Below are 115343 nucleotides of genomic sequence, written 5' to 3'. Positions count from 1 at the left end.
CCGGCGCCTCGCTGACGTGGCCCGTTCGCCTGCCCTTCGAGGCATCCCTCGCCTGGCGCCTCGGGCACCTCAGAGCGGTGGGGTGGTGGACGCTTGTGTGCAGGTCAGAGCGCTAGTCACCGAACTCTTCGGGTCAAGACGCACGGTAAGCGGTTTTCGAAGCCCAGTCAGCGGTTTTCGACGCCCAGTCAGCGGTTTTCGACGCACGGTCAACGGATTGGGACGCACGGTCAGGTGCCCTCGATGCGGTTGCCCTTCTCGTCCCAGTGGTCGGCGACCTTCTTGCTCGGCTGTACCCGTGGCGGTTCGCCGGGCATCTTCGGGTAGCTCGGCGGATAGGGCATGTCGCCCAAGCCGTTCGCGTCGTCGGCTGCCACCATCTCGAGTAGTGGTTCCAGGCCTCGGCGGTGGCCGGCGATGTCGGCCCACGGGTCGCCGCGGTCGGCAACGAGCTTGGGGACGGTGGCCATCGTGCAGTCTTCCGGATCGACGTCGGCAAGCTCTGCCCACGTCACCGGCGTCGACACCCGGCCGGTCGGACTGCGCCGCACCGAGTAAGGCGAGGCCATCGTCCGGTCGCGGGCGTTCTGGTTGAAGTCGATGAAGATACGCTCGCCGCGCTCTTCCTTCCACCACGACGTAGTCACCGAATCCGGTTGTCGACGTTCGAGTTCGCGGGCCAATGCGATCACCGCACGGCGGGTCGCGATGAAATCCCACTTGGGTTCGATCGGCACGTACACGTGTACGCCACGGCCGCCGGAGGTCTTTGGATAGCCCGTGTAGCCCAACTCCTCCAGGAGCGGCCGCAGTCCGTCGATCGCGACGCGGCGCACATCGTCGAAGGTGGTGCCGGGTTGCGGGTCGAGGTCGATGCGCAGCTGGTCGGGATGATCGTTGTCGCCGTCCAGCGTGGGCCACGAATGAAACGTCACGGTTCCGAGATTGGCGGCCCAGACGATGTCGGCGGGGATGGTCGGACGGATCGCATCCCCGGTACGCCTGGAGGGAAAGACAATTCGAGTGGACTGCACATGCTCGGGCCGCTTCTTGGCGATGTGCTTCTGATAGATCTCCTCCCCGTCGACGCCGTCGGGGAAACGCTGCAGGAATGTCGGGCGATCCCGGAGTGCCCGCATGATCGGGCCGTACTCCGGCGCCCCATCGCCGAGCGCCATGCTTCGGTAATATCCGACGAGATCCCGTTTGCGGCCACCGTTCTCACCGAGTTCGGGGAAGTAGATCTTGTCGGGGTTGCTGAGTCGCACCGCGACACCGTCGACGTCGAGTTCCTCTGCGGGAGAACGGGATGCCATCTCAAGACCCTTCCAGGACGTCGTGTAGGTCGTAGGTGAGCGGCACCTCGAGCTGGTCGTAGCCACAGCTCTCCGGTTCCCGGTCGGGTCGCCACCGCAGGAACTTCACCGTGTGCCGGAACCGGTGGTTCTCCATCTGGTCGTAGGCGAACTCCGCCACCAGTTCTGGCCGGATCGGTATCCACTCCCCCGACTTCTCCGAGCGCCATCGCGTGGGTTCACCCAGCGACGGCTTGTCCGGGTCCTTGCGCATCGGCTCGAACATCTCCTGCAGCTCAATGCGTTTGGCGTCGGAGAAGGCACCCGCGCCGCCGACCATGTGCAGGTCGCCGTCGTCGGTGTAGAGACCGAGCAGCATTGATCCGAGACCAGTTCCGCTCTTGTGTACGCGGTAGCCGATGATCACACAGTCCGCGGTCCGCTTGTGCTTGACCTTGACCATTTCCCGCTTGTTCTGCAGATATCGACCGTCGAGCCGTTTGCCGACCACGCCGTCGAGCCCGGCACCCTCGAACGCCGAGAACCAGTCCTGCGCGACGGTAGGGTCGGTCGTCACCCGACTGACGTGGAACCGCCGATCACGGCCGGGTTCGACGACCGCGCGCAGCAGCGCCTCGCGTCGGACCTCGAAGGGTTCGTCCATCAGACTCGCCGATTCCAGCGCGAGAGCATCAAAGCCGATGAAGATGGCCGGCGTGGTTTCGGCCAGCATGTTCACCCGCGAGGCAGCCGGATGAATGCGTTGAGCCAGCGTGTCCCAATCCAGACGGTGGGTGTCGCCGGTGAGCGCGGGAACGCCGATCTCCCCGTCGAGCACCACCTTGTCGGGCAGTTCTTCGCGGGCCGCCGCGACGATCTCCGGGAAGTAGCGGGCCAGATCCTTACCGCCCCGCGATCCGATGCTCACCTCGTCGCCATCGCGAAAGATCAAAGCCCGAAAGCCATCCCATTTGGGTTCGTACGACCAGACGGGCGCGCCATCGGGTTGATCGGGAACCGCTGTGACCGCCTTCGCCAGCATCGGCGCGACCGGCGGCATGACCGGGAGATCCATGGGTGCCATCGTTCCTCACTCGTCGAACAAACCGCAACGGCGCGGCGGGTCGCCAAGACAGACCGGGCTGCGCGGCGGATCTCATCGCTGCGGTGACTTCTCCCGTCGCTTCGCTCGCCCCGACTTCCCCCGTCGCTTCGCTCGCCCCGACTTCCCCCGTCGCTTCGCTCGCCCCGACTTCCCCCGTCGCTTCGCTCGCCCCGACGGTAATCTCGTCGTCGATGCCTGACCCCAACGCCGGACGCTTTGCGCCGTCTCCTTCGGGAGATCTCCACGTCGGCAATCTCCGCACGGCGTTGCTCGCGTGGCTGTTCGCGCGCACCAGCGGACGGCGTTTCCTCCTGCGAATGGAAAACCTGGATCGTAGCGCTGCCGGTTCGGATCAACGCCAGATCGCCGACCTGACCTCGATGGGGATCGACTGGGAGCCGCCGGTCATCTATCAAACCGACCGCCTGGCGACGTATCGAGCGGTGATCGACCGCCTGCAGGCACAAAGCCGCACCTTCGAGTGCTACTGCACGCGACGCGAGATCCTCGAGGCGCCCTCCGCGCCGCACGCACCGCAGGGTGCCTACCCGGGTACCTGTCGCGACCTCACCGAGGCACAGAGGGCTGATCGTCGCTCCTCCGGACGTCCGCCCGCAATCCGAATACGTTCCGAGGTAACGCATTTCACGGTCGACGATATGCTGCACGGAACGTATGAGGGAGTGGTCGACGACTTCGTGGTGCAACGCAACGACGGGACCCCCGCCTACAACCTCGCAGTCGTCGTCGACGACGCCGCACAGGGAGTCGACCAAGTGGTCCGCGGCGACGACCTGCTCTCGTCGGCGCCGCGTCAGGCGTATCTGGCGACGCTGCTCGGCGCGACCCCGCCGACCTACGCACACGTCCCGATGGTGCTCAACGCCGAGCATGTTCGGCTGAGCAAACGCGACGGCGCCATCACGCTCCCCGACCTTGCCGACGCAGGCGTTCCGGTGGCGACCGTGCTCAGTCGGATCGCGTGCTCACTCGGTCTCGGTGGACGCGACGAGGCGGTCGGGGTGAACGTCCTGGCGCAGCGATTCGACCCTGAACGGCTACCCCGGGAGCCCTGGATTTTCACCGCCGACGAATGGGGCTGACGGCACCCACGCCCCCCGAGAACCGCCCCGCACTACCCCCCGCGACACGCCGCCAATACCGGCGTTTCGCCCGCAGCCGCACCTCGGAGGGTGGAAATCAGCGGCAGGTTTCCGGGGCGGATTCCAGGCCGATACAGCAACCTGCCTTCGGGTGCTCGTTGGTCAATACGACGCGTCAGTGCGCGGTCGAGAGCAGCCGCTGCAGCACGTCGTTGAGCGTGATCAGCCCGACCGCCCGGCCGTCATCGGTGACCAACGCGAGGTGAGTGCGGGTGCGACGCATGGTGGCGAGCGCGGCGTATACCGGTTCGTCGGACGGTACCGACAGGACCGGACGCATCAGTTCGGCGGCGCAGGCGTTGGACCGCAAGCTGTCACGCACGTGCACAACACCCTCGACCGACGCCCCAGCCTCCTTTGGCAGCACCAACAACCGCTGATGGCCCGACGTTCGTGCGGCGGTCTGGATCGCATCGGCGGTGGCGTCCGGGGTCACCGTGCCGACCAGCGCCGTGTTCTCCGACGCGACCACGTCGCCGACCGTCAGTGACTCGAGTTCCAGCGCACTCGTGAGGTGCGCGTGATACCGCTCGTCGAGCGTGCCGACCGTCGCGGAGTGTTCCACGAGATGCTTCAGAGCGTCGCTGTCCTGGCCGGTTGCGACCTGGTCGACCGGGTCCACGCCCACCTTGCGCAGGCACCAGTTGGCCAGGCGGTTGAGCTGCACGATCACCGGCCGCGTCACCCACATGAAGGCACGCATCGGCACGGCCAGCAAGATCGCCGAACGTTCCGGATGGGCGATCGCCCACGACTTGGGCGCCATCTCGCCGACCACGAGGTGTAAGAACGTGACGACGATCAGCGCCAGCACAAAGCCCGCGACATCGGCCAACCACAAGGGCGCGCCCCACCCGGAGATGGCGGGCGTGAGCCAGTGGTGCACAGCGGGTTTGGTGATCGCACCGAGCGCCAGCGTGCACAACGTGATGCCCAGCTGAGATCCGGCGAGCAGCACCGACAACTCGGAGGCACTCCGCAACGCCGCGCGAGCGCTCCGACTCGTCGACGCCGCATCCTCCAACCGGTGACGGCGGGCAGCGATCAGTGCGAACTCGACCGCCACGAAAAAGGCGCTTGCCGCGATCAACGCGACGGTGGCGACCAACACGACCCAGGGATTACTCATCGTCGGCCTCCGGTTGTGCCAGCAGCACCAGCGATGGCACGTGTCTGCGCACCTCGAGAACGGTCGCCACGATGTGTTCGTTCGGCGTGTTCTCGTCGTCGGCGAGGGCGGCGGCATCGGGAGCGAGTTCGATCGTCACCTGATCGCCGACTTTCGGCAGTCCCACAAAGGTCGCGATGACCAGACCGGAGACGGTTTCGTAGTCACCTTCTGGCAGGTCACGACCGATCGTCCGCGACACCTCGTCAAGGTGCGCGTCGCCACGGACGCGCCACCCGTCGTCGGCGCGTGCGATGGCATCTGACGACACGTCGTCGTGTTCGTCGTCGATCTCGCCGACAACTTCTTCGGCGATGTCCTCGGCGGTCACGATGCCGGCGAATCCGCCGTATTCGTCGATGACGACCGCCATTTCGTCGTCGGCAGCCGCGAGTTGTTCGAGAACCTCGGGCAGCGGCAGGGTCGACGGCACGACGACCGCGGCTCGGGACAGGTCGTCGGCGGTCGCATCTGGGTCCGATTGTGCGGGACGGTTTTTCACGGCATCCGACCACTCGAGCACGTCGTGCAGGTGCACGATGCCTCCGACCTCGTCACCGGTCTGGTCGATCACCGGGTAGCGCGTGTGCCCGGTGCTCATCGCCGCGATGACCTCCGACGCCGGCGTCGCGCCGTCGAGATGGTCGACGGCCGGGCGCGGGATCATGGCGTGTTCCGCGGTTCGGGTCGGGAAGTCGAGCACCCGATCCAGGAGGACCGACAGGTCGGCGGGCAGCTCACCCGCGTCGCGAGACTCGGCGACGATGTGCTCGAGGTCGCGCACCGACGCCGAATGCTCGACGTCGTGTACGGGTTCGATGCGCAGCGCGCGCAGGAGCAGATTCGACGACTTGTCGAAGAGCGCGATCAGCCAGCCGAACACGGCGAGATACGCGGTTGTCGAGCGTGCGAGCCAGCGGGCGACCGGTTCGGGCCGGGCGATCGCGAGGTTCTTCGGGAACAGCTCACCGGCGACCATCTGGACGACGGTGGAGAACAGGAGGGCGATCACGGTGCCGATCGCGACACCGATACCGACTGGAATTCCCACGTCGCCGAGCAGGTCACCGACCCCGCTGCCGATGAGCGGCTCGGCCACGTAACCCACGAGAAGACCGGTGACGGTGATCCCCAATTGCGCGCCCGAGAGCATGAACGACGTTCGACGCGTGACCGACAGGGCACGGCGTGCGGCGGCGTCACCGGAGGCGGCACGCGCCTTGAGTCGCGACCGGTCGACCGCCATGTAGGCGAATTCCTGGGCCACAAAATAGCCGGTCAGCGCGGTGATCGCGGCGACCACGAGGATGCCGATGAAGATTCCGAGCAGGGTCAGCAGCATGATGCCGCCCAGTCACCAGAAGAGGTAGATCGTCGTCGTCGGCGTTTTCGGCGCTTGGCGCGTCGTCTCATCGCTGCTTTCGTAAAGAGATGGTCAAGAGAATTCCAGGGTGCCTGAAGAACGAGCACCTTCGCAAACTCAACGACTTTTGGGCGACGAGAGTTCCTGGCCACAATGACCAGTCCCGCGGCCAACGGACAAACTGCCCCGTCGCTTCGCTCGCCCCGATGCCGATAGAGTTCGCGTTCACAACCGCACGTACACACCTGACAGGGAGAACCCGATGAGACGACCACGGATTCGGGTGCGAGCGGCGACCATCCTCGTCACCGCTCTGCTGGCCGGAGTCGGCACGATGTCGGTACCAACGCCGGCCCAGGCAGCGCCCGCCGCGTCGGCGGCCCAGGCAGCGACCAACGGCTACATCTACGGCGTGGCTCCCGTCGCCGTCGTGCGAACCCGATCCACCCTGCTGTGCAACCGCGCCCCGAACACGCTGATCAACCTCCCGATCACCGCCAACCCGTTGATCCGGCAGATCGTCGCACCGAACTCGGACACGCTGTACAGCAACGCTTTTCTCGATCTCCGCCGCGGCCCGGTGACCCTGAGCCATCCCGCGTCCCACGGGCGCTACGTCGTTCTGCAGTTCTTGGACATGTACACCAACGTCATCGGCAACGTCGGCAGCCGGACCGCCGGTTTCGGTCCGACGTCGGTGACCGTCGTTCCACCGGGCTATCGCGGGCCGATACCTGCGGGCTCACGACGTCTGTCGTCGACGACGTGGGATGTGTGGATGCTCGGCCGGATACTCGCGACCGGCAACCAGCGTCCGCTCGCCCAGGTGTTGCAGGCCCAGACCCGGCTGAGCGTCGGGAAGCGAATCGGCTATCCGGCAGCGGTGCCACCGCGTCTGAAGACCCCGACCTGCACCGGACGTTCTCCCCAGAAGCTCAACGCGAACGGCACGGTGTTCTTCGACGAACTCGCCGATGTGCTTGCCTCGAACCCGCCGCCGGCGGCCGATCGAGCGGCGGTGGCGTCGTTGGCCAGCGTCGGCGTGCGGCCGGGCGCCCGGCCGAGTGCCGGACCACACGCCGACGCTCTCGCGGCAGGCATGGCAGCGGGCACCCGAGCCGTCGACGACGCGGTGGGCAACGACCTCATTCACCGCGGCGCGTGGACGACGCTGGCGACAGCCGGCCATTTCGGGACCGACTTCTCGACGCGCGCTGCCGTCGCCCGGTGGGCGCTGGCCGCCAACGAGGAGATCGAGTCGAGGTACTTCCTGAGCGCGACCGACAGCACGGGCGCCGCGCTCACCGGGTCGAAGCGGTATGTCATCCACCTACCCGCCCGCAGTCCGCTGGTCCCCGTCGATCCAGGCCGTGGCGGATGGTGGTCGGTCACGATGTACGACACGTCAAACTTCTTGGTACCCAACCTGATCGGGCGCTACTCATTGGGCAGCAACCCGGCCGCGCTGACCCGCAACCGCGACGGATCTGTCGACATCGTGTTGTCGTCGACGGCGCCGCGCGACGTGCGGATGTTCCCGAACTGGCTGCCCGCACCGAGGGGCGGATTCCGGCTCATCGTCCGGCAGTACGTGCCGACCGATCTGCAGTGGTTCCCGCCATCACCGAAACCGGTGGGGTAAACGGGAACTCAGCGCGACCCGGCGTAGTACCGCCCAAGGAACTCGTCGCGATACTCGAAGAACCGGCCGTCGACGATGGCTTGCCGTGCTCCGTCGACGAGTTGGACGACGAACGACACGTTGTGCAGTGTCGCCAGCGTCGCGGCGAGTCCTTCTTTCGCCTTGAACAGGTGATGCAGGTACGCGCGGCTGTATTGCGATGTGTAGTTGTCGATCTCGGGGTCGAGTGGCCGAAAGTCGCTGCGGTAGCGAGCATTGGTGATGTTGTACCGACCGTCGAGCGAGTAGATGGCTCCATTGCGGGCGACGCGCGTCGGCGAGACGCAGTCGAAGGTGTCGGCGCCGTTCTCGATGGCGGTGAAGATGTCGTCGGGTTCGCTGATGCCGAGCAGATGCTTCGGCGACTCCTCGGGCAGTTCCTCGTTGACCCAGCCGACGATGGTTCCGAGGTCGTCCTTGGTGAGCGCGCCCCCGATGCCGTAGCCACCGAATCCGCGTCCGCCTTCAGCCTGATCGCGTCGGCTCATCTCGACGAGGTCGCGGGCCGCCTTGCGGCGCAGGTCCTCGTACTGCGCACCCTGAACAACGGCCCACAGCGACTGCAGCGGGCGATGCGAACGCGCCGCGGTCAGCCGATTGTGTTCGGCGAGACAGCGAATCGCCCACAACCGGGTTCGCTCCAACGAATTCTCCTGGTACTCACGAGTGTTCATCAGTGTGGTCAGCTCGTCGAACGCGAAGATGATGTCGGCACCGAGCTGATGCTGTATCTGCATCGACACCTCGGGCGTCAACCGGTGCGCCGAACCGTCGAGATGCGACTTGAAGGTCACACCGTCGTCGTCGACCCGGGACAGACGCTCTTTTCCGTTGGCGGTCAGGTCGTCGTCGGGAGTGTGGTCGGCGTCCATCGAGATGACCTTTTTGAATCCCACTCCCAGGGACATCACCTGAAATCCACCACTGTCGGTGTAGGTGGGACCCGGCCAGTTCATGAACGCGCCGAGTCCGCCGGCCTCGTCGATGATCTCCGGTCCCGGTTGCAGATACAGGTGGTAGGCGTTGGCCAACACGGCTTGCGCACCGAGAGCGGCCACCGACTCCGGCAGCACGGTCTTGACCGTCGCCTTGGTCCCGACCGGCACGAATGCGGGAGTGTGGATCTCGCCGTGCGGGGTGCTGATCACCCCGGTGCGGCCCAAGGAATCGGGCAGCCGGGTACCGAGGGTGAATCCATGGTCTGCCGGGGTCGTGCTCATCGGTGCATCTTCGCAGGTCCACTCCATCAGGCCCAAAACGGCGACCCGGAGAAGGACACGTGCGATGCCGGGTTCGCTACGGTGAAACACATGTTGCTTTCCCGAAATCGGATCCTGCCCGTCGGCGTGCTCGGCGCCGGTGCCCTGAGCCTCGCCCTGCTCGGTTGCGGCTCCGAACAGGAGGTCGCAAGTTCGACGACCGCGTCCGAGCCACCCGCCCTGTCGTCGAGCGCACCCGTGGTCGGAGGTCCTCGTCCGGCCTCGTCGGCCGCAGAGTCGTCGGCATCGAAGCCGGGCGGTGCCGCCCAGGAGTGCGGCAAGATTCCGGGTCCCGACGGATCGCTGCGCATTCTTGTCCTCGCCGGCAACGTCAACTGTGACACCGCAAAGCAACTGGCCACCGACTACGGGCCGAAGATCGCCACCGGTGAGCAGCAGACCGTGAACGGCTGGACATGCGGGCCGTCGGAGATCGAGGGCATGCTGGCCGCCTGCGTGCGCGGAAACGACGCGGTCGGCTTCACGCCCTAGCTTGACCCTGACGCGACGTGAGGCCCGACAGTGTCTGATGTGAGCGATGGAAAGCAGATACGCGACCTCACCGTCGGTGGGGTCTCCGGTCTGGTCGGCGTGAGTGTGCGCACCCTGCACCACTACGACCGCATCGGATTGGTGACACCGTCGGGCCGGACGCCCGCGGGCTACCGCGTCTACGACGACGCCGACATCGAGCGTCTCCACCAGGTACTGACCTACCGGGAGCTGGGCTTTCCGCTCGAGCAGATCGCGACCCTGCTCGACGATCCGGACACCGACATGCTCACTCGCCTGGGAGACCAGCGTGATCAACTCCGTGCCCGGATCGATCGCCTGCACCGGATGGTCGCCGCTGTGGAGGAACTCATGAATGCGAAGAAGACCGGAATCCAGTTGACCGCTGCCGAGCAGGCCGAGATCTTCGGCGACGACTGGCTCGGCGACGAGTACGCCGCCGAGGCGGAGGAACGCTGGGGCGACACCGACGCCTGGAAGCAGAGCAGGCAGCGCACGTCGTCGTTCACCAAGGACGATTGGCAGCAGATCAAGGCCGACACCGACGCCTTCGAGGCGCGGGTCGCCGACGCCATGCGACGCGGCGTCGACCCGGGCACCGACGAGGCGAATGCGCTGGCCGAAGCGCATCGCGCGTCGATCGAGCGGTTCTACGACTGCAGCCGCGAGATGCAGGTGTGCCTGGCCGACATGTACGTCGCCGACCCGCGGTTCACCGAGCACTACGACGCGGTAGCCCCCGGCCTCGCGAACTACCTGCGCGAGGTGATCGTCGCCAACGCCGCGTTTGATGCTGGTTGATGCCCTAGATCCGAGTCACTCTGCGGCGTAGATCTACGGCACCGATTGGCCGTCAGTCCAGCAACGCCTGCGCGACGCGTTCGAGTGCCGCGACGCGACTGCCCTTGACGAGCACCGCGTCGCCGGCCTCGAGCCGGGAAAGCTCTGCGACCGCGGCCTCGACGTCGGGCACGTGCCGGACGTCGGGACCGTAGGACGGCTCGCCGACCGCGATCACCTCGACACCGAGTTCGCGTGCCTGCAGTGCGATCGCCTCGTGTTGGGATGCGGAGTCGTCGCCGAGTTCGGCCATCGTGCCGAGCACCGCCACCCGCCGGCGAACGTCGAGCGCGACGAGCGACCGCAACGCCGCCACCATCGACGTCGGGTTGGCGTTGTAGGCATCGTTGAGGATCGTCACGCCACCGTCGGTGGTCACCAGTTCCATCCGCAACCCAGACAACGCGGCGCCGAACAGGCCGTCGGCCATTGCGTCGACCGGCACGCCCAGCCATCCGGCTGCAGCGACGGCGGCGAGCGCGTTGGGAACCTGGTGTTCACCGCGCGCACCGAGTCGGATGTCGGACTCACCCCAGGGTGTGTGCAGGCGGAACGACGCCCGCAGCTCGTCGTCGAGCACGACGCCCGAGGCGTACACGTCGGCCGCGGCCGTCAGGCCGAAGGTCAGGACGGCGGCGTCGGTGCGGTCGGCCATTGCGGCGACATGCTTGTGGTCGGCGTTGAGCACCGCGAGGCCGGCGACCGGCAACGCCTCGACGAGTTCTCCCTTCGCCCGCGCAACGGACTCGATGTCGCCGAACAACTCCAGGTGCACACCTTCGACGCGGGTGATGATCCCGACGGTCGGACGGGCGATGCTGCACAGCAGGTCGATGTGCCCGATACCGCGGGCACCCATCTCGACGACCACCGCCTCGGTGTCGTCGGGCGCATTGGCCAGGGTCAGCGGGAGCCCCAGTTCGTTGTTGAACGACTTGGCGCTGGCTGTGGTCCGGAAGGTGGTCGACAGAACCCCGGCAAGCAGGTCTTTGGTGGAGGTCTTCCCCACCGAACCGGTCACCCCGACCACCCGCCCGGGGAGGCGGTCGCGCATTGCTCCACCGAGGTCGGCGAGCGCTGCAGCGGTGTCCTCCACGACGATGGCGGTCCGTGCTTCCGCTCCCGGCACCACACCGGCCGAACTCAGATATGCCACCGCGCCCGAGCCGATGGCCGACGGGACGAACTCGTGCCCGTCGCGCGCCGCGACAATCGGCACGAACAACTGCCCGCTGGTCACCGATCGTGAGTCGATGCTCACGCCGTCGATCTCGACGTCGTCGCCGACCATCCGTCCACCGACCGCTGCTGCGACCTCACTCGCCATGACATGCACGACGTTCACGCTATCGGAGGCGGCACGCCGAGAGCACGCCACGCCGGGGCCGTATCGTGACACCCATGTCCACTCCGTTGCTGCGCCTGGTCGTCCTCTTCGGTGGTGCGTCCGCCGAACACGACGTCTCGCGCGTCACCGCTGCGCACGTGCTCGGCGCCGCCGACCGCACCAAGTACGACCTGGTCCCGATCGGTATCGCCAAGGACGGGACTTGGCTGCGCAACGACAAGGCGGTGGCTGCACTCGCCGACGGAACGCCGCTGCCCGATGCCTTGGAGGTGGCCGGAACGGTCGTCGACCCGCTCACCGAACTACGTGGCCACGCCGATGCCTCGGTCACCGTCGTGCTCCCGCTGCTGCACGGACCGCACGGCGAGGACGGGACCATCCAGGGGATGCTCGAACTGTTCCGCCTGCCCTACGTTGGGGCCGGCGTGTTGTCGTCCGCGGTCTGCATGGACAAGGCGATGGCCAAGATCGTCGCCGAACAGGCCGGGATCCCGCAGTGCCGCTGGATCGAGTTCCGCGACGGCATCGACGACCCGAACACCATCACCACGCACGCAGTCGAGGAACTCGGCCTGCCGATCTTCGTGAAGCCCGCCAATCTGGGCTCGTCGGTCGGGATCAGCAAGGCTCACGACGAGAGCGAACTCGACGCTGCGATCAATCTCGCACTCCGCTACGACAACGTCGTCATCCTCGAAGAGTCGGTGACCGGCCGTGAGATCGAGGTGGCCGTCCTCGGTGACACCGCACCGGAGACATCGGTGCCGGGCGAAATCGAACCGGGCAGCGAATTCTATGACTACGAGGACAAATACATCACCGGCGCCGCAAAGCTGGTGATCCCGGCGCCGTTGTCTCCCGAAGCCGCACACGACGTGCAGCAGCTGGCGGCACGAATCTTCACCGCGATGCGCTGCACCGGGATGGCACGCGTCGACTTCTTCTACGAGGAGTCCGGACGCGGTTGGCTCCTCAACGAGGTGAACACCATCCCCGGCTTCACCCCCGGTTCGATGTACCCCAAACTGTGGGACGCGTCGGGCATCAACTATCCCGATCTGATCGACCAGCTGGTCACGCTCGCGCTCACCGTGCATCAACGCAAAGTCGGGTTCTCGACCGAGCACTGACGCCTTCGACTCGCCAAGGATCGCGATACTCGTTGGGAGCCATTCGCATCGACGTGTCGTAGCATCGACCGTGTGACCGACACCACGCCAACCCGGCCACTGCGTGTGCTGGTCTACTCCGACGACGCCGACACCCGCGCACAGGTCATCAACGCGCTCGGCACCCACCCCGACCCTGCGCTTCCCGAACTGAGCTTCATCGAGGTCGCGACGGCACCGATGGTGTTCTCCCAGCTCGACGCCGGCGTCATCGACGCCGTGATCGCCGACGGCGAGGCCACCCCCGCGGGCGGCATGGGCATCGCCAAGCAAATGAAAGACGAGCTCGACCCCTGTCCGCCGACGATGGTCCTGCTCGGCCGGGCCGACGACCGCTGGCTCGCCGACTGGTCACGCGCCGACGCATCGTCGACGCTGCCGGTCGACCCTATTGCGCTGCCAAATGCCTTTGTGCAAATGGTGAAGACCTCGAAGGTTGATCGCGGCTGAGAGGGCTCTCGACACGAGCCTCGCTTCGCTCGGTGTCGGCTCGACTTCGCGGGGCCGCGCGACATGTCGGTGAAAAGTCGCGTGCTAGGTCACACCGTCTGTAGGGTTGTGTTGTAGCTCACATCAGCCTTGGCTACGGGGAGGCTCCACCCTATGAACGCTTACGTCCCGATCATGGTGCTCGGGGCGATCGGTGCGGCCTTCGCGGTGTTCTCGGTGTTCATCGCGGTGGCGATCGGCCCAAAGCGGTACAACCGCGCCAAACTCGAACCGTACGAATGCGGTATCGAACCGGTGGAGCAGAGTCTCGTCTCCGGCGACGCGCGGCGACGCAACGCGGGAGCCGTAGTGGTCGGGCCGGTACATCGGGTGCCGGTCAAGTACTACCTGACCGCGATGTTGTTCATCATCTTCGACATCGAGATCGTCTTCCTCTACCCGTGGGCGGTCGCGTTCGACGCGTTGGGCTGGTTCGGGTTCCTGGCCATGACGCTGTTCATCGTCAATGTCTCCGTCGCCTACGCCTACGAGTGGCGACGCGGGGGACTGAGCTGGGACTAGGGGCACAACGCCGAGAACGATCACGCAGAGGAGGTTTGCGATGGGCCTGGAGGAACGACTCCCGAGCGGCTTTCTGCTGAGCACCGTGGAAGATCTCGCCGGTTTCATGCGGAAGGGGTCGCTGTGGCCGGCGACGTTCGGTCTCGCCTGCTGTGCCATCGAGATGATGGCCACGACGTCCGGCCGTTACGACCTCGCACGCTTTGGCATGGAGGCATTCCGTGCATCGCCCCGGCAGGCCGACCTGATGATCGTCGCCGGCCGCGTCAGCCAGAAGATGGCGCCGGTGCTGAGGCAGATCTACGACCAGATGGTCGAGCCCAAATGGGTTCTCGCCATGGGGGTTTGCGCATCGTCGGGTGGCATGTTCAACAACTATGCGATCGTGCAGGGCGTCGATCACGTGGTCCCCGTCGACATCTATCTGCCCGGCTGCCCGCCGCGGCCGGAGATGCTGCTCAACGCGATCCTCAAGCTGCACGAGAAGATTCAGGAGATGCCCCTCGGCGTCAATCGTGAGGAGGCCATCTGGGCGGCCGAGCGCGCCGCCCTGCAGGCCACCCCGACGATCGAGATGAAGGGGTTGCTGCGATGAGCCCCGATCGAGACGAGAACCCCGAGGTCATCGGCGTCCGACACGGGCTGTTCGGTGCGTTGGGCAGCGGCGACACGTCCGGCTACGGTGGCCTGGTCAGCCCGATCACACTTCCGGCCAACACTTCTCGGCCCTACGGCGACTACTTCGACGACATCGCCGACACCCTGGCGGCCGAACTGGGCGGGGGCTACGACGAAGCTGTCGAGAAGGTCGTGATCTTCCGCGACGAGATGACGATGTACGTCGTTCGGGACCACCTCCGGGAGGTCGCACTGACCCTGCGCAACCATGCCGATCTGCGGTTCGAGCTGTGCCTGGGCGTCAACGGCGTGCACTATCCCGACGACGCGGGACGTGAACTGCACGCCGTCTATCCGTTGGCGTCGATCACCCACAATCGGCGGCTCCGACTGGAAGTCGCTGCACCCGAAGCGGATCCGCACATCCCGAGCATCTGCGACATCTACCCCACCAACGACTGGCACGAACGCGAGACCTACGACTTCTTCGGCATCGTCTTCGACGGACACCGGGCGCTCACCCGAATCCAGATGCCCGACGACTGGCAAGGGCACCCGCAACGCAAGGACTATCCACTCGGCGGAGTTCCCGTGGAATACAAGGGAACCCGCGTGGCCCCGCCGGACCGACGGAGGGCCTACAACTGATGACCGACACCGACACAACCGAATCGGGCGCCGGGCCCACGGCAACCCGTACGTACACCGTCACCGGCCAGGACTGGGATGCCATCGTGTCCGACGTCGCGCACCGGGCCGAGCAGCAACCCGGCGACGAGCGCATCGTCGTGAACATGGGGCCGCAGCATCCGTCCACCCACGGCGTGCTGCGTCTCATCCTCGAGATCGAGGGCGAGACCGTCACCGAGGCTCGATGCGGAATCGGCTACCTGCACACCGGAATCGAGAAAAACCTCGAGTTCCGTAACTGGACGCAAGGCGTCACCTTCGTGACCCGCATGGATTATCTCTCGCCGTTCTTCAACGAGACCGCCTACTGCCTCGGAGTCGAACGACTCCTGGGCATCACCGACGACATCCCCGAACGCGCCACCGTGATTCGGGTGATGCTGATGGAACTCAACCGGATCACGTCGCACCTGGTTGCGCTGGCAACCGGTGGCATGGAACTCGGTGCGGTGACTGCAATGTTCCTCGGCTTCCGGGAACGCGAGATGATCCTCGACCTCTTCGAACTCATCACCGGGCTGCGCATGAACCATGCGTACATCCGGCCCGGCGGGGTTGCCCAGGACCTGCCGTCGAATGCCGTCGAGAAGGTCACCGAGGTGATCGGGCTGCTGCCCGGTCGGCTCGACGAACTCGGTGACCTGTTGAACGACAACTACATCTGGAAGGCCCGTACCCAGGGGGTCGGCTACCTCGACCTCACCGGATGCATGGCACTCGGCATCACCGGCCCGGTCCTGCGCTCGACCGGACTGCCCCACGACCTGCGGAAGTCGCAGCCGTACTGCGGCTATGAGAACTACGAGTTCGACGTCATCACCGAGGACACCTGCGACTCGTACGGCCGCTACCTGATTCGGGTGCGGGAGATGCGCGAATCGATCAAGATCGTCGAGCAGTGCCTGGAACGGCTGCAGCCGGGCCCCGTCATGGTCGCCGACCGAAAGATCGCGTGGCCCGCCGACCTGGCTCTCGGACCCGATGGGCTCGGGAACTCACCCGAGCACATCGCCAGGATCATGGGCACCTCGATGGAGGCGCTGATCCATCACTTCAAACTCGTCACCGAGGGTATGCGGGTACCTGCCGGCCAGTGCTATGTGGCGGTCGAGTCACCCCGCGGTGAACTGGGAGTGCACATGGTCTCCGACGGCGGCACACGACCCTACCGGGTGCACTATCGCGATCCGTCGTTCACGAATCTTCAAGCGGTGGCGGCGATGTGCGAGGGCGGCATGGTGGCTGACGTCATCACAGCGGTCGCCAGTATCGACCCGGTGATGGGAGGGGTGGATCGATGAGTGAGCCCGTATTCGTCGAACTGAGTGTGGATCCGCCCGTGGAAGGTCCCGGACCCACCCCCGTCGCCCCCGCGCCGACGATCACCTTCGACGGGCCGATCGAGTACCCGCCGGACGTCGTACGACGACTCGCCGCCGATGCCGCGCCGATCATCGCGCGGTATCCGAAGGCCCGCTCTGCCCTGCTACCCCTGCTGCACCTCGTGCAATCCGAAGACGGATTCATCACCCGCGCCGGTATCCGCTTCTGCGCAGATCAACTCGAACTCACTGCCGCACAAGTTGCTTCGGTAGCCACCTTCTACTCGATGTACCGCCGAAACCCGACCGGTGAATACCTGGTCGGCGTCTGCACCAACACCCTGTGTGCGACGCTCGGCGGGGACGAGATCCTCGACACGATCTGCGATCACCTCGGTATCGAACCCGGCGACACCAGTGCCGACGGCCGGATCACGATCGAACATGTCGAGTGCAACGCGGCCTGCGACTTCGCCCCCGTGGTGATGGTGAACTGGGAGTTCTTCGACAACCAAACCCCGGATTCCGCAGTCGAACTCGTCGAGGATCTCCGCGCAGGCGTCGAACTCGAACCCAGCCGCGGAACCGGCACTCTGTGCTCCTTCCGCACGACGGCGCGTATCCTGGCGGGACTCGATTCCCCAGCATCGGAAGCGCCGAGTTCCCAACCGCTCCCCCCACCGCTCCCCGAGCCACAAAGCCCCCCACCGCTCCCTGAGGTGCGAGGAGCGCCAGCGACGAGCCTCGAAGGGCCTGGTGAGGTGTCGTCGCCAGCCCTTCGAGGCTCGCAGGCTCGCACCTCAGGGAGCGGAGGGGGGAGCGATGGGGAGAGCGGGCAGGAAGCAAGCGGTGGGGAGAGCGTCGAGGTGAGCGCGGGCGAGGTGTCGGTCCTGAGCCGCCACTGGTCCGAGCCGCGGTCGTGGACTCTCGAGAACTATCAGCGCCACAACGGTTATGACGCCCTGCGCACCGCCCTGGCGACACCGCCCGACGACATCATCGAGACCATCAAGTCCTCCGGATTGCGCGGCCGCGGCGGGGCCGGGTTCCCGGTGGGGATGAAGTGGTCGTTCATTCCCCAAAAGGATTCAACCGAGTCAGACGATGCGGACGCCCCTCCGCACTATCTGGTCGTCAACGCCGACGAATCCGAGCCGGGCACGTGCAAGGACATGCCACTGATGCTGGCGACGCCCCATGCCCTCGTCGAGGGTGTGATCATCGCCGCCTACGCGATCCGCGCGCATCATGCTTTCATCTACGTGCGCGGCGAGGTCACCTCGGTGATCCGGCGTCTGCGCACCGCCGTCGACGAGGCGTATGCCGCAGGCTATCTGGGCTCCGGCATCCTCGGCTCCGGGTTCGATCTCGAGCTCGTCGTGCATGCGGGCGCGGGCGCCTACATCTGCGGCGAGGAGACCGCACTCCTCGATTCGCTGGAGGGACGGCGTGGGCAGCCGCGTCTGCGCCCGCCGTTTCCCGCCGTCGCCGGGCTCTACGCCAGCCCGACGGTGGTGAACAACGTCGAGTCCATCGCCAGTGTGCCGCCGATCATCCGCAACGGCGTCGAATGGTTCCGCACCATGGGCACCGAGAAGTCCCCCGGCTTCACGCTGTATTCGCTGTCCGGGCATGTGACTCGGCCCGGCCAGTACGAGGCAGCTCTCGGGATCACGTTGCGGGAGTTGCTCGATCGGGCCGGCGGCGTGCGGGAGGGCCATCAACTCAAGTTCTGGACGCCCGGCGGGTCGTCGACCCCACTACTGACGCCCGAGCATCTCGACGTCCCGCTCGACTACGAGGGAGTCGGTGCCGCCGGATCGATGCTGGGCACCAAGGCATTACAGATCTTCGACGAGACCACCTGCGTGGTCGGGGCAGTGCTGCGGTGGACGCAGTTCTACGCACACGAGTCCTGCGGCAAATGCACACCCTGCCGCGAGGGCACGTACTGGCTGGTGCAGCTTCTCAAGCGGCTCGAGACCGAAGGCGGCACCGCAACCGACCTCGACACCCTGTCCGATGTCACCAACAGCATCGTCGGCAAGTCATTCTGCGCGCTCGGCGACGGCGCGGGGAGCCCGATCGTCTCCTCTCTCAAGTACTTCCGCGACGAGTACATCGCCCACCTCGACCACGGTTGTCCCTTTGACCATTCACAGTCCACCGTGTTCGGGGGTGCGTCGTGATTGCCGTCGACCTCACGCCGTGGCGGCTCACCGTCGCACAAAAAGTAGGGGAAGAAACTCCTCCCCTACTCTTGGTGTCTTCCCCGCGAAATCTTGCGGGGAAGACACCAAACCCCGGGGAAGAGTTTCTTCCCCTACTTTTTGTGGGCGAGCGGGGACCGCGCCTTGCGCGGAAAGCTGTACCTCCCAGCTCGACGAACTGCACTATGCGCTTGGCTGGGCTGCCACGTACAGATTTCGGCGGCTCCGCGAACGGAGGGCACCGATGACCCTGACCCACGACAACGATCCCGCGACGCAGGCCGAGGCCGACAACCTCGTCGGCATCACCATCGACGGTCAAGAGCTGCGAGTACCGAAGGGCACGTTGATCATTCGTGCGGCCGAGCAGATCGGTATCACGATCCCCCGGTTCTGCGACCACCCGCTACTGGACCCAGTCGGCGCCTGCCGACAGTGCCTGGTGGAGGTCGAGGGACAGCGCAAGCCGCTGGCATCGTGCACGTCGACCGTCGCCGACGGCATGATCATCCACACCCAGCGCAGTTCCGAGGTCGCGGCCGACGCCCAGCGCGGCGTGATGGAACTCCTGCTCATCAACCATCCTCTCGACTGCCCGGTGTGCGACAAGGGCGGGGAGTGCCCGCTCCAAAACCAGGCCATGTCGGCCGGCCGCGCCGAATCGCGATTCGACGGGGTCAAGCGAACTTTCACCAAGCCGGTGCCACTGTCGTCGGAGGTGCTGCTCGACCGCGAACGGTGCGTGCTGTGCGCCCGGTGCACGCGGTTTTCCACTCAGGTGGCCGGTGATCCGCTCATCGAGTTGGCCGATCGCGGTGCGCTGCAACAGGTCAGCATCTACGCCGACGAACCGTTCGACTCCTACTTCTCCGGCAACACCGTGCAGATCTGCCCCGTCGGCGCACTGACCGGGGCCGCCTACCGCTTCCGCGCGCGTCCCTTCGACCTGGTCTCCACGCCGAGCGTGTGCGAGCACTGCGCGAGTGGATGCGCACAGCGCACCGATCATCGTCGCGGAAAAGTGTTGCGCCGCCTCGCCGGCGATGACCCGGACGTGAACTCCGAATGGAACTGCGACAAGGGCCGCTGGGCGTTCACCTACGCGACCGCCGGCGAACGACTCACCGCCCCGATGATCCGGCACCGCGACGGTGAGTTGCGCGAGGTGTCCTGGGCACAGGCACTCGGCGTTGCGGCGCAGGGAATCCGCGACGCCTCGCGCGGCATGGGTGTACTCACCGGCGGACGGCTCACCGTCGAAGATGCATACTCCTACTCCCGATTCGCCCGAACTGTGCTCGGTACCAACGACATCGACCTGCGGGCCCGGCCGCACAGCGCCGAGGAGGCGGCATTCATCTCCGCCACCGTCGCAGGTCACGGGATGGACGTCACCTACGACGACCTCTCGGCAGCACCTGCCGTGCTGTTGGTGGCGTTCGAACCGGAAGAGGAGTCGCCGATCGTCTTCCTCCGCCTGCGGCGAGCGGTGCGGGAGATCGGCCAGCGCGTCTACTCGTTGGCCCCCTACGCAACTCGCGGCCTGCGCAAGCTCGACGGACAAATCCTGCGCACCGTTCCCGGCGCCGAGGCAGAGAACTTGACAACGCAGGCCGTCGCCGACGCGCTGTCGCAGCCAGGATCGGTGATCCTCGTCGGCGAACGCCTGGCCTCATCCCCCGGGGCCCTGACCGCCGCCCGGGAGCTCGCACGGACGACGGGAGCTTCGCTCGCGTGGATACCCCGACGCGCGGGGGAACGCGGCTCGATCGAGGTGGGCGCCCTGCCCGGCCTCTTACCCGGCGGACGACCGGTCACCGACGCCGACGCGCGCGCCGAGATGAGCCGCGCGTGGAGTGTGCGCGACCTGCCATCCCATTCGGGTCGAGATACCGCAGGAATGCTGGAGGCCGCTCAGTATCACGGGCTTTCGCTCCTTGTCGGCGGCGTCGATCTCGGCGACCTGCCCGATCCGGCCGATGCGGAGTCCGCGCTCGCCGCGTCGCCGTTCGTCATCAGCCTCGAGCAGCGGCCCAGCTCGGTCACCCGCCACGCAGACGTGGTGTTTCCGGTGGCGACGGTCGCCGAGAAATCCGGCACGTTCGTCGATTGGGAAGGCCGACCACGCGGATTCACCGCTGCCCTCCTCGATTCCGGACGTCTTGCCGACCATCGGGTGCTCGACGCGCTCGGCCGACGGCTCGGCGTCGACATCCGTTGTGACACAACCGACACAATTCATCTCGACCTCGGTCGCATAGGAGTGTGGTCGGGCACTCGCCCTACCACGGATGCCCCGACTCCCGACACCGTCGAAAGTCCGTCGCCCCGAACGCCCCTTGCGGGTCAAGCAGTCTTGGCAACCTGGCACCAGCTTCTCGACCAAGGACGTCTGCAGGACGGCGAGCCGCATCTGGCCGGCACCGCGCGCACGCCCGTCGCCCGACTGTCGCAAACCACGGCCGCCGAAGCGGGGGTCACCGCCGGCGCGCTGCTCCGGGTCAGCACCGTCGACGGGGCGGTGGTGCTGCCCGCCGAGATCACCGACATGCCCGACCGCGTCGTCTGGCTCCCGACGAACTCACCTGGATCGCAGGTATATTCGAGCCTGCGCGCCCAGTCGGGTGATCTGGTGGCCCTGGCCCCCGACACAGGGAGCGGATCATGACACCGCAGGCGGCCGACTTCCCCACGCTTGCCGACTTCGGCCACGATCCGTGGTGGCTGATCGTCATCAAGGCGGTGGCGGTATTCGGCTTCCTGGTGGCCAACCCGCTGGTGGCCATCCTTCTCGAACGCAAGATCATGGCGCGCATGCAGTCTCGGATCGGCCCCAACCGCGTCGGCCCGCGCGGTCTGCTGCAGAGCCTCGCCGACGGCGTGAAACTCGCGCTCAAGGAAGGCATCATCCCCAGCGGAGTCGACAAGATCATCTATCTGCTGGCCCCCATCATCGCGGTCGTTCCGGCGGTGATGGCGTTCGCGGTGATCCCGTTCGGCCCCATGGTGTCGGTGTTCGGGCATCAGACCCCGTTGCAGCTCACCGACTTACCGGTCGGCGTCCTCTACGTGTTGGCCGTGACGTCCATTGGGGTGTACGGCATCGTGCTGGCGGGCTGGTCGTCGGGCTCCACGTATCCGCTGCTGGGCGGCCTGCGCTCCACCGCCCAGGTGATCTCCTACGAGATCGCCATGGGCCTGACCTTTGCCGCGGTCTTCCTCGACGCCACCACGATGTCGACGTCGGGCATCGTGGCCGCCCAACAGGATCACTGGTACGTGCTGCTGTTGCTGCCGTCGTTCGTGATCTACGCGATCTCGATGGTCGGCGAAACCAACCGCGCGCCATTCGATCTCCCCGAAGCCGAGGGTGAACTGGTGGGCGGCTTCCACACCGAGTACTCGTCGCTCAAGTTCGCCATGTTCATGCTCGCCGAATACATCAACATGGTGACCGTGTCGGCGTTGGCCACCACGATGTTCCTCGGCGGGTGGCAGGCACCCTGGCCGCTGAGCGTCTTCGACTGGGCCAATTCCGGCTGGTGGCCGATCCTGTGGTTCACCGCCAAGGTGTGGGTGTTCATGTTCGTGTTCATCTGGCTGCGCACCAGCCTCCCCCGCCTGCGCTACGACCAGTTCATGAACCTCGGCTGGAAGGTGCTCATCCCAATCTCGCTGACCTGGGTGATGGTGGTCGCGCTCATCCGGGCGGCCACGGAAGGCAGCGACGATCTCATGCGGGCGCTGATTTCCGCGGGCGCGGGCATCGTCGTCACCGCACTCATCGGCTACGCCATCTGGCGGTCCATGCGTCTGCCCAAGGAGCCCGACGACGCCGAGCAGCCGGGCAAGCCGTTCGACGCCATGGCCGGCGGATTCCCGGTGCCCCCACTCCCCAGCCAGCGGATAGATGGGCCGAAGATCTCACCGCCACAACGCAGCAAGGAGAAGACCGATGCCTGATTTCCTCAAGCCGGTCAGCGGAATGGGGGTGACCTTCGGCGGTATGTTCACCCCGACGATCACCGAGCAGTATCCCGAGGAGAAGACACCCACCGCACCCCGCTATCACGGTCGCCACCAGCTCAACCGGCATCCCGACGGGCTCGAGAAGTGCATCGGCTGCGAGCTCTGCGCGTGGGCGTGCCCGGCCGACGCGATCTACGTCGAGGGCGCCGACAACACCGAGGACGAGCGCTACTCTCCCGGTGAACGATACGGCCGCGTTTACCAGATCAACTACCTGCGCTGCATCGGGTGCGGACTGTGCATCGAGGCCTGCCCCACCCGGGCGCTGACCATGACCAACGACTACGAACTCGCCGACGACAACCGGGCCGACCTCATCTACGAGAAGGACCGGTTGCTGGCACCCATGCCACCCGACGCACAGGCACCGCCACACGACATGGCACCCGGCTCGACCGAAGAGAACTATTACCGCGGCGAGGTCACCCCCGACGGTCAGGTGAAGCCTCGGGAGACCTCGACATGACCACCGAGATCAGCACAGGGCCAACACTGCTCGCGGCCGAGCTCACCCGCACGTCGACGGGCGAAGCGGTGCAGTTCTGGATCCTCGGCGCGGTGGCGGTGCTCGGCGCGCTCGGTGTGGTGTTCGCCACCAAGGCCGTATACTCCGCCATCTTCCTCGCGACCACCATGATCATCCTCGCCATCTTCTATGTCGCGCAGGGCGCGCTGTTCCTCGGTGTGGTGCAGGTGGTGGTCTACACCGGCGCGGTCATGATGCTCTTCTTGTTCGTGCTCATGCTGATCGGCGTCGACTCGTCGGACTCACTCACCGAAACCCTTCGGGGACAACGGGTTGCAGCGGCGATCATCGGACTCGGCTTCGGAATCCTCCTCATCGCCGGCATCGGCACCGCGAGCGTCGCCGCGTTCGCCGGTGCCCCGGCACCCGGCGGGTCGAGCACCGCAAGTGACGGTAACGTCGAAGCCATCGCGGAACTGATCTTCGTGCAATACCTCTGGGCCTTCGAACTGACCGGCGCGCTGCTCATCACGGCCACGCTCGGGGCGATGGTGCTCGCCCATCGTGAACGGTTCGGTCCCAAGATGAGCCAGCGCGAGATCTCCAAGGCCCGTTTTAGGGCCGGCGTCGACCTCACTCCGCTCCCGAGTCCCGGCGTCTACGCGCGACACAACGCCGTCGACACCCCGGCCCGCCTGCCCGACGGCTCACCGTCGGCGCTGTCGGTCAATGCCACGCTCGTACAGCGCGAGAGCGAGGTGCGCGAGTGAATCCGGAGAACTACCTCTACCTCTCGGCGCTGCTGTTCACCATCGGTGCTGCGGGAGTGTTGTTACGGCGCAACGCGATCGTCGTCTTCATGTGCGTCGAGCTGATGCTCAACGCGGCGAATCTCTCTTTCGTGACGTTCGCGCGTATGCACGGATCGTATGACGGTCAGGTGATCGCGTTCTTCACGATGGTGGTGGCCGCGGCCGAAGTCGTTGTCGGACTCGCGATCATCATGACCATCTTCCGGGCACGACGATCGGCCTCGGTCGACGACGCAGATCTGCTGAAGCGCTAAGGAGGCTCGGTGACCATCGATCAGACGGCGTCCCTGCTCTGGTTGCTTCCCGGTTTGCCGTTGGTCGGTGCCGTCGTGCTCCTGATCTCGGGCCGGGCGTCGGACCGCTGGGGTCACCTCCTCGGCACGGCGCTCGCCGTCGCGTCGTTTGTGCTCGGCCTGGTCATGTTCGTCGGGATGGTGTCGCGGTCGGCCGACGAGCGTGCAGTCACCGAGACGCTGTTCACGTGGGTCCCCGTCGGGGAGCTCAACGTGGACTTCGGTTTTCAGCTCGACCAGCTGTCGATGTGCTTCGTACTCCTGATCACCGGCGTCGGTTCACTGATCCACGTGTATTCGATCGGCTACATGCACGACGACCCCGACCGACGCCGATTCTTCGCCTACCTCAACCTGTTTCTCGCCGCGATGCTCGTCCTCGTGCTGGCCGACAACTACCTCGGCCTCTATCTCGGCTGGGAGGGTGTGGGTCTGGCGTCGTATCTGCTGATCGGGTTCTGGCAGTACAAGCCGTCGGCGGCGACCGCAGCCAAGAAGGCGTTCGTGGTCAACCGCGTCGGCGACATCGGGCTGGCCATCGGCCTGATGATCATGTTCGCGACCTTCGGCGCGGTGTCGTTCACCGCCGTGTTCGACGGTGCGGGTCAGGCGGGCGAATCGACGCTCACCGCATTGGGATTCATGCTCCTGCTCGCCGCCTGCGGTAAATCGGCCCAGGTGCCTCTGCAGTCCTGGCTGGGTGATGCCATGGAGGGCCCGACGCCGGTGTCGGCGTTGATCCACGCCGCCACCATGGTCACCGCGGGCGTCTACCTCATCGTGCGGTCCGGCCCCATCTTCGATCTCGCCCCGCACGCGCAGGTCGGGGTGGTGGTCGTCGGAGCGGTCACGCTGCTGTTCGGTGCGATCATCGGTTGCGCCAAGGACGACATCAAGAAGGCCCTCGCCGCGTCGACGATGAGTCAGATCGGCTACATGGTTCTCGCCGCCGGCCTGGGTCCGGCCGGCTACGCCTTCGCCATCATGCATCTGTTGACCCACGGATTCTTCAAGGCCGGACTGTTTCTCGGCGCCGGATCGGTGATGCACGGCATGAACGACGAGACCGACATGCGACGGTACGGCGCTCTGCGCACTCTCATGCCGATCACGTTCGTCACCTTCGGCATCGGCTACCTGGCCATCATCGGCGTACCGCCGTTCGCCGGGTTCTACTCCAAGGACCACATCATCGAGGTGGCGTTCGGCGCGGGCGGCACCAAGGGGTTGCTGCTCGGTGGGGCCGCACTGCTCGGAGCGGGCATCACCGCCTTCTACATGACCCGAGTGATGATCCTGACCTTCTTCGGCGAGAAGCGTTGGCACGACGGAACCGACGCGCCGGCGCCGCACCCGCACGAGTCGCCGTCGGTGATGACCGCCCCGATGATCCTCATCGCGATCGGTTCGGTGGCGTCGGGCTTCTTCCTCGCTTTCGGTGGGGCGCTGCAGACGTGGCTTGAGCCAGTAGTGGGCGAGCATCACGACGAGCTCGCGATCCCGGTGTGGGCGATGACAGCCATCATCCTGGTGGTGGTCGCGATCGGCGTCGCAATTGCGTGGCGCCAGTACGCCACTCGTCCGGTGCTGGAGGTCGCACCCGACGACGTCTCGGCGCTCACCGTCGCGGCCCGCCGCGACCTCTATGGTGATGCCGCCAACGAGGCCCTGCTGATGCGGCCCGGGCAGCGCGTCACCGCCGGATTGGTACAACTCGAGGACGAGGGGATCGACGGGGCCACCACAGGTATCGGCGCCACGATCTCCGGGCTGTCCGTGCGAATACGTGGCTGGCAGAGCGGGTACGTGCGCTCCTACGCGTTGTCGATGTTCGCCGGTGCCGCGGTGATCACGGCGCTGGTGATGGTGGTGAATGTGCTGTGAACACACCGTGGTTGACCATCCTGTGGCTCGCGCCGGCGATCGGTGCGGTCATCGTGCTCGCCGTGCCGAATCGCCAACCGCAGGTCGCCAAGGGCATCGCCCTCGGTGTCACCGTCGGGGTGCTGGTGCTCGCCGTCGGGCTCGCCGTCGGCTTCGACCCGAACGGCACGCGGTACCAGTTCGTCGAAGACCACAGCTGGATACCGGCTTTCGGCACCCGGTACGCGCTCGGTCTCGATGGGATCGGACTTGCCCTGGTCCTGCTCACCGCGGCGCTGCTGCCGTTGCTGGTCCTCGCGGGGTGGCGCGACGCCGACGATTCCGGCTCGCTCGACGACGCCGGCGGACGACCGCAGAAGGGGCCGCACACCTACTTCGCTCTCACCCTCGCGGTGGAGGCGATGGTGCTGATGAGCTTTGTCGCCCTCGACATCCTGCTCTTCTACATCTTCTTCGAGGCGATGCTGATCCCGATGTACTTCCTCATCGGCGGCTTCGGCAACGGTCCGCGCAGATCTGCGGCAGCAGTGAAGTTCTTGCTGTACAACCTATTTGGTGGCCTGATCATGCTGGCCGCGGTCATCGGCCTGTATGTGGTGACCGTGCAGAACGACGTGGGCGCCGACGGGGCCGGCACCTTCTCGCTTCGCACCATCGCCGACGCGGTGTCGTCGGGAACCATCGACGGCGACACCGGACTGGCCAAACTGCTGTTCCTCGGGTTCATGTTCGCGTTCGCAGTCAAGGCACCGCTGTGGCCCTTCCACTCCTGGTTGCCCGACGCAGCCGTCGCCGCCACACCCGCGAGTGCCGTGCTGATGATGGCGGTCGTCGACAAGGTCGGCACCTTCGCGATGCTCCGCTACTGCCTCCAGCTGTTCCCTGACGCCGCACAGTATTTCGCGCCGTTCATCTGCGTGCTGGCGGTCATCGGGATCATCTACGGCGCCGTCCTGGCCATCGGACAGACCGATGTGATGCGATTGATCGCCTACACGTCGATCTCCCATTTCGGTTTCATCATCCTGGGCATCTTCGCGATGACCAGTCAGGGTCAGACCGGTTCGACGCTCTACATGGTGAACCACGGTCTCTCGACGGCGGCGCTGTTCCTGATCGCGGGCTTCTTGGTGTCTCGTCGCGGCAGCCGTCTGATCGCGGATTACGGTGGCGTCCAAAAGGTGGCACCAGTCCTGGCGGGCACCTTCCTCGTCGCCGGACTCGCGACCCTGTCCCTCCCTGGGCTCGCACCGTTCATCAGCGAATTTCTGGTGCTGATCGGCACGTTCACCCGATATCCGGTCGCCGCGATCTTCGCCTGTGCCGCACTGGTGATCTCGGCCATCTACATACTCTGGACCTACCAGCGGATGATGGGTGGGCCACCGAAACTCTCCGATGTTCGCGCGTCGTCGATGCGCGATCTCGTGGGACGTGAACTGGCCGTGGTGGTTCCGCTGATCGCTCTGCTCATCGCGCTCGGGGTGTATCCCAAACCGCTGCTCGACATCGTCGACCCTGCGGTCGGCCACACCCTGACCACCGTCGGCGTGCACGACCCGGCGCCGGCCGTGGCCGACTCGGCAGACCAGGGAGGACCACGATGACCACACCGGCTTCACCGCTGGCGGCGATCACTCCTCCGGACGTCCAATACGCTTCCCTCTCACCGATGCTCATCGTTTTCGGGGTCGCCGTGGTGGGAGTGCTGGTCGAGGCCTTCGCATCGCGGCGCCTCCGCTACCCGGTGCAGGTGGGTCTGTCACTCGGCGGTCTGGTTGCCGCTCTTGTCGCCGTGATCACGGTCTCGGTGACGAGAATCGGCGCGGGCAACGGCGAATTCGCGGTGTCCGGCGCGGTCGTGATCGACCGACCGGCCATCTACCTCCAGGGGTTGCTGCTGCTCGTTGCCTTCTTCGGGATCGCGTTCATGGCCGAACGCAGACTCGAGCGCGTCGTCGCGCCTGCCGCCATGGTTGCGGTGAGCGGCGGCTCGGGCACCGACGCCGACATGTTCACGCCTTCCGGCGCCTCGGTGCCCAACACCGATGCCGAGTTCGAGGCCACCCGCGCGGGCGCGGTGACCACCGAGGTCTTTCCGCTGGCGATGCTCGCTGTCGGCGGCATGATGCTGTTCCCCGCGTGCGGTGACCTGCTCACGATGTTCATCGCCCTCGAGGTGTTCTCGCTTCCCCTGTACCTGATGTGCGGTCTGGCGCGTCGGCGACGACTGATCTCGCAGGAGGCATCACTCAAATACTTTCTGCTGGGCGCCTTCTCGTCGGCCTTCTTCCTGTTCGGGGCCGCCTTCGCCTACGGGGCCACCGGATCGCTGAACCTGTCGGTCATCGGTGAATCCCTCACCGCCACCAGCGCTTCCGACGGCGACACCACCTTCGCGCTGATCGGCCTCGGCATGCTGGCGGTCGGACTGCTGTTCAAGGTCGGTGCGGTGCCGTTCCACGCGTGGATACCCGACGTCTACCAGGGCGCGCCGACGCCGGTGACGGCATTCATGGCCGCGGCCACCAAGATCGCCGCATTCGGGGCGTTGCTGCGGGTGTTCTACGTCGCCTTCGGTGAACTGCACGAGCAATGGGAACCGGCGATGTGGGCGGTCGCAATCGCGACGATGCTCGTCGGCGCGGTGATGGCGGTGACGCAGACCGACGTGAAACGTATGCTCGCGTATTCGTCGATCACCCACGCCGGATTCATCTTGCTCGGCGTGATCGCGTTCGACGACGCGGGTCTCGCGGCGACGATGTTCTACCTTGCCGCCTACGGCTTCTCGACCCTGGGTGCATTCGCCACCGTCGCGGTGGTCCGGGAGCCCGACACCACCGCCGCCGACAACCCCACATCCCTGCGCGCGGCTGTCGGCCAGGCAACCACCGCCGGCCGCACGAAACCGTCACGTAGCCCGCACCTCTCGGGTCGCGAAGCGACCGACCTGTCGCAGTGGGCAGGCCTCGGCCGACGCTATCCGCTTGTCGGCGCGATGTTCTCGATGTTCCTGCTCGCATTTGCCGGCATACCGCTGACGAGCGGGTTCATCGCGAAGTTCGACGTGTTCGCCGCGGCAGCCGGCAGCGGGGGTGGAGTGCTGGTGGTGATCGGCGTGATCAGCAGTGCCATCGCCGCCTACTTCTACGTGCGGATCATCGTGGCGATGTTCTTCCGCGACGTCCCCGTCGACGCACCCCACGTCGTCAAGCCGAGTATTTTCACCACGTCCGGCATCGCGGTTTGTACCGTCGCGACGATCGCGCTCGGGGTCTTTCCCCAGCCGTTGCTCGACCTCACCGAGTCCGCCGCAACCTTCCTTCATTGAGGTCTGCCATGCGAAAGCTCATCACCATCCTTGCCGTGGTTCTCGGGCTGTCGATCCCCGCCGCACTTGCGTCTGCGGCACCAGGTGCCGGCCCTCAGGGCCCACCGCCACCGGTGGTCTACAACTTCCTTCAGGGGTCGCTCAACCATCTCGCCGACCCCGACCGCTCACCACCGGGCACCAATGATTGGTCGTGCAAACCCAGTGCGCGCCATCCACACCCGGTCGTGCTGGTGCACGGAGGATTCGCGAGCCAGCAAACCGACTGGGCCGTCTACGGGCCGGCGCTGAGGGCAGCCGGCTACTGCGTCTTCACCTTCACATGGGGAGCCAATCCGGCATTCCCGAAGCCGTTCAACGCGATTGCCGGGATGTCGTCGGTGCCCGCCGGGGCGGCGGCTGTCTCCCGGTTCGTCGATCGAGTCCGCCGCACCACCGGGTCGCCGACCGTCGACATCGTCACTCATTCCCTCGGCGGCCTGGTAACCGCTTATTACGTCAAGGTCATCGGCGGCGCTGCGCACGTGGACAAGGTCGTCAACATCGCCGCCATCCTGCAAGGGGTCAACTGGCCGAGCAACCTCGTCTACCTCAATCCGCTGATCACCCGCCAGAACTGCGGGATGTGCTACGAGGTGTACGCCGATTCGGCGGTCGTGCAACGCATCAATGCCGGCGGTTCGCCCTACACGCGCCCGGTGACCTACACCAACATCGTGACCCGCTACGACGAGATGGCCACGCCGTACACCAGCGGTATCCCGCCGCCTCGTCCTGGACAGCGGGTGACGAACATCGTCGTGCAGGATTCGTGTTCGCGCGACTACTCCGATCACATGGCCATCGCCGGTTCGCGAAGAACGACGATCATCGTCATGAACGCCCTTGATCCGGCCCATCGACAGCGGGTCCCCTGCGAAGTGGTGCTTCCGTTCACCGGCATGAGCCCCGGCCGCTGACGCGATCGGCAACTGAGTCAACTGAGTCAACTGAGTCAACTGACCAGCAAACAGCGCTGCACGGCAAGATAATTCGCGACGGTCGCGGAACCAGTTCACCATGGCGAAGTGTGGTGGCGCCCATTCGGACATCGCCGCCAGTGTGACCTACCATATGCGGCGTGGGTAGGTCGGGGATCCAGGGTTTGCGGTTGTGGCATGGCGTCAGCGTCGTCGTGACGCTCGTTGCGGCGGCCACACTGATCACAGGGTGTTCGTCGGCGGCGACGGTCGGCACAGCCAGTACCGACTCCACTCCGGTTGCCATCGACATGCCCGAGTTCGCTCAAGTGTGGGTTGAGGGACAGCCGATTCCGGGCCTCGACGAGACGAACCTGTGGTGTACGCGCAGTAGCCGTTCGTCGACGTTCGCATTGACGGGCACCGCGACCTCCGATGGCGAGACCGTCTTCTCCGCTGATCTGACCAACACCCAGCATCCGCGGTTGGTCAAGACCGTCTTCGAGATCGACGGCGTTCGCTACGTCACGGATCCCACCCGAAGCCGCGGCAGCGCCGAGGTGGAGATCAACGGTGACAAGATCACCGTCACCGGGGTGGCCGTGGACGCCGAAACGAGGACGACCAGCAAGGCCTACCAGGCCGAGTTCAGCTGTTATCAGGAGTAATACGCACGACGCGCTCAGTGCCCGGCAAATGCTTCCGCCAGCCACCAGGAGCCGCCGTCGCTGGTGATCTTCGCATCGATCACCAGCGGCCGCGGCGCCCCGGACGAGATGATCTCGCCGAGGGCATCACGGACCTTGTCGAGGTCGTCGGCAGTTCGCACCGTCACTCCGGTGGCGCCGAAACCCCGTGCAATGGCGGCGATGTCGGTATCCGGGAAGGTCACCGTCGCCATGTCGGCACCTTCGAAGTGATGCACCTCCGCACCATAGGCAGAGTCGTTGTAGACGATCACGACGAGCGGGAGACCGATGCGAACCGCGGTGTCGAGATCGGCGATGGCCATCAGGAAGCCGCCATCGCCGGTACCGAGGACCGGCAGTCTGCCCGGTTGCGCGAGACCTGCGCCGATCGCGGTGCCGAGTCCGAGCCCGATGGACTGAAAGGCCTGGGTGAAGCAGAATCCGTTCTCGTCGGGCACCGCCAAATGCGTTGCGGGATAACCCATGAAGTTGCCCGAATCGATAGACACCACACGCTCGGCCGGCAGCATTTCGTCGAGTGCGATGGACAGTGCGCGCGGATCGATCCGGTCGGCGGTGGAGGAGTCGTCGACCGGAACATCCTGCCAGCGTGAGTTTTCCGCAATCCGGGCGGCCACCTCGGAAGTGCGGTAGCCCTGCCTCGTTTCGGCCAGTCCGGCGAGCGCGTCGCGAGCTGTCGCGGCACAGTCGCCGAGGACTCCGAGGTGTATCGGCCGGTGAGCACCGAGCGCGTCGACGTCGTCATCGATCTGTACGACGATGGTGTCGGGACCGATCAGACGACCGTGGCGCATCGTCCACATGTTCAACGCGCACCCCCATCCGACGATGAGGTCGGCGCCCGCTATGAGGTCCGCAGAGGTCGGCGAGGCGAATCCGCCCGAAATACCCAGCGAGAACTCTTCACCCTCAAACAGGCCGTTCGCGACCGCCGATGTCGCGAGGAGCGCGCCAGATGTTGCTGCCAGCCGGGCGATCTCGCGTCCGGCACCACGGCCACCGCGTCCGGCCACGAACACCGGACGCTGGGCTTTGTTCAGTGCGGCAACAAGTTTCGCGAGCAACTCCGGGTCGGGCCGAACCGCACTGGACGTGGTGTCGGCACTCACGGGGCCGGAATGCGTCGCCGGACCTGCTGCCACGTCAATGGCCACATTGAGGACGACTGTGCGTCGTTGAGTGACCGCCGTGCGGTACGCGCGCGTGACGTCGGCCACCACCGTCGAGGCCGAGTAGACCCGGTCGCTGATCGCGCCGACCGCGCGCACCATCGCGTCCTGGTCGACCCGGAAGTTCGACCGCAGCGTGGCCGCCGGGCTGTCCGCGGTGAGCACGATCATCGGCGTGCGACTCTTGGCCGCCTCGGCGATGCCGGTCATCGCGTTGGTCAGCCCGCAACCCTGATGCACAGACAGCAGTCCGACCCGTCCCGACATGCGCGAGAAACCGTCGGCCATCATCGCGGCACCACCCTCGTGCCGGGCGGCGGTGAACGGGACACCGCCGCGTCGTAGGGCGTTGGTCATGACGAAGTTGCCGCTGCCCACCACACCGAAGGCGTGGCCGACGCCGAGATCGGCGAGGACCTCGCCCACCACGTCGCCGACAGTCATGTCGGCGGCCGTCATTCGGGTGTGCCGTCGACAACCGCCAGGACTCGAGACGGGCTGCCCGTTCCGCCGACGATGGGCAACGGCGTGACGATCAGCATCGCACCCGTGGTCGGAAGTTCATTCAGATTGCGGAGCGATGTGATGCCGTACTTGTCGTGGCCGAGGAAGTGGTGATGCACCGGGAAAGCGGGATCGAATCCGCCTGCCAGCCCGGCGTCGACGCCGACGGTCTCCACGCCGATGCCGGTGATATCACGCTCGGCAGCAAGCCATTTGGCGCATTCTGCGTCGACGCCGGGCGTGTGCGATCCGGTCTCGTCGGCGTTGAGGAAAGCTTCCTGGGAGTGCCCCTTGGACTCCCATCCGGTGCGCAGCAGGAGCCAGTCGCCGGCGCCGAGCGGGCGGTGCTCGTTCTCCCACGTCTGCACGTCGGCGATGGTGAGCAGATGGTCCGGGTTGTCGTCGACCTGAGCCGTGAGGTCGAGGACCGCGGCGCTCCCGATGAGTCGCTGGACCGGGATCTGCGAGACATCGTCACCGTCGCGGCCGGTGATCCAGTGCACGGGTGCGTCGAGGTGGGTCCCGATGTGTTCGCCGGTGTGAATGTTGTTGTGCCGCCAGAAGGGTCCCGGCTCGTTGTAGGCACTGACCTCTTCCAGACTGAAGTCGATGAGGTTGGCGAACGGTGGTGGCAGTCGCAACGCCGGTGTCGAGGCGCTCAGGGGTGTGGTGAGGTCGACGACGCGCAATGTTCGGCTGGTGATCGCGTCGACGAATCCGGCGATGTCGGGGCTGGTCATGATCGGTCTCCGCTCACACGTCGATGTTGGGCTCCAACTCATCATGCCTGTTACGTTCTGATCGCCACCTCTGGACAGGAGATCTCGCATGGACATCCGCGATGCGACCGAGCCCGATCTCGAGACGATCACCGCGATCTACAACGACGCCGTCGAGAACACCACGGCGATCTGGAACGAGCGACTCGTCGACGTCGACAATCGCCGGAAGTGGCTCGCCGATCGTCGTCAAGCGGGTTACCCGGTGATCGTGGCGGTCGACGGCGACGAGGTGCTCGGCTACGCCACGTTCGGCGACTATCGCCCGTTCGACGGCTATCGGCACACCGTCGAACACTCGGTTTATGTGCAGTCCGATCAGCGCGGCCGCGGAATCGGCAAGACGTTGATGGTCGAGCTGATCGAGCGTGCGCGTGCGCTCGGTAAGCACGTGATGATCGCCGGGATCGATGCGAGCAATACGGGATCGATCCACCTACACGAACGGCTCGGATTCGTGAATGTGGGTGTGCTCGAGCAGGTCGGTGCCAAGTTCGGACGGTGGCTCGACCTCGCGTTTCTGCAGCTCACGCTCGACGATCGCGAGGCCCCTGCACCTCAATGATCATGATTGATTCGGCTACCATCGGTTCGTGTCCACCGACGCCCCAGATCAAGTTCCGCCCGACATCCCGGCCTACACGCCGGACCTGTGGCGGCGCCCGATCAGCCTGCCCGGCACGGTGTCGATCGGCTTGTCTCGTGCCGAGTACGCAGCCAACCAGATAGCGCGCCTGGCCGCCGGAGCTCCCGCCGGCGAACGAATCGGCAGCAAGGACGAGATCCGGCAGGTATGCGGCGTCTCGGTCGGCACGGTGAACGAGGCGATCAAGTTGGCGCAGGAGCGCGGCGTCATCACCTCGCGCCCAGGTCCGGGCGGCGGGATCTTTGCCGCCAACCCATCACCCCTGTCACGGATGAACGGCTGGTTCCGCGCAGCCCCGGCGGATGGGTCGGCACTTGGCGAGTCGATCCAGATCCGGGACGCGCTGGCTCCCCTCTTGGTGGCGGAAGTGCTTGCGGCCATTGATGATCGAGATCTTCGCGAACTGCGCGCGCGAGTCGATGACTTGCGTCGCACGCGCGCGGAGAACGACCTCTCCGGATTCGTGTGGGCGGCGTGGCACGTGCACGAGTACTTCGCCGGAATCGGCAGCAGTCAGCTTCTCAACAGCCTCTACCTCAGCATCATGGACGTCGGCACCTCGCATCTGCGCGCCCATCTCGACGCCGCCGACAACCAGGTGCCGGTCTTCCTTGGCGGCCTTGCCGATGTGGTCGAGTCCCTCGTCGATGCCCTGGGCGCCGGTGATGCCGACGCCGCGGTCGACGCTCTCCGTCGCACCGATCCGACGATGATCCTCCGGGCGGACAGCTCCACCTGAATCGACAGGTCAGGTGGAGCCCAGCAGACCTGGAGGAACCTACCGCTGAACCGAAGAGTTGGTAACCAATCCCGCTGAGCTGGGTAAATCGCATCGCGCCCGGCCCGCAGAAAAACTAGGGGACGAACTTCTTCCGTGGGTTTCATAGTCGTCCCCTAGAAAGTTGTAGGGGAGGACACCAAGGCCCGGGGAAGAAGTTTCTTCCCCCACTTTTTGTGCCGGATTGGGTCCACGATCGCCGCCGTGGCGGCGGGTGGGGCGCTGGCTCGAAGGCCTGCTGAACTGCGGATATGCGAGCGGTTCCGGATGGCGTCGGCTGCCGGAAACTAGTTCCTCCCCTACGCATGGGCGGCCATGTCACCGTTCGCCGAGGCGGCGCTACGGCGTGTTGTGATCTCAGATACCGCACGTCTGGTCAGAAACCCGATGTGCACCAAGGTTTCTGGCTACAAGTGCGGCTTCTACCGCGCAACCACACTTCCCACTTCCTCGAGCGGGAGTGTCCTCCCGCCATTGGTCGTAGTACGTCGACAAGAGCCCCAGGTCACGGCGGCTCGAAGAAATAACCATGATCAATATGCCGATTCCTCTTGACAAGTGATGCCGGTCACCCTCAGTCTGTGATCCAAGCAATTAATCATGTTTATTTGCTCCAATCTTATGTCGACGTGGAGGTGCGGCAATGCACGACCAACAGTTCCGAAACCTGATGGCAGGGGTGTGTGCACCGGTCACAGTGGTCACGACCGCCGACGACGACGGCCCGCACGGCGCAACCGTCAGCTCGCTGGCGTCGCTGTCGCTACGACCCGCTCTCCTCTCCATCGCGCTCGATCGCCGATCGAGTCTGCTGTCACGCATCATCGCCACCGAACGATTCGGCGTGAACGTGCTCAACTCCACACAGGACGACATCGCGATGACCTTCGCGTCACGTGACCTGGATCGATTCGGCACGACGCCGTGGTCGCCGTCGAACGGGCTACCCCGGATCGACGCTGTCGCCGGATGGGCCGCCTGCGAGCTCTGGCAGACCATCGAGGCCGGCGACCACCTGCTGCTCATCGGCTCGGTGACCCACGCCGCGTCCGAGCAGCGTCCCCCACTTGTCTACGGCCACCGAACCTTTGGTACCCATTCCCGGTTTGCCACCCGCCCGCGGACCGCGATTGTCGACCAAATCGTCGCCTGCGCAAGCTGACCAACCCAGTCCCAGTCCCCACCCTCAGAAGGAGAACCCCATGACCATCACCACCACCAGTCCGGCAACGGTGGATCACACCGTCCCAGCCGACGCCGAACTCGTTGCCCGCGCGCGGGAACTCCGTCCGCTCCTGGCGGCGAATGCCGCTCAGGGAGAAAAGGATCGGCGAGTCGTCGAAGAGAGCATCCAGGCTCTCACCGACGCCGGACTGTTCCGCATCTCCGTACCCAAACGCTACGGCGGCTACGAGACCTCCATGCGCACGATGCTCGACATCTCGGCGGCAGTCGCTGAAGCCGACGGTGGCACCGCGTGGGTCGTCACGCTCACCAACGTGTGCAACTGGCTTGTCGGACTCATGTCACAGCAGGCGCAGGACGAGGTCTTCGGCGCCGACCCCGACGCCAAGGTGTCCGGTGTGCTCGCTCCCACCGCCGAAACCCGAAAGGTCGACGGCGGATACCGGGTGACCGGCAAGTGGTATTACAACTCCGGCTCACACCATTGCACGTGGGCGGTCATGGGCATTCCCATCACCGATGCCGACGGCAACGTCGTCGACCAGGGCTGCGCGCTGATCCCCCGCTCCGACATGGGCTTCGAGGACACGTAGTTCGTCGCGGGCATGCGATCGTCGGGAAGTAACTGCCTCATCGCCGATGACGTCTTCGTGCCGGACCATCGCGTGATCAGCGTCCCGCCGGCGATCGGCGGTCACTACGCCACACCCCACAAGGACGAGGTTCTGTATCGGTCTGCGCTGATCCCAGTCCTTGCTCTCGTACTCGTCGGGCCGCAACTCGGAATGGGCCGTGCGGCACTCGATTTCGTGATCGCCAAGGCGCCCAAGAAACCGATCTCCTATACCTTCTTCACCTCGCAACAGGAGTCCACTGCGTTCCAGTTGCAGATTGCCGAGGCCGCGCGGCTCATCGACACCGCCCAGCTGCACGCATACCGGGCTGCCGCCGACATCGACGAGGCTGCCGCACGAGGCGAGTATCCGGACTATCTTATCCGGGCGCGCGTCCGGTCGGACACCGGATATGTGGCCGACTGCGTGACCCGCGCCATCGACATCCTGCTGTCGGCGCACGGCGCGGGTTCGTTCGCCGAAGTGAGTCCTCTGCAACGAATCTGGCGCGACTCGGCGGTCGCGGCCCGGCACGCGATCGTCTCACCAGCGGTCAGCTACGAGCTGTACGGCAAAGCCTTGCTCGGCGTCGAAGACCCGATCACCCCGATGGTCTGACGGCCACACATTCAGAAGACCAAGGAGCACAACACATGCGAATCGCCAATCACAACCAACGCGCAACGCTGATCCTCGGTGAGTCCGGGGCCGAGGTCGGCGTCGACATCTTCGACGCGTCGGGAGGCCGCTTCGGTCCGGACCTCGATCTCGTCTACGGGGGCTGGAATGAATTCATCAGCTGGGCAGTCGCTTTCGACACATCTGCCGCGGACGGATCACCGGTCGATCGAGCACTTCTGGGCGCTCCGTCACCACGGCCACGTCAAGTGTTCGCCGTCGGATTGAACTACGACGATCACGCCGCCGAATCGGGATTCGAGTCGCCGACACATCTGCCGCCCGTGTTCACCAAGTACATCTCCAGTTTCTCCGGACCCGATACCACGGTCACCATTCCCGAAGGCGGTGCCGTCGACTGGGAAGTCGAGCTTGTCGTGGTCATCGGACGCGAGGCCACCGGGATCGACGCCGACGACGCGTGGAGGTACGTCGCCGGGCTCACCGCCGGACAGGACATCTCCGAGCGGATCACCCAGACACGCGGACCCGCACCACAGTTCGGGCTGGGGAAGTCCTATCCCGGATTCTCCCCGCAGGGTCCGTGGCTCGTCACCCCCGATGAGTTCGCCGATCCGGACGACCTTGAACTCGGTTGCGCCGTCGACGGGGAGGAAATGCAAAAGGGACGCACTCGCGATCTCATCTTCCCCGTTCCTCGGTTGATCGCCGAATTGTCCCGCAACGTCACCCTCCACCCGGGCGACGTGATCTTCACCGGAACTCCGGCCGGCGTCGGCGCGGGTCGAGAACCCAAGCGGTTCCTCGCACCCGGCGAACGACTCGACAGCTGGATCACCGGAATCGGTGAACTGCATCAGACCTTCATCTCTGCTCCCCAGTAAGGACCTGCCATGACCCTGCATCGCCTCGCGTCGGTCACCATGGGCGTACCCAACGTCGCCCAGACTGCCGCCTACTACACAGAATTCGGGCTCACCCCACAGGCCGACGGATGGTTCTCGACCACCGACGGCGGACGTCAACTCCGCATCATCGAGACGCCAACCCGGCGGCTGGTCGCCCTCACCGTCGGCGCCGACCACCCCGACGATCTCGGACGCATCGCACACAACCTGACACAACTCGACATCCCCTTCGAGCGGACGACGAACAGCATCTCGGCGATCGAAGCCGCCACCGATCTGCATGTCACCGTCGAGGTTCAAGCGCGCATCACCCAAGCCCGCGTGGCGGCGACCCCGTACAACGGGCCTGGTCGCCTCGGCGCGAGACCTGCCGCGCCCCGGGGGTGCTGCGGACGGCCGCGGTCCGACCCCGCAAGCTCGGACACGCGGTGATCGGAAGCACCGATCATGCAGTCACGCAACGCTTCTTCACCCACGGCCTGGGTTTCAAGGTCAGTGACGAAGTACCGGGCCTGGCGGCCTTCCTGCGGTGCTCCACCGATCACCACAACGTTCTCGTGCAGCAGGCTCCGGTCAACTTCCTCCATCACACGTCGTGGCAGGTCGATGATGTCGACGAGGTCGGACGCGGCGCCATGAGCATGCTGGAAGCCGATCCCGGACGCCATGTGTGGGGTCTCGGTCGGCACTACGCCGGCTCCAACTTCTTCTGGTACCTCAAGGACCCGGCGGGAAACTTCAGCGAGTACTACTCCGACATGGATTCGATCGTCGACGACCAGCTATGGACCCCAGAAGTGGTCGAAGGTGCCAAGGGACTGTTCAGCTGGGGTCCCCCACCTCCGCCGTCGTTCCTGGCCCCGGAGGATCTGGCCGCCCTGATGACCGGCGCGCACAGCGCCGCCTGAGGGACAGCCGATGACTGTCGACATCACACCGGCCGAAGCGATCTGGACGCCCGACGTTGCGGCGTCGGCGGTGAGCCAACTCGCCCGGTTCACCAGCCGTGTCGAGAAGCGTACCGGTGAGCGCTATCCGACTTACCGGGAGCTGTGGCGGTGGTCGGTCGACCATCCCGCCGATTTCTGGACAGCGGTGGTGGATCATTTCGACGTTCTGATCGACGATGCGCCGGCAAACGTGTTGCCGGACCGCACGATGCCGGGCGCGCGGTGGTTTCCTGGTGCGCGGATCAACTACGCGGAGCATGCCCTCCGACTCCGGGGTGACGACACGGCAGTCATCGCGCTCGGCGAAACGGGAGACACCACTGAGGTGTCCTGGAATGTGTTGCGCGGCATGGTCGGCGCTGTGCAGCGCTGGCTGGTCGAGCACGGTGTGCGACGCGGCGACCGAGTCGTCGGCTACCTCCCGAACACTCTCCACGCGGTGGTCGGCATGCTGGCCACAACGGGACTCGGCGCGATCTGGTCGGCGTGTGGGCAGGACTATGGCGCCGCGGGCGCGCTTGCCCGGTTGGGGCAGTTGGAACCGAAGGTGCTCATCGCCGCCGACGGCTATCGGTGGAATGGCAAGGTACACAGCCGATGTGGAATGGTCGAGACGATTCGGTCGTCGATGCCCGAACTCGTTGCGACACTGGGCGTTTCCGCTATCGGTGATTCGCGGTTCGGCGTCGGCGTCACCGGCTGGGACGACGTGGTCGCACACCCCGCCGAACCAGAGTTCGTCCGCGTAGAGTTCAACGATCCTCTGTGGGCGCTGTTTTCGTCAGGTACCACCGGAGCACCCAAGGGCATCGTCCACTCGCACGGCGGCGTGGTCGTCGACCACCTCCGACTTCTGGGCTTGCACAACGACCTCGGTCGCGGAGACCGGTTCTTCTGGTACACGACGACGAACTGGATGATGTGGAACATGGTGACGTCCGGGCTGTTGACCGGTGCGGCCATCGTTCTCTATGACGGGAGTCCAGTATTCCCAGGGCCACAACGGCTATGGGAGATCGCGTCGGACCACCGAGTCACGGTGCTCGGCGTCAGCCCCGGCTATCTGGCGGCCTCCGAGAAGGCCGGGCTGAGTCCGGCGTGCGACCTCGACCTGTCCCGGTTGCGTACGATCGGCAGCACCGGTGCACCCCTTCCCGCTCAGAGTTACCAGTGGGTGCGGGATCATGTGGGCACGCACATACAGCTGGCATCGACAAGCGGCGGCACCGACGTCGTGAGCGGCTTCGCCGGTTGTGCACCCAACACCCCGGTCTGGGCCGGCGAGATCTCGGCACCACTCTTGGGAGTGGACCTGCAAGCATGGAATAGCCAGGGGTACAGTGTAATTGGCGAGGTTGGCGAGCTGGTGATCGCAACACCGATGCCGTCGATGCCGGTGTCCTTCTGGAACGATCCGACGGGCCAACGCTATCGCGACGCCTACTTCGACACCTTCCCCGGAGTATGGCGGCACGGCGACTGGATCACCGTCACCGAGCGTGGTTCGGTGATCATTTCCGGGCGCTCTGATGCGACTCTGAACCGACAAGGCGTCCGGCTCGGTAGTGCGGACATCTACGACGTCGTCGATGCGCTGCCCGAGATCCGTGAATCATTGGTGGTGGGCGTTGAGCTCGACGACGACCGTTACTGGTTGCCGTTGTTCGTCGTGCTAGCCGACCACGTCACCCTCGACGACGATCTGCGTGCTCGGATCGCTGGGGCCATCGGTATCGGCGCGTCACCACGTCATGTCCCGGACGACATCATCGCTGTCCCGGCCATTCCGCACACCCGGACGGGCAAGAAGCTGGAGGTGCCGGTGAAACGGCTGATCCAGGGCAAGCCGCTGCAGCAGGTCATCGGTGTCGACACTGTCGACGATCCCGAGTCTCTCGCCTACTTCTCGCGTTTCGTGGATGGCGGCCGATCAGGTGCTCAGCGGCGGCGCTGAGAAGTGTCCCGGGATGATCTGCGCGTCACCCAACGAACGCTTGATCGCCCAGTGCTCGGTGAACCGGCAGACCGACATCTTCCACACGCCATCCTCGACGACGTATTCGTCGTCATAGTCTCCGGTCATGATGGTCTCGGTGGCCTCGACGGTGTTGACCTGCCGGAAGCGCAGACTCCAGGTTCCGCGGGCGCTGGTGTCGTCGAGGATGGTGATCTCGGGATGCATGCCGTGGTGCATGTCGTAGACGACGAACTTGCCGTCGATCCGCGCGAGCGCCACCTTCTCGAAGATCCGGGCCATCGGCTCGGCGTCGTCAAAGCCGCCGAGGCGACCGTAGTCGATCCGTGCTCCCGACCTGATGAAGCAGGATCGAAACCCTTTGGGATCCTTGGTGTCACATGCGCGCCAATAGCGGTACTTCAGCTGCGTGATCGCCTCGACGTGCTCCAATCGCTGTAGCCGGCGGGCCAGGTCATCGGTTGAGGGCATCGTCGCCTCCAGGTTGCTCGGAATGTGCATCCACCATATGCACCACCGAGCCGATCCCCCGCTGGTCGATCTCGACACGGTGCCTCGGTTTCGAGACGGGTCGCGCTCGCAGGCTCGCTCTCGAAACCAGGCGTCGTGTCGAGACCGCCTGGTGAGCCGACCATGTCAGCACCCACCAGCCACCACCCACCCCCCTCACCGCGGGTAGGTCCGATGTTGTTGCCCGGTCATCGGATTCGTCCACAGGATGCTCCGATCGGTGAAACTACCCCGTCGCTTCGCTCGCCCCGGACACATCACCGGTATCCACAACCCGAAATGCTTGCGATGGTGATCGGGGGTGCACAACGGTGCGAGGTTGAAGTGCACGGTCCAGCCACCGGCCTCGGGGTCGGCATGGTTGAACTTCACCGGATGATCGATCTCGCATTCCGACGCAGGTTTGGCGCAGAACGGATACCGACACGTCCGATCCGTGGCCAACACTGTCGCCCGTTCACTGGCTGACGGCCGGTAGGTGGTGGCCCCGCGGGGTGGTGTGGTGTGTCCGCCGTGCCCACTCGGGTCGATGGGTGGGGCGGGTCGGCGTTCCCCGATGATCAACCCCGACCACGCCGGTCGGATGCCGGTCTCGGGCAGCTCGATCTGCTTACCGACGCCCTGCTCGGCGATCTGAGCGGCGTGCGCGGGGTCGATGGCCCCGTACCCATCCAGATACGGGACCTCGACACCGGTGGGGTCGGTAATCACCGTCACCGACGGCACCGGGTCCCGTAGCGCCCCACCTGAGGGCTCGTCGTCCGTCTCGCCGGCCTCCTCCGCCGCGTCGGGTTGCTCTGCAGCGTCGGGTTGCTCTGCAGCGTCGGGTTGCTCTGCAGCGTCGGGTTGCTCTGCAGTGTCGGGTTGCTCTGCGGTGGCGTCGTCCTCTACCGGGTCGCGGTCGTCGGTGTGCGACTCGCACTCCGGTTCCGGTGTGTTCGCCGGTGCTGCTTCGGGTTCCGCGTCGTCCGATTCTGGTTCCGGGGCGGGTCCATCGGGTTCCGGGGCGGGTCCTTCGGGTTCTACGTCGGCCGGGTCGGTGGGTGCGTCGGGTGGTGCGGGTTGCACGGTGGGGCAGTCCTGGCGCCCGCATTCACAGGTCAGTCGGGCGCCGGGCAGGCCGTGGAGTTCGGCCAACGCCGCCACCCGCCGACGACCCAGGGTGCGCGGATCGTGGCGGCACACCCGCGCCCCGATCAACTGCGCGAGACGTGCGCGCAGGAATTCGCCGTGCTCAGCGGGCACCGTCGCATCAATCGACGAGTGCCCGTGCGCATCATCCCGCACGATCACGTTCTGGTGGCGGTCGGCGAAATCCTCCCGCGCATCCGCAGCGGCATCGGGGTCGAGAGTGATGATCAACTCCGCCAACTGCGACCGCAACGTCTTGTCCAGGGTCGGGCGCGCCGCCAACTCCAGGGCGAGTGGCTCCACCTCCACCCGCAGCGACTCGCCCAAGATCTCGAGGGCTCGGGTGATCACCAATGCCCGCGATGTCGCCAGATCACCGTCGAGGTAGGCCAACCGCACCCGGTCCATACCGGCCAGCGCGATACCGAGTTCGATCCAGCGGTGTGCGGTCGAGCGGGACACCCCGACCCGTAGGGATACTTCTCCGACGGCAGCTTTCTCGGCTGATACCGGGTCGGCGCGGTGGGGGTCGGGGTCGGCCAGCATGTCGTCGTAGACGCCGGCACCGATCTTGTGGGCCAGCAGCACGGTGCGGGCTTCGGCGCGACGGGTGTGGCGTAGTTCGCGCATCGCGTGGTGTTCCAACCCGAGTGTGGAGGCAGCGCGAATCGCCGCGTCATCGGCCTCGGGATCGGTGAAGGTGAACACGCGCAGTGCCTTTCACGGGCGAGCAGGAACAGGGACCTGTCGTCATCAGCACTGTCATCAAAGAAACCGCGCAGTCATGTCATCAACTGAGAACAGACTATCGGGAGGGTCTGACAAGAATCGTCGCGCTCGAGTTGGCGCTGGTCACCGACACTCTCGGATCACCGGGGTGGTCTCGACACGACGCCTCGCCCAGGGGCTCGGAGTCGGCTCGACCAGCGTAAGCGGATCGGTGAAGGTGAACACGCGCAGCGCCTTTCGAGCGACAAGGGTCAACAAACCGTCGTCATCAGCACTGTCATCAAAGAAATCGCGCAGTCATGTCATCAACTGAGAACAGACTATCGGGAGGGTCTGACAAGAATCGTCGCGCTCGAGTTGGCGCTGGTCACCGACACTCTCGGGTCACCGGGGTGGTCTCGACACGGCGCCTCGCCCAGGGACTCGGAGTCGGCTCGACCAGCGTAAGCGGATCGGTGAAGGTGAACACGCGCAGTGCCTTTCGGGCGACAAGGGTCAAGGAGCCGTCGTCATCAGCACTGACATCACAAGGGGTGGAGACTGTCATCTCGGTGAACTACGAACACACTATCGGGAGGGTCTGACAAGAATCGTTGTGCTGGTGTTGTGCCTGGTTGCGGACACATTCGTCGCCCCGGGTTTCGATATGCGCCGGGCTCGCAAGCTCGCGCGACGCTACTCAACCAGCAGAGGAGAGGTCCACCAGCAGAGGGGGGGCTCGGAGTCGACCAGCGCGGGTCGCTCGACCAGCGAGTGGGTGCCTCGGAGCCGGCCATCGCTAGCCTGGACTCATGCATGTTGTCATCTACGGGGCCGGCGCAATCGGCGGTGTGATCGGTGCGCATCTGTTCTCGTCGGGCACCCCGACCACCCTCATCGCTCGCGGTCGGCATCTGGAAGCCATCCGCACGAACGGTCTTGTGCTCGATACCGCGCAGGGTCGCGAGGCGTTACAGATCGACACCGCGGCAACCGCTTCCGAGATCGACTGGACGGACGAGTCCGTCGTGTTCTTGTGCGTGAAGTCCCAGCAGACCGCGGCCGCTCTCGAAGATCTGCGTTTCCACGCACCCCCCCATGACGCCCATCGTGTCCGCTCAGAACGGTGTGGCCAACGAGCCCGCCATCTTGCGCCTGTTCCCCAACGTCTATTCGTTGTGCGTGGTACTGCCCGCACTGCACCTCGATCCCGGAGTGGTGATCCAGCTATCCGACGGAACTCCCGGACTACTCGACATCGGAAGGTACCCAACTGGATTCGATGACACAGCCGAGACCATCGCCGCCCGCTTGCGCGCGGCGTCGTTTCCGTCCAAGGTCCGCGGCAACATCACCGCGTGGAAGTACCGAAAACTCATCACCAATCTGGTCAACGGTGTCGACGCCACCTACCGGAACGACGGCCCCGCGCACCACGAGCTCGTTCGCCGCGCCCGCTCCGAAGGGGAGGCCGTCCTCGATGCCGCCGACATCGAGGTGATCACCGAGGAGTCCGACATCGCACGGCGGGCCGACTTCATCAAGCGCCGCGACACCGGCGACAACAGCTACGGAAGCTCGACGTGGCAGAGCGTCGAGCGGGGCGCCGGCAGCGTCGAGGTCGACTATCTCGCCGGCGAGATCGTGTTGCTCGGGCGCCTGAACGGCGTGCCGACACCGGTCAACGAACTGGTGCAGGCCGAAACCGTCCGACTGGTGCGCGACGGGTTGCCGGCAGCAAGTCTCGACGCCCAGGAGGCTCTCGCGCGAGTCGGTGTAACACCACCGACGCAGAGTGACCCGCGTCTCACAATCGCTGACGGTCAACGATTTTGACGACTTCTTAAGGCTCGATCCCCTTGGCGTGGGACCCGCGCAGGCGTAGACCGTCAAAGGTGACGTTGTTTGATGTCCTGCCCTCCCTGAAAGGGGTAACCGTGGCCCGTTCCTTTGATCCCACCTCGTGGCGTCTACCCATCCACACCCAAGCCGACGACATTCTCGTCGGTGAGCGTTCGTTGCGGGAGGAGTCCCGTCAACGCAAGGTCGCGTTCTACCTCGACGTCGACGGTAAACCGACCTGTCAGAGCTTATGTCCGGCGTCGATGCTGTTCCCGGCGCTCGTCACCCGTGTCACTGCCGCACATCACACCGCGGGCCGGGCGACACTACACATCGACACGGCGCTCCCGCTGACCGCCGTGATCGCCGATCTCGCCATCGTCGGTCATCCCCTTTGCGGAGCAAGCATGTCCGACGTGACCATTGTGGACACCGCCGGACATCGGCGTACCGTGCACGCCGAACTCCCGGCGAATGTCGCCGCCACCAGTACCGTCGTGCTGGCTCTCGGCTGGGTCGAGGCGCACTTGCCGACACAGCCAGCTGTCAGCGTTTGAGGATCGAAACACCCTCTCCACCAATTTCTTCCGCTCCTACACGACGCCCCGTCAGCACCAGCATGAGCGACTCCGCAGCCCCCTCGATGACCGGACCTCGCCCGGCCGTCCAATCGATATCGGTTGCCCGCCAACACACCTGGTCACCGACTGTCGAGAAGATCCCGCGCGCTTTGGGACTGGTGAGGAAGTCGAGTACCGCACGCTGACGTTCTGCGTCGACGCCGGTCGGCATTCCGAGTGGTCGTCGGATGTCGAGACCGTGCACGACGATGTCGGTCAACGGGGCCGACGGTCCGTATCCGGGTGGCGTGAAGCGCTTATCTGCCTTGTCCCGCAGCAATTTTGGCAGTCGGTCCCGGTACCGTTCGCCGACCTTTGCGGTCATTGCTAGATTGGCGCGGTCAAAGTTGCCGCGCGCCTTGATCATCGCCAGCCCGAAAGCCGGAATCGACACTGTCAGTGGGACCACCAGATGCGCGACGACGTCCCGGCAGGTCCATGCGGCGCACAGAGACGGTGTGTCCCACTGCTCGGTGGTCAAGCCCGCGACATCGTCGGCCAGTTTCCGGCGTTCATCGGCGATCGCGGCGAACGCAGCGTCGTCATCCATCGCGGGCATGCCCTCAGCCGAAGGTGTGATGAACGGCTTCGACGTTGTTTCCGTCCGGATCACGTAGGAAGACAGCGTAATAGCCTGGATGGTACTCAGGCCAGATACGCGGCGCGTGCAGAACTTCGACGTCGGATGCGACGGCGGCCCGATACACCTCGTCGACTGCGGCACGGCTCGGCGCGGTGAGCGCCAGATGCACCGGGCGGTTACCGCTCTCGACCAACGGGCCGAACCACAGCTTCGGAAAACCATCGCGCCCGCCGAGCGCCAGGACCGCGCCATCGGGACCGTCGATGCGCATCGCCTCGTGGACGCCGAGCGCACCGAACACGTGCGTGAAGAATGCGAGCGACGCCTCAGGGTCGGCGCATTGCAGGGCCAGATGGTCGATCATTCCCCGACCGTACGTGACCTGGCGCGCCGACACGGCACGAATGTCACCCCCGAGTCCTAACTTGGTGGCAACCCGTCGACAGCATGGACACCAACATGAGCTCTCTCACAACAAGCCGCGAAGTCCTCGGCCCATGGTCGCTGCCTGTGAGCAGGCGGTTCTGGGAAGGTTTCACACCCGCAGCCCTCGCCGCACAACAGGACGACGACGCACTGACCACCACGTTCCGTGTCGACGCGGATTGGTCGGCTGCGCACGCGAGCGTCACCCAGGACGGTGGCGTCGCCGAGATCTCCGTCGGAGGTGATGGCGACCTCGACGCCGCGACCGAACAAGTCGCACGGTTCCTGTCGCTCGACGTCGACGCACGCGGTTGGCCGGAGGTGGGCGTCCGCGATCCGGTGATCGGCCGTGCGCAGCAAGCGCTCCCGGGGTTCCGGCCGTGCGGCTTCCACTCAGCGTACGAGGCGGCGGCATGGGCGGTGTTGTCTCAACGGCTGCGGATCCCCGAGGCGGCCCGGCTGAGAAAGCAGATCACCGACCGTTACGGCGACGACGGCGCCTTTCCCACACCCACCCGACTGGCTGCGCTCGACCTGGACCTGCCCGGGCGCAAGACCGAGTATCTGCATGCCGTTGCCGCCGCGGCGCTCGACGGGCGCCTGGACACCGCCACCCTGCGCGCCATGCCGGCAGACTCAGCGATCGAGTCCGTGCGTACGATCACCGGGATCGGGCCCTTCGCGTCGGGGCTGATCGTCCTGCGGGGCGCCAACGCACCCGATGCGGTTCCCGAGCGGGAGAAGCGGCTCGAAGCGCAGGTCGTGAAGCTGTACGGACCGGGTAGCACCGTCGCAGAGGTCTCGCGGGCGTGGCGACCGTTCCGGACGTGGGCGTCGGTACATCTCCGCGCGCTCGCCGAAAGCGACCACTGACTTCAGCTTCTCTTCAGTTCACAGATCGCACACTTGGCCACACTCCGAACCGACTCTCGGGAGGCTGGCATGACGATGCGCCGGAAGACCACCTTGGTGGTGGCCGCATTCGCGACTCTGGCGGTGCTCGCGCCTCAGCCGGCCGGGGCGGCTCAGACACTCGACGCACCGGTTCCACCACCCGGCGCCATCGCGTCGGCCGTTGTCGGCAACCAACTCAAGTACTGCGCACTCATCTGCCCGCATATCATCGACTTCGTCGTCGACGTTCCGACTGCGATCGTCGGCGCTCCCCGAGTATTCATCGACGCGCAACAGCGCACCGGGTCCCGTGATCGTGCGACCGGTATCGCACTCACCTCGGTGACCTCGCCGGCGCGATCCGCGATGTCCGGGATCATCGGCAATGATCTGAATCTTGTTCTGCCACGGGCACAGAACGCCCTCGAGGTGGCCATCGTCGAGATGCTGCATGTACTCGACGTCGCGAGATCCGGGGCGGGGTCTGTCAGGGTGCAGCGCGCGTTCAACGCCGGCCGCGCCCAGATCGTCGATGCCCTCAATGCGCCGATCGTCGAGAACCCGCCACCCCTGGCACGGCCACGAACGCAGCAGCAGGCGGCCGTCGTCGACGCGATCGACGTCGGGTCTGCGGTGTTGTTCCGAGCACCCGAGATCGTGCTGGCGGGCGCCACCGAAGCGGCCGACATCGCCGCGAGTCACCTTGCCAGAACGGGTGATATGAGCGGTGCGCGCATCGTTGGCACCGATCACCTTGCCGCTGTTGTCGCCGACGCGGCTCGTGCGATCGACACCGCCACCCGAACGCACGCGGTGCCGACGATGCGACGCTGACCGCCATCCACATCCGCGTCTGCCTGTGGACAACTCGACTCGGCGGCCCGTATCCGTCATCGCCCACGTTTACTGTCCGGTCAAGGACCACAACCACCGGCAGGGGGCCACCATGAGTGAAGACGGATTCGACACACCTGTCGAGAAGGCATGGCAGCAGTACCGCGGACGACTCGCCGATCGCATCGGGGACCTGCTACCGGGCCAGACGTTCACGATCGGCAACGACGAAAACCTTTGCACAGCAACGTACGACATTCGCGTCACACGAACGGCAGCCAAGCGAATCCGGGTCACGGTCGACGTCATGTCGGTGTTCTCCGAAGACAACCACGTACTCACCCACAACATGACCGCACTGCGGCGCATCGGTTGGCGGCTCCTCAACGACGACTCCTTTCTCGTGGAACGGTACGACGATCGGGTCGACGAGGTGGCGACGCTGGTGGTCACCACCTTGCGCGAGGTCTACCGCGTCATCGACCCGTCGTTCCTCGCCGACCCCGACGGATCGTCGACCCCCGTTCTGGAACCGGTCGTCGAAGTCGGTGTACGCGTGCGGGATTCCGAACACCTCCGCACACTGGTGATCGGCGTGATCGAGAACGCAACCGATGAGCCCATCAACTTCGACGACAATGACAACGACATCCCGATCGCGACCGAACCGGTACCGACGTGGCTGCACATCGATCCGGAGGTTCCTCGCCTCATCCTGTCGGCTCCCCTGACACACCGAATCTCCGACCCGACGCATGCCACCAAGGTCGTCGCCGAACAGCGACACCTGAATCCCTACATCACTCTCGTCCCTCGCGGACGCCACATCTACGCCCAGCTCGTCCTGGAAGCGACGGTCTTCCATCCCGCCAATCTCATTTCGGCACTGGGCAATTGGCGCGAGTTCCTCAGCGAACAGGTCCCGCTCCTGATCGAGCTCCTCGAGTCCGGCAACGACGACGCGGACGACGCCGAAGGAGACCCTGACGAGACTCCTGCGCAGCTACGAGTCCTCATCCAGCTCGATCCCGACGCAACGACACTGAGTCCGATCGAGGTCGCCCGCCTGTGCAACGGCAACGCAGACCTCTTGGTCGATCTGGTCGAGTTCTGCCAATACCAATGTCTCAGTTGGCGTCGGCATGCGACCAGATCACCCGACGCCGAGGAGGCGGCCTTCGCGCAGACCGAACTCGAACGATGGTCGGGCACAACCGAGCAGCTGCGCGGGGCGCTGCGTGTGGTGGCACTACCCGACATCGGGCTCGACGACGCAGCGGCAGCGTCCTGACGCGGAAGTCTCGTGCAGAATGATGGGTCGCCAATCCTCACCGAAAGTTGGTCACGTGAGCACTGCCTACGACTTCACCGCCGACGACATCGACGGCAAACCCGTCCCACTCTCGACCTTCACGGGCCTGCCGCTGCTGGTGGTGAACACCGCGTCGAAGTGCGGTTCACCCCGCAGTACGAGGGACTCGAAAAGCTGAGCCGCGAGTACTCCGACCAGGGTCTGCGCGTGTTGGGTTTCCCGTGCGATCAGTTCGGGCACCAGGAGCCCGGCGACGCCGACGAGATCAAGAACTTCTGCTCACTCACCTATGACGTGACTTTCCCGATGTTCGCGAAGATCGACGTGAACGGTCCGCACGCCCACCCGCTCTACGAGTGGCTTCGCACGCAGAAGAAGGGACTTCTGGGCGGGCGGATCAAGTGGAACTTCACGAAGTTCCTCGTCGACCGCGATGGCAACGTGGTCGATCGCTTCGCACCGACCACCACACCGGACAAACTCTCCGGTGCGATCGAGAAGGTGCTGTAGAGAACGCGTCCGGCCGGTGAACATCTGACGTCCTGACGGTGCTCACACCCGAAGGTCGTCGTCGGGGCTTGTGCGCGGCGGTGTCGGGACGGAAGGATCACCAACCATGATCGCCACGCGCATCCGGTCCGTCGTCGTCTCCATCGTCGCGGTGATCGCGCTGGCGGTACCCGCCGTCGGCTCAGCGGTCGCAGCTCCGGTCGCGGCGCCGAGCCGATTCAGCACTGCGCAGCTCGTCGGACCGTACCCGTCCGACATTCCTCCGGGCGGCACCTACATCCCCGTCCTGGACGGCTTCTCGTACCTGCGGGCGCACCGACCCGACATCATCGCGCAGAACCTGCGAATCGTGCAGCGCACCAACAACTCCGCGACCGCCGCGCAACAGGCCGACGCCATCGCGATCAACTACGACGACCGGCTCGAGTCGTTGTCGGTGGCGTTGGGAGCCAAGCTCGGTGCCACGTTCCGCAAGCTCATTGCGGGCGGCCAACTGCCCAAGGTCGCGGCGCTCGTGAAGGGTGACACCGCGCGCGTGGGAGTGCCTCTCGGAACGACGCTGTTGGAGAAGGAGTACTTCGACAACCCACGCCCGTTTGTGGTGGCGCCGTCGAGCATCCGCCGCTACGACCGTCCCGGCGGGCACCTGTACGCGGAGTTGCGCAACAACGGCTCCTACCCGTCGGGCCACACGAGCATGGGCTACTGGAAGGGTGCATTGCTGGCCTACTGGCTGCCCGAGCTGGGTCCGCAGATCATCGCTCGCGCCGGTGAGATCGGACGCAGCCGCATGGTGCTCGGAGTTCACTACCCGCTCGATGTGATGGGTGGGCGGATCATGGCCACCGACATCGTCGCCGCCAGGCTGACCGACCCTGGTTTCGCATCACTGATCAGGCAGGCCGGCACCCAACTTCGCGGTGCACTGGAACGCGCCGTCGGTATGCCGTTGTCGAGATTCATCGCGACCGACCGGCCCTACCTGAGCACCAACGCAGCCGTCACCGAACACCGAGGGATGATGACGTTCGGATTCGGACGGATCGCGCCCGGTCAGCGCAACGCCATCCCGGCGTCCGCGGCGGCACTGCTGCGGACGCGGTTCCCCGGGTTGTCAGATGCCCAACGCTTGGCAATCCTGACGCGCACCGCGATCGGCTCGGGCTATCCGCTCGACCAGGCCGGCGCCGACGGCGGCTGGCTCCGCATCGATCTCGCCGCTGCGTACGCAGCCACGCCCTGATGTTGCCCGAAGCCCGGCGCCCCGAGGCGTTTGAGGCAATGACGCGTCGCTTTCCGACTCGAAGGGTACTGCCTCAGGCCTCCTGACCTGCGCGAATCACCTGCTGGTTGAGTAGCGACGCGCGAGCCTGCGAGCGCGCGCGTATCGAAACCTCGTGAGTCGAGATTGTCGGTGACCACGACGTGCGGACTTAGAAATCTCACCCGATTTCGTTACGACTCGCCCTGAGGGGCTCGCCTACTCAATCAGCAGACAAATCTTCCCGCTCCACGATCGCCGACGTCAGCGGGTGGGTCGCAGGTCCGAGGAGCGCGGGCGTCAGGATCTGATCAGTGCGCTCGGCGTGAACGAGTCCGGGTTGGCACGCATCCAGTCGTCGAGCCAGGTCGGCGGCGTCTCCACCAGCAATTGGCGGGGACTCAGCCACTCGTAGATCTCGGCGTACGTCCGCTGTTCGGTCGGCGACACCCGCTTGCGCAGCAGGTGCGGCGACAGCTGGGACAGGTCGCTGACGCCCATCGACGCCATCAGCCGCATCGCCTGGGCGACGGTGGCCTTCTGGTACCGGTAGGCCCGTTCGCTCTTGTCCTCGACGTCCAAGGCGCGCGCCCGCCGCGCGTCCTGAGTGGCGACGCCGACCGGGCAGTGGTTGGTGTGACATCGCTGCGACTGGATACAGCCGACCGCCATCATCATGGCGCGAGCGGCATTGGTGTAGTCGGCACCTTGGATCAGACGTTTGACGATGTCGTTCCCGGAGGCCACCTTTCCGCTGGCGCCCAAGCGGATTCGGTCTCGCAGGCCGGTCCCCACCAGGGCGTTGTGCATGGTCATCAGTCCGTCGGTCAGGGGCAATCCGACGTGATCCCCGTACTCCGGCGGCGCTGCGGCCGTGCCGCCCTCGGCACCGTCGACGACAATGAAGTCCGGGGTGATGCCCTCGGCCAGCATCGCTTTGCAGATGGCCAGCACATCCACCCGCGAACCCAGGCACAACTTGAACCCAATCGGCTTGCCGTTGGCGAGTTCTCGAAGTTGTGCAATGAAGAAGACCAGTTCTCGCGGCGTCGAGAATGCCGAATGCGCCGGCGGACTCACGCACTTCTCGCCGACCGGTATCCCGCGATAGCGAGCGATCTCCTCGGTCACCTTGGCCGCGGGCAGCACCCCGCCGATGCCGGGCTTTGCACCCTGGCTCAGTTTCACCAGGATGCCTTTCACCTGTTCGGTGGCCGCCTTGTCGGCAAACTGGCGCGGATCGAAGCGCCCGTCTGCGGCGCGGGTCCCGAAGTAGCCGGATCCGATCTCCCAGATCACATCTGCGCCGCCGAGATGATAGGGGGTGAGTCCACCTTCACCCGTCTCATGCGCAAAGCCACCCTTGTGCGCACCATTGTTCAAAGCGCGCAACGCATTTCCGGAAAGCGCACCGAAGCTCATGGATGAGACGTTGAGCAGTGCCATGTCGTAGGGCTGTGTGCAGTCGGGCCCGCCGACGCGCACCCGGAACGGCGCGTCGGGTGGGATCAGCGGCGCCGCGGAGTGGACCAGGTATTCGTAGCCGTCGGCGTCGATGTCGCGTTCGGTGCCGAACGCCACGTCCGACGTAGTCCCTTTGGCACGTTCGTAGATCAGCGACCTGACGTCGCGATCATAGGGCCGTCCGTCGAAGTTGCGTTCGATGAAGTATTGCTGAAGCTCCGGTCGGACGGCTTCGAGCAGAAATCGCATCCGCCCGACGATCGGATAATTGCGCAGCAGCGAGTGCCGCCGCTGCGTCAGATCGTGAGCACCCAGTGCCGCCAGTGGCACGAGAACGACGGCCGCGAAGATCCACTGCCATGCTCCGAGCACGGTCGCAACCACCGACACGACAGCGAGAACCGCGAGTACTACCACCCCTGCGATCCGGAACACCGAGCTGAGCATTCCGTGCCTCCTACTTCACCGAACCGAACCCACCGACCGGCGGTACAGCGTCCACCACATCATCGCGGATCGGCCCTCGTCGCGAGCGATTGTTGGCCACGACATCGCACCGAAGAACAAAGCACCCTCCCACCAGATAAGTGGGAGGGTGCCTGTGGCGGTGGCGGAGGGATTTGAACCCTCGGTACGGGGTTACCGCACACAGCATTTCGAGTGCTGCACCTTCGGCCGCTCGGACACGCCACCGCGGAAGACTGTACCGCAGCTCGCGTCCAGCCTTAAATTGGCTGGTCAGAGCGGCCTGATTGCCTTCAGTTGCCGGTCAGCTTGTCCTTGACGTCGTCGACCTTGCCCTTGACGGCGTCGGCAGCGTCGGCGATCTTCTGCTTGCCCTGCGCCACACCCTGATCGGCTTTGCCCTCGTTCTTGAGGTCCTCGTCGCCCGTCAGGCTGCCGGCGGCTTCCTTGCCACGGCCCTTCAGTTCCTCGGCCTTGTTCTTCGCATCGTCAGAGATTGCCATCTGATCCTCCTCGAGTGAGGTCCGGTGTGGCCCGCTGCCACCCCGGAATCGAACATCGGGCCTGCTCACGCGCCGCTGCTGGACGCGAAAGGCCACGAGGGAGTCACTCCCCCGATACCCACCGTGCCACAGCACGGCAGAGCTGCCCAGAATCGCAGGTCAGCGCGCCGGGATCAGCGCCCGCTGAACTTGTCGGCGACCTCGCCGGCCTTCTGGCGGGTGACCGTGATCACCTCTTGTACGCGGTCGTTGTCGACAAACGCCTCGACCTTCTCGCGCGCGACGCCGAGGGCATCTTGGATCTTGCCGCTCTCGACGAATTCGTCGATCTTGGCCACTGCGGTGTCGACGACATCTTTGATCTTGTCGGCAGACTCACTCATCTTGTACTCCTCGTCGGGGGTTCTGGACTCAAGATTGCCAGCCGGTGCGCGGTGTCCGCATCGGGAGCGGTCACGGAGATTTCCCTGAGTCCACCCCGAGGCGGCTAATCGGCCGGTGGCGCATCCCGGCGGTCGGTGAAGAATCCGACCATCAGCGCGCGGCACTGCTCCTCGAGGACACCTCCGCGCACCTGCGGACGATGACTCAGACGCGGGTCGCGGACCACATCCCAGAGGGATCCGACCGCCCCGGTCTTGGGCTCCCACGCCCCGAACACGAGCAGATCGACCCGCGCCAGGGTGATGGCCCCGGCACACATCGTGCAAGGTTCGACGGTCACGGCGATCGTGCAGCCCGGAAGGCGCCACCCGTCCCCGAACGCCGCGGCGGCGGCTCGCAGGGCGAGGATCTCGGCGTGCGCGGTCGGGTCGGCGTCGGCTTCGCGGCGGTTGGCTGCACGAGCGAGTTCGATCCCGTTCGGATCGAATACCACCGCTCCGATCGGAACGTCATCGGGCCCGGCGTCGGCCGCCGCGTCGAGCGCACACACCATCATGGACTCCCAGATCGGCGGGCTCACCTGCTCACCCATCTCCGGGCCGTCAGTGGCCGAGGGAGTCGAGAACCTTGGAGAGCTCGTCGGCAAACCCGAGTCGCGCGGCGATCATGCCGATCTGCTCGTCTGCGTACAGGTCGGTGTCCCCGACGATCACACTCATCACCGCGTCGGGCAGACCCAGGTCGGCGAGCAGCCCGAGGTCGCCCTCCTCCCACGGGTCGATGTCGTCGAGGTCATCCGGGTCGAGGTCGGGGACGTCGACGTCCAGCGCGTCGAGCGCATCGGCGGCGACGTCGTAGTCGAGCGCTGCGGTGGCGTCGGAGATCAACAACCGCGCACCGCCAGGCGCCGGGCGGACGACGATGAAGAACTCGTCGTCGACGTCGAGCAGGCCGAACACCGCACCCGCTGCGCGCAACTCACGAAGTTGACGTTCGGCGTCCGAGAGATCCCCCAACGCGGCGGGCTTCATCGCGGTGACCTTCCACGCACCGTCCTCGCGAACCACGGCTATGGCAAAACCGTCGATGTCATCGTCGTTCTGCGTGTTCGAGCCCGTCTTCTGCGCGCCGGCACCAGCCATGCAGGTCACGGTAGCCGTAAACGGCGAACCGCCCAAGTCCTCGGCAGACGCCGATCGCGATATGGGAATCTGTCCAGGTGAGTGATCCCAATACTGCCGGGCCCGAACCGCTCCCACCCGTCTGCGTGCTGGGCCTCGGGCTGATCGGAGGATCGCTGCTTCGCGTCCTGCACGACGCGGGGCACCAGGCCTTCGGCTACAACCGTTCGACGCAGACGGTTGACGACGCCGTCCGCGACGGTTACCAGGCTTCGTCGGATCTGGCTGCGACGCTGCGTCGCGCCGCCGAGTCGGACGCCATGATCGTGCTCGCAACCCCGGTCACCACGATCGAACCGTTGGTGTCGGCGATCGCCGACCTCGCACCCGACGCCCTGCTCACCGACGTGATCAGCGTCAAGCAGGAGGTCGCAGAGATCGTGGCGCGACTGCATCCGAACGCGCGTTACGTGGGTGGACATCCGATGGCGGGAACGAGCCGGTCGGGGTGGTCGGCGACCGACCCGAGCCTCTTCGTCGACGCGATGTGGATGGTCACGACCGACGACGCCACACCGGCACGGGACTGGCTCGCAGTCGCGACCATGGCGCTCGCGACCGGCGCCCGGGTGGTTCCTGCGGCGGCCGACGCACACGATCGTGCGGTCGCCGCGATCTCGCATCTGCCTCATCTGACGGCGGCCGCCACCGCGGCGGTGGGCGCAGGCGAAAGCGGCTTGGCACTACGTCTGGCCGCTGGGAGCTTTCGTGACGGCACGCGCGTGGCCGGGAGCGCACCCGCATTGCAGCGAGCAATGGTGGAGGCCAATCGAATTGCCGTTCTCAACGTGTTGAGCGAAACGATCGACCGCCTGATCGCGGCTCGCGACGACCTCCGGGACAAGGGCACCGTGGAGGTACTCATCGACGATGGGCACCGCGCGCGCATCGCCTACGAGGAGATGGCGAACGGCGCGGTGGAGGCCATCACCGGCGCCGAGGTCGGTGACGACGGCTGGCAGCACGAATTCCGACGCCAGGCCCATGCGGGTCGGGTTTGGGTGGGTTGACATTGTCGTCTCACCAGGGCTTCGAGGCTCTCGGCTAGCGCCTCGAGCACCTCAGCCAGCGGAGGGCAACTCTTCGGTGGGCGGGTCGGCTCAGACGCGGGTGGCCAGGCCGGGGTAGTCGATCACGAACCCGTTCTCGTCGACCGAGAGCGTGGAGTTCGCGACCGGTGAGACCACGCCGATACCGTCGGCCTTCGGCGTGTAGCTGAGGGTGGCCGGCTCCACGGTGCCCTGCGGGAGGTACACGTACACGACGGGAACCTCGACTGCGGCACCGCTGCCGGCGGAAAGGCCGAGGCGTCGGATGGGCAGCGCGTTGAACATCGGCGAAAGGGCCAGGTCCACGTCTTGCGCGCCCCCGAAGTCGCTGCGAATCGATTCGCCGCTCGGTGAGTGCACCAGCCAGTGATCCTCTTCGTCACGGTTGATGGCGAACTGGGTTTCCCCACTCACTTGGACGAGGTGGATGGACAGTCGCTTGGTCACACCGGAATCGTTGGTGACCAGCTCGTACGACGCGGAGAACGCCTCGTGGGTGTCGGTGGCGGCGGCGATGATCCGGCCGTAGGCCTTGATCCGTGTGCCGTTGACATGAAGGCGAACCTGCTCGAGGCGGTCGGTTCCTTCGCCCCGCCACGTCAGCATCGTCCGGTACTCACCGGTGGGTGTCGCGGTCTGGGGGGCTGCTTGCGGAGAACTCACCCTCCTACGGTAGCGACCAGGAACCGATTCCACACAACTGATGTGCAGGTGATTTCGACAAGCTCAATCCAAGTGAGCAGCACAATTGTGCCCCGGACCACTCGTCAGGCGATGCAGGAGGCGCTGCGTTTGGTCGACGACGGGCTGACCTCGTCGCTGACGATGGTCTCGCCGTCGACGGTGATGGTGCAGGTGGCACTGCTGCCGCTGCCGACGACCACGATCAGCCGCAGTGGGTTGTAGCCACCGGTGAAGGCGATTCTCCAGGTGGCCGGTGGGGAGAATTCGGTCCGCAAGCCGAGGGAATCGACGTAGAGGATGGTGCCGGTGCCCTCGATCGTCACCTGGTAGACGACTTCGTGGCCGCTGGGGTCGATGCCCGACGGTGAGCGGGGTCGGGTCGGGACTCCGGACGGGCGCGGCGTCGAACGCGGGTTGAGTGTCGGTACACGGGTGGGGTATTCGGCGGTGAAGGTCGGCTGATCGGCGGCCGTCGTGTCGGAATCGGGGTCGTCGCGGAAGAAGGCCATTGCGACGAGCAATACCACGACCACCGCGGCGAGCAGGGCGACGACGGTGAACGCCGTGCTCCGAACCGACGGGACGCTGGATGCGGATCTCGACGACGCCGGCGTCGCAGCGGTCGAGGTCGAGGTGGGTGACGCCGACGCCTCGTCGGGCGTCGAGGTGATCGCTTCCTGACCCCGTCGAGTTCCCCGACGCGGCGGCGCAGCGCCGGGCCAGAACCGCGGCGTGCCGTCCGGTGTGTAGCCCAGAGGGGGATAGAACTGCTTCAGGTCACCGCGGTAGTCGTCGCTCGCACTCCGACCCTGGTCGTCGGACGACTCCGAAGACCTCGTCGGGTCGTGCGGTTGTCCCATTCGTCCGAGTCCTCCAGGTCCGAGCGTCATCGATGCCTATGTCTTCGACAGTACGGCGTCATGCGCTGGACCGGTCACGCGGTGATCGGTCAGAATCGGCTCTCCAGGCGCGACGACAGGCCGGCTTCCTGCAGGTCGAGCCGCTCGAGCATCGCCCGCACGGCTTCGTCCTCGACCGCGCCGGCGTCGCGGTTCTCCACCAGCGAGTCGCGCTGGGCCAAGAGCACGTCGCGGTACAGCGCGGCGAACGCGTCCGTGCGGGCCGTGTGCGCGTCGGGGTCGGGCATTTCTTCGACGTCCCGCGATTGCCGCGCCACCGTCTCCTTGATGTAGTCGACGGTCGCGTTGTCGAGGCCCGCAGGCGGGTTCTTCACGAAGTCGTCGATCACCACCTGGGCCGCGATCTGCACGATGCGTTCGGCCCGTTCGGTCTGTTCGTGGTCGTAGCGTTCCTCGTCTTCGTTGTGCAGGTGAAGGCGTCCGATGAGCCACGGCAGGGTCGGGCCCTGGATCAGAATGGTGCCCACCGCCACCACGAACGCGATCGCCTGGATGGCCGAGCGTTCGGGGAATGGTTCACCCGATTCCAGAGTGACCGGGATACCGGAGGCGGCCGCGAGGGTGACCACACCGCGCATACCCGTCCACGCCACGACCGTGGCCTCCTGCCAGGTCAACGGCCGGTTGTCGATGCGCTCGCGCAGTCGCGCCCACCGGGTCTTGGTGGTCCGGGTGCTGCGGGCGGCCGCGGGTCGTCGGGGGTTGGCATGCACTTGCACGCCGCCCATGCCTTCCCCGAGCCGACGACTCACCACCCCGCGCCCGAACATCGCGAACACGCAGATCGGTCGGATCACCAGGACCACCGCGAGAACCAGCAACGACGCGACGCCGATCTGCACGAGGGACTCGCGGGCCTCGCGCAGGTCCTCGATGATGAAACGCAGCTGTAGGCCGATGTAGGCGAAGACGAAGGCCTCGAGCAGCACATCCACCGAGTTCCAGACATAGCGTTCCTGCAGTCGTGTCTGGTAGCCGGCGTGCACCGAACCCGAGCCGACGACGAAACCGGCGATGACGACCGCCAACACACCCGATGCGTGCAGGTGCTCGGCCGCGAGGAATGCCGCGAACGGCACCACGAAACCCTGCACGGTTTCGAGAGCCGGGTTGCGTAGATGGCGACGAATCCACAGGGTGACCAGGCCTAGCACGACCCCGACGACGGGGCCCAACAGTGCGTTGTACCCGAACAGCAGAAGTGGGTTGTCGATGAAGGCGTGGGTGTTGGCGATCTGCGAGATGGCGATCGCGAACAGCGAGAGCGCCGCTGCGTCGTTGACGAGACTCTCGCCCGTCAGGATCGCCATCAGGCGTTTGGGAAGCCCGAGCTTGCGGCCGATGGCGACCGCGGTCACGGCGTCGGGCGGCGCCACGATCGCGCCGAGGAGCAGCGCGAGCAAGAAGGTGAACTCGGGGACCAGCAACGCGGCGACCGCGCCGACCGCGAACGCGGTGATGACCACCATCGCGACACCGAGACCGAGAATCGGCTTGATGTTGCGCAGGAAGTTGGGAAAGGAGAACCCGAGCGCCGCCGAGTACAGCAGCGGTGGCAGGACGACGGTGAGCAAGATGTCCGAATCCAGCTCGACCTGCGGGAGACCCGGGATGAACGACACGCCCAGCGCGATCAGCACGATGATCAGCGCCGGCTGCATGCCCCTCCGGTCGGCGGCGGCGGTCACGATGATCGCCCCGACCAGGACGAGGATGAGCAACTCCATGACCGGAGATTCTGTCAGCCGGTGTCCGATTCTGCCGGGCACGCGGCGGGACCCTGAGATGATGCGACACCCGCGGGACCCCATGCGCCCGCGGGTGTCAGGCCTATACGGCCGAGCTGTCACGCGCCGTGTGGCGTGGTGATGGTCATCGACTCCGTTGTCGCAGACCATCGGGCCGTGCTGCCGCCCCCACCCCACGCGGGGGGCGGCAACCCCCTGACCAGGGCCACCATCGTTCACGAGCGCGAACTGAAGACACCTTCACACAAAAACGACTCATTGGGCAAGACCCAGTGGGTCATCTGTCCAAAGTGGCACCCGGGTCCGCTTTGACGTGCAGGTGCTCCGTTCAGGCAAGTTCGGACTGGGTGTCCTCGCTGCCCTCTTTCGCGAACAGAGTCACGTAGATCAATCCGCCGATCGCCCCGCCGACGAGCGGCGCCACCCAGAAGAGCCATAGTTGGGCGGGCGCACCGTTGCCGTTGAAGAACGCGACTCCGGTCGAGCGGGCCGGATTCACGGACGTATTGCTGATCGGGATCGAGATGAGGTGAATCAGGGTCAGCGTCAAGCCGATTGCAAGTGGAGCGAATCCGGCCGGCGCCTTTGCGTCGGTGACGCCGAGGATGACGATGAGGAAGAACGCCGTCAGGAGGATCTCCGCGATCAGCACGGAGACCAGACCGTATCCGTCGGGCGAATGGTCGCCGTAGCCGTTGGCGGCCATCGACCCCTTCCGCTCGAAGCCTTCCTTGCCGCTGGCGATGATCCAGAGCATCAAGCCGGCCGACAGACCGCCCGCAACCTGTGCGATCCAGTAGCCTGGCACATCCTTCCATGGAAGGCGGCCACTGACCGCAGCACCAAGGCTGATCGCCGGATTGAAGTGACCGCCCGAGATGTGGCCGACCGCGTAGGCCATGGTCACCACCGTGAGCCCGAACGCGAGCGCGACACCCAGGTATCCGATGCCGACTTGGAAAGTGGTTGCGCCATTGTCGGATTGGGCAACCTGTTTCGCAGCGAAGATGGCCGAACCACACCCACCGAAGACGAGCCAGAACGTGCCGAAGAGTTCGGCAGCGAGTTTTGCCACAGGAGCTGGGATCACGATGGAGACCTTTCGCTAGGGAATGCGTGGTCGAGCAGCCTGGAACCCCCGTGCTCCAGTAGAACAGCGATTCGCCGCATTCGCGAGAGGTCAGTGAAGAAAATTCACAACGGTCTTGATCGCGAGACCGTTGACGGAGCGGCGCACGACGACGTCGAGAAAGCAGAAACCCCGTGGAACACAGCGCGTTCCACGGGGCTTCTCCGTGCGCCCGTAGGGATTCGAACCCCAAACCTTCTGATCCGTAGTCAGATGCTCTATCCGTTGAGCTACGGGCGCGTGGTCTTCAGTTATCGCTGTTCAGTTGTCCATCGCGGGTGGCGCCTGCGATGCGGCGGAGGCGAGAGGATTTGAACCTCCGGTCCCATTTTAGTGAGACAACTCATTAGCAGTGAGTCCCATTCGGCCGCTCTGGCACGCCTCCCAGCGGAGTCCTTTCGAACTTGCCGAAGCGAAAGGTTACACACTCGGCGCACCGGGAAGCAAACCAGTAGAGCGAGGACTCCGATACCCACCGCTTTGTGGGTCGTTCTCGTCGACCCCTACCCTGGACGGGTGACGCTGCGCATCCGCCCTGACCTCGACGACCTCCCCGTCTACGTGCCGGGCAAGACGTTTCCGGGCGCGGTGAAGCTGGCCAGCAACGAGGTAACCCAGGGCCCGCTCCCCAGCGTGCTCGACGCCATCGGCGCCGCGGCCGCGTCGGTCAATCGCTACCCCGACAACGGGATGGTCGAGCTCACCGCGACACTGGCGAAGCAGCTCGGTGTGACCGAGGACGAGATCCAGGTGGGCTGCGGCTCGGTGATCCTCTGCCAGAACCTGATTCTCATCACCAGCGGGCCGGGCGACGAGGTGATCTTCGGCTGGCGCTCGTTCGAGACGTACCCGCTTGCGACGCGGGTGGCCGGTGCGACGCCGGTGCAAGTACCGCTCACCGGAGACCGCGTCTACGACCTGAAGGCCATGGCCGACGCCATCACCGACCGCACACGGCTGATCTTCGTCTGCAATCCGAACAATCCGACCGGCACCGTCGTCGAAGCCGACGACTTGCGCACCTTCCTGCAGACCGTGCCGTCGGACATCATCGTCGCCCTCGACGAGGCGTACTTCGAGTACATGCGGCTACCGGAATCGCAACACTACGACGCCCTCGACCTGCGTCGGGAGTTCCCGAATCTTGTTGTGCTGCGCACCTTTTCGAAGGCATACGGGCTGGCCGGGCTCCGCGTCGGATATGCCGTCGGGACGCCCGAGGTGATCACCGCCCTCGGCAAGGTGCACGTGCCCTTCTCGGTGAACAGCGTGGCCCAACAGGCAGCGCTCGCCAGTCTCGCGGCGGCCGACGAGTTGTTGGCGCGCACCGACAGCGTCGTCGCCGAACGCGAACGAGTGACCGCGCGTCTGCGCGAAGCGGGCTATCGCGTACCCGACTCGCAGGCCAACTTCGTCTGGCTCGACCTCGGCGATGCAGCCATCGACTTCGCGACCGCATGCGTCGAGGCAGGAGTGGTGGTCCGCCCGTTCGCCGGTGACGGCGTTCGAGTGACGGTCACCAACCCGGAGGAGGACGACGTGTTCCTCGCGTTCGCCGAATCCTGGGACGGGCGGCGGGGCTGAGATCAGCCCCCTCACGCTGCGTGTGTTCCACCGCTGGCTAGACGCGAGCCTGCGAGCCCGTGGTGCGATGACAATGCCATCTCGCTGCGCCCTTCGAGGCTCGTCGCTTGCGCTCCTCGCACCTCAGGGAGCGGTGGTGGGGTCCGGGAGCGGTGGCCGGGTCAGCTGTAGAGCCCGCGCGAGATGACCGGCCACAGGGCGGGGAGGTCTTGTTCCCAGTACGCCCAGGTGTGAGTGCCGATCAGACGGAATCCGTCGGTGTAGTTGACGCCGGCGGCACGCATCGTGAGTGCGAACTCCAACGAGCAGCGGTAGGCGCCGAGCTCAAGGGCCGACGACGACGCGGTGACGGCCTCACGCGGCCCCTCGTCGGGCTCCACCCGGCGCTGCAGGTCCAGCGGGCCGACGGCCCCGGAACCGGCCGAGATGAAGATCTGCTTCCCGCGCAGGGCGTCGAGGTGCAGGCTCGGGTCGTGCGCACGCCAACCCTTCGAGCCGAACGGCCCCCACATGTTGGTGGCGTCGCCGCCGTCACGTCCGACGGTGGTGCGGACATACGCTTCGTTCGCGGGCCCCGACACCGGCGGGCAGCCCGACAACGACGCGATACCCCGGTACAGCGACGGATGGCGAATGGCGAGCGCGAAGGCAGCCTGACCGCCCATCGACAAGCCGATCACCGCGTTGCGGCCGGTGCCGTTGAAGCGTTTGTCGACCAGCGCGGGGAGTTCCTTGGCGAGGAACGTCTCCCACATGGGCTTACCGAGCTTGGGGTCGTTCTTCTGCCAGTCGGTGTAGAAGCTCCCCTTGCCGCCGGTCGGAAGAACGACGTTGACGTTCTTGTCGGCGAAGAAACGGCCCGCACGACCCTTGGTGATCCAGTCGCTCACGTCGCCTTCGGCACCTGCGCCATCAAGCATGTAGACGGTCGGACGGGGACCCGACGCTCCGGCCGGCGTGAGCACCGAAAGCTTCACCCGCTGCTTCATCGCCGGCGAGTACACCCAGATGTCGGTCCGCAGGGCACTCAGTTTCACCGACTTCGCGATCCGCGCCGTCGGCGTGGGCGCGGCATGTGCGGCCACAGGTGCCGTCAACAGCGCAGCAACGACCCCGGCAACGACTGCGATCCAACGCCTCGCCATGCGGTTTTCTCCTACCCCGTTTCAGACACGTGCTCCGTCGGTCCGATCTCACGACACGCGGCCGCGCGCCCCCCAGCGGACAGACCACTTATAGGGTGACAGACTACCCGCGGATAGCCGACCGCGAGAAGGCCCACAATCGAGTTTGCGATCACACAAAGGACATCCAGACCAGTGGCGACACAAGACAGCAGCGGTTTCGCGTTCGTCGCAGAGGTCGACGTCCGATGGTCGGACATGGACGCCTTCGGCCACATCAATCACGCGCGCATGGTCACGTTGATGGAAGAGGCGCGCATCGCGTGGCTCCTCAGTGCCGGCGAGGAGTACGCCCCGCTGATCCAGAGCGCGATGATCGTCCACGTCGAGATCCGCTATCAGAGTCAACTGCGCCACGCCGATTCGCCACTGCGAATCGCCATGTGGATCAAGGGTTTTCGATCCGTCGACTTCACCATCGGCTACGAGATCCGGGGAGCCGACGCCGAGCCCGACAGCCGTCCGGCATGTGTCGCGAGCACCCAGATGGCGGTCGTCGACATCGAGGCGCACACGCTGCGTCGGCTCACGCCGACCGAAAAGGACTATCTGCGTTCGTGGTCGCGCTGACGCGTCAGCTTCTCCGATCCCCGGTTCCGGACCGCCCTGGCGCGGGTTCATACCGAGCCGGAAGCTCGCGTGCGGCAGCGGGAGAAATTCGCGCGATGTTTCCCTGCAAGACATCTCGGTAGATCCGCAGTTGCTCCTCGCCACTGCGTACCTGTTCGGTGAGGCGCTTGGAGTTGTCGACGGATATCTCTCGATCCCCCGACCTGGCGATCAGTTCGTCGATGCGGTCGTCGATGGTGAGTGCTTTGTTGTACTCGGCGAGGATGCGCAGTTCGACGGCGGCCGACTCGACGACGAACGCGACTTCGGCGAGGGCCTGCACGCGGTCGATGAGTTCGGTCCAGACCGGTCGCAATACGGTTTCCCGACGGTCGATCTGCTCGGCGAAGGACTTGTCGAACCCGCCGTTGCGCTTCGCGCGGTCGAGGTCGATGCGGACCGCACGCAATGCGATGACGTCGGCCGCGATCTCGGCGAGTTCGGCGTGCAGGTTCACCTGGGTGCGCTGCACCTCGAAATGGTCGGAGCGCCAGGCCGGATTGCGGACGATGCGGTCGTAGTAGTGCCCGGCGACGTAGAGAAGCGTCTCGTAGCCGTCGATGAATCCGGCCGCCCGCGGTGCCTGCGGTGCCGCCTGCTCCCGACCGCCCCCGAGGATCTGACCCGCCCACGTCTCGGCCTGCGGGCTGCCCGACTTCGCGGCCACAGCGCCGACGACACCCGCGATCCGATCGATCGCCGCCGAACCTGCCCGGCGCATGTAACTCGACGCGTTGACGTTGGGAGTGGGCGTACACAGCAGGCCCGAGAACAGGCGCTCCCGCTCATCGATCTCGAGGTAGACGTTCTCGCGGCGCTCCCGGCGAATGGCTCGCGTGCCACCGGCGAACACGCCCTTGGCGGTGACGATCGCCTTGTGTGCATCCTCCCGACGCCGCACCAGGCCGTTCAGGCGATTGCGCATCACCGCGCCGACCACGCCGGGAACAACCGGGCTGACCAGCTGATTCTCGAGCTGCGTGATCCCGCGCTGGAGTCGGCGGAGGTCACCGAAGCCTGCGGGCAGCGTCGGCACGGGCAGTCCCAACGAGACCCGACGGACAAAGATCGCCCGTCCGCCCGGCGTGAGGAAACCCGACGCGATCAGCAGTGCGGCGACGTCGGAGAGGTCGGGCCGGTCGCCGGGCATCTGCGACGCGTCGCACCAGGCGCGGATCTCCTTGGCCGAACGCGCACGCGACCGCCGCCCCGGATACCGGTTGTCGACCATGAATTTCTCCCGCCTTCTCTGCCGACAATGCTACCCGGGCTCGACGACACTCCCCGGCGTCCGCGCACGCCACAGGGGTGCGGTGGCACGGTGCAGCCCCCAGGCGATCGGAGTGCTCACCGCCGTCGTGACCAGGAACGCGATCAGCCACGACCCGGTGAAGACGCCGTAGTTCAGGACGTCCATCATCACCTCGAGCACCACCACGTGGACGAGGAAGAACTCGTAGGAGATCTCACCGAACCACACCATCGGTGCGCTCCCGCACAACCTCGTCCACAGGTCACGCCCAGCGAAAACCAGCGGGCCGATCAGCCCGACGGCGACGACGAGATAGAGAAGGTGTTTGACGATGGTCGCCGACGCGGTGGTCGGGGTGATGGTCGGCTCGCCCGCGATGGCAGATCCGGACAGCACAAAGGCCCCGATCGCGATGCCCACCGACCACGACGCCGGCCAGCGTCGGACCAGACGGGTGCAGACCGCGAGCAGCATCCCGCCCGCGAACCAACCGATGAATGCCGGAGCCCACAGCCGCGCGGTGAGATCGACGCCATCACTGCCAGCGACCACCACCGACCAGATCGGACTGATCAGCATCACCCCGACCAAACCGACGATCAGCAGATCGGGTCGCCACCGCCGGCGCGACAGCGCCACCACCAGCACCCAACCGATGAGCGGCAGCACCAGGTAGAAGACGACCTCGGCAGCAAGACTCCACATCTGCGTCAGCCCGCTGTGCAGGTGGCCGATCCCGTAGACCTGGGTCAGCGTCATGTTCCGCAGATAGCCCGACCAGCCGTTGCCGGTGGCCGACTCGACTCCACCGGGCGGCGCAACGGCGTAGAGCACGTACACCGCGGTCACGACGATCCAGTACGCGGGAAGGATGCGCCGCGCACGGTGCCAGAAGTAGCGTCGAACCCCTGGCGTCGTCGACGCTTCGGCCGCTGCGCGAACCCATGGCCGGAACAGCAGATATCCGGACAGCACGAAGAAGATCGCGACGCCGACCTCGAACCGCGCGAAGATCCGGCCGGCGAAGTCGTCGGTGTAGTTGCCGGTCCAGAACGCCGCATGCGTGAGACAGACGGCCAGCGCCGCCACGGTCCGGATACCGGTCAGCGACGCGATCCTGCGCGATCCCTGCCCGGCCGTCATGCTGCGATCCTGCCGCAACGACCGTTCGGTGCGCGACGAGCGGTGCACAATCGTCGGATGGGCCACGAACATGTCCGCGGACAGATCTGGCGCGACGGCCAGTTCGTCGACGGCTTCCAGCTCGACCAGATCTCCGAGTGCATCGACCAACCGGGCACGCTCGTCTGGGCCGACCTCGAATGCCCCACTCACGAGACACTGACCCATCTGGCAGCAGAACTGGACCTCGACCCATTCGCCGTCGAGGACACCACCGCAGCCGTGGAGCGGGTCAAGACCGTCACTTATACCGCACACACCTTCCTGATGGTGTACGCCATCACCATCAAAGATGGTGACGGACAGTCGGATTCAGATGCCGCACCACCCACCCAGCAGCCATTGCCGCAACAGCAGCCGCTCCAGCGGGCGACGCTGTTCGATCTGCATCGCATCTCGATTTTCGTGAAACACAACGCGCTCATCACGGTGCGCCGGAACTCCGGTTTCGACATCGAGCAGGTGGTGCAGCGCTGGAAGGACATCGGCGGCGAACGCTACGGCGTCGGCGCACTTCTGCATGGCCTGCTCGATGTCGTGGTCGACGGGCATTTCGACGCGGTCGAGCGGCTCGATGACGACATCGAGGATCTCGAACAGCTCCTCTTCGACGACAGGGTGCCCGGCCGCTCGCTGCAGCGTCGTACCTACGATCTGCGCAAGGATCTCGTGGTGCTGCGACGCGTCGTCCTGCCGATGCGCGAGGTCATCGCCGGAATTCAGCGCCGCCGCTTCGAGAACCAAGCACCACCCGAACTCGATCCGCACTTCTCCGACCTCTACGACCACGCGCTGCGCGCCGCGGAATGGACCGAGTCGTTGCGCGACATGATCACGACGGTGTTCGAGACCAACCTCTCGCTGGCCGACGCCCGCCTCAACACCGTGATGAAGAAGCTGACGGCGTGGGCCGGGATCGTCGCCGTCCCGACCGCGATCACCGGCTTCTACGGCCAGAACGTCCCGTTCCCGGGTTTCGCCCGCACGTTTGGGTTCGTCACCAGCACGGTGCTCATCGTGGTGATCGTCGGAGCGCTCTACGTCAGTTTCCGACGCCGCGACTGGCTGTGACGTATTCGTCCGGTTTCGGAACGATCACACCATTAGTCACATCAGCCGCTTCTGTCACATAATGATGCAGGTGTTCGTGACGCTGGGTCACGAGATCGTATGGCCAGGAGGTCGGTCGTGTCCGGACGTGTTCTGTTGTCTGCCCTGGTGGCGGCGGTGATGGCCACTGGCGTGCTCGTCACCGGGACGTCGAGCGCGCAGGCCGAGCCGGACAAGACGGTCGTCCGCGTCGTGTCGAAGTCCACCGTCAAGGGTCGGGAGCGACTCAAGGTGTGGTCGCCGATCATGGGGCGCGAGATCACCGTCGACCTGCAACGACCGTCGGGTGATGGTGAGCGCCCGACGCTGTACATGCTCGACGGCGCCGAAGCGCACGACGAGGAGTCGGGTTGGTACGCGATGACCAACCTGCAGTCGCTCGCGGCAGCCGAGAAGCTCAACGTGGTCACGCCGGTCGGCGACCCGCACAGCTACTACACCGACTGGCGCGCCGTCGACCCGGCGATCGGCAAGAAGTACATGTACGAGACCTTCCTCACCCGCGAACTGCCCAAGCTGATCGACGCCGAGTACGGCGGCAATGGCCGCAACGCGATCGCCGGGGCATCGATGGGCGGTGTCGCGGCCCTCACTCTGACCGCGCGACACCCGGCCCTCTACCAGGGCGTGGCCGGCTACAGCGACTGCGCCAACATCTCCAGCCTGCCCAACCAGATGCTCACCCGCTGGGACGTGAGTCGCGGAGGCGGGAACGTCGAGAACATGTGGGGTCCGTTCAGCGATCCCGAATGGCGTGCGCACGACCCCTACCTCCTCGCGGCGAACCTCCGCGGCAAGACGATCTACATGTCGTCGGGCAACGGCGTCCCGGGCAAGTACAACAACCTGATCGCCGACCCGGTCGACGAGACCTTCCGCGGCATCATCGGAGAGATCGGCACCTGGTTCTGCACGGGCCAGATCAGTAATCGGTTGTCGCAGTTGTCGATTCCGTTCACCACCAACCTGCGCACCACCGGCACCCACAAGTGGGGCTACTGGCGCGACGAGTTGAACACCTCGTGGCCGATGCTGATGCGCTCGATCGGGTTGCGCTGACGCGCCACCAGATCACGCAGGCCGCGGAATGGCCGCCGAGTTGCCCTGCCCGATCCAGCCCGGAACTTGTCGAGCAACAGAAGGCGCGGCGAGCACATCGACCTTGTTGTCGCGCAGAGCATTTCGCCAGTCTGTGTCACCCCGCCAGATCTCGGTGAGGGTGCGCAGGTCGGTGTCGATCGCGACGTCGACGTCTTAGCCAGGGTCGAAGTCGCACACCTGCGCCTGGCCGTCGTCGACGACCAGCCACCAGGTTCCGGCCTTGCCGATCACATCGCGAAACCGGAACTGCACCATGGTGCGTCGTCGTGGCCACTGGTCGATCGGGATGGTGCGGTGCATGTCCCACAGCAGCAGGTGCGGGTCGAGGTCGGCGTCGCCCAACTCCCCGATCCATCGGATTCCCCAGGTGCTCAATGCGGTGACCACCTCGGCGAGTTCGTCACCCTTCTCGGTGAGGGTGTACACCGACCGGCCTCCGACCACCGTGCGTCGAACCACTCCCGCCCGTTCCAGACCGCGCAGGCGCTTGGTCAGCAACGCGGGTGACATCTTGGGCACCCCGCGTCGCAATTCATTGAAATGCTTACTGCCCAAGAGGAGTTCGCGAATCACCAGGATCGTCCAGCGCTCGTCGAGAAGTTCCATCGCCTTGGCGACCGGGCAGAATTGTCCATACGAGGTCATGCGACCACCTCCGTGTGCTTCGTTCAAGTACACACCCGCGCCCGGCTCGGGACCAGTACAGATTCTGTACCACGAGTGGTTCAGATCGTGATCTGGAGACGACCGCCACGTGAGAGCGACGCTGGATGGGTCCGATATCCGAACACAAGGAATCACCACCATGTCGCACCCGACGACCACTGTCCGCACCATCACCCCCGACCTCGACGCCGCGATCAAGACCAAGCATCGCGCGATGTGGGCGTCCGGGGACTATCCTGCCGTCGCCGACCTCATCGCGCCGCTGGGCCGAACCCTCGTCGATGCCTTGACGATCAACCCGGGTGAGACCCTGGTAGATGTCGCGGCCGGCGATGGAAATGTCGCGGTACCGGCGGCGCGAGCCGCAGCCCGCGTGGTCGCCACCGACCTCACCCCGGAGCTGCTGCAGACCGGCGAGTCGGCCAGCGATCTCGATATCACTTGGCGCACAGCCGATGCCGAGGATCTACCGTTCGACGACGACACCTTCGACATCGCGACGTCCTGCGTGGGCGTCATGTTCGCACCCGACCATCGCAAGTGTGCCGACCAACTCGTGCGCGTCGTCCGGCCCGGCGGACGGATCGGCCTGATCAACTGGACCCCAACCGGTTTCATCGGTCAACTGTTCGGGGTGATGAAGCCCTACGCTCCGCCACCGCCGCCGCACGCCCGTCCCGGCGTCCTGTGGGGCGACGAGGATCACGTGCGCTCGTTGTTCGGCACCGCGGTGACCGGACTCGACGCGCAGGTCGGTGCTGTCACCGTGGACCGGTTCGACGACGGAGCGGCCTTCCGCGACTTCTTCAAGGCGAACTACGGACCCACCATCACCGCGTTCACGGCGATCGGGGACGACGCCGAGCGGGCCGCGGAACTCGACGCGGCGATCGCCGACCTGGCGGATCGCCACATCGACGGCGGGCGAATGGACTGGGAGTACCTGCTGGTGACCGCGGCGGTCGTCTGATCGGTCACGATTTGTTCACCTTGCCGACGTTTCGTTCAACTGGTTGAACAACTCAGTTCACATGCCGTTTACGATACGAACGTGCTAGTCGAGGACCCACGCCGACACGAATGGCGACAGCGGATGCTGTCGCCATCTCGTGTTCGGGTCATCGGCGGGCTCGCGCTCGTCGTCGCCCTGCTCGTCGGGCTGCAGATCTACGCCACCCGACAGTCGACGCTGGGCCCGTTGGAGAGCCTCTGGCACGACTACGCGGGCACCCCGAAATCGATGACGCTGCCGTGGGCGGGTCTGCTGCTCGCGATGGTCGGGTTGTCGTGGCGACGACGTTTCATCGCGCTCGGTGCGGCAGTGGCCATCGACGCCCTGTACGCGATACCCCGATGGCTGGAGTCCGGGGTGGTGGCCGTCGGCAACGGACCGGTGATCGTGCTGACCGGGATCGTCGTCGTCGCGTGCTGGCGCTGGACCGGCGTCGACCGTCGAAATGCCCTCTACGCTGCGGCGTTGGGTGCGCTGCTGATCCTGGCGACCAAGGTCGGTGACATCTGGCTGGGCGTGACCATCCACACCCAGCCGCTCGTCTTGGACGAGTACGTGATGCTGGCCGACCACGCCCTCGGGCAACCGTCGTGGCATGCGGCACGCATTCTCGAAGCCCTCGGCCCCAAGGTCGAATGGCTGCTGCACTGGGTTTACATCGAGCTTCCGGCCGCCGCTGCGGTGGTCGCGGTGTGGCAGCTGCGCGGCGTCGCGCGGACGGGCCGTTGGCCCAGCCACTACCTGGTCCGGACGTTCCTGGTGCTCGGCTTGGTCGGTCCACTCTTCTACGTGCTGTTCCCGGTCATCGGCCCGATGTTCGCGTTCGGACCCGAGGGCGGCGGCGCCCAGTTCGGCGACTACTGGCCAGGCGTGCTGCCACCGATCGACCTGACACCCGCTCCCCTGCACTTCGACGGCGGGCCACCCCGCAACTGCATGCCGTCGATGCACACCGCCTGGGCGCTGGCCGTGTTCCTGCATTCCCGACGCGACGTCGACGGCAGTCCCGCACCGCTGTGGATGCGTACGATCGGGTCGCTGTGGCTGGTCTGCACCCTCGCAGCGACGTTGGGTTTCGGCTATCACTACGGCGTCGACCTGGTCGCCGGCGCGGTGTTGTGCCTGACCATCGATTCGGCTCTGCGCGACCCCGCCCGCGGATGGGGTGCGCCCCGCATCCGTTTGGTCGCCGGCGGGTCGGTGCTGTTCGCGACCCTGCTCGTCTCCTACCGCTACCTGGCGGTTCCGATGGCGCACTACCCGGTGCTGGCCGGCGCGCTCGTCCTCGGGGCGCTGGCGGCGTTCGCCGGAACCTTCTACCTCACCTGGTTCGGCGACGGTCCTCTCCGCGCCTTCGACCGATTGGTGACACTCAATGCCCGGATCGCCGAACTGGTCCCGACCGGGCTGAGCGCAACTCGGGAGGGGCGCGGTCGGCGAGTGCTCGCCGAGCGCAAGCCGTCGCCCGTGCAAGACTGACCTCGTGACCGCGAGTCGAGGGGGTTGGTCGAGATGACGCAGTCGTGGGGCCCCGGGCCGGGTGACCCGGATTCGGGCTGGCAGCCGATCCCGCCCGGGCCGCCGCACGCGCAGCCGATGCCGCCGCCGGGTCCGCCGGCAGGCCCCTACGGTCCACCCCCTGCCGGGCCCGGGTTCGGTCCGCCGCAGAACCCGGCGCCGTTCGGCGCACCACCGTCTTTCGGGCCGGCGTTCGGCACCGGGCAGTTCGGGGCTGCACAGTTCGGGGCCCCACCGCCTCCGCGTCGTCGTTCCACCGCACTGATCGTCGGCGTCATCTGCGCCGTCGTCGCTGTCGTATGCCTCACGGCAACCCTTGTCGTGGCGCTCTGGCCGAGCGACGATGGCGACAACCGCACCGAGACACTGCAACTCGCGAGCAACGTGACCATCGAGGTCGACGTTCCGTCCGGCTGGAAGACCGTCAAATCCAACTCGAGTGAGTATCCCGACCGATACCTGCTGACGCCGCGCCGCGAACAGCGCAGCTACACCGAGATCGACCGGCAGTCCGAGGATCTCGACGACAGCGGCTCGACGGTGCAGCCGATCACCATCGTCGAACTGTTCACCCTCAACTGCTCGAGCATCAACAGTTCCGCCTTCAAGGACAGCGAGACGGTCGGCGACTGGCGCTACGCCACCGAATCTGTTTCTCGCAACTCGGTTTCGGCGGCGCGGACTCTCGCCTACCGAACTCTCGACAACGGTGTCTGCCTCGCCGCCTTCGGGCTGTCTGCCGCGAAGGACTCATCTGATCTGTCGAACGAGCCGCGATCGTTTGTCCGCAACATCGCCGAGGGCAAGATCATCACGGACGTCACGCAGAGCCGCTGACGGATGGCCATGACAAGGATGACCATGAGGCTCGGGGTTACCCCGCAGGGCACCCGAGTCGCCAGGAACGTCGGTATCCCACTTGCCTTCTCGCTCGTCGCATCACTCGTGGGCTTCTACGTGATCTCGTCCGTCTGGAGTTCGTGCGACTCCCAGCCGAACGAGAATGTCAGCTTTTTGTTCGCGGCAACCGTTGGCGGCCCGGCCATCTTCTTCACCTCGATTCTGGTTCTGTCGATCGCTTCCACGCTCCTCCGAAATGCAACTGCACGGCTGTACTACCCGGCGATCACTTCTCTCGCGATCGCGGTTCTGTGGCTCATTCTCTCCCTGGCCGTACCCGTCACGCCACCAGATCCTGTTGCGGCCGAACGATGTCCGAGCGGTGTGCCGGACTGGTGGCCGTGGTATATCCCGGTGGCGAGATCCTGATACGAAGAGTTCGGTGACTAGCGCTCTGACCTGCACATAAGCGTCCACCACCCCACCGCTCGCTGAGGTGCCCGAGGCGCCAGCCGAGGGATGCCTCGAAGGGCAGGCGAACGGGCCACGTCAGCGAGCCACCGGACCACTGAAAGTAGGGAAGGTTCTTCCCCTACTTTCTGCCCCTGCTTGTTGAGTCGCCCGCGAGAAAATTCGCGGGGAGGACTCCAGGGATAGGGGACGAGTTTCTTCCCCTACTTTTCGTGGATCATCGTCGCAGCGCCGCGCTCCACGGCCCTCTTCCCGCCTCCACGATCGCCGCCGCAGGCGGCGGGTGGGTCGCTGATCCGAAGAGTTGGGTGACCGCCGCGGCCACCTACGGAGATCTGTACCTGGGAACCTGGCCACGTACACAGTGCACTTGGTCGGGTTGAGGGGTACATACATCCGATCGGGGTCGCGGTGCGTTCGGGTGGTCGGACCGGCTCGCCCCGGGAGGTGTCGTCCAAAACGGTCGCCGTGAGGTGTCGCCGAGGGCAATGTGCCCTCGGCGGGCACTGAGGAGGACCGTTTCGGACGCCTTTCCCGGTGGGTCGGAATGCCTTACGCTCGGCGACCACGCTCTTCCCGCCTCCACCATCGCCGCCGTGCGGTGACGTCCGAATTCTGCGGCCAGTTAGCGCGGCCGGCGGGTACGGCTCTTCGATCTTCCGGGCCCAGGTGTTTTGCCGGCCGCTTCCCTCGCGGCTCGTTTGGCCGCTGCCTTCTCTTTGGCCGACCGTTTCGGTGCCGGTTCGGCCGTGCCTCGCGACGAGTTGGGTTTGCGGCCACGGACGATCCCGATGAACTCCTCGGCCAGCTCCGACGTCGGGTCCGGCCACAGCAGGCCGACGCTGCTCGTCGCGACATCGGTGACCGGCCGGTAATCCAGGTCGCGGCGATGGTGCAGTCGGGCGAGCGACTGCGGAACCAGAAGAAGTCCGATGCCGGCGGCCACGAGCTCGATCGCGTCGGCGGTCGTGTCGGGTCGATGCTCGATCGCGGTTCCAGGGCGATCGGTGACGACGAGAGGCTCGTCGAGCGGCCACAGAAGGCTCTCGTCGGCCAGATCTGCCGGTTGCAGTTCCTCGCCCGCGCTGAGCAGGTGATCCTTCGGGATGACGACCACCGTCGTCTCGTCGTAGAGCGTGATGGTGTGGTGCGCGCCGGGGTCGGCGTGGGTCACCGCATCAGGCAGTCGAGTGATCGCCATGTCAACGTTTCCATTGCCGATCGCCGCAGCGGTATCGGCAACCTCGGTGGCGACCAACTCCAGTCGCACCTCCGGGTGGCGTTCACCCCAGATGCGTACCCACTTCCCCGGCGTCGTGCCTGGCACGAAGGCGACCCGAAAATCCGTGCGGTCGGCTTCTGCGGGCGGGCTCACGCGTCGAGGCTACCGCGGGGATACGCTGCGAGGATGAGCTCGCAGTCGATGAAGCCGGCCACCGCCGCCAAGAAGCTGGACGTCTACCTGCCGGCGACACCCGAAGATTTTCGCGCCGGGCCGATCACGCGGGCGGAACTGGCCGCCCTCCAAGCCGACCCGCCGCAATGGCTGCGCGACCTTCGCGCCAACGGTCCGCACCCGAAGAACCTGGTGGCCGCCAAGCTCGGGATCTCGAACTCCGGCTTGATCCGAGGCGAGGTGACCGAAGCCCTGACGACCGAACAGATCAACGCCCTACTCGTCGAGATGCCCGAGTGGCTCGAGGCCGAACGCACCAAACACGTCGAGGTGCTGCGCGAGGAGCGGAGAGTCAAGTCCTTGCACGCGGACCGTCGGCGTGACAGCGAGGAGCGGTCGGACGACGCCTCGGAGTGAGGTCAGTGAGCGGAAGCGGAGGGATTTGAACCCCCGGTGGTTTTACCCACGCTCGCTTTCAAGGCGAGTGCATTCGGCCGCTCTGCCACGCTTCCCTGAGCAGCAAGACTACGGCAGGGGGCCCGAGGCCTCGGTCGCACCCATCGCTGAGCAGCGTGTGACACGATCGACGGGGTGAAGGCCATTGTCGTCGAGTCCGGGAATCTGTCACTTCAGACCATCCCCGATCCCGTCGTGGGCGACGACGAGGTGATCGTCGACGTCGTCGCTGCCGGCGTGAACCGTGCGGACCTGCTCCAACGCAAGGGACTGTATCCGCCGCCACCCGGCGCTCCCGACACACTCGGGTTGGAGGTTTCGGGGCGGATCTCGGCGGTCGGATCAGAGGTGAGCGGCTGGTCGGAGGGCGACGAAGTGTGCGCCCTGCTCGCCGGCGGCGGGTATGCGGAGAAGGTGGCGGTCCCGGCTGCCCAACTCCTGCCGGTACCGGAAGGCGTCGACCTCACCTCGGCGGCAGCTCTGCCGGAGGTGGCGTGCACGGTGGTGTCGAATCTGTTCGGCACCGCACACCTACAGCCGGGCGAGCTGGTGCTGATCCACGGCGGTTCCAGCGGCATCGGCACCCACGCGATCCAGGTGGCGCACGCGCTTTCCGCACGGGTCGCGGTGACCGCGCGCAGCCAGGCCAAGCTCGCGCGCTGCGATGCCCTCGGTGCCGACATCCTCATCGACTACACCCAGCAGAGCTTCACCGACGTGGTGAACGAGAGCGGTGGCGCCGACGTCATCCTCGACATCATGGGCGCAAAGTATCTGCGCCCCAACATCGATTGCCTCCGAACGGGTGGGCGTCTCGTCATCATCGGCATGCAGGGCGGGGTCAAGGCCGAACTCCCGATCGGGCTGATGCTCGGCAAACGCCTGTCGATTCACGGCACCACCCTTCGGTCGCGCCCGGTCGGCGGCGTCGGCGGGAAAGCAGAGGTGGTGAGGCAGACCCTCGCAACCACCTGGCCGCTCATCGACGCCGGACGTGTGCGGCCGGTGATCGACTCAGTGCTCTCACTCGCCGATGCCGACACCGCCCACGCCCGACTCGACAGCGGCGAGGCGATCGGGAAGGTCCTTCTGGCGGTCGCTCCGGTCTGACAGCGAGAAGCGCGATCCGTTTGAAGTTGAGCCCGAATTCCGGACTCAACTTCAAACGGATCAATGTCGGATCAGCTGTCGTCGCCGTCGTCGCCGTCGCTGCCGTTGTCGCCGTTGTCGGCGCTCTGGTTTCCGGCGTCGGCGTTGCCGCTCTCGTCACCGGCCTCCGCGTTACCGCCTTCGGGCTTGCCGGCGTCACTACCATTCGGCTTTGCTGTGTCACCGTCCTTGGGCTTGCCGAAGTTGCCCAACTTGGGCTTGGGCACCTCCAGGGCCTTGGACTTCCCGGCAGCACCACCCTCCGGCTCGCCGGTCGGTTGCCCTTCTGGGTTCCCGACGTTCGTCGTGTTCACGACGGTGTTGGCTGCAGCATCGTCGACCGGGGCGGTCTTCTCGGTATCGGTCTTGTCAGCTTCGGCGTCGGTCGAATCGGGCGCGGCGAAGGTGGACACATTCTCCGAGCTCAGTCGATTGGCGGCCGTATTCACCGGCGTGATCGCTTCGGCGACCTGCTTAAGGTAGTTGTTGATGGTCACAATCGTTCCCGAGGTTGTCGCCGCAATGTTCAGCACCGGACGCAGGATTGAGCCCGTAACACTGATCTCGAGGTTTCCCGCGGGGCTCAGCAGGCCCCCTGCAGCCAAGGTCAAGGCAATGGGCGGGAGCAAAGGAAGCCCGGTATCGATCGTCGTGTCAACGACATCCGCACCGTTGAGCGCCCCGTCGACGATGGTGGGAATGAAGTCGATCAGCGACTGCACCACGTCGCCGAAATCACTGTCGTCGTCATTGACGGCACCGACGAAGTTCTGAATGGCTTCCACCGTCGCCACGACGGTCGCGAGAAGCGGAGAAACGACGCCCAGCGCGAGAGCCGCGACATTCTCGAGAGTGATGGTGCCTAGCGCATTCACGAAGTTCTGGAACGGCTGCGTCAGCGCCGCGACGACGGCGTCGAAGAGTTCAGACCCTGGCCCCTGAACCAGCGAAACCAGCGGCCCGATCAGAATCTGAGCCGCTTCCTCGATCCCGCCGCCACCGAACAGCGCTTGGATCGCCTGCACTGCGGTGATCGGCAGGGTGATCACGTACCCCGCGCCACCCACGACGATGTCGATCGTCGGACCCGCAACATTCCCGAGGCTGGTGAGGTTGTTGTCGAGGATTTGCGACAGCACCGGCAATGGGTCGGCCGTCAGCACCGGTATCAGATGATCCAGGTTCGCTGACGTGTTCTGAACCAATTCGGTCCACGTGGCCGTCGGGACGATCGCCGGCGATTCGATCCCGACATCGCGGGTCAGCGCCGGCGGGGTGGTCATCGGGCCCAGCGCGAGCGCAGTGACACTCGCAAAGGCGATGGTGGTGGTGGCGATGGGACGGAGAGCTCTTTGCATCGGATTTCCCGATCTATTCGTCGCGTGGCTCATGAAGGAATGGGTGTGATCCCAGTCACACACACTAATAATCAGGCGACAACTTTTCTGCAGAATGCAGTAAACGACCAAAATAGGCACGGCTCAAAGAAGCAGCATAAATTGAGCCGAGCCTGCCGGAATTAACAATCCAATGCGCGCATTTCGAGATCCTCAATAGGAAGTCCCACTGATCCAGGGAAGCACCAGTGGCTCCTGAATAATGGGCGCGAACAATCCCGAGCGGCAACAGATTTCCCCGCTCATGAGTGCGCGACCTACGTTTCGGCGTGGCGTGGAGAATATGGACGCTTGACCAAGACTTGTTTTTGTTCGGAAGTCCTCGAACGAGACCCCCAAAAGGGGGACAAGGATTTCTCCGATTTCCGGGACAACGATGCCTGAGTCACATACGATAACTCGGGAAATCGAGAGTCAACTCACTCGCCCGCGCAGCCGGGGATCCCCGCGCGAATTCGGCGGAATACGTCGCCGAGAGCGGTGAATTCCTCCGGAGACAAAACGTCTATGACGTGCCGTCGAATCACGCTGTCACGGACCATCACATGCTCATGCAGCGTGGCTCGGCCCTGCTCCGTCAGGCGCACCAGCCGGTGCCGGCCGTCGCCGTCGGACTTGATCTTCTCGACCTCACCGTCGTCGATGAGCCGGGCAATCTGACGTGACACGGTGCTGACCCGCATGTGGACGGCGTCTGCGAGTTCGCTGATACCGCGATCGGGTGTGTCCTCGAGCGCTTCGAGCAAGCGCATGTCCGCGACGGCCAGTCCCCGCGCACTCATCTCGTCGGTGACGCGCGCCATCAACGCCCAGCCCCCGTCGACGAATGCGCCCCAGGTCTCGACCTCCTGCGGCGTCAGTGCGCGCTGCCGGTCCGTGTCAACATTCATTGTCGTCAACCTAGCGGCCACGATTGCGCAGCGCGAGTCCTTCGGGTCAACCGACCAGATGAACGTGCGTGTCAGCCCAGCGAGCCGAGCGTCCTGACCAGGTGATCAACCTCGTATGGCGTCGAGTACGGGGCCAGACCGATGGTCACCGCGCCACCGAAGTCGTCGACCCCCATCCTGTTCAGCGCTCGACTCGGCAGATCACCCAGCGCGCAGATGCCGTTGTCGGCGAGGCGACGCACCACCTTGTCGGCGCTGACACCCTCGACAGTGAAACTCACCGCCGGTATCCGGTTCTCCTCGGTGCCCACCAGGTTGACCTGATTGAGCTGCTCCAACGTGGTCGTGAGGTAGAACGTCAGACGCTGCAGGTAGTCGTAGACGCCGTCCATCGCGGTTTCCAGCCGACGACGACGTTTGCCGATTCCGTCCTCGTCGAGGCCCGCGAGATGCTCCACCGACGCCACCACCCCGGCCAGCAACGCACCCTGATGCGGTTCGAGTTCCAGACGCGCGGGCCCGGTCGCACGCGGATTCATCGACATCATCCGCAGACGATCGATGGTGTGCGGTTCCCGGAACGCCATCGCCCCCATCCGCGGTCCACCCCAGCGTTCCGCGGAAACCACCAGCACGTCGGCGGCGAGTTCGTGGATGTCGAGCGGAAGATAGGGCGCGGCATTCGTCGCGTCGACGACGAGCAGCGCACCCACCTCGCGAGTCAACGGCGCGATCTCGTTGACGTCGGTGATCGCACCGGTCGTGCCCGACGCCAACGTCACCGCGACGATCTCGGTGTTCTCGTTGATCAGGTCGGGGTACTGCCACACCGGCAGGCCGCCGGTCTCGACGTCGACCTCTGCCCATCGGACACGCGCGCCGAATCGGTCGACGATCCGCAACCAGGGGACGATGTTGGCCTCGTCGTCCTGGCGGCTGACGACAACCTCGCCGCGCAGCCAGGTGTTCGGGGCGATCGCCTCGGCAAACGCGTGCAACAGCGCCGCTCGCGACGGGCCGAGCACCACCCCCGCGGCGTCGGCGGCGAGCAGATCACCGATCGCCCGACGCGCGCCGTCGAGGGCGTCCGCACTCTCCCGGGCCGCCGGATAGGCGTCACCGGGTGCCGACACCAACTGCCGGAATCCCCTCGACACCGCATTCGCGACCGAATCCGGTATTTGCATCCCGGCCTGCGGATCGAAGTGGATCCAGCCGTCACCGAGCGAGGGAAACAAACCACGCACGTGAGCGACGTCGAACGGCATGGGCACAACGATAGACCGCGCGCACAAGTGGCCCTCCGCCTCTTGTGTGAGCCCGCTTTCTGCACAATGGACCCATGATGATGAGCGACGACACAACCCCCGGCCCGTTCGGCGGCACGCCCACCCCCGACGCCGACAATGTCATCATCGTCGGCGGCTCCGACGCGACCGCCGGCAAGGACGACGAGCAGGCCAACATCGCCGACATGGTCGAACAGCCGGCCAAGGTGATGCGGATCGGCACCATGATCAAGCAGCTCCTCGAGGAGGTGCGCGCCGCTCCGCTCGACGACGCGTCACGCGCACGTCTGCGCGAGATCCACGAGTCGTCGATCCGGGAACTCGAAGACGGGCTGGCACCCGAGCTCCGCGAGGAACTCGAGCGGCTGGCCTTGCCGTTCACCGACGACGCCACCCCGTCCGACGCCGAACTGCGCATCGCCCAAGCCCAGCTCGTCGGCTGGCTCGAAGGCCTGTTCCACGGCATCCAGACGGCGCTGTTCGCGCAGCAGATGGCGGCCCGCGCCCAGCTCGAGCAGATGCGTCAGGGCGCGCTGCCACCCGGGATGACGGCCGGCGGTCCCCACGGACCCAGCACCGGCCAGTACCTCTGAACACCCGGGCGCGCGAGGGTCTGATCTCTACCGGCAAGTACAGTGAGTCCCCGTGTCAGCGGTAGTCGACGACGACGCGATCCCAGCGCGTCCCGAGAGTTCGGATTCACGCACGCTCCGACGTGCGGTGAAGGACCTCCGCGACGGTGTCGACAGCCGCGAACTGTGGTTCCACCTGGGCTGGCAAGACATCAGGCAGCGGTATCGACGGTCGGTTCTCGGGCCGTTGTGGATCACCATCGCGACCGGCGTCACCGCGGTCGCCATGGGGCTGCTCTACGGCGAACTGTTCGGCCAGGACCTGAGCAAATTCTTGCCGTACGTGGCCCTGGGCTTCATCTTCTGGGCCTTCATCGAGAGCTCGATCCTGGAAGGGTCGGAGATCTTCGCCAAGAACGAAGGCCTGATCAAACAGCTTCCGGCACCGGTGAGCGTTCACGTGTACCGCGTGGTGTGGCGGCAGCTGATCATCTTCGCCCACAACGTGGTGATCATCGTGGTGATCTTCATCGTGTTCCCACCGCCGTTCAGTTTCTCGATGCTGCTCGTGATCCCGGCCATGGGTCTGTTCATCCTCAACGCGATCTGGGTCTCGATCGTGTTCGGCATCCTCTCGACCAGGTTCCGGGACATCGGCCAGCTGCTGACGACCGTCGTACGCCTCGTGTTCTTCATGACCCCGATCATCTGGTCGGCGCAGAGCCTGAGCGAGACCACGGCGGGCGACGACTCGTCTCGGCTGCGGATCGTCGAGCTCAACCCGATGTTTCATTACCTCGAGATCTCCCGCGGGGAACTACTCGGGGACAACGTGGAGCTCTATCACTGGATCATCGTGCTCGGGTGCACCGCGGTCGGCTGGGCGATGGCGATGTTCGTGATGCGCAACTACCGCGCCCGCGTGGCGTACTGGGTTTAGGACCTCACCATGGCACCTGACAACAGGGTTCGCGTCGACACCTGGGACGCCTGCGTCGACTTCCCCATCTTCGACGCCAAGACCCGCTCACTGAAGAAGTCCGTGATCGGCGCAGCCGGTGGCGTCATCGGCTCCACCGACTCCGACGTGATCGTGGTGGAGGCGTTGCGCGACATCAACCTCCACCTCAAACACGGCGACCGCGTCGGCCTCGTCGGCCACAACGGTGCCGGCAAGTCGACGCTGCTGCGTTTGCTGTCGGGGATCTACGAGCCCACCCGAGGCGCATGCCGCGTCAACGGACGCGTGGCGCCGGTGTTCGACCTCGGCGTCGGGATGGACCCGGAGATCTCCGGCTACGAGAACATCATCATCCGTGGCATGTTCCTGGGCCTGACCCGCAAGGAGATGCTGAAGAAGATCGACGACATCGCCGAATTCACCGAACTCGGCGATCACCTCGAGATGCCGCTGCGCACCTATTCGACCGGTATGCGGGTGCGCGTCGCGCTCGGGGTGGTGACGTCGATCGACCCGGAGATCCTGATCCTCGACGAGGGCATCGGCGCGGTCGACGCGGACTTCATGAAGAAGGCGCGGGCACGGCTGCAGGCGCTTGTCGAGCGGTCGGGCATCCTCGTGTTCGCCAGCCACTCCAATGAATTCCTCGCGCAGCTCTGCGACCGCGCACTCTGGATCGACCACGGTCAGATCAAGATGGAGGGCGGCATCGAAGAGGTGGTCGGGGCGTACGAGGGACCCAAGGCCGCCGAGCACGTCCGCAAGGTTCTGGCCAACCTGGACAAGTCATGACCGACGATGCGCGGGTGGTCGCGGTGGTGGTGACCCACCGTCGAGTCGAGTTGCTCGCCGAATCACTGAAGGTGGTGAGCGGACAGGAGCGCGCCGTCGATCACCTGATCGTCGTCGACAACGATGATGACGATGCTGTGGCGAAACTTGTTGCCGCACAGCCTGTCCCGACGACCTACCTGGGATCGCAGCGCAACCTCGGCGGAGCCGGCGGCTTCGCCCTCGGCATGCTGCACGCCCTGGCATTGGGCGCCGACTGGGTGTGGTGCGCCGACGACGACGGCCGCCCCGACGGCACACAGGTTCTCGGCACGCTGTTGGACTGTGCCGCACGGCATCAGCTCGACGAGGTGTCACCGGTGGTCGCCAACATCGACGCCCCTGACACCCTCGCGTTCCCGCTCCGTCGCGGCCTCGTGTGGCGCCGCAAGCGCTCGGAACTGTTCCTCGACGACGACTCCGACCTCCTGCCCGGCATTGCCTCGCTCTTCAACGGTGCGCTGTTCTCCGCGTCGTGCCTCGAGCAAGTCGGCGTGCCGGATCTGCGACTGTTCTTCCGCGGGGACGAGGTTGAGGTGCACCGACGGCTCGTCCGTTCGGGCGCGCGCTTCGGCACCTGCCTGCGCGCCGGCTACCTCCACCCCGACGGGTCGGCGGAGTTCCGGCCCATCCTCGGTGGCCGGATGCACACCCAGTACCCCGACAACGCCGTCAAGCGGTTCTTCACCTACCGCAACCGCGGCTACCTGATGAGCCAGCCCGGCATGCGCAAACTCATCCCACAGGAGTACGCCCGATTCGGTTGGTACTTCCTTGTGCAGCAACGCGATCCGAAAGGTTTCGCCGAGTGGGTCCGGCTGCGCAGGCTGGGCCGGTCCGAGAAGTTCAGTCGCCCATAACCGCACCTCAGCCAGCGGGTGGGGTGGAAGGAGTCTTCGGCGGCGTCATGCCCAGTGCGGCAACCGCTCCCGCGACCGCCACCACGGCAAGAACCCACCACGCCTCCTGAAAGGCGTTGTGCGCGGCGGCATATCCGATCGGCGTGCCCAGGATCGCGACCAAGAGGCTGACGCCGAGCGCCATGCCGATCTGGCGGCTCATGTTGACCACGGCACTTCCCGTCGCCGCCTGATGCGCGGGAAGGTCCGCAGTCGCCGACGACAGGATCGACGGCAGCGCCAGCCCGACCCCGATGCCACCGATCAGCCACCCGGGCAGGATCTCCGTCGCGTAATCCGGCGTCGAATCCACCGACAACGCGATCAGCACACCGCCCAATCCGAACAGGACACAACCCGCAGAAACGATGACACCCACCGGGATTCGTGCGCTGAGTCGGTGCGCCACCGCGGCAAAGATCGGCACCATGAGCGGACCGGTCGACACGGCGAAGCCGGTCTTGATCGCCGAGTATCCCCAGACCTGTTGCAGCCACAGGATGTTGGCGAGAAGTGCACCGGCGAACGGAATGGCGAACAGTACCGCGGTGAGGTTCGAGAAGGCGAACGAGCGCACTCGCAACAGAGCCGGGTCGATCACCGGTACCCGATGCCGGGTGGAACTGACGATGAACCCTGCCAACGCGACCGCTGCCACAATCCAAGCGCCGACGATCCTTGGGTCGGTCCACCCCCAATCGGGCCCCTCGACGAGCCCGAGGGTCAGTGCCGCGATGGCGACGGCCAGCAGCCCGGCACCCAAGAGGTCGGGAATCTGCGCATCGGTTTCGTCAACCGATCGTGAGATCACCACGGCACCCGCGATGAGGGCCGCGACCCCGACCGGCACGTTGACGAGGAACACCCACCGCCACGATGCCTCGACGAGCAGACCACCGACCGCGGGCCCAAGTGCTGCGGCCAGCGCTCCGGTGGCGGCCCAGATACGCACCGACCGGGCGCGCACCGCGGCCGGCATCGTCGACACCACGAGCCCGAGGCTGGCCGGTGTCAGGATCGCCGCTCCGACCGCCTGTAGCACCCGGAACGCCACCAACCACCAAATCCCCTGGGCAAGAGCACAAGCCGCACTCGCGACGGTGAACAGCGCGAGGCCGACGAGGAACGCTCCCTTGCGACCGTAACGATCGGCGATTCGGCCCGCCGGGACCAGCAGTGCGGCGTAGACGATCGTGTACGCGTTGAGGACCCAGGACAACTCGGCCAGGCCGGTCCCCGGGAAATCGCGACCGATGTCGTCGAACGCGACGTTGACGATGAAGACGTCGAGGCTGGCCATGAAGGCCGCCAGCGACAGCACCAGCAACACGATGCCGGGCCGATGCGGCGCGGACGCCGAGGTTCTGACTCGATCAGTGAGTTCCGTCATGAAACTCATCAGATCAGACTTGAGTTGCTTCACGCAACCCACTAGTCTGAATTCATGCGACGCGCCTCCTTCGCCGACATGAACTGTTCGGTCGCCCAGAGCCTCGAGATCATCGGCGAATGGTGGACCCTCCTGATCGTCCGCGACGCCTTTTTCGGCGTGACGCGCTTCGACGCGTTCTCCGAGCGCCTCGGAATTGCCCGCAATGTGTTGACCCAGCGCCTGGAGACCCTCGTCGAACACGGCGTGCTCACCAAAGAGCCTTACCAGGACAAGCCCGTGCGCTACGACTACCGGCTCACCGAGAAGGGCCGAGATCTGTGGACCGTACTCACCGCGCTACGCCAGTGGGGCGACAAATGGGCGGCACCAGACGGCGCTCCGGTGGTCGCCACGCACCGCGACTGCGGGCAGGTCACGACCATCGAGCCGGTGTGCTCTGAATGCGGTGAACCCGTCACCCGAGCGTCGCTCTCACTCCACCAGGGCCCCGGTGCCGGGGTGAACAGCCTACTGCCCGTGCGGGATTGACAACCTCGGTCGTCGGCGATCGGAGACGCGGGAAGATCGCGGGCTCCTCAAAGAAGCCTCACGTGTCGCCAAAGTCCCTACCGCACAAGAAAGTAGGGGAAGAGTTTCTTCCCCTACCCTTGGTGTCCTCCCCGAGAAGTTTCTGGCGGAAGACACCAAACCCCGGGGAAGAAACTTCCTCCCCTACTTTCAGCGGCACCCGGCAGCTTGTCGACCTGCCGGCGCCACCTCACCCGTCCTTCGAGGCACCGAACTCGTCGAGTCAGACTGCGATGCATGAACTTCCGGCGTTCACGCCGAGCCGGACGTCGACAATCATGCTCCGCCCCGTGACGCGCTGCCCATCTGGGGACACCTGCCCCGCGCTGATCCGGTACCGACCGGGCGACGGCGGCGTCCACCAGACGGTCACCTTCGTCGCCTCCGGCGGCGGGACCTGGTTGTAGAGAGTCGCAGCACGGGTTCCGACCCGACCGGCCAACACCACGGTCTTGCCCGACTTCGGCGTGATTCTTGCCTCGATGACGTACGTGCACCCGGCCCCGTAACCGGTTCCCACCGAACCGAAGCCGGACGGATTGACGATTCGTGGACCGCTCACCACTGCAGCGTCCGCCGGCGCGGCGTACACAGCTGCCGTCACCACCGTCGACACAGCAGCGGCCCCGAGGAGAATCCGTCGGACGAACAAACCAGTCATGACTTCCTCCCGACCTAAGGCAACCCCGATGTCGCCTCTTTCACTTCCCCGCGAACATATATGAAATATTCAACCGTCCGAGGTGAAACCGGAAACCGAACAGGACTACCCCGAAATTAGAACGTGTTCTACCCTCGGGTGAGACGTCCGACCCGAGGAGCACGATGCGGTTCACCTTCGCCGAGGCCATGACCGACCCCGCCTACTATGCGCCGCTGGCGCAGGCCGCCGAACAGGCCGGATACGCCGGGTTCACCATTCCCGACTCGCTGGCCTACCCGGCGGAGTCCGATGCGACCTATCCCTACACACCTGACGGCAACCGGGAGTTCTTGGACGGCAAGTCCTTCATCGAGACCTTCATCCAGGCGGCTGCACTGGGCGCGGTCACCTCGACCATCCGCTTCACCCCGTTTGTCCTCAAGCTCCCCATCCGGCCACCGGCGCTGGTGGCAAAGCAGGCCAGTTCGGTCGCCTATCTCACCGGAAACCGCCTCGCCCTGGGCGTCGGCACCAGCCCGTGGCCGGAGGACTACGACTTCATGGGTGTCGACTTCCGGCGACGCGGCAAACGCATGGACGAGTGCATGGACATCATCCGCGGCCTGACCAGCGGCGAGTACTTCGAATTCCACGGCGAGTTCTACGACATCCCCAAGATCAAGATGACCCCCGCACCCACCGAGCCGATCCCGCTGCTGGTGGGCGGGCATGCCGACGCCGCACTGCGACGCGCCGTGGTTCGCGGCGACGGCTGGATGCACGGTGGCGGGCCGGGCGAGGAACTCGATGCCTTGCTCGAGAAGATCGCCGACATCCGCAAGGCCGAGGGCAAGACCAACGACCCCTTCGAGATCCATGTGATCTCGCTGGATGCCTACAGTGTCGACGGATGCAAACGCCTCGCAGACAAGGGAATAACCGATGTCATCGTCGGCTTCCGCATGCCCTACATCATGGGTGACGACACCGAACCCCTGCAGAAGAAGATCGACCATCTGAACTGGTACGCCGACAACGTGATTGCCAAGGTCAACGGCTGAATTCCTTTCCTGACAACCGCCTTCGACGCCGGTCGGGTGGTTGCGGGCATACCCTTCCTGGGGCAGACTGCAAGTACGGAACATTCAGGTCTGAGGGCGGGAAGGATTGCGATGACCGGTCCCATCGGACCCCAGTCATCGACACCTTCAGCCGCGTTGAGCCGACGCCGCTTCCTCACGGCCGCCGGCGCGCTCGGCGTGGGCCTTCTGGGCACTTCCGCGCTAAGCGCCTGTGGCAGTGGCAGTTCCGACGGCAATACCATACGCGCCGCGATCGCCGGTGAACCCGATCAGCTCGATCCGCACAAGTCGAGTTCCTATTTCACCTTTCAGGTACTCGAGAACGTCTTCGACACCCTGGTCGAACCGGACGAGCACCTCGTCATGCGTCCCGCCCTTGCCGAGAGCTGGACCGTCAGCGCGGACAACCGGGTCTGGACCTTCACGCTCCGACCGGGATTGCGGTTCCACAACGGCGATCCGTGTGCAGCGGCCGACGTCGTCTACTCCTACCGCCGCATCATCGACGAAGAACTCTCCAACGCCTGGAAACTCGAGGCCATCGATCAGATCGTCGCCGTCGACGACCGTCAGGTGCGGATAAGCGTCGCAAAGCCGACACCTAATCTGCTCACCAACCTCGGTGGGTTCAAAGGGTTGGCAATCGTCAACCGCCGCAACGTGGAATCGGGCGAGATCGCGACGCGGCCGGTGGGGACCGGACCATTCTCCTTCGTGTCGCGGTCCCCGGGCGCCTCCATCGTGATCAAGGCCAACCCCGACCATTGGGCCGGGCCACCCGCCGTCGACGGCGTCAACTTCAGCTTCATCTCCCAGGGCACCACCGCGGTCTCCGCCCTGCGTTCCGGCGAGATCGACTGGACCGACGCCATGCCCGCGCAACAGCTGAGCATCCTCTCCGGCGACGACTCGCTGAATGTCGGAACCGTGACGGCCAACGACTACTGGTATCTGACGATGAACTTCGCACGACGCCCGTTCGGCGACACCAGAGTTCGCCAAGCGGTGGCCTACGCGATCGACCGGGAGTCGATAGCCCAGGTGGTCGGGTACGGCACCGCCAAACCCAACGAACTCGCCATCCCGACCACCAGTCCGTGGTTCTGGAACTTCGACCGCTTCACCGCCGGCCTCGACCGCTCCGCCGCCAACGACAAGGCCAAAGCACTTCTGCGGCAGGCCGACGCGACCTCTCTCGACATGGGGCTGATGGTCACCACCGAGTACCCGGAGACCGTCACCGCCGCGCAGGTGATCGCATCCAACCTCGACGACGTCGGCATCGGTGTGACAATCGAGCAACTCGATTTCGGTGCGTGGCTCGACAAGCAGAACGCAGGCGACTTCGACGCCCTCATGCTGGGCTGGCTGGGCAACCTCGACCCCGACGATTTCTATTACGCACAACATCATTCGAGCGGCGAGTCCAATGCCCAGAAGTACAAGAACCCCACCGCCGACCGCCTTCTCGACGCCGGCCGAACCGAACTCGACATGGTCAGACGCAAGGACATCTACGGGGCTGCCGCCACTGCGATCGCCGACGACGTGAGCTACCTCTACCTGTACAACCCGTCGGCGAATCAGGCATACACGACACAGCTTCTCGGCTACGTCGTCCGCTCCGACAAGGCCGTCCGCTTCCGCACCGCGCGGCTGGAGAGGAGCTGACAACGATGACGTTCCTGCATTCTCCGCTGTTGCGGTTCATCGTGATCCGACTTCTCTACACCGCGGCAGTGTTGCTCGGGGTCATGGTCGCGGTGTTCCTGCTGATTCAGGTGGTCCCCGGCGACCCGGTCCGGATCGCGCTCGGCACGCGGTACACGCCCGAGTCGTACGACGCTCTACGCAGCGCGTCGGGGCTCGACCAGCCCCCGCTCACTCAGTTGTTCCACTACATCGGCAACGCGTTCACAGGCGACCTGGGCGTGAGTTTTCGTAACGGAGAATCGGTGACGACGCTCCTGCTCGACCGCCTGCCCGCAACGATCTCGCTGGCCTTGGCCGCGATCGTCGTCGCGCTCGTGATCGCCATCCCCCTCGGTTCGTGGGCAGCGCTGCGCGAGGGCCGCGCCGCCGACAACGTCATCCGCGTGGTCAGCCAGGTCGGCATCTCGGTGCCCGACTTCTGGATGGGCATCCTGCTCATCGGCCTCTTCTCGACCGCACTGGGGTGGTTGCCGTCGGCCGGGTACTCGCCGCTCGCCGATGGCCTGGGCGGTTGGCTGGAACACCTTGTGTTGCCCGCCATCACGGTGGGCATCGTCACCGGCGCGATCATGACGCGCTACGTCCGCTCGTCGGTGCTGGACGTCGTCAACGCGCCCTACGTCACGACGGCCGAATCGAAAGGACTGGGCCGCAGCCGAATTCTGCTGTCCCACGTCGGTCGCAACGCACTCGTGCCGGTGCTGACGATCTCCGGTATCCAGTTCGCCGCGCTCCTCGGTGGTGTCATCGTGGTCGAGGTGGTGTTCGCCTGGCCGGGTTTGGGCCTGCTCGTCTACGATTCGGTCGCCGCCCGCGACTATCCGGTTCTGCAGGGCGCAATCCTCCTGATCGCCGTCATCTTCCTCATAGTCAACCTCATCGTCGACATTCTCTACGCCGTCATCGACCCGAGGATTCGACTGTCATGACCGTCCAGCCCGCACCACCGGAAACCAGCACCACCGGCGATCTCTCCACGGACTCCGCGTGGCGGCTGCTGCTACGCAACCGAGGGTCGCTCGTCGGCCTGGTGATCATTGCGATCGTGATCGTCTGGGCCGTCGCCGGAGGACTCATCGCACCCTACGGCCCCAACGAGATCGACGTTCCCAACGCCCTGGCGGCGCCGTCGTGGTCGCACCTGTTCGGCACCGACGATCTGGGCCGCGACGTGTTCTCGCGAGTGGTCTTGGCGGCGTCGGTCAGCATGCGCGTTGCGATTGTGGCGGTGGCGATCTCGCTGCTCGTCGGGGTGTTCGTGGGCATGCTCGCCGGGTTCCGCGGCGGAGCCCTGGACACCGTGCTGATGCGCATCGTCGACGTGCTGTTCTCGTTCCCGGTGATGCTGCTCGCCCTCGCGATCGTCGCGATCCTGGGGCCCGGCGTGACGTCGGCGATGATCGCGATCGGCATCGTCTACATCCCGATCTTTGCGCGCGTCGCACGCGCCGATACCCTGCGGGTGCGGCAAACCCAGTATGTGATGGCGGCTCGCACCATGGGCGTGCCCACCTCTCGGGTACTCATCGGCCATCTGCTGCCGAATATCTCGGGCCCCGTCATCGTCCAGACCTCCATCTCACTGGCGTTCGCGATCCTGTCGGAGGCGGCGCTCTCGTTCCTCGGGCTCGGCGTCCAGCCGCCCGATCCGTCCTGGGGCCGCATGCTCTACGACGCACAGGGGTTCATCACCACCGCCTGGTGGATGGGCGTGTTCCCCGGTCTGGCAATCCTGTTCACGGTGCTGGCCTTCAATCTCATCGGAGACGGGGTCCGCGACGTCCTCGACCCACGCCAACGAACCCTGTTGCGTAACCGCGGCAAGGCGCCGCGGCAGGCACCGATCGCCGTGCACAAGACGGTCGCACCAGCGGTTCGTGAGCGGCCGAAAGAAGGCACCCCGATCCTCATCGTCGACGATCTCACCGTGGGCGTCGGCCCTCGAGAGATCGTGCACGGCATCGGATTCACGGTCACCGCAGGCAAGACGCTGGGAATCGTCGGCGAGAGCGGCTCGGGCAAATCGCTGAGCGTACTGTCGGCGACCGGTCTGTTCGACGCACCCAGCTCGTATGTGACCGGTTCGGCCCACATCGGTGACACGGAGATCGTCGGGGCATCGGCCTCGACGCTGCGAGCCGTGCACGGCTCACGGGTCGGGTTCGTGTTCCAGGACCCGTCGTCGAGCCTGAATCCCTTGCTCACCATCGAAGAACAACTCACCGAGGGACCTCGACGCCACCTCGGACTCAATCGCGAGCAAGCGCGAGAGCGCGCCCTTTCGCTGTTGCGGGACGTCAACCTGCCCAACCCGGAATCGCGTCTACATTCCTACCCGCACCAGTTGTCCGGTGGGCAGCGCCAGCGGGTGATGATCGCCGTCGCACTCGCCTGCGACCCCGACATCCTCGTCGCCGACGAGGCCACCACTGCTCTCGACGTCACCACCCAGGCGCAGATCATCGACCTGGTGGCGCAGTTGCAACGGGAACGCGGCATGGCGGTGGTGTGGATCAGCCACGACCTCGGTGTCATCGGCCGCATCGCCGACGATGTGCTGGTGATGCGCGAGGGCCAGGTTGTCGAAACCGGTTCTGTTGCCGAGATATTCGCGAACCCGCAGGATGACTACACCCGCACACTGCTGGAGTCTCGGCCGCTGCTGCGCGACGTAGCCGAGCGTAAGCCACCGCCGGCGAAAGATTCTTCGGACACCGAGCCGCTCGTCCAGGTCCATGGACTCGGCGTCGACTACACCGTCCGGGGCGCCGCCGGCCGCGAGACGGTGCACGCCATCACCGACGTCGACCTCAACGTGATGCGCGGCACGACGCTCGGTATCGTCGGCGAGTCGGGGTCGGGAAAATCCACCGTGGCAGGTGTTCTCACCGGGCTGATCGAGGCCGGTCGCGGCACACGGCTGACCGGCAGCGCCGTGGTGAACGTGGAGAGGACGGCGATCGACGCGGTCGGCGCGCGAGGTTCGGAGGCCGCCACACTGCGACGACGAGTCGCGATGGTGTTCCAGGACCCGGCCGCCTCCCTCGATCCGCGGATGACCGCGGCAGCTTCCATCGCCGAACCGCTCCGCACCCATCGCCTGGCGACGGGACGTGATGAAATCCGTTCGCGTGCGGAGGAACTGATGTCCGACGTCAGTCTCGACACCTCGTTTCTCGCCCGGTACCCGCATGAGATGTCCGGCGGTCAACGCCAACGCGTCTGTCTCGCACGTGCTCTCGCTGCCGACCCCGAGATCCTGATCCTCGACGAATCCACCGCGTCGCTCGACGTCTCGGTTCAGGCCAACGTCCTCGACCTCCTCGCCGAACTCCAGCGCGAGAAGGGCCTCACCTACCTGTTCATCGCGCACGACCTCGCCGTGGTCGAGCAGATCAGCGACACGGTCGCGGTGATGCGCAACGGCCGGGTCGTGGAGAGCGGCCCCGCCGCCGACATCCTGCACAACCCCGAAACCGACTACACCCGAATGCTTCTCGACGCGGTTCCGCCGGAAGCGCCCAGTCGGGCGTGATTCGCCGCCGAACGTGAAACCCTGCGCCCGCCACACCGCTGCCTGAGGTGTGAGGAGCGCAAGCCGCCGGGCTGAGGAGCCCCGTGCGAGGCACGAGCATGGAGCGTCTCGGAGTCGACGAGCCTCGAAGGCCTACGCGACGTCAACTCGCCAGCCCTTCGAGGCTCTCGGCTAGCGCCTCGAGCACCTCAGGGAGCGGTAGAGGCGAGCAACGGAGCGCCTGGGTCAGGGAGCGGTAGAGGCGCGCCAACGGAGCGCCTGGGTCAGGGAGCGGTAGAGGCGCGCCAACGGAGCGCCTGGGCAGTGTTGACTAGCTCAGCGCGAGAGATACCGGATCGCCGCCTGGGCGGCGCGATATCCGCACATGCCGTGAACGCCGCCGCCTGGCGGGGTGGCCGACGAGCACAGGTAGACACCTCCGACGCCGGTCGAGTATGGGTTGGGTGACAGTCGGGGCCGGGAGAGCAAGTGGCGCAAGTCGTTTCGACCACCGCCGATGTCACCGTCGACAAAGTTGGCGTTGCCGCGTTCCAGGTCTCGTGGCGAGGTGGTCACCGAGGCGATGATGCGATCCCGGAAGCCCGGGGCGAAGCGTTCGATCTGCGCGGTGACGGCCTCTGTCGCATCGTGCGGATAACCCTGCGGGACATGCGCATACGCCCACAACGGTTTCTCGGTACCCGGTGCCCGGGTGGGATCGGCGAGCCACTGCTGTCCGACGAGGACAAACGGGCGCTCCGGCATCCGCCCGGCCACCACTTCCCCTTCCGCGGCGACGATCTCCTCGATCCGTCCGCCGAGATGGACGGTGCCTGCGCGGGCACAGTCGGGATTGGTCCAGCCGACCTCACCGTCGATGAGGTAGTCGACCTTGAAGGCTGCCGGCCCGGGACGGTGGCGTCGGTATCGGCGAAACATTCCCGGCGACAACCGCTCTCCCAGTATCCCGATGGCCGCGACCGGCATCACGTCGAGCAGCACGACGTCGGGTGCGCCGAGATCGTCGATGTCGGTGACCGTCTGGCCGGTCGTGATCGATCCACCGGCGTCGATCAGCGCGGCAGCCAACGCGGTGGCGATGGTCGCCGACCCGCCCTGCGCCACCGGCCACCCGTGGCTGTGACCGGCGGCGAGCAGCATCAGTCCGGCCGCCGACGATCCAGGCCGGTCCAGGCGGGTGAACGCGTGCGCGGCGACCCCGCCGAACAGGGCGCGGGCTTCCTGAGAGCCAAACACCCGGGCCAGCATCGTCGCGGGATACAACGCGTGATGTCCGAACTCGGCCATGCGGATCGGGTGCTGCGGCATCCGCAGGATCGGTCCCAGGATGTCGTCGGCCAGGTCGTCGAAATCGGTTGCCACCGAACCGACGACGTCGCGCCACACGTCGCCATCGGCGCCCATGCCAGAGGCCGTCTCGGCGACCGATCGCCGCAGGACGGCGGCCCGCCCACCGTCGAGGGGGTGGGCGCAGTCGATCTCGGGCCAGCGCCAGCGCAGGCCGAACTCCTCGAGACCGAGCATGCCGAACGCCGGCGACCCGGCGCCGAGCGGGTGAAAGGCCGAACAATGGTCGTGCAGGACACCCGGCCGGAGCAGTTCGCTCGAGCGCGTGCCGCCGCCGATGGTGTCGGCCGCCTCGATAACCTCGACCGCGCACCCCGCACGGGCCAGCGCAAGAGCGGCCGTCAGACCATTGGGTCCGCTGCCGACGACCACCGCGGTGGCCCCACTACCGACGACCATCGGCCCACCTCACCTGATCTTGAAGATGACCAGCCGTTGGACGACGAAGTTGATCACCGTCGCCGTGCCCTGTGCGATGACGTAGGCGATGAAGCTGTAGAGCAGAGTCTCCGGCCACGCGTGCGACAGCACTGTGTACAGGCCGACGTTGACGAAGAAGGTCACGCCGTACAGCGCAACCACCGAGATGAAACGCAACGTGCTGGGTTCGGCCTCGAAGGTCCAGCGTCGATTCAGCAGATACGCAGTGGTGGTGCCCAGGATGAAGCCGAAGGATTTCGCGATCCAGAAATCCGCTCCGACCACGTACTGAAGGAAAATCGTCAACCCGAAGTCGAGCACCCCGGAACCGGCGCCGGTGATGATGAACCGGATCATCTGGGTCTTCAGATCGACGTTGGTCGACGCCTCACCGTCGTCGAAGGGCAGTTCGATCGGGGTCAGCGCATGACGCGTCTCGAAATCGTCATGGTCCGGCTGCGTCGGGTCGGATTCTGGTCGTGACACGGTCTCAGCCTAGAACTCCTCTTCGACGTCCGAGTCACGGGCGGCTCGCTCGCCTCGATCCAGCGCGGTGAGGTCGGCGAGATCTTCGGAATCGAAATCGAAGTCGAAGAGGTCGAGGTTCTCGAGTTGTCGGCCAGTATGCGACGACTTGGGCACCACACCGATGCCGTGCTGAACCGCCCACCGCAACGCGATCTGCGTCGGCGACTTGCCGAACCGGCGCGCCAGACGCAGCACCCCCGGTTCGGCGAGCATGTGCTCCTTGCGTCCGGTGGGATGCCAGGCCTGGGCGTGGATGCCGTGCTCGGACATGAAGGCGCGCAGCTCGGTGCGCGCGATCGCCGGTGAGCACTGGATCTGGTTGAGCGCAGGCCAGCGACCGGTCTCGTCGTAGAGCATCTGCAAGTGGTGCTGTTTGAAGTTCGACACCCCGGGAACGCGGATGAATCCCTCGTCGGCCAGGGTCAACAGCGCTTTCCACGATTCGACGGTGCGCCCGAGACTCGGGCAGGGCCAATGGATCAGGTACACGTCGATGTGCCGGACGCCGAGCCTGCGCGCACTCTCCTTGGCGGCGTTGATCGCCTCGTCGAAACCCTGGTCGCCGCCCCCGAGCTTGGTCTGGACGACGACGTCGGTGCGGGATATCCCCGACTCCCGCAACCCCATTCCGACGCTCATCTCGTTGCTGTAGCGGCTCGCGGTGTCGAGCAACCGGTATCCCGCACGGAGACCGCTCGACACCGCATCCGCACACGGCTGGCCGAGCATGTCGTAGGTGCCGAGACCGACGAGCGGAATCGCGAACCCGTTGTTCAACTCCACGGTGGGAATGTCCACGTCAACAGGATATTCTCGCGGGCCATCCCAGGGACTGGAATGTCGGTTACCCGTTTGTGCGAACGACGGCACGGCTATCGTCTCGACCATGCGCCGCCCACGTCTTCGAATGTTGTCCGCCTTGATGGTTGCCCTCACTGCGATCGTGATCTCGGCAGTCGGTCCGGCCACCGCCGAAGACGCGGCGGCCCAGCGTGCGCCGGTGTGGTCGGGGCTCGACGCGCGCACATATCCCGGACCCATCCCCGTGCCGGGGACGCTGATCCGGCAGGTGCCGCTGGATCGGTCGGTCACGTTGCCCGCGGCCGGTCGGGCCTACCGAATCCTGTACGCCACCCGCGACATCCGGAACCGGCCGGCCGTGAGCACCGCCGCGGTGTTCCTGCCGAAGTCGGCGCCCCCACCCGGTGGTTATCCGGTGCTCGCGTGGGCGCACGGGACCGTGGGTCTCGGCGACGATTGCACACCGTCCGCACAGCCCCGTATCGCCCGCGACACGCGCTACCTTGGGCATTGGCTCCACCAGGGCTACGCGATCGTCGCCACCGATTACGCCGGCCTCGGGACACCCGGTCTGATGAGCTACCTCAACGGCAAGGCGGAGGCGCACGCAATCGTCGACTCGGTGATCGCGGCCCACCAGATGGGTCTGCCGTTGGCTCGGAAGTGGGCCATCATCGGCCAATCGCAGGGTGCGGGTGCGGCTCTCGCCGGCGCCCGGGACGCCAATCGCCTGTCGGCAGGACGCGCGCTCGACTACCGCGGCGTCGTCGCAACCGGGACGCCGGCCAACATCGAGCAGGTGATCGCGCTGGCCGGCCCGTTCCCGGCCACGCTCCCGCCGTCGCTCACTGCCTATGTCAGTTATGTGTGGGCCGGTTTCAGCGACGCCCGGCCCGACCTCCGACCACTCTCGGTCCTCACTCCCGAGGGTCGACGCATCGTCGCGTTGGCCCGCACGACCTGCTATCAGTCGCTGAAGCCGTTGGTGCGCGGAAAGTCGTTGCGGGACATCTTCTCTGCCCCCGTATCGTCGATTCCCGGCGCGCGTGCGGCGCTGGCCGAGTACATGGGGACGCCGTACTCCGGGTTCGATCGTCCGATCTTCCTGGGGCAGGGACTGCGCGACGTCGACGTGCCGGCTCCATCGGCGTTGTCGCTCTACGCGCAGATGCGCGCGGCGGGCCAACCGGTGGAGTTGCACGTGTACCCCGACCAGGATCACTCGGGCACGGTGATCGCGTCGATGCGCGACTCGACGCCATTCCTGGCGCGCATCATGCGCTGAATCGCAGCAAACCCGCGTCCGGCGCGCGACACTGATGGGGATGCAATTCGACGACATCATCATCGGCGCCGGACACAACGGCCTCACCGCCGCGGCCTATCTGGCTCGGGCCGGACGTAGTGTCCTGGTACTCGAACGGTCCGACCATGTCGGTGGCGCGGCGGTGTCGGCGATGCCATTTCCCGGTGTGCCCGCTCGGGTGTCGCGGTACTCGTACCTGGTGTCGCTGCTGCCGCGGGAGATCATCAGCGACCTCGACCTCGACCTCCGTCTGGTCCGACGACGCTACTCGTCGTACACACCGCTACCGAGTGATCCGGTGCGCGGCATCCTGGTGGACAACGAGGACCCCGACGCCACGGCCGAGTCGTTCCGGCGGGTGACCGGCAGCGAGACGTCGTTCACGGCATGGCAGTCCTTCTACTCCCGCATGGCCACCGTCGCCGAACGCGTATTCCCGACGCTGATCGAGCCGCTTCGCTCGCCCGAACGGATGCACGAGTTGGTGGTCGGAACCGATTCCAGCAACGCCGAACTGTGGGAATGCCTCACCACACGACCCCTGGGCGAGCTCCTCGACCAGTACTTCGACGACGACGTGTTGCGCGGCATCGCCGCCACCGACGGTCTGATCGGCACCTTCGCCGACCTCGACGACGTGTCGCTGCGCCAGAACATCTGCTTCCTGTATCACCTCATCGGTGGTGGCACCGGCGACTGGGATGTGCCGGTCGGCGGGATGGGGGCGGTGTCCGGCGCGCTGTACGAGACGGCGAAATCGGCGGGCGCGCAGATCGAAACAGGAATCACGTTGGGCGGCATAGATGTTGACGACGGTACGGTCGAGTACGGTGGCATCACCGTTCGGGGCCGGCAACTGTATGCGGCGTGCGCGCCCGCCGTGATCAACTCGTACCTCGAGGACCCGATCGCCACCGAATCCGCTCCGCGCGGTTCACAACTCAAGATCAACCTGCTGCTCGACCGCTTGCCCCGACTCCGCGCACCGGTCGTGCCGGAGGTCGCGTTCGCGGGCACCTTCCACATCAACGAGACCGCCGCACAGTTGCGGACCGCGTGGCGTCAGGCCGACCGTGGCGAGGTTCCCGAACTCCCACCGTGTGAGGTGTACTGCCACACGCTGTCCGACCGGTCGATCCTCGGCCGCGAACTCGACGGCATGCACACCCTCACCCTGTTCGGGTTGCACATGCCGCCTGAGGTGTTCGACGAGCCGGGCGCCGTCGAGCATGCTGTCGGCGCAACTCTGGCGTCGATGAATTCGGTTCTGGCCGAACCCATTCAGTCCGTCGTCGCACATGATCGCGACGGCAACCCGTGTATCGAGTTCAAGACCCCGCAGGACCTCGAGGAGACGCTGGGTCTGCCCGGCGGCAACATCTTTCATCGGAGTCTGCAGTGGCCGTGGGCTGAAACCGAGTCGGAGGTCGGGACGTGGGGTGTCGAGACGCGCCACCCGCGGCTGCTGCTGTGCGGGGCGGGCGCACGACGTGGTGGTGGGGTCAGTGGAATCCCGGGCCGGAATGCGGCGATGAGAGTATTGGAAGCGTGAACGCACCCAAGCCTTTTGAACCACATGAGTCGGGCGGGTATCTGCACGGCACCAAAGCCGACCTCGGCGTCGGCGATCTGCTGGTGCCCGGTCGGCGGTCGAACTACGACGAATCCCGCATCATGAACCACATCTACGTCACCAAGACCCTCGACGCCGCCACCTGGGGTGCGGAGATGGCGCAGGGCGAGGGACGCGGCCGGATCTACGTCGTCGAGCCGATCGGTGATCTCGAGGACGACCCGAACGTCACCGACAAGAAGTTCCCCGGCAATCCGACACTCTCGTATCGATCAACGGAACCGGTGCGCGTGGTCGGCGAGATCACCGATTGGGTGGGACATCCCGCCGAGCAGATTCAGGCGATGCGCGACGGCCTCGCCGATCTCCGGCGTCGAGGACTCGATGTCATCTACGACTGATGATCGGTCGAATTCCACACACCCCGAACTCCCACGTACACACGAGATCCGTGATGTAGATGGTAGTTCTGTGTGTGCACCCCCGAGTTCGACGGATGAGGAGAGTCGTGGAATGAAGAGGATCTCCGTTGTTCTGGGCGTCGCAGCCGCGATCGCTCTGCTCACCGGATGCGGGGACGACGCGAGCGAGGACTCCGCCGCGTCGACCACCACGAGCATGTCGACCACGACGTCGACGGTCCCGGTTCCGACAACGAGGACCACCGAGGCCGGGTCGACGCAGGTGCCCCAGGAGTGGCCGTCGGACATCCCCGTCGTGAGTGGAGGCACCTACCGGTACCAGCACGGGCAGACCGGCGCCGGAATCCTCGAGGTGCGCGGCCTGGGACCGAGCGCCTTCGACTCGGCGCTCACCCAACTGCAAGGCGCGGGCTTTGCGCCCGTGACCACCGTCGACCCGCCCGGCTCGGACCCCCGCACTGCCACGCTGAGCAAGGGGCAGACCGTGGTGTCCCTGACCGGCAGCACCACGGCGTCGGGATATGTGCTGGTCTACGGCAACAAGCTGCCCTGATGCGACAGGGCCGGCGGCCAAACGATCGTCTCGGGTAGCACAATATGTGCTACCTTTGGCCATGGCAGTCATCGGAATTCGCGAACTACGTCAGCACGCGTCTCGCTATCTTGCACAAGTGGAAGCCGGCGAGGAGGTTTCCATCACGAATCGCGGTCGGACCGTGGCCAAGCTCGTTCCTGTCAGCGCGGATGAGCGCAGTCGCGAGTCATTGATCGAGGCCGGCGTGCTGGTGCCGTCGCGCACGCCGCAGCGATTGCGCGCAATCGATCCCGACGCTCTTCCTTCTCGCGACCTCTCGGCAACTCTCGACAGCATTCGCGACGAGCGATGATCTACCTCGACACCTCGGCGATGACGAAACTCATTGTGCGCGAGACCGAAACGCCTGCGCTGGTCGCCTGGCTCGGACAGCACCCTGACGAGGCGGTGGCAACAAGCGCACTCGGGCGCGTGGAGTTGATGCGAACCGCGGCGCGCGACGCGAGTAGAGGGATCGTCGAACGTGCCCGCGAACTACTCGACAGCATCGATGTACTCGTCCTCACCGACACCGTGATGGAACTGGCCGAGACCATCGGAGCGCCGACGCTGCGTTCCCTGGATGCCATCCACCTTGCGTCCGCGGCGCAACTGGGTGACCACCTCACCGCCCTCGTCGCGTACGACAAACGCCTGCTGGACGGATGCGCGGACCTCAATTTTCCCACCGCGTCGCCGACGGATGAGACCGAGAAACTGGTCGGTGACTGAAGGTCGCACATGAGAACAGCGTGCTTATACGCCCGTCAGGATCACCCGAGTACCCTCATGTGCGATGTCTACTGAAGAGTTGCTGCCGATCACTACCCGCCACCTGGTCGGGTGGTCCCGCACGACACCCACCGAAGGGCACGTGCTCTCCACCCCGTATCCCGAGGTCATCGCGGAGGCGGTGGCCCGCGTCGCCGACGACAACGCCGACAAACCCGACTACCTCAAGCGCGGTGTGATCGCGCGTGGTCTCGGGCGGTCGTACAACGAGTCCGGCCAGAACAGCGGCGGCCTCACCGTCGACATGACACCACTGACCCGCGTCTACTCGATCGACGACGAGACGGGCATCGTCGACGTCGACGCCGGACTGAGCCTCGACGCATTGATGCAGGTCGCGCTGCCGCACGGGCTGTGGGTTCCGGTGCTGCCGGGCACCCGGCAGGTCACCGTCGGCGGGGCCATCGCTCACGACATCCACGGCAAGAACCACCACAGCCAGGGCAGCTTCGGCAACCACGTCGTCGAGATGCACCTCTTGGTCGCCGACGGTCGGGTGCTGACGCTGAAGCCCGAGGGGTCCGACGACGATCCGGACGGTTCGATCTTCTGGGCGACGGTCGCCGGCATCGGTCTGACCGGCATCGTGTTGCGGGCCAAGATCCAGATGAAGCGCACCGAGAGCGCCTACTTCATCGCCGACACCGCCCAGACCGCGACGCTGCAGGAGACCATCGACCTGCACCTTCAGGACGGGTTCGAGGACGGCTACGAGTACGCGTCGGGCTGGTTCGACACCATCAGCGCACCCCCCAAGCTGGGGCGCGGCACGTTCTCCCGCGGCAACCTGGCCAAGCTCGACGAACTGCCGGAGAAGTACCGCAAGGACCCGCTGAGCTTCAACAACAAGCCGCTGATCACCTTCCCCGACGTCTTCCCGCGCGGGCTGGCGAACAAGCTCAGCTTCTCGCTGGTCGGCGAGGCGTACTACCGGATCGGGCCGCCCAGCGAGGGCAAGGTGAAAAATCTGGCGCAGTTCTATCACATGCTCGACGTGTTCGGGAACTGGAACAACGCCTACGGACGCGGCGGCGGATTCTGCCAGTATCAGTTCATCGTGCCGACCGGCAACGAGGGCGAGTTCACCAAGCTGATCGAGGACATTCAGGCGTCGGGCCACGTCAGCTTCCTCAACGTCATCAAGCTGTTCGGCGAGGGCAACAAGGCGCCGCTCAGCTTCCCCTTCAAGGGATGGAACGTCTGCCTGGACTTCCCGGTGAAGGACGGCCTGGCCGAATTCCTCAACGAACTCGATCGTCGGGTCATGGCGATGGGTGGTCGGCTCTACACCGCCAAGGACTCGCGCACCTCGGCCGAGAGCTTCCACAAGATGTATCCGCGCATCGACGAGTGGCTCGCCGTTCGACGCCGCGTCGACCCGAACGGCGTGTTCATGTCCGACATGGGCCGTCGTTTCGAGCTCGGCTGACCCACCCCGCTCCCTGAGGTGCGCCCTTCGATACGCTCGCAAGCTCGCTACTCAGGACCCGCCAAGCGAGCCTCGAAGGGTCAGCAACCAGACCACACAGACTATCGAAAGCGAGAAGTAAAGAGATGATGAACGCCGTCGGCGCTCCCCAATCCATCCTGGTTCTCGGTGGCAGCTCCGAGATCGGGCTGGCCATCACCGCCGAATACCTCAAGAAGGGACCGGCCCGCGTCATCCTGGCGACCGTTCCCGGCGACCCCACCGCCGAGGCGGCCGAGGCCAAGGCCAAGCAGGCCGGCGCTAGAAGCGTCGAGCTCATCGACTTCGATGCCCGGGCCACCGACACCCACCGCGACGTGATCGACAAGGCCTTCGCCGGCGGCGATGTGGACGTCGCGATCGTCGCCTTCGGCATCCAGGGCGACGACGAGCAGGCGTGGCAGGACCACAAGCTCGCGGTCACCGAGGCCGAGATCAATTACACCGCAGCCGTTTCCGTCGGTGTGCTGCTCGGCGAGAAGATGCGCGAGCAGGGCCACGGACAGATCATCGCGATGAGTTCGGTTGCCGGCGAACGTGTTCGACGCAGCAACTTCGTCTACGGCTCCACGAAGGCGGGCCTCGACGGCTTCTACCTCGGCCTCGGTGAGGCCCTGCGGCCGTTCGGTCCCCGGGTTCTCGTGATCCGGCCCGGACAGGTCCGCACCCGCCTGTCGGCGCATGTGAAGGAAGCACCGATGACGGTGGAGAAGGAAGACGTCGGCCGGCTTGCGGTCGCCGCCGCGACCAAGGGCAAGGAGATCGTCTGGGTGCCGGGACAATTCCGGTTCGTGATGATGGTCCTGCGGCATATCCCGAGGCCCGTCTTCCGTAAGCTGCCCATCTGAGAAATGACCGCGCCCGCAGGTTCTTCCACCGCAGGTCTGTCGAGACTCGGACGTGACGCGCTCACCATTGCGATCGCGGTCGTCGTCGGGGCCGTCGTCTCGATGGCCGGCCTCAAGGTGATCGACGTCGTCGACTGGCCCGCCTACAACGCGTCGAACGTCACGCGCGCACTCACCACGGCGGGTCAGATCATCGCGATCGCGGTGGTCGTGGCGACTGCGCTGTTGTATCGCTACGGCCGTGCGCGCGTGGCGATTCCGTTCCTGTCGGCAGCGGCGATGGCGGGGTTCGTCACCGTCACCCTCGGCATGCCGCTCGGTGCGACCCGGCTCTATCTGTTCGGACTCTCCGTCGACCAGGAGTTCCGGACCGAGTACCTCACCCGCATGACGTCGAGTCCACATCTCGCGGACATGACCTACGTCGACCTGCCGCCCTACTATCCGGCCGGATGGTTCTGGTGGGGTGGACGATTCGCGAATGTGATGGGGCAACCCGGCTGGGAGGCCTACAAGCCGTGGGCGATCGTCTCACTGGCCATCGCCGCCGCGATCACCGCGATCCTGCTCAACCGGATGTACGGCGCCGATCGCGGGGGCGCGATCGCACTGGCGGTCACCACGGTTGCACTGCTCTACGCCGCACCGGAACCCTATGCGGGCGTGCTGGTTCTGCTCGCCGTGCCGATGGTGATCGTGCTGACCTATGCGTTGCGAGGTCGATCGCGGGCGGCCGACGGACCGGTGCGTGCGACGAGTTGGCCCGCGGTGATCGCAGCCGGCCTGTTCGTCGGGCTGTGCGCGACGATGTACACACTCTTCATAGGCCTGTTCGCGATCGTCGCGATCCTGCTCTCGCTGTACTTCGCCGTGCAGGGCTGGCGCAGCGTTGCCAACAAGACGGTCGCGACCGACCAACTGCGCAGTGAACGCCGCACCATCCTCGTCGCGGTGGGTGGTCGCCTCGTCGCCATCGGTGCGATCACCGGACTCGTCGCACTGACCGTCTGGGCACCCTATCTGTGGGCGCGTGTGACCAACCAGCCGGCCAGCGGCGGAACCGCCGAACACTATCTGCCGGAGCGGGGTTCGATCCTGCCGGTGCCGATGTTCCAGTGGAGCCTCGTCGGCGTCATCACCATGATCGGACTGGTGTGGATCCTGCTGCGGTTCCGGCAGCGCACCGCCGCCCTCGCGTTCGGCGCGACGGTGGTGGCGGTCTACCTGTTCTGCCTGTTGTCGTTGCTGATGACGGCGGCCGGGTCGACGCTGCTCTCCTTCCGCCTCGACCCGATTCTCGCGGTGGTGTTGTCGGCGGCGGGCGTCTTCGGAGTGGTCGAGTTGGCGCACTGGGCGGTTCGGCGGTTCGGCGACGTCAGGTTCGTCGTCGGTGCCCTCGCGACGATCGCGGCGATCGCGATGGCGCAAGGCATTCCGGCGCATCTGAGCACCGAGATCACCACTGCCTACACCGACACCGATGGCTACGGGGAACGCGGCGATCATCGACCGCCCGGTGCCGAGTCGTACTATCCCAAACTTGACACACTCATCCGGGCGCAGACCGGACGCGCGCCGACCGACAACATCGTGCTGACCGCCGACTACGGCTTCCTGTCGATCTATCCATACTGGGGATTCCAGGGCCTCACCTCGCACTACGCGAATCCATTGGCCGAGTTCGACAAGCGGGCGGCCGCGATCGAGCGCTGGTCGAAGGCAGAGACCCCGCAGGAACTGATCGAGAAGCTGAACGGCTCGCCGTGGCCCGCGCCCAACGTCTTCCTGTTCCGCTACAGCCCCGACGGCTACACCCTGCGCCTCGCCGAGGACGTGTACCCGAATGATCCGAATGTGAAGCGCTACACCGTGACCTTCGATCCCGCGTTGTTCGCCGACCCCCGCTTCACCGTCACCTCCGACGGCATCGGGCCGTTCGTGCTGGTGGTTCGCAAAGCGGTTGCCCGATGAGCGGGTTCACGATCGAGCGTGTGGACGGCGACGCCGGCACCGCATATCTCGTCGGGACCGGTCCAGTCAATTGGGTTGTCCTCCAAGAGGGTTCCGATCTGACCTTGATCGACGGTGGATATCCGGGACAGGCCGACGCGGTGGTCGAATCGATTCGCGCCATCGGCGCGCGACCTGAGGACATCCGTGGTGCCCTACTCACCCACGCGCACGTCGATCACCTCGGCGGACTCGCAAAGCTGCAGAAGCGCTACGGATTCGACGTGTTCATGGACCCGGTCGAGGTCGCGCACGCGCGGCGTGAGTATTTGCAGCAAGCCGACGTCCGCGACATCGCACCGATCGCCTACCGACCACGGGTATTGCGATGGCTGGCGACGGTGACACCGCTCGGCGTCCTCAGTCGCACCGGACTGCCCGACGCGCAACCGTTCCCCGAACCGTTGGATCTTCCCGGACGTCCGAAACCCGTTGCTGCCCATGGCCACACCGACGGGCACAGCGCCTACCTCGTCGCCGACGAGCAGGTGCTGGTCTCGGGCGACGCGCTGGTCTCCGGACACCCGATCTCCGCGATCGCCGGACCCCAATGCATCGCCGACGCCTTCCAGCACGACGTCGACGAGGCCCGGCGCACGGTCGGCGACTTCACCCGACTCGACGCGACCGTCCTGTACCCCGGCCACGGACCCGTCCACCGCGGCAGCGTGGCCGACGCGGCGAGACGAGCGCTCGACATCTGAGCCCGGATCTGTAGCAGAACCTCGAGAAATTGAGCCGAACAACGCCCGCTGCCCCCGCTCCTTGAGTCCCCTTCCGCCGGCTGAGGTGCTCGAGGCGCTAGCCGAGAGCCTCGAAGCCCTGGTGAGACACGGCAATTGGGCATCCCGGTAGCAAAGGTCACCAGGCCTTCGAGGCTCCTCGCTAGCGCTCGTCGCACCTCAGGCAGCGGTAGAGGCAGCGCTCGTCGGACCTCAGGCGGCGGTAGAAGGGCCAGCGCCTCGAGCCAGCGGAGGGAGACATCCGGTTGCTGTAAGGCCGACGCTCGCTCAGGACAACTCGTCGTTGATCTCCCGAACACGCGCCGCGCGACGGTTCGAGAACGGTTTCCACAGTCGCTTCTGAAGCCAGAACGTCAGGCAGCCGGCCATCGTCATGCCGACGATGTTGACCACGAGTTGCAGTGCGGAGCCGCGTACTTCGGACCACTCGGCGAACGCCGCGGCGAGCGCGAGATTGCCGGCCGCCGGAATCGTGGTGACCGAGATGAACACTCCGGCAAGGCCGCCGGTTCGCGCGGAGGTGATCGACAGCACGCCGGCTACCGCAGCCACGATCGCGACGATGAACGACCACTTGTCCGGCGAGTAGATGAAGTCTGTCTCGGGGTGATGAGTGATGTCGTCGATGCTGATCCAGCCCAGGCCGCGCGCGATCGCGGATAGTGCCAGCGTCGCCACCATCGCGACGGCGAACCCGATCGTCAGTGTGCGGGTGGCCATCCAGAACAGGTTTGGGCGGCGGAGCACCACGCCCACGCACATCGCGATGATCACCCCGAATTCCGGACCCAGCACCATCGCGCCGATGGTGAGGATCTGCGAGTCGAGAACCACCGCGATGGCCGCGAGGGTCGTCGCCAGGATCATGAACCCGAGGTAGGTGAAATTGAGTTCGGAGTCGCCGTAGGCGCGCAGGCCCACTTGCGGCCACACCACAGCATCCGACCCGAAGCCGGGTGCGCGACGGTCGGCCTCGAGTGCCTGCCGCGAGATGAACGCCTCGACTTCTTCGACCCGGAGACACCCGTCGCTGTCGACGCCGAGTTCACGGATCGCGGCGATGAGATCGTCGGCGGCCTCGCGAGCGACGTCGACCTTCACCAGGTCGCCCACCGGACGCAACGACGCCCCCCGCACGACGGCGATCGAACTGACCGCTTCGTCGTCGGTCACGAGTTCGAGAACGCCGTCGGTGAGGTGACCGGGGCAGGACAGTTCGAGATGCAGCACGTCTGTATTGTGCCGCGTCCCTCACTCTTTCGACGTGTGCCGAGCCGGGTCGGTGTCAACAGCACTCTCGGCCATCGTCTTGATCCGGTTCAGTCGGCGATCCCAGCCGCGGGCGATATCGTCGAGACGCCGGGCTACTCCCGACAGGCGAGACCCGACCGCCTCGTGTCGGATCTCCCGCCCGACCCGGACGGGCGTGACCAGTCCGGCATCGGTGAGCACACGGATGTGTTTCGCGATCGCCTGGCGGGAGATCGGGAGTTCGGTGGCCAGGGTCGAGGCCGACGCGGGCTCGCGGCCGAGGCGCACCAGGATCTCCCAGCGGCTGTCGTCGGCGAGCGCGGCGAAGACCTCGACCGTGGCGGCGTCGCTCTCAGGCACGGGACTCCTGCCGGGTGAGGTAGTCCCGGGCGAGCTCGAGTTCGATGCGCCAGCCGTCCGTGTGGTCGTCGAACCGGGAGCGTCGATCGGCCTCCGTGTCGTCGAGGGAGTCGAACCCGCTCTCGGCGACCTTCAGTATCACGCCAGAATCCGTTGGGGTGATCCAGAATTCGACGACTGTCGAGGTGCTCTGCGGGTTGTCGGCGTCGATGAGCCACTGGAATGCGGCGTACCGCGGTTCGTCGAGTTCGACGACTCGCATCGCGAACGAACCATGCGTCGGATCGTGGACGACCGTGACCTCGCCGCGCACCTCGATCCGGTGCTCGGTGATCTCCTTGTCGTTGATGTACCAGCCCGGTTCGGACACCAGCTCCCAGACGCGTTCCGGCGGGGCGTCGATGCTGATCTCTCGTTCGATGCGGTCGTAATCGGCGGTCGTCATGAGAACTCCTCGTCGTGGATTCATGTGCAACTCCATGGTTGCACCATCGCACATGAAGTGCAACCCCTTGATTGCAGTTAGTCGTCGTGTCTCACCAAGGGCTTCGAGGCTCGTCGACTTCGAGACGCCCCATGCTCGTACCTCGCATGGGCTCCTCAGCCCGGCGGCTTGCGCTCCTCACACCTCAGCCACCGGAATCGGACTCACGACGCAGCGGCAAGGGTCGTCAGGCGACCAGATCGGCCAGACGTCGAACGGCGAACTCATAGCCGCGAATGCCGTAGCCGGCGATGACGCCGGACGCGATCGGCGACACGTAGGAGTGGTGGCGGAAGGGTTCGCGGGCGCCGACGTTGCTGATATGGACCTCCATGACCGGGACCTCGGGGATGACCAGCGCATCCGCCAGCGCGACCGAGGTGTGCGTCCACCCGCCCGGGTTGATCACGATGCCGCAGATCTGGCCGACGGATTCGTGAATCCAGTCGATCATCTGACCCTCGTGATTGGTCTGGGCGGCGCGCAGACCGAAACCGAGGTCGGCGGCGGTGCGCTCGGCGAGGTCGACGACGTCGGCCAGCGTCGAGGCGCCATAGACCTCCGGATCACGGATGCCCAGGGTGTTCAGGTTCGGCCCGTTGAGCAGCAGAATCGGGAGCGGCTCGGCATTCTCCGCAGTACGGTCGGCGTCGACGTCGTCGGACATGGCACCAAGCGTAGTTGCCCGCGAGACATCCGGGCGCACCCGTCCCGGCAGGTCCGGCATGAGCGCGGGGCTACCATCTCTCTTTGTGCCATCAGCCCCGACCGTGAGACGAGCCAAACTCGTCGCGATCGTCACCGGTCTGCTCGGGCTGTTCATGGCGCTCGCCACCCCGCTGATGCCGGTCAAGCAGACGACCGCCGAGATCAGCTGGCCGCAAGAGGGGCAGATCGGGTCGGTGTCGGCCCCCCTGATCAGCTATGTCCCGATCGACCTGGACTTCTCGGTGCCCTGCTCGGCCGTCGACCGTCTTTCCGGCGACCAGTCGGTACTGCTGTCGACCACGCCGAAACAGGCCGAGAAGAGCGGCGAGCGCGGCCTGTTCATCCGCGTCACCGGGACGCCGGATCAGCCCGCCGATCGTCGCACCGTGGAAGTCGTCAACCGCAATGTGCCGCTGGCGTCGGCGACCCTGGCCGACGTCCGGTCGCAGGACTGCCGGGAGATCGTGGTGCACGCGGACGCCGACGACGTGTCGGCGGAGTTCGTCGGCATGCGCGGCCCCGACGGGCAGCCGCTCATGGGGTCGACGTCCACCAAGGACCAGTACGAGTACTTCCCCGACCAGCGACCGCAGGTGACCGGCCTGTTCACCGATCTGTCGGGCCCGGCCGCCGACGTCGCCGGACTCAGCGCGCACGTCACCATCGATTCCCGATACAACACGGCGCCGACGGTGCTGAAGTGGCTGGTCGTGATCGTCGGCGTCATCGCGACGCTGTTGTCGTTGGCTGCACTGGCCGTGCTCGACTCCACCGACGGCCGGCGCCATCGGCGCTTCCTGCCGGCCCGATGGTGGCACCTCAACGCGCGCGACTATGTGGTGATCGGCGCGCTCGTCGTCTGGCACATGATCGGCCCCAACACGTCCGACGACGGGTACCTGCTGACGATGTCGCGGGTCGCCCAGCTCACGGATTACACCGCGAACTACTTCCGTTGGTTCGGTGCACCAGAGGCACCGTTTGGCTGGTACTACCAGGTGTTCGGGCTGCTCAGCCATGTCTCCGTTGCCAGCCCGTGGATGCGGCTGCCCGCGCTGATCTGCGGCATCTTGGTGTGGCTCATCGTCAGCCACGAGGTCCTGCCGCGCCTCGGACGTGCGGCACTCACCCGGACGTCGGTGAACTGGACCGCCGCCTTCGTCTTCCTCGCGTTCTGGTTCCCGTTCAACAACGGCCTGCGGCCCGAGCCCATCATCTGCCTCGGCGCACTGCTCACCTGGTGCTCGGTGGAACGAGCCATCGCCACGGGCCGACTGCTCCCGGCTGCGGTGGCCTGTCTCATCGGCGCGTTCAGCCTGGCGGCCGGGCCGACCGGCGTGCTCGCGGTGGCCGCCCTGATCGCCGGCGCACGGCCGATGATCATGGCGCTCATCAAACGGGCCCGCGCCATCGGCAACGGGGCGTGGTCGTATGTCGCGTTGATCGCGCCGATCGTGGCCGCCGGGACCTTCGTCGTCTTCGTCGTGTTCTCCAATCTGACGCTGCGATCATTCCTCGAGGCGTCGACGATGAAGAGTGCGATTGGACCGTCCCGACACTGGTTCAGCGAGATCGACCGCTACAGCGCGCTGTTCGCGTTCTCCGCCGACGGCTCGATCGCGCGTCGCTTCGCGGTTCTGACGATGATCATCGCGATGGTCGTGTCCGCGGCCGTGCTGATCCGCAAATCGCGCATCCCGGGAACGGCTTTGGGTCCGTCGCGCCGGATCGTCGGCATCACCTTCGCGTCGCTCGTCTTCCTGATGTTCACGCCGACCAAGTGGACCCATCACTTCGGTGTGTTCGCTGGGCTCGCCGCCGCTTTGGCCGCGATCGCCGCCATCGCGGCGAGCCACCAGGCCATGCATTCGCGGCGCAATCGCACGCTGTTCGCCGCACTCGTGCTGTTCATCACCGGCGTCGCCTTCACCGCGCCGAACTCGTATTACTACTACTCGTCCTGGGGCATGCCGTGGGGCATCAGCCAGGTCACCATCGGCGGGCTCATGCTGGGGCAGCTGCTGCTCTACGCATCGCTGCTGTTGCTCTTGGTTGCCCTGTGGTTCCACTTCCGCGAACCGTTCACCGGGACCGATCCGGCGGACGAGACCGCGGCCCCCACACATGCACGCGCGTACCGACGTCTTGGCAGCTCGATGGCGGCAGCGCCCCTGGCCTACGTCGCCGCGGCCGTGGTCGTCTTCGAGATCATCACCGCGGTGTTCTCCGGGATTCACCAGAGCAGTTCGTTCTCGACGCCGCGGTCGAACCTCGAGGCGCTCGCCGGCCACGAATGCGGCATGGCCGACATGGTGTGGGTCGAGGAAGACCCCAACCGCGACATGCTCACGCCCGTCGACGCCACCCTGGCCAATCCACTCGGTGGTCCCTCACCGGCGCCGGGTACCAATCTCGCGCCGGGCACCGTCGGCTTCTCCCCCGACGGCGTCCCCGACGACCTGTCGAGCACCGCAAGTGAGGGCTCGCTCGGCGTGCTGGCCGGCAACGTGGCGGGCTCGCCCGACGTCCTCAACTCCAACCCCGGCGCCACCGGCGGCGGCGATCCGCTACCGGTCGCGGGGGTCAACGGAAGCCATGTGCCGCTGCCGTTCTTCCTCGACCGCGCGCGGACCCCGGTGATGGGCAGTTACTCGCTCACCGATCAGGTCCCGGCCCGACTCACCTCGGGATGGTATGCGCTGCCACCGAATTGGCGTGACCGACCACTGTTGACGATGTCGGTGGCCGGCGAATACGACAACCCCAATCTCACGCTGCAGTACACCTCCGACCCGATCGGACCGGCCACCCGCGACGCCGACCTCAAGCCTGCAGGCGACACCGAACTCATCGATCCGGGACCGCGCCCGTCGTGGCGAAACCTGCGCTACAACACCGACGAACTCCCGCCCGACACCACTGCCGTGCGCATCGTCGCGACCGACGACAATCTGTCCGAGGACCGGTTCATCGTCGTCACCCCGCCTCGCCTGCCGAAGATGAAGACCCTGCAAGACGTCGTCGGGCGTGAGGATCCGGTCCAGGTGGACTGGACGTCGGGTCTGGCGTTCCCGTGTCAGCGTCCGTTCTCCCACAATGTGGGCGTGGCGGAGATTCCGCAGTGGCGGATCAAGCCGGGCGCCGACCTCGCCGCCGCCGTCTCGGCGTGGCAGGACTCGTTCGGCGGCGGACCGCTCGGCTGGCTCGAGGTGTCCCAGAAGCCGACGGCGCTTGCCACCTACCTACAGGGCGACATCGGACGCGATTGGGGAGCGCTCGAACGCTACGACCCGTACGGCGGCGTCACGACCGAAGCCGACATCCAGACCGGTACCGCGGTCCGCAGCGGGCTGTGGAGCCCGGCGCCGATCCGGCAGTAGCGGCTTCCCCGCCGGCTGTGGTGCGAGGAGCGACCTCCCGCTGGCTGAGGTATGAGGAGCGCTAGCGACGAGCCTCGAAGCCCCTGGCGAGGCGACGACTGGACTCGCCAGCTCACGCGGTGTCGTCGCCGCGCTCGCCGAGGCGGAGATGTTCGATATGGTAGATCGCCTCGTCGAGCAGCGACGCAACGTGTGAGTCGTACAGGCTGTAGATGATGCTGCGCCCCTGACGGGTCCCCACCACCAGACCGAGAGCTCGCAACAGACGCAGTTGATGCGAGACGGCCGGCTGTTCCATTCCGACCGCCTCGGCCAGATCGGTCACCGAGCAGGGCTCTTGCCGCAACTGCGTGAGAATCAGCAAGCGATTCGGCGACGCCAGCGCCTGCAGCGTCTCGGCGACGGTGGCCGCGGCCGCAGGGTCGAGTGGGCCGCTCGGCGTCGACCTTCCCTGCACTCCATGGCCCATGAATGCAGTCAACCACATCCCTAATATATGTACATATCTACATGTGTATTCTTCTACATATGTCTGAGGCGACACTCCTGTCCCCCTCGCGAGCTGTCACCACCGGCGACTCGGGACGCCGCTGGTGGTCGGACGTCTGGGCGGTGCGCTCGGTGCGGTGGGCGACGGCCGCGACCGTCCTGTTCGTCTGCGGACTGGTGATGCAGGTGGCCGGCGGGCCGAACTGGCTGATGTGGACGCTCTACCTGGCGTGTTACGCCACGGGCGGATGGCAGTCCGCGCGCGACGGTCTGACCGCGCTTCGTCACCGGATAATCGATGTCGACCTGCTGATGATCGTCGCTGCCATCGGCGCCGCCGCGATCGGACAGATCTTCGACGGCGCGCTGCTGATCGTCATCTTCGCCACGTCGGGCGCCCTCGAGGACGTGGCCACCCGGCGCACCGAGGACTCCGTACGCAACCTGCTCGACCTCGCACCCGATCAGGCCACCCGAATCGATGCCGATGGCACCGAGACCACGGTCGACGCAGCAAGGTTGACGGTTGGCGAAGTGATCGTCATCCGGCCGGGAGAGCGGATCGCGGCCGACGCCACGGTCCTCGACGGCGCCAGCGACGTCGACCAGTCCTCCATCACCGGCGAGCCACTCCCGGCGGCAAAGGCGATCGGCGACACCGTCTACGCCGGAACCCTCAACGGCACCGGAGCATTACGCGCGCAGGTGGGAACCGACCCCGAGGCCACCGTGGTTGCACGTATCGTCGCGATGGTCGGCGAGGCAAGTGCGACCAAAGCGACAACGCAACTGTTCATCGAGAAGGTCGAGCGCGTCTACTCGATCGCGGTCGTTGCCGCCACCGTGGCGCTGTTCGCGATCCCACTGGCCACGGGCGCCGAGCTACAGCCAACTCTGTTGCGCGCCATGACCTTCATGATCGTCGCGTCGCCATGCGCCGTCGTGCTGGCCACCATGCCGCCGCTGCTCTCGGCGATCGCCACCGCAGGCCGACGCGGCGTCCTGGTGAAATCCGCTGTGGCCATGGAAAAGCTGGCCGATATCGATCTGGTCGCCCTGGACAAGACCGGCACCATCACGACCGGACAGCCCGTCGTGACCGACATCGTCGCCCTCGACGAAACCCACGACCCCGACCAGGTCCTCGCAATCGCTGCCGCCGCCGAGAACGACAGTGAGCATCCGCTGGGTCGCGCCATCGTCGAAGCCGCAGCTCAACGGGAGATCAGGGTGGCCGCGGTCGCCGACTTCGCTGCGCTACCGGGGCGAGGGGTGCGTGCGTCACTCGATGGCCGGACGGTCGAAGTCCTCAACGCCACACAGATTTTCGGAGACTCGCGCGTCAGCCGCTCGCGCGTGCGCATCGACGACGCCGGCGGAACCAGCGTGGCAGTCCTCGACGACGGACACCCGATCGGTGTCATCGGCTTGCACGATCGAATCCGGCCCGAAGCCGCGTCCGCCATCTCCACAATGACCTCGGTGACCGGCAGCACCCCGATCATGGTGACCGGCGACAACAAGGCGGCCGCTCAATCCATTTCGCCGGCAGTCGGTATCGACGAAGTCCGCGCCGATCTCTTGCCGCAGCACAAGGTCGACGCGGTCCGCGACCTCCAGGGCCGGGGATCCCGAGTTGCTGTGGTCGGCGACGGCATCAACGACGCACCTGCCCTCGCCACCGCGGACATCGGAATCGCCATGGGCCACATGGGCGCCGACCTCGCTCTGGCCACCGCCGACGTGGTGATCGTCCGCGACGACCTCGACGCCGTACCCGCACTGCTCGCCCTTGCCCGACGCGCGCGGCGGGTGGTCATCGCCAACCTCGCCATCGCCGCGACCTTCATCGCGGTGCTGGTTACCTGGGATCTCGTCGGCCATCTACCGTTGCCACTCGGCGTGGCCGGACACGAGGGCTCGACAATCCTGGTCGCACTCAACGGACTTCGCCTGCTGTCACCGCGGGCGTGGCCGACCCGTGACCGCCCGGCTCCTGTTGGTTGAGGCGCCGTCCTGAGCTTGGATCCGTGGAAGGCAGAGCTGGGCCCGAAATTCCGCTGCCTGAGGTGCGACGAGCGCTAGCGAGGAGCCTCGAAGGCCTGGTGACCGTCGTTACATGGTCGCCGAATTGCCTTGTCTCACCAGCCCTTCGAGGCTCTCGGTTAGCGCCTCGAGCACCTCAGGGAGCGGAGTTGGGCCGGTCTGCGTCCTTGCGGTCATCGTTCGACACGCTTCCACGGATCCGGGCTGAGGAGCGAGCTTCACGAAGGGAGCGAGCCAGGGAGCCCAGGTCCCCTTCCGCCGGCTGAGGCGTCGCCCTGAGGAGCGAGCTTGCGAGCGTCTCGAAGGGTGCGAGCCTGCGAGCCTCGAAGCCCTTGGTGACATGAATATGGTTGTCTCACCAGGCCCTTCGAGGCTCGTCGCTGGCGCTCCTCGCACCTCAGGGAGCGGGTGGCGCTGCACGGTCAACGGTTGGGGACGCACGATCAACGGTTGGGGACGCACGATCAACAAGGTTGAGGTCAGTTCTTGACCGCGCGCATCGGTCCGGGTGTCCACCAGCCCCAGTGGACGTCCTCGGTGAGGTCGATCTGGGCGGGCACTTGCGGTTTCAGCGGAGTCAGTTGCTGCAGACTGCCCCAGTCCTTGGCCCAGTCGTTGCGGAGATAGGCCGGCAGGACGGTCGGGCGCAATTCGTTCTCCACGATGCCGAGCGGGCCGCCGTAGTCACCGGCCATCCAGCGGCGCGAGTTCACGCGCTCGCCTTCGGCGTCGGGGGTGATGCGCCACATCGGGGTCTCCAGAACCCCGTTGTGGACCGACGCCGGACGCTGGCACGGGAAGGCGAAGGCCACCTCCCAGTCGAGCAGCACCGGATCTTCGCCACCGACAAGCGAATTCAGCGTCACCAGGTTCGACACCCGGGGCGGTGTGACGGCCAGCCACTGCGCTTGGTCGGCCGAGGTGTCGTCGGCGACGACGCGCAC

General features: G+C 65.8%; 105 protein-coding genes, 4 tRNA genes and 4 pseudogenes. 69 read left to right on the top strand and 44 right to left on the bottom strand.

The window, feature by feature from the left end; genetic code table 11:
• Positions 1 to 230: 230 nt before the first annotated feature.
• Positions 231 to 1316 (bottom strand): DNA primase small subunit domain-containing protein, encoded by a 1086-nt coding sequence (locus ABZW74_RS00565; RefSeq protein WP_355272840.1) that lies wholly within the window; start codon positions 1314 to 1316, stop codon positions 231 to 233.
• A 1-nt stretch (position 1317) separates the two neighbouring features.
• On the bottom strand, positions 1318 to 2370 hold the full coding sequence (locus ABZW74_RS00560) for an ATP-dependent DNA ligase (protein WP_240856327.1): 1053 nt from the start codon (positions 2368 to 2370) through the stop codon (positions 1318 to 1320).
• 221 nt (positions 2371 to 2591) lie between these two features.
• Between ABZW74_RS00560 and gluQRS the strand changes: the two genes are divergently transcribed.
• Positions 2592 to 3503 (top strand): tRNA glutamyl-Q(34) synthetase GluQRS, encoded by a 912-nt coding sequence (gene gluQRS, locus ABZW74_RS00555; RefSeq protein ID WP_240856280.1) that lies wholly within the window; start codon positions 2592 to 2594, stop codon positions 3501 to 3503.
• Between the two features lie 175 nt (positions 3504 to 3678).
• On the opposite strand, the gene ABZW74_RS00550 is transcribed toward gluQRS, so the two are convergent.
• Both ABZW74_RS00550 and ABZW74_RS00545 read right to left on the bottom strand, forming a co-directional pair.
• Positions 3679 to 4692 (bottom strand): hemolysin family protein, encoded by a 1014-nt coding sequence (locus ABZW74_RS00550; protein ID WP_355272836.1) that lies wholly within the window; start codon positions 4690 to 4692, stop codon positions 3679 to 3681.
• Positions 4685 to 6070 carry a hemolysin family protein gene (locus ABZW74_RS00545; RefSeq protein ID WP_355272852.1) on the bottom strand — a complete coding sequence of 462 codons (1386 nt, stop codon included), beginning with the start codon at positions 6068 to 6070 and terminating at the stop codon, positions 4685 to 4687. Before ABZW74_RS00545 ends, ABZW74_RS00550 begins: the two co-directional genes overlap by 8 nt.
• A 286-nt stretch (positions 6071 to 6356) precedes the next feature.
• On the opposite strand from ABZW74_RS00545, the gene ABZW74_RS00540 reads away from it, so the two are divergent.
• Positions 6357 to 7736 (top strand): DUF1254 domain-containing protein, encoded by a 1380-nt coding sequence (locus ABZW74_RS00540; RefSeq protein ID WP_355272833.1) that lies wholly within the window; start codon positions 6357 to 6359, stop codon positions 7734 to 7736.
• A gap of 8 nt (positions 7737 to 7744) precedes the next feature.
• On the opposite strand, the gene tgt is transcribed toward ABZW74_RS00540, so the two are convergent.
• A complete protein-coding gene (gene tgt / locus ABZW74_RS00535) occupies positions 7745 to 8995 on the bottom strand; it encodes a tRNA guanosine(34) transglycosylase Tgt (RefSeq protein ID WP_355272830.1) in 1251 nt (416 codons plus the stop codon).
• A gap of 90 nt (positions 8996 to 9085) precedes the next feature.
• Between tgt and ABZW74_RS00530 the strand changes: the two genes are divergently transcribed.
• On the top strand, positions 9086 to 9526 hold the full coding sequence (locus ABZW74_RS00530; RefSeq protein WP_355272827.1) for a hypothetical protein: 441 nt from the start codon (positions 9086 to 9088) through the stop codon (positions 9524 to 9526).
• Positions 9527 to 9565: 39 nt separating this feature from the next.
• Positions 9566 to 10348 carry a MerR family transcriptional regulator gene (locus tag ABZW74_RS00525; RefSeq protein WP_355272824.1) on the top strand — a complete coding sequence of 261 codons (783 nt, stop codon included), beginning with the start codon at positions 9566 to 9568 and terminating at the stop codon, positions 10346 to 10348.
• A gap of 52 nt (positions 10349 to 10400) precedes the next feature.
• On the opposite strand, the gene murF is transcribed toward ABZW74_RS00525, so the two are convergent.
• Complete coding sequence (murF, locus tag ABZW74_RS00520; protein WP_240856286.1) at positions 10401 to 11723, bottom strand: UDP-N-acetylmuramoyl-tripeptide--D-alanyl-D-alanine ligase; 1323 nt, start codon at positions 11721 to 11723, stop codon at positions 10401 to 10403.
• Positions 11724 to 11788: 65 nt separating this feature from the next.
• Here murF and ABZW74_RS00515 point away from each other — a divergent pair, with 65 nt between their 5' ends.
• The 17 genes from ABZW74_RS00515 (at position 11789) to ABZW74_RS00435 (ending at position 31200) form a co-directional block, all read left to right on the top strand.
• The gene (locus tag ABZW74_RS00515; protein WP_240856287.1) at positions 11789 to 12865 is read left to right on the top strand and encodes a D-alanine--D-alanine ligase family protein; all 1077 of its coding nucleotides are present in this window, start codon (positions 11789 to 11791) and stop codon (positions 12863 to 12865) included.
• Positions 12866 to 12937: 72 nt separating this feature from the next.
• Positions 12938 to 13354, top strand: coding sequence for a hypothetical protein (locus ABZW74_RS00510; protein ID WP_240856288.1), 417 nt, complete (start codon positions 12938 to 12940; stop codon positions 13352 to 13354).
• Between the two features lie 153 nt (positions 13355 to 13507).
• Complete coding sequence (locus ABZW74_RS00505; protein WP_240856289.1) at positions 13508 to 13915, top strand: NADH-quinone oxidoreductase subunit A; 408 nt, start codon at positions 13508 to 13510, stop codon at positions 13913 to 13915.
• A gap of 40 nt (positions 13916 to 13955) precedes the next feature.
• Complete coding sequence (locus ABZW74_RS00500; RefSeq protein WP_240856290.1) at positions 13956 to 14510, top strand: NADH-quinone oxidoreductase subunit B; 555 nt, start codon at positions 13956 to 13958, stop codon at positions 14508 to 14510.
• Positions 14507 to 15181: an NADH-quinone oxidoreductase subunit C gene (locus ABZW74_RS00495; protein ID WP_355272819.1), complete on the top strand. Its 675-nt coding sequence runs from the start codon at positions 14507 to 14509 to the stop codon at positions 15179 to 15181. Before ABZW74_RS00500 ends, ABZW74_RS00495 begins: the two co-directional genes overlap by 4 nt.
• Entirely contained in the window at positions 15181 to 16524 is a 1344-nt protein-coding gene (gene nuoD / locus ABZW74_RS00490) for an NADH dehydrogenase (quinone) subunit D (protein WP_240856292.1), read from the top strand. Before ABZW74_RS00495 ends, nuoD begins: the two co-directional genes overlap by 1 nt.
• Positions 16521 to 18734 (top strand): NADH-quinone oxidoreductase subunit NuoF, encoded by a 2214-nt coding sequence (nuoF, locus tag ABZW74_RS00485; protein ID WP_240856293.1) that lies wholly within the window; start codon positions 16521 to 16523, stop codon positions 18732 to 18734. The genes nuoD and nuoF overlap by 4 nt, the downstream gene beginning before the upstream one ends.
• Before the next feature lie 265 nt (positions 18735 to 18999).
• Positions 19000 to 21423, top strand: a complete 2424-nt coding sequence (locus ABZW74_RS00480; RefSeq protein ID WP_355272815.1) for an NADH-quinone oxidoreductase subunit G — start codon at positions 19000 to 19002, stop codon at positions 21421 to 21423.
• Positions 21420 to 22718 carry an NADH-quinone oxidoreductase subunit NuoH gene (gene nuoH / locus ABZW74_RS00475; RefSeq protein WP_355272812.1) on the top strand — a complete coding sequence of 433 codons (1299 nt, stop codon included), beginning with the start codon at positions 21420 to 21422 and terminating at the stop codon, positions 22716 to 22718. Before ABZW74_RS00480 ends, nuoH begins: the two co-directional genes overlap by 4 nt.
• Entirely contained in the window at positions 22711 to 23250 is a 540-nt protein-coding gene (gene nuoI, locus ABZW74_RS00470) for an NADH-quinone oxidoreductase subunit NuoI (protein WP_355272809.1), read from the top strand. Before nuoH ends, nuoI begins: the two co-directional genes overlap by 8 nt.
• On the top strand, positions 23247 to 24020 hold the full coding sequence (locus ABZW74_RS00465; RefSeq protein ID WP_240856297.1) for an NADH-quinone oxidoreductase subunit J: 774 nt from the start codon (positions 23247 to 23249) through the stop codon (positions 24018 to 24020). The genes nuoI and ABZW74_RS00465 overlap by 4 nt, the downstream gene beginning before the upstream one ends.
• Positions 24017 to 24316: an NADH-quinone oxidoreductase subunit NuoK gene (gene nuoK, locus ABZW74_RS00460; RefSeq protein WP_240856298.1), complete on the top strand. Its 300-nt coding sequence runs from the start codon at positions 24017 to 24019 to the stop codon at positions 24314 to 24316. Before ABZW74_RS00465 ends, nuoK begins: the two co-directional genes overlap by 4 nt.
• Positions 24317 to 24325: 9 nt before the next feature.
• Positions 24326 to 26239, top strand: a complete 1914-nt coding sequence (gene nuoL / locus ABZW74_RS00455) for an NADH-quinone oxidoreductase subunit L (RefSeq protein ID WP_355272805.1) — start codon at positions 24326 to 24328, stop codon at positions 26237 to 26239.
• Entirely contained in the window at positions 26236 to 27846 is a 1611-nt protein-coding gene (locus ABZW74_RS00450; protein WP_355272802.1) for an NADH-quinone oxidoreductase subunit M, read from the top strand. Before nuoL ends, ABZW74_RS00450 begins: the two co-directional genes overlap by 4 nt.
• Entirely contained in the window at positions 27843 to 29573 is a 1731-nt protein-coding gene (gene nuoN / locus ABZW74_RS00445; protein ID WP_355272799.1) for an NADH-quinone oxidoreductase subunit NuoN, read from the top strand. The genes ABZW74_RS00450 and nuoN overlap by 4 nt, the downstream gene beginning before the upstream one ends.
• Before the next feature lie 8 nt (positions 29574 to 29581).
• Positions 29582 to 30532, top strand: a complete 951-nt coding sequence (locus tag ABZW74_RS00440; RefSeq protein WP_355272796.1) for an alpha/beta fold hydrolase — start codon at positions 29582 to 29584, stop codon at positions 30530 to 30532.
• Positions 30533 to 30693: 161 nt separating this feature from the next.
• Positions 30694 to 31200, top strand: a complete 507-nt coding sequence (locus ABZW74_RS00435; RefSeq protein ID WP_240856303.1) for a lipoprotein LpqH — start codon at positions 30694 to 30696, stop codon at positions 31198 to 31200.
• 14 nt (positions 31201 to 31214) lie between these two features.
• Here the strand turns inward: ABZW74_RS00435 and ABZW74_RS00430 are convergent, their stop codons facing one another.
• Entirely contained in the window at positions 31215 to 32855 is a 1641-nt protein-coding gene (locus ABZW74_RS00430; protein ID WP_355272793.1) for a thiamine pyrophosphate-binding protein, read from the bottom strand.
• Positions 32856 to 32866: 11 nt separating this feature from the next.
• Complete coding sequence (locus ABZW74_RS00425; protein WP_355272790.1) at positions 32867 to 33655, bottom strand: cyclase family protein; 789 nt, start codon at positions 33653 to 33655, stop codon at positions 32867 to 32869.
• An 88-nt stretch (positions 33656 to 33743) separates the two neighbouring features.
• Between ABZW74_RS00425 and ABZW74_RS00420 the strand changes: the two genes are divergently transcribed.
• From ABZW74_RS00420 to ABZW74_RS00385, 8 genes and pseudogenes are all read left to right on the top strand, one after another.
• A complete protein-coding gene (locus ABZW74_RS00420) occupies positions 33744 to 34259 on the top strand; it encodes a GNAT family N-acetyltransferase (RefSeq protein WP_240856306.1) in 516 nt (171 codons plus the stop codon).
• 28 nt (positions 34260 to 34287) lie between these two features.
• On the top strand, positions 34288 to 35079 hold the full coding sequence (locus ABZW74_RS00415) for an FCD domain-containing protein (RefSeq protein ID WP_240856307.1): 792 nt from the start codon (positions 34288 to 34290) through the stop codon (positions 35077 to 35079).
• Positions 35080 to 35761: 682 nt separating this feature from the next.
• Positions 35762 to 36280, top strand: coding sequence for a flavin reductase family protein (locus ABZW74_RS00410; protein WP_240857951.1), 519 nt, complete (start codon positions 35762 to 35764; stop codon positions 36278 to 36280).
• A 40-nt stretch (positions 36281 to 36320) separates the two neighbouring features.
• Positions 36321 to 36896 carry an acyl-CoA dehydrogenase family protein gene (locus ABZW74_RS00405; protein ID WP_355272785.1) on the top strand — a complete coding sequence of 192 codons (576 nt, stop codon included), beginning with the start codon at positions 36321 to 36323 and terminating at the stop codon, positions 36894 to 36896.
• Between the two features lie 12 nt (positions 36897 to 36908).
• Positions 36909 to 37535: an acyl-CoA dehydrogenase family protein gene (locus ABZW74_RS00400; RefSeq protein ID WP_355272782.1), complete on the top strand. Its 627-nt coding sequence runs from the start codon at positions 36909 to 36911 to the stop codon at positions 37533 to 37535.
• A gap of 35 nt (positions 37536 to 37570) precedes the next feature.
• Complete coding sequence (locus ABZW74_RS00395) at positions 37571 to 38440, top strand: fumarylacetoacetate hydrolase family protein (protein WP_355272779.1); 870 nt, start codon at positions 37571 to 37573, stop codon at positions 38438 to 38440.
• A gap of 9 nt (positions 38441 to 38449) precedes the next feature.
• Positions 38450 to 39372, top strand: a pseudogene (locus ABZW74_RS00390) (VOC family protein).
• 10 nt (positions 39373 to 39382) lie between these two features.
• Positions 39383 to 41368: an acetoacetate--CoA ligase gene (locus ABZW74_RS00385; protein ID WP_355272776.1), complete on the top strand. Its 1986-nt coding sequence runs from the start codon at positions 39383 to 39385 to the stop codon at positions 41366 to 41368.
• Here the strand turns inward: ABZW74_RS00385 and ABZW74_RS00380 are convergent.
• Positions 41345 to 41860 (bottom strand): nuclear transport factor 2 family protein, encoded by a 516-nt coding sequence (locus ABZW74_RS00380; RefSeq protein ID WP_355272773.1) that lies wholly within the window; start codon positions 41858 to 41860, stop codon positions 41345 to 41347. The genes ABZW74_RS00385 and ABZW74_RS00380 overlap by 24 nt on opposite strands.
• A gap of 195 nt (positions 41861 to 42055) precedes the next feature.
• Positions 42056 to 43738 carry an HNH endonuclease gene (locus ABZW74_RS00375; RefSeq protein WP_355272770.1) on the bottom strand — a complete coding sequence of 561 codons (1683 nt, stop codon included), beginning with the start codon at positions 43736 to 43738 and terminating at the stop codon, positions 42056 to 42058.
• Positions 43739 to 44550: 812 nt separating this feature from the next.
• On the opposite strand from ABZW74_RS00375, the pseudogene ABZW74_RS00370 reads away from it, so the two are divergent.
• The 3 genes and pseudogenes from ABZW74_RS00370 to ABZW74_RS00360 all read left to right on the top strand — a co-directional run.
• Positions 44551 to 44775: pseudogene (locus ABZW74_RS00370) on the top strand (2-dehydropantoate 2-reductase N-terminal domain-containing protein); the annotation flags it as partial.
• 61 nt (positions 44776 to 44836) lie between these two features.
• Positions 44837 to 45574: a ketopantoate reductase C-terminal domain-containing protein gene (locus ABZW74_RS00365; protein ID WP_308221045.1), complete on the top strand. Its 738-nt coding sequence runs from the start codon at positions 44837 to 44839 to the stop codon at positions 45572 to 45574.
• Positions 45575 to 45675: 101 nt separating this feature from the next.
• A complete protein-coding gene (locus ABZW74_RS00360) occupies positions 45676 to 46137 on the top strand; it encodes a hypothetical protein (RefSeq protein ID WP_355272767.1) in 462 nt (153 codons plus the stop codon).
• On the opposite strand, the gene ABZW74_RS00355 is transcribed toward ABZW74_RS00360, so the two are convergent.
• Together ABZW74_RS00355 and ABZW74_RS00350 are read right to left on the bottom strand one after the other, a co-directional pair.
• Entirely contained in the window at positions 46127 to 46759 is a 633-nt protein-coding gene (locus ABZW74_RS00355; protein WP_240857936.1) for a maleylpyruvate isomerase family mycothiol-dependent enzyme, read from the bottom strand. The genes ABZW74_RS00360 and ABZW74_RS00355 overlap by 11 nt on opposite strands.
• Positions 46760 to 46763: 4 nt before the next feature.
• On the bottom strand, positions 46764 to 47147 hold the full coding sequence (locus tag ABZW74_RS00350) for a VOC family protein (protein WP_355272763.1): 384 nt from the start codon (positions 47145 to 47147) through the stop codon (positions 46764 to 46766).
• Positions 47148 to 47242: 95 nt separating this feature from the next.
• Here ABZW74_RS00350 and ABZW74_RS00345 point away from each other — a divergent pair, with 95 nt between their 5' ends.
• From ABZW74_RS00345 to ABZW74_RS00325, 5 genes and pseudogenes are all read left to right on the top strand, one after another.
• Positions 47243 to 48082 (top strand): DNA-3-methyladenine glycosylase 2 family protein, encoded by an 840-nt coding sequence (locus ABZW74_RS00345; RefSeq protein WP_355272760.1) that lies wholly within the window; start codon positions 47243 to 47245, stop codon positions 48080 to 48082.
• Between the two features lie 69 nt (positions 48083 to 48151).
• The gene (locus tag ABZW74_RS00340; RefSeq protein ID WP_355272757.1) at positions 48152 to 48937 is read left to right on the top strand and encodes a hypothetical protein; all 786 of its coding nucleotides are present in this window, start codon (positions 48152 to 48154) and stop codon (positions 48935 to 48937) included.
• Positions 48938 to 49049: 112 nt separating this feature from the next.
• Positions 49050 to 50228 (top strand): hypothetical protein, encoded by a 1179-nt coding sequence (locus tag ABZW74_RS00335; RefSeq protein ID WP_240857932.1) that lies wholly within the window; start codon positions 49050 to 49052, stop codon positions 50226 to 50228.
• A gap of 55 nt (positions 50229 to 50283) precedes the next feature.
• A pseudogene (locus ABZW74_RS00330) lies at positions 50284 to 50759 on the top strand (glutathione peroxidase).
• Positions 50760 to 50865: 106 nt separating this feature from the next.
• Entirely contained in the window at positions 50866 to 52002 is a 1137-nt protein-coding gene (locus ABZW74_RS00325; RefSeq protein ID WP_355272754.1) for a phosphatase PAP2 family protein, read from the top strand.
• Between the two features lie 318 nt (positions 52003 to 52320).
• Here ABZW74_RS00325 and ABZW74_RS00320 read toward each other — a convergent pair whose 3' ends face one another.
• From ABZW74_RS00320 to ABZW74_RS00295, 6 genes are all read right to left on the bottom strand, one after another.
• Positions 52321 to 53931, bottom strand: coding sequence for an FMN-binding glutamate synthase family protein (locus ABZW74_RS00320; RefSeq protein ID WP_355272751.1), 1611 nt, complete (start codon positions 53929 to 53931; stop codon positions 52321 to 52323).
• A gap of 155 nt (positions 53932 to 54086) precedes the next feature.
• Positions 54087 to 54177 (bottom strand) — tRNA-Ser (locus tag ABZW74_RS00315).
• Between the two features lie 65 nt (positions 54178 to 54242).
• A complete protein-coding gene (locus ABZW74_RS00310; protein WP_355272748.1) occupies positions 54243 to 54452 on the bottom strand; it encodes a CsbD family protein in 210 nt (69 codons plus the stop codon).
• Between the two features lie 173 nt (positions 54453 to 54625).
• Positions 54626 to 54835 (bottom strand): hypothetical protein, encoded by a 210-nt coding sequence (locus tag ABZW74_RS00305; protein WP_240857929.1) that lies wholly within the window; start codon positions 54833 to 54835, stop codon positions 54626 to 54628.
• A 104-nt stretch (positions 54836 to 54939) separates the two neighbouring features.
• The gene (locus ABZW74_RS00300) at positions 54940 to 55416 is read right to left on the bottom strand and encodes a nucleoside deaminase (protein WP_240857928.1); all 477 of its coding nucleotides are present in this window, start codon (positions 55414 to 55416) and stop codon (positions 54940 to 54942) included.
• Between the two features lie 22 nt (positions 55417 to 55438).
• Positions 55439 to 55978, bottom strand: a complete 540-nt coding sequence (locus ABZW74_RS00295; protein ID WP_355272745.1) for a tRNA adenosine deaminase-associated protein — start codon at positions 55976 to 55978, stop codon at positions 55439 to 55441.
• A 77-nt stretch (positions 55979 to 56055) separates the two neighbouring features.
• Here ABZW74_RS00295 and ABZW74_RS00290 point away from each other — a divergent pair, with 77 nt between their 5' ends.
• Complete coding sequence (locus tag ABZW74_RS00290; RefSeq protein ID WP_355272742.1) at positions 56056 to 57027, top strand: prephenate dehydrogenase; 972 nt, start codon at positions 56056 to 56058, stop codon at positions 57025 to 57027.
• Positions 57028 to 57117: 90 nt separating this feature from the next.
• Here the strand turns inward: ABZW74_RS00290 and ABZW74_RS00285 are convergent, their stop codons facing one another.
• The 6 genes from ABZW74_RS00285 to ABZW74_RS00260 all read right to left on the bottom strand — a co-directional run bounded on the left by ABZW74_RS00285 (position 57118) and on the right by ABZW74_RS00260 (position 61932).
• Positions 57118 to 57672: a putative glycolipid-binding domain-containing protein gene (locus ABZW74_RS00285; RefSeq protein ID WP_355272849.1), complete on the bottom strand. Its 555-nt coding sequence runs from the start codon at positions 57670 to 57672 to the stop codon at positions 57118 to 57120.
• 161 nt (positions 57673 to 57833) lie between these two features.
• Complete coding sequence (locus ABZW74_RS00280) at positions 57834 to 58610, bottom strand: hypothetical protein (RefSeq protein ID WP_355272739.1); 777 nt, start codon at positions 58608 to 58610, stop codon at positions 57834 to 57836.
• 89 nt (positions 58611 to 58699) lie between these two features.
• Positions 58700 to 60397, bottom strand: coding sequence for a sodium:proton antiporter (locus ABZW74_RS00275; protein ID WP_240857924.1), 1698 nt, complete (start codon positions 60395 to 60397; stop codon positions 58700 to 58702).
• A gap of 349 nt (positions 60398 to 60746) precedes the next feature.
• Entirely contained in the window at positions 60747 to 61511 is a 765-nt protein-coding gene (aqpZ, locus tag ABZW74_RS00270) for an aquaporin Z (protein WP_240858003.1), read from the bottom strand.
• A gap of 203 nt (positions 61512 to 61714) precedes the next feature.
• Positions 61715 to 61787: transfer RNA gene (locus ABZW74_RS00265), tRNA-Arg, on the bottom strand.
• A 56-nt stretch (positions 61788 to 61843) separates the two neighbouring features.
• Positions 61844 to 61932, bottom strand: a tRNA-Ser gene (locus ABZW74_RS00260).
• Positions 61933 to 62063: 131 nt separating this feature from the next.
• Here ABZW74_RS00260 and hisC point away from each other — a divergent pair.
• Positions 62064 to 63131 (top strand): histidinol-phosphate transaminase, encoded by a 1068-nt coding sequence (hisC, locus tag ABZW74_RS00255; RefSeq protein ID WP_240857923.1) that lies wholly within the window; start codon positions 62064 to 62066, stop codon positions 63129 to 63131.
• Between the two features lie 161 nt (positions 63132 to 63292).
• Here hisC and ABZW74_RS00250 read toward each other — a convergent pair whose 3' ends face one another.
• Complete coding sequence (locus tag ABZW74_RS00250; RefSeq protein ID WP_355272735.1) at positions 63293 to 64276, bottom strand: alpha/beta hydrolase family protein; 984 nt, start codon at positions 64274 to 64276, stop codon at positions 63293 to 63295.
• Between the two features lie 174 nt (positions 64277 to 64450).
• Between ABZW74_RS00250 and ABZW74_RS00245 the strand changes: the two genes are divergently transcribed.
• Entirely contained in the window at positions 64451 to 64885 is a 435-nt protein-coding gene (locus tag ABZW74_RS00245; protein ID WP_308221043.1) for a thioesterase family protein, read from the top strand.
• Between the two features lie 4 nt (positions 64886 to 64889).
• On the opposite strand, the gene ABZW74_RS00240 is transcribed toward ABZW74_RS00245, so the two are convergent.
• A complete protein-coding gene (locus tag ABZW74_RS00240) occupies positions 64890 to 66155 on the bottom strand; it encodes a hypothetical protein (RefSeq protein ID WP_240857921.1) in 1266 nt (421 codons plus the stop codon).
• Between the two features lie 30 nt (positions 66156 to 66185).
• A complete protein-coding gene (locus ABZW74_RS00235; RefSeq protein ID WP_355272731.1) occupies positions 66186 to 67319 on the bottom strand; it encodes an acyltransferase in 1134 nt (377 codons plus the stop codon).
• 57 nt (positions 67320 to 67376) lie between these two features.
• On the opposite strand from ABZW74_RS00235, the gene ABZW74_RS00230 reads away from it, so the two are divergent.
• Positions 67377 to 68429, top strand: a complete 1053-nt coding sequence (locus ABZW74_RS00230; RefSeq protein WP_355272728.1) for a magnesium transporter CorA family protein — start codon at positions 67377 to 67379, stop codon at positions 68427 to 68429.
• Positions 68430 to 68546: 117 nt separating this feature from the next.
• Positions 68547 to 69527 (top strand): alpha/beta hydrolase family protein, encoded by a 981-nt coding sequence (locus ABZW74_RS00225; protein WP_240857919.1) that lies wholly within the window; start codon positions 68547 to 68549, stop codon positions 69525 to 69527.
• Between the two features lie 12 nt (positions 69528 to 69539).
• Here the strand turns inward: ABZW74_RS00225 and ABZW74_RS00220 are convergent.
• Positions 69540 to 70214 (bottom strand): annotated as a pseudogene (locus tag ABZW74_RS00220) (helix-turn-helix domain-containing protein).
• Between the two features lie 160 nt (positions 70215 to 70374).
• Between ABZW74_RS00220 and ABZW74_RS00215 the strand changes: the two are divergent.
• From ABZW74_RS00215 to ABZW74_RS00200, 4 genes are all read left to right on the top strand, one after another.
• The gene (locus tag ABZW74_RS00215; protein ID WP_276614898.1) at positions 70375 to 71205 is read left to right on the top strand and encodes a methyltransferase domain-containing protein; all 831 of its coding nucleotides are present in this window, start codon (positions 70375 to 70377) and stop codon (positions 71203 to 71205) included.
• Positions 71206 to 71328: 123 nt separating this feature from the next.
• Positions 71329 to 72726 (top strand): DUF5933 domain-containing protein, encoded by a 1398-nt coding sequence (locus ABZW74_RS00210; RefSeq protein WP_355272724.1) that lies wholly within the window; start codon positions 71329 to 71331, stop codon positions 72724 to 72726.
• A 33-nt stretch (positions 72727 to 72759) separates the two neighbouring features.
• On the top strand, positions 72760 to 73602 hold the full coding sequence (locus ABZW74_RS00205) for a hypothetical protein (RefSeq protein ID WP_240857916.1): 843 nt from the start codon (positions 72760 to 72762) through the stop codon (positions 73600 to 73602).
• A 108-nt stretch (positions 73603 to 73710) separates the two neighbouring features.
• Positions 73711 to 74034, top strand: coding sequence for a hypothetical protein (locus tag ABZW74_RS00200; protein WP_355272720.1), 324 nt, complete (start codon positions 73711 to 73713; stop codon positions 74032 to 74034).
• Positions 74035 to 74701: 667 nt separating this feature from the next.
• Here ABZW74_RS00200 and ABZW74_RS00195 read toward each other — a convergent pair.
• Positions 74702 to 75451 carry a LysR family substrate-binding domain-containing protein gene (locus ABZW74_RS00195; protein WP_355272717.1) on the bottom strand — a complete coding sequence of 250 codons (750 nt, stop codon included), beginning with the start codon at positions 75449 to 75451 and terminating at the stop codon, positions 74702 to 74704.
• Positions 75452 to 75499: 48 nt separating this feature from the next.
• Between ABZW74_RS00195 and ABZW74_RS00190 the strand changes: the two genes are divergently transcribed.
• Positions 75500 to 75889, top strand: coding sequence for a DUF5997 family protein (locus tag ABZW74_RS00190; RefSeq protein WP_355272846.1), 390 nt, complete (start codon positions 75500 to 75502; stop codon positions 75887 to 75889).
• A 10-nt stretch (positions 75890 to 75899) separates the two neighbouring features.
• On the opposite strand, the gene ABZW74_RS00185 is transcribed toward ABZW74_RS00190, so the two are convergent.
• A tRNA-Ser gene (locus ABZW74_RS00185) sits at positions 75900 to 75984 on the bottom strand.
• A gap of 79 nt (positions 75985 to 76063) precedes the next feature.
• Here ABZW74_RS00185 and ABZW74_RS00180 point away from each other — a divergent pair.
• Positions 76064 to 77038 (top strand): NAD(P)H-quinone oxidoreductase, encoded by a 975-nt coding sequence (locus ABZW74_RS00180; protein WP_355272714.1) that lies wholly within the window; start codon positions 76064 to 76066, stop codon positions 77036 to 77038.
• Between the two features lie 71 nt (positions 77039 to 77109).
• On the opposite strand, the gene ABZW74_RS00175 is transcribed toward ABZW74_RS00180, so the two are convergent.
• From ABZW74_RS00175 to ABZW74_RS00165, 3 genes are all read right to left on the bottom strand, one after another.
• Positions 77110 to 78555 carry a hypothetical protein gene (locus tag ABZW74_RS00175; RefSeq protein WP_355272712.1) on the bottom strand — a complete coding sequence of 482 codons (1446 nt, stop codon included), beginning with the start codon at positions 78553 to 78555 and terminating at the stop codon, positions 77110 to 77112.
• Positions 78556 to 78893: 338 nt separating this feature from the next.
• Positions 78894 to 79364: a MarR family winged helix-turn-helix transcriptional regulator gene (locus ABZW74_RS00170; RefSeq protein WP_240857910.1), complete on the bottom strand. Its 471-nt coding sequence runs from the start codon at positions 79362 to 79364 to the stop codon at positions 78894 to 78896.
• Between the two features lie 71 nt (positions 79365 to 79435).
• A complete protein-coding gene (locus ABZW74_RS00165) occupies positions 79436 to 80632 on the bottom strand; it encodes a cysteine desulfurase-like protein (protein ID WP_240857909.1) in 1197 nt (398 codons plus the stop codon).
• Positions 80633 to 80712: 80 nt separating this feature from the next.
• Here ABZW74_RS00165 and ABZW74_RS00160 point away from each other — a divergent pair, with 80 nt between their 5' ends.
• Genes ABZW74_RS00160 through ABZW74_RS00145 form a run of 4 tightly spaced genes read left to right on the top strand, consistent with a single transcriptional unit; the run spans position 80713 to position 83877 of the window.
• Entirely contained in the window at positions 80713 to 81246 is a 534-nt protein-coding gene (locus ABZW74_RS00160; protein WP_240857965.1) for a bacterial proteasome activator family protein, read from the top strand.
• 52 nt (positions 81247 to 81298) lie between these two features.
• The gene (locus ABZW74_RS00155; RefSeq protein ID WP_240857908.1) at positions 81299 to 82165 is read left to right on the top strand and encodes an ABC transporter permease; all 867 of its coding nucleotides are present in this window, start codon (positions 81299 to 81301) and stop codon (positions 82163 to 82165) included.
• A gap of 9 nt (positions 82166 to 82174) precedes the next feature.
• Positions 82175 to 82978 (top strand): ABC transporter ATP-binding protein, encoded by an 804-nt coding sequence (locus ABZW74_RS00150; RefSeq protein ID WP_240857907.1) that lies wholly within the window; start codon positions 82175 to 82177, stop codon positions 82976 to 82978.
• Positions 82975 to 83877, top strand: a complete 903-nt coding sequence (locus tag ABZW74_RS00145; protein WP_355272707.1) for a glycosyltransferase family 2 protein — start codon at positions 82975 to 82977, stop codon at positions 83875 to 83877. The genes ABZW74_RS00150 and ABZW74_RS00145 overlap by 4 nt, the downstream gene beginning before the upstream one ends.
• 7 nt (positions 83878 to 83884) lie before the next feature.
• On the opposite strand, the gene ABZW74_RS00140 is transcribed toward ABZW74_RS00145, so the two are convergent.
• Complete coding sequence (locus ABZW74_RS00140; protein WP_240857905.1) at positions 83885 to 85306, bottom strand: DHA2 family efflux MFS transporter permease subunit; 1422 nt, start codon at positions 85304 to 85306, stop codon at positions 83885 to 83887.
• Between the two features lie 54 nt (positions 85307 to 85360).
• Here ABZW74_RS00140 and ABZW74_RS00135 point away from each other — a divergent pair, with 54 nt between their 5' ends.
• The gene (locus ABZW74_RS00135) at positions 85361 to 85837 is read left to right on the top strand and encodes a helix-turn-helix domain-containing protein (RefSeq protein ID WP_355272703.1); all 477 of its coding nucleotides are present in this window, start codon (positions 85361 to 85363) and stop codon (positions 85835 to 85837) included.
• A gap of 262 nt (positions 85838 to 86099) precedes the next feature.
• Here ABZW74_RS00135 and ABZW74_RS00130 read toward each other — a convergent pair whose 3' ends face one another.
• Positions 86100 to 86537: a hypothetical protein gene (locus ABZW74_RS00130; RefSeq protein WP_355272700.1), complete on the bottom strand. Its 438-nt coding sequence runs from the start codon at positions 86535 to 86537 to the stop codon at positions 86100 to 86102.
• Positions 86538 to 86701: 164 nt separating this feature from the next.
• On the opposite strand from ABZW74_RS00130, the gene ABZW74_RS00125 reads away from it, so the two are divergent.
• The 4 genes from ABZW74_RS00125 to ABZW74_RS00110 all read left to right on the top strand — a co-directional run bounded on the left by ABZW74_RS00125 (position 86702) and on the right by ABZW74_RS00110 (position 92849).
• On the top strand, positions 86702 to 87580 hold the full coding sequence (locus ABZW74_RS00125) for a TIGR03619 family F420-dependent LLM class oxidoreductase (protein ID WP_355272697.1): 879 nt from the start codon (positions 86702 to 86704) through the stop codon (positions 87578 to 87580).
• A gap of 111 nt (positions 87581 to 87691) precedes the next feature.
• Complete coding sequence (locus ABZW74_RS00120) at positions 87692 to 89272, top strand: ABC transporter substrate-binding protein (protein ID WP_355272694.1); 1581 nt, start codon at positions 87692 to 87694, stop codon at positions 89270 to 89272.
• Positions 89273 to 89277: 5 nt separating this feature from the next.
• Entirely contained in the window at positions 89278 to 90243 is a 966-nt protein-coding gene (locus ABZW74_RS00115; protein ID WP_240857900.1) for an ABC transporter permease, read from the top strand.
• Positions 90240 to 92849, top strand: a complete 2610-nt coding sequence (locus ABZW74_RS00110) for a dipeptide ABC transporter ATP-binding protein (RefSeq protein WP_355272692.1) — start codon at positions 90240 to 90242, stop codon at positions 92847 to 92849. The genes ABZW74_RS00115 and ABZW74_RS00110 overlap by 4 nt, the downstream gene beginning before the upstream one ends.
• Positions 92850 to 93164: 315 nt before the next feature.
• Here ABZW74_RS00110 and ABZW74_RS00105 read toward each other — a convergent pair whose 3' ends face one another.
• The 3 genes from ABZW74_RS00105 to ABZW74_RS00095 are packed head-to-tail and all read right to left on the bottom strand — an operon-like array spanning position 93165 to position 95942.
• A complete protein-coding gene (locus ABZW74_RS00105; RefSeq protein WP_355272689.1) occupies positions 93165 to 94595 on the bottom strand; it encodes an NAD(P)/FAD-dependent oxidoreductase in 1431 nt (476 codons plus the stop codon).
• Positions 94596 to 94604: 9 nt separating this feature from the next.
• Positions 94605 to 95102: a GtrA family protein gene (locus tag ABZW74_RS00100; protein ID WP_355272686.1), complete on the bottom strand. Its 498-nt coding sequence runs from the start codon at positions 95100 to 95102 to the stop codon at positions 94605 to 94607.
• Positions 95103 to 95111: 9 nt separating this feature from the next.
• Positions 95112 to 95942 (bottom strand): aldo/keto reductase, encoded by an 831-nt coding sequence (locus ABZW74_RS00095; RefSeq protein ID WP_240857896.1) that lies wholly within the window; start codon positions 95940 to 95942, stop codon positions 95112 to 95114.
• A 124-nt stretch (positions 95943 to 96066) separates the two neighbouring features.
• Here ABZW74_RS00095 and ABZW74_RS00090 point away from each other — a divergent pair, with 124 nt between their 5' ends.
• From ABZW74_RS00090 to ABZW74_RS00045, 10 genes are all read left to right on the top strand, one after another.
• Entirely contained in the window at positions 96067 to 97230 is a 1164-nt protein-coding gene (locus tag ABZW74_RS00090) for a prolyl oligopeptidase family serine peptidase (RefSeq protein ID WP_355272843.1), read from the top strand.
• A 34-nt stretch (positions 97231 to 97264) separates the two neighbouring features.
• Complete coding sequence (locus ABZW74_RS00085) at positions 97265 to 98803, top strand: NAD(P)/FAD-dependent oxidoreductase (protein WP_355272683.1); 1539 nt, start codon at positions 97265 to 97267, stop codon at positions 98801 to 98803.
• Positions 98800 to 99225, top strand: coding sequence for an NAD(+)--rifampin ADP-ribosyltransferase (gene arr / locus ABZW74_RS00080; RefSeq protein ID WP_240857894.1), 426 nt, complete (start codon positions 98800 to 98802; stop codon positions 99223 to 99225). The genes ABZW74_RS00085 and arr overlap by 4 nt, the downstream gene beginning before the upstream one ends.
• A 112-nt stretch (positions 99226 to 99337) precedes the next feature.
• Positions 99338 to 99799, top strand: a complete 462-nt coding sequence (locus ABZW74_RS00075) for a hypothetical protein (protein WP_355272679.1) — start codon at positions 99338 to 99340, stop codon at positions 99797 to 99799.
• 61 nt (positions 99800 to 99860) lie between these two features.
• On the top strand, positions 99861 to 100133 hold the full coding sequence (locus ABZW74_RS00070) for a type II toxin-antitoxin system prevent-host-death family antitoxin (protein WP_240857892.1): 273 nt from the start codon (positions 99861 to 99863) through the stop codon (positions 100131 to 100133).
• The gene (locus tag ABZW74_RS00065; protein ID WP_240857891.1) at positions 100130 to 100552 is read left to right on the top strand and encodes a type II toxin-antitoxin system VapC family toxin; all 423 of its coding nucleotides are present in this window, start codon (positions 100130 to 100132) and stop codon (positions 100550 to 100552) included. Before ABZW74_RS00070 ends, ABZW74_RS00065 begins: the two co-directional genes overlap by 4 nt.
• Before the next feature lie 64 nt (positions 100553 to 100616).
• Positions 100617 to 102041, top strand: a complete 1425-nt coding sequence (locus ABZW74_RS00060; protein ID WP_355272675.1) for an FAD-binding oxidoreductase — start codon at positions 100617 to 100619, stop codon at positions 102039 to 102041.
• A 125-nt stretch (positions 102042 to 102166) separates the two neighbouring features.
• Entirely contained in the window at positions 102167 to 102928 is a 762-nt protein-coding gene (locus tag ABZW74_RS00055) for a decaprenylphospho-beta-D-erythro-pentofuranosid-2-ulose 2-reductase (protein WP_240857889.1), read from the top strand.
• Between the two features lie 3 nt (positions 102929 to 102931).
• Complete coding sequence (locus ABZW74_RS00050; RefSeq protein ID WP_240857888.1) at positions 102932 to 104899, top strand: galactan 5-O-arabinofuranosyltransferase; 1968 nt, start codon at positions 102932 to 102934, stop codon at positions 104897 to 104899.
• Positions 104896 to 105642 carry an MBL fold metallo-hydrolase gene (locus ABZW74_RS00045; protein WP_240857887.1) on the top strand — a complete coding sequence of 249 codons (747 nt, stop codon included), beginning with the start codon at positions 104896 to 104898 and terminating at the stop codon, positions 105640 to 105642. The genes ABZW74_RS00050 and ABZW74_RS00045 overlap by 4 nt, the downstream gene beginning before the upstream one ends.
• Before the next feature lie 306 nt (positions 105643 to 105948).
• On the opposite strand, the gene ABZW74_RS00040 is transcribed toward ABZW74_RS00045, so the two are convergent.
• The 4 genes from ABZW74_RS00040 to aroQ all read right to left on the bottom strand — a co-directional run bounded on the left by ABZW74_RS00040 (position 105949) and on the right by aroQ (position 108443).
• Positions 105949 to 106911 (bottom strand): DUF389 domain-containing protein, encoded by a 963-nt coding sequence (locus ABZW74_RS00040; protein WP_240857886.1) that lies wholly within the window; start codon positions 106909 to 106911, stop codon positions 105949 to 105951.
• Between the two features lie 21 nt (positions 106912 to 106932).
• The gene (locus ABZW74_RS00035) at positions 106933 to 107292 is read right to left on the bottom strand and encodes a metalloregulator ArsR/SmtB family transcription factor (protein WP_240857885.1); all 360 of its coding nucleotides are present in this window, start codon (positions 107290 to 107292) and stop codon (positions 106933 to 106935) included.
• Positions 107285 to 107737, bottom strand: coding sequence for an SRPBCC domain-containing protein (locus ABZW74_RS00030; RefSeq protein ID WP_240857884.1), 453 nt, complete (start codon positions 107735 to 107737; stop codon positions 107285 to 107287). The genes ABZW74_RS00035 and ABZW74_RS00030 overlap by 8 nt, the downstream gene beginning before the upstream one ends.
• Before the next feature lie 226 nt (positions 107738 to 107963).
• Positions 107964 to 108443 (bottom strand): type II 3-dehydroquinate dehydratase, encoded by a 480-nt coding sequence (gene aroQ / locus ABZW74_RS00025; RefSeq protein ID WP_240857883.1) that lies wholly within the window; start codon positions 108441 to 108443, stop codon positions 107964 to 107966.
• Between the two features lie 58 nt (positions 108444 to 108501).
• Here aroQ and ABZW74_RS00020 point away from each other — a divergent pair, with 58 nt between their 5' ends.
• Positions 108502 to 111864, top strand: coding sequence for an arabinosyltransferase domain-containing protein (locus ABZW74_RS00020; protein WP_355272667.1), 3363 nt, complete (start codon positions 108502 to 108504; stop codon positions 111862 to 111864).
• A 112-nt stretch (positions 111865 to 111976) separates the two neighbouring features.
• Here the strand turns inward: ABZW74_RS00020 and ABZW74_RS00015 are convergent, their stop codons facing one another.
• Complete coding sequence (locus ABZW74_RS00015) at positions 111977 to 112333, bottom strand: metalloregulator ArsR/SmtB family transcription factor (RefSeq protein WP_240857881.1); 357 nt, start codon at positions 112331 to 112333, stop codon at positions 111977 to 111979.
• 59 nt (positions 112334 to 112392) lie between these two features.
• On the opposite strand from ABZW74_RS00015, the gene ABZW74_RS00010 reads away from it, so the two are divergent.
• Positions 112393 to 114360, top strand: a complete 1968-nt coding sequence (locus tag ABZW74_RS00010) for a heavy metal translocating P-type ATPase (protein WP_355272663.1) — start codon at positions 112393 to 112395, stop codon at positions 114358 to 114360.
• 518 nt (positions 114361 to 114878) lie between these two features.
• On the opposite strand, the gene ABZW74_RS00005 is transcribed toward ABZW74_RS00010, so the two are convergent.
• Positions 114879 to 115343 (bottom strand): arabinosyltransferase C-terminal domain-containing protein (locus ABZW74_RS00005; RefSeq protein ID WP_355272660.1); only part of this gene is annotated, 465 nt, incomplete at its 5' end.

Source organism: Gordonia sp. NPDC003585, assembly GCF_040610755.1.
Classification (GTDB): domain Bacteria; phylum Actinomycetota; class Actinomycetes; order Mycobacteriales; family Mycobacteriaceae; genus Gordonia.
The sequence above is the reverse complement of the archived record's forward strand: the minus strand, read 5'-3'. Positions and strand labels throughout refer to the sequence as shown.

Bases quoted from the DNA above. Each gene is read 5' to 3' on its own strand.
- ABZW74_RS00215 (WP_276614898.1), top strand. From the start codon at position 70,375: ATGTCGCACCCGACGACCACTGTCCGCACCATCACCCCCGACCTCGAC.
- ABZW74_RS00115 (WP_240857900.1), top strand. From the start codon at position 89,278: ATGACGTTCCTGCATTCTCCGCTGTTGCGGTTCATCGTGATCCGACTT.
- ABZW74_RS00505 (WP_240856289.1), top strand. From the start codon at position 13,508: ATGAACGCTTACGTCCCGATCATGGTGCTCGGGGCGATCGGTGCGGCC.
- ABZW74_RS00075 (WP_355272679.1), top strand. From the start codon at position 99,338: ATGAAGAGGATCTCCGTTGTTCTGGGCGTCGCAGCCGCGATCGCTCTG.
- nuoD (WP_240856292.1), top strand. From the start codon at position 15,181: ATGACCGACACCGACACAACCGAATCGGGCGCCGGGCCCACGGCAACC.
- ABZW74_RS00400 (WP_355272782.1), top strand. From the start codon at position 36,909: ATGCGATCGTCGGGAAGTAACTGCCTCATCGCCGATGACGTCTTCGTG.
- ABZW74_RS00210 (WP_355272724.1), top strand. From the start codon at position 71,329: ATGCTGTCGCCATCTCGTGTTCGGGTCATCGGCGGGCTCGCGCTCGTC.
- ABZW74_RS00320 (WP_355272751.1), bottom strand. From the start codon at position 53,931: ATGCTCAGCTCGGTGTTCCGGATCGCAGGGGTGGTAGTACTCGCGGTT.
- ABZW74_RS00120 (WP_355272694.1), top strand. From the start codon at position 87,692: ATGACCGGTCCCATCGGACCCCAGTCATCGACACCTTCAGCCGCGTTG.
- ABZW74_RS00465 (WP_240856297.1), top strand. From the start codon at position 23,247: ATGACCACCGAGATCAGCACAGGGCCAACACTGCTCGCGGCCGAGCTC.
- ABZW74_RS00425 (WP_355272790.1), bottom strand. From the start codon at position 33,655: ATGACCAGCCCCGACATCGCCGGATTCGTCGACGCGATCACCAGCCGA.
- nuoN (WP_355272799.1), top strand. From the start codon at position 27,843: ATGACCACACCGGCTTCACCGCTGGCGGCGATCACTCCTCCGGACGTC.
- ABZW74_RS00135 (WP_355272703.1), top strand. From the start codon at position 85,361: ATGCGACGCGCCTCCTTCGCCGACATGAACTGTTCGGTCGCCCAGAGC.
- ABZW74_RS00385 (WP_355272776.1), top strand. From the start codon at position 39,383: ATGACTGTCGACATCACACCGGCCGAAGCGATCTGGACGCCCGACGTT.
- ABZW74_RS00335 (WP_240857932.1), top strand. From the start codon at position 49,050: ATGAGTGAAGACGGATTCGACACACCTGTCGAGAAGGCATGGCAGCAG.
- ABZW74_RS00295 (WP_355272745.1), bottom strand. From the start codon at position 55,978: ATGGCTGGTGCCGGCGCGCAGAAGACGGGCTCGAACACGCAGAACGAC.
- ABZW74_RS00235 (WP_355272731.1), bottom strand. From the start codon at position 67,319: ATGACGGCCGGGCAGGGATCGCGCAGGATCGCGTCGCTGACCGGTATC.
- ABZW74_RS00480 (WP_355272815.1), top strand. From the start codon at position 19,000: ATGACCCTGACCCACGACAACGATCCCGCGACGCAGGCCGAGGCCGAC.
- ABZW74_RS00125 (WP_355272697.1), top strand. From the start codon at position 86,702: ATGCGGTTCACCTTCGCCGAGGCCATGACCGACCCCGCCTACTATGCG.
- ABZW74_RS00430 (WP_355272793.1), bottom strand. From the start codon at position 32,855: ATGACTGTCGGCGACGTGGTGGGCGAGGTCCTCGCCGATCTCGGCGTC.
- ABZW74_RS00170 (WP_240857910.1), bottom strand. From the start codon at position 79,364: ATGAATGTTGACACGGACCGGCAGCGCGCACTGACGCCGCAGGAGGTC.
- ABZW74_RS00275 (WP_240857924.1), bottom strand. From the start codon at position 60,397: ATGGAGTTGCTCATCCTCGTCCTGGTCGGGGCGATCATCGTGACCGCC.
- ABZW74_RS00160 (WP_240857965.1), top strand. From the start codon at position 80,713: ATGAGCGACGACACAACCCCCGGCCCGTTCGGCGGCACGCCCACCCCC.
- ABZW74_RS00565 (WP_355272840.1), bottom strand. From the start codon at position 1,316: ATGGCATCCCGTTCTCCCGCAGAGGAACTCGACGTCGACGGTGTCGCG.
- ABZW74_RS00065 (WP_240857891.1), top strand. From the start codon at position 100,130: ATGATCTACCTCGACACCTCGGCGATGACGAAACTCATTGTGCGCGAG.
- ABZW74_RS00325 (WP_355272754.1), top strand. From the start codon at position 50,866: ATGATCGCCACGCGCATCCGGTCCGTCGTCGTCTCCATCGTCGCGGTG.
- ABZW74_RS00440 (WP_355272796.1), top strand. From the start codon at position 29,582: ATGCGAAAGCTCATCACCATCCTTGCCGTGGTTCTCGGGCTGTCGATC.
- ABZW74_RS00515 (WP_240856287.1), top strand. From the start codon at position 11,789: ATGTCCACTCCGTTGCTGCGCCTGGTCGTCCTCTTCGGTGGTGCGTCC.
- ABZW74_RS00530 (WP_355272827.1), top strand. From the start codon at position 9,086: ATGTTGCTTTCCCGAAATCGGATCCTGCCCGTCGGCGTGCTCGGCGCC.
- ABZW74_RS00550 (WP_355272836.1), bottom strand. From the start codon at position 4,692: ATGAGTAATCCCTGGGTCGTGTTGGTCGCCACCGTCGCGTTGATCGCG.
- nuoI (WP_355272809.1), top strand. From the start codon at position 22,711: ATGCCTGATTTCCTCAAGCCGGTCAGCGGAATGGGGGTGACCTTCGGC.
- ABZW74_RS00500 (WP_240856290.1), top strand. From the start codon at position 13,956: ATGGGCCTGGAGGAACGACTCCCGAGCGGCTTTCTGCTGAGCACCGTG.
- ABZW74_RS00105 (WP_355272689.1), bottom strand. From the start codon at position 94,595: ATGGTCGTCGGTAGTGGGGCCACCGCGGTGGTCGTCGGCAGCGGACCC.
- ABZW74_RS00030 (WP_240857884.1), bottom strand. From the start codon at position 107,737: ATGACGACCGCCGATTACGACCGCATCGAACGAGAGATCAGCATCGAC.
- ABZW74_RS00205 (WP_240857916.1), top strand. From the start codon at position 72,760: ATGACGCAGTCGTGGGGCCCCGGGCCGGGTGACCCGGATTCGGGCTGG.
- ABZW74_RS00140 (WP_240857905.1), bottom strand. From the start codon at position 85,306: ATGACGGAACTCACTGATCGAGTCAGAACCTCGGCGTCCGCGCCGCAT.
- gluQRS (WP_240856280.1), top strand. From the start codon at position 2,592: ATGCCTGACCCCAACGCCGGACGCTTTGCGCCGTCTCCTTCGGGAGAT.
- ABZW74_RS00130 (WP_355272700.1), bottom strand. From the start codon at position 86,537: ATGACTGGTTTGTTCGTCCGACGGATTCTCCTCGGGGCCGCTGCTGTG.
- ABZW74_RS00280 (WP_355272739.1), bottom strand. From the start codon at position 58,610: ATGGGACAACCGCACGACCCGACGAGGTCTTCGGAGTCGTCCGACGAC.
- ABZW74_RS00250 (WP_355272735.1), bottom strand. From the start codon at position 64,276: ATGGCGAGGCGTTGGATCGCAGTCGTTGCCGGGGTCGTTGCTGCGCTG.
- ABZW74_RS00150 (WP_240857907.1), top strand. From the start codon at position 82,175: ATGGCACCTGACAACAGGGTTCGCGTCGACACCTGGGACGCCTGCGTC.
- nuoF (WP_240856293.1), top strand. From the start codon at position 16,521: ATGAGTGAGCCCGTATTCGTCGAACTGAGTGTGGATCCGCCCGTGGAA.
- ABZW74_RS00395 (WP_355272779.1), top strand. From the start codon at position 37,571: ATGCGAATCGCCAATCACAACCAACGCGCAACGCTGATCCTCGGTGAG.
- ABZW74_RS00340 (WP_355272757.1), top strand. From the start codon at position 48,152: ATGACGATGCGCCGGAAGACCACCTTGGTGGTGGCCGCATTCGCGACT.
- ABZW74_RS00015 (WP_240857881.1), bottom strand. From the start codon at position 112,333: ATGGGCCATGGAGTGCAGGGAAGGTCGACGCCGAGCGGCCCACTCGAC.
- ABZW74_RS00050 (WP_240857888.1), top strand. From the start codon at position 102,932: ATGACCGCGCCCGCAGGTTCTTCCACCGCAGGTCTGTCGAGACTCGGA.
- ABZW74_RS00070 (WP_240857892.1), top strand. From the start codon at position 99,861: ATGGCAGTCATCGGAATTCGCGAACTACGTCAGCACGCGTCTCGCTAT.
- ABZW74_RS00165 (WP_240857909.1), bottom strand. From the start codon at position 80,632: ATGCCGTTCGACGTCGCTCACGTGCGTGGTTTGTTTCCCTCGCTCGGT.
- tgt (WP_355272830.1), bottom strand. From the start codon at position 8,995: ATGAGCACGACCCCGGCAGACCATGGATTCACCCTCGGTACCCGGCTG.
- ABZW74_RS00405 (WP_355272785.1), top strand. From the start codon at position 36,321: ATGACCATCACCACCACCAGTCCGGCAACGGTGGATCACACCGTCCCA.
- ABZW74_RS00055 (WP_240857889.1), top strand. From the start codon at position 102,167: ATGATGAACGCCGTCGGCGCTCCCCAATCCATCCTGGTTCTCGGTGGC.
- ABZW74_RS00010 (WP_355272663.1), top strand. From the start codon at position 112,393: ATGTCTGAGGCGACACTCCTGTCCCCCTCGCGAGCTGTCACCACCGGC.
- ABZW74_RS00540 (WP_355272833.1), top strand. From the start codon at position 6,357: ATGAGACGACCACGGATTCGGGTGCGAGCGGCGACCATCCTCGTCACC.
- ABZW74_RS00020 (WP_355272667.1), top strand. From the start codon at position 108,502: ATGAGCGCGGGGCTACCATCTCTCTTTGTGCCATCAGCCCCGACCGTG.
- aroQ (WP_240857883.1), bottom strand. From the start codon at position 108,443: ATGTCCGACGACGTCGACGCCGACCGTACTGCGGAGAATGCCGAGCCG.
- ABZW74_RS00365 (WP_308221045.1), top strand. From the start codon at position 44,837: ATGACGCCCATCGTGTCCGCTCAGAACGGTGTGGCCAACGAGCCCGCC.
- ABZW74_RS00350 (WP_355272763.1), bottom strand. From the start codon at position 47,147: ATGATCGACCATCTGGCCCTGCAATGCGCCGACCCTGAGGCGTCGCTC.
- ABZW74_RS00355 (WP_240857936.1), bottom strand. From the start codon at position 46,759: ATGCCCGCGATGGATGACGACGCTGCGTTCGCCGCGATCGCCGATGAA.
- ABZW74_RS00305 (WP_240857929.1), bottom strand. From the start codon at position 54,835: ATGAGTGAGTCTGCCGACAAGATCAAAGATGTCGTCGACACCGCAGTG.
- ABZW74_RS00285 (WP_355272849.1), bottom strand. From the start codon at position 57,672: ATGCTGACGTGGCGGGGCGAAGGAACCGACCGCCTCGAGCAGGTTCGC.
- ABZW74_RS00110 (WP_355272692.1), top strand. From the start codon at position 90,240: ATGACCGTCCAGCCCGCACCACCGGAAACCAGCACCACCGGCGATCTC.
- ABZW74_RS00345 (WP_355272760.1), top strand. From the start codon at position 47,243: ATGAGCTCTCTCACAACAAGCCGCGAAGTCCTCGGCCCATGGTCGCTG.
- ABZW74_RS00190 (WP_355272846.1), top strand. From the start codon at position 75,500: ATGAAGCCGGCCACCGCCGCCAAGAAGCTGGACGTCTACCTGCCGGCG.
- nuoH (WP_355272812.1), top strand. From the start codon at position 21,420: ATGACACCGCAGGCGGCCGACTTCCCCACGCTTGCCGACTTCGGCCAC.
- ABZW74_RS00380 (WP_355272773.1), bottom strand. From the start codon at position 41,860: ATGCCCTCAACCGATGACCTGGCCCGCCGGCTACAGCGATTGGAGCAC.
- ABZW74_RS00310 (WP_355272748.1), bottom strand. From the start codon at position 54,452: ATGGCAATCTCTGACGATGCGAAGAACAAGGCCGAGGAACTGAAGGGC.
- ABZW74_RS00145 (WP_355272707.1), top strand. From the start codon at position 82,975: ATGACCGACGATGCGCGGGTGGTCGCGGTGGTGGTGACCCACCGTCGA.
- ABZW74_RS00420 (WP_240856306.1), top strand. From the start codon at position 33,744: ATGGACATCCGCGATGCGACCGAGCCCGATCTCGAGACGATCACCGCG.
- ABZW74_RS00240 (WP_240857921.1), bottom strand. From the start codon at position 66,155: ATGGTCGACAACCGGTATCCGGGGCGGCGGTCGCGTGCGCGTTCGGCC.
- ABZW74_RS00085 (WP_355272683.1), top strand. From the start codon at position 97,265: ATGGGGATGCAATTCGACGACATCATCATCGGCGCCGGACACAACGGC.
- ABZW74_RS00045 (WP_240857887.1), top strand. From the start codon at position 104,896: ATGAGCGGGTTCACGATCGAGCGTGTGGACGGCGACGCCGGCACCGCA.
- ABZW74_RS00090 (WP_355272843.1), top strand. From the start codon at position 96,067: ATGGTTGCCCTCACTGCGATCGTGATCTCGGCAGTCGGTCCGGCCACC.
- ABZW74_RS00230 (WP_355272728.1), top strand. From the start codon at position 67,377: ATGGGCCACGAACATGTCCGCGGACAGATCTGGCGCGACGGCCAGTTC.
- ABZW74_RS00060 (WP_355272675.1), top strand. From the start codon at position 100,617: ATGTCTACTGAAGAGTTGCTGCCGATCACTACCCGCCACCTGGTCGGG.
- ABZW74_RS00495 (WP_355272819.1), top strand. From the start codon at position 14,507: ATGAGCCCCGATCGAGACGAGAACCCCGAGGTCATCGGCGTCCGACAC.
- ABZW74_RS00410 (WP_240857951.1), top strand. From the start codon at position 35,762: ATGCACGACCAACAGTTCCGAAACCTGATGGCAGGGGTGTGTGCACCG.
- ABZW74_RS00560 (WP_240856327.1), bottom strand. From the start codon at position 2,370: ATGGATCTCCCGGTCATGCCGCCGGTCGCGCCGATGCTGGCGAAGGCG.